126 protein-coding genes, 1 other RNA gene and 1 other annotated feature (2 of these 128 only partly in view) are annotated in these 115,343 nt (G+C 42.4%); of the genes, 24 read left to right on the top strand and 103 right to left on the bottom strand.

Translation table 11 applies throughout. The features are described from left to right. The 3 genes from AB5I83_RS02960 to AB5I83_RS02950 all read right to left on the bottom strand — a co-directional run. A protein-coding gene (locus tag AB5I83_RS02960) for a DNA topoisomerase III (RefSeq protein WP_448972693.1) crosses the window boundary here: on the bottom strand, positions 1 to 90 show its beginning. 2,088 nt of this gene lie to the left of the window's left edge; 90 of the gene's 2,178 nt are visible here — the first part of the coding sequence; its start codon is at positions 88 to 90; its stop codon lies off the left edge, out of view. A 171-nt stretch (positions 91 to 261) separates the two neighbouring features. Beyond that, positions 262 to 549, bottom strand: a complete 288-nt coding sequence (locus AB5I83_RS02955; RefSeq protein ID WP_167831301.1) for a hypothetical protein — start codon at positions 547 to 549, stop codon at positions 262 to 264. 60 nt (positions 550 to 609) lie between these two features. Further along, a complete protein-coding gene (locus AB5I83_RS02950; RefSeq protein ID WP_448972691.1) occupies positions 610 to 1,596 on the bottom strand; it encodes an HD-GYP domain-containing protein in 987 nt (328 codons plus the stop codon). Between the two features lie 342 nt (positions 1,597 to 1,938). Between AB5I83_RS02950 and cspD the strand changes: the two genes are divergently transcribed. Next, entirely contained in the window at positions 1,939 to 2,139 is a 201-nt protein-coding gene (gene cspD / locus AB5I83_RS02945) for a cold-shock protein CspD (protein ID WP_023627628.1), read from the top strand. A 379-nt stretch (positions 2,140 to 2,518) separates the two neighbouring features. On the opposite strand, the gene AB5I83_RS02940 is transcribed toward cspD, so the two are convergent. Both AB5I83_RS02940 and AB5I83_RS02935 read right to left on the bottom strand, forming a co-directional pair. Then, on the bottom strand, positions 2,519 to 2,692 hold the full coding sequence (locus tag AB5I83_RS02940) for a zinc-finger domain-containing protein (protein ID WP_448972689.1): 174 nt from the start codon (positions 2,690 to 2,692) through the stop codon (positions 2,519 to 2,521). Positions 2,693 to 2,716: 24 nt separating this feature from the next. Beyond that, on the bottom strand, positions 2,717 to 3,373 hold the full coding sequence (locus AB5I83_RS02935; protein ID WP_448973887.1) for a reverse transcriptase-like protein: 657 nt from the start codon (positions 3,371 to 3,373) through the stop codon (positions 2,717 to 2,719). A gap of 197 nt (positions 3,374 to 3,570) precedes the next feature. Between AB5I83_RS02935 and AB5I83_RS02930 the strand changes: the two genes are divergently transcribed. Next, positions 3,571 to 3,978: a reverse transcriptase-like protein gene (locus tag AB5I83_RS02930; RefSeq protein ID WP_167831304.1), complete on the top strand. Its 408-nt coding sequence runs from the start codon at positions 3,571 to 3,573 to the stop codon at positions 3,976 to 3,978. A gap of 1 nt (position 3,979) precedes the next feature. Beyond that, on the top strand, positions 3,980 to 4,918 hold the full coding sequence (locus AB5I83_RS02925; protein ID WP_448972688.1) for a DMT family transporter: 939 nt from the start codon (positions 3,980 to 3,982) through the stop codon (positions 4,916 to 4,918). Between the two features lie 177 nt (positions 4,919 to 5,095). Here the strand turns inward: AB5I83_RS02925 and AB5I83_RS02920 are convergent, their stop codons facing one another. Beyond that, entirely contained in the window at positions 5,096 to 5,377 is a 282-nt protein-coding gene (locus AB5I83_RS02920) for a DUF6123 family protein (protein WP_448972686.1), read from the bottom strand. A 54-nt stretch (positions 5,378 to 5,431) separates the two neighbouring features. Beyond that, on the bottom strand, positions 5,432 to 5,893 hold the full coding sequence (locus tag AB5I83_RS02915; protein WP_167831670.1) for a divergent PAP2 family protein: 462 nt from the start codon (positions 5,891 to 5,893) through the stop codon (positions 5,432 to 5,434). 157 nt (positions 5,894 to 6,050) lie between these two features. Here AB5I83_RS02915 and sspL point away from each other — a divergent pair, with 157 nt between their 5' ends. Then, positions 6,051 to 6,182, top strand: a complete 132-nt coding sequence (sspL, locus tag AB5I83_RS02910) for a small, acid-soluble spore protein L (RefSeq protein ID WP_167831306.1) — start codon at positions 6,051 to 6,053, stop codon at positions 6,180 to 6,182. 51 nt (positions 6,183 to 6,233) lie between these two features. On the opposite strand, the gene AB5I83_RS02905 is transcribed toward sspL, so the two are convergent. From AB5I83_RS02905 to AB5I83_RS02880, 6 genes are all read right to left on the bottom strand, one after another. After that, the gene (locus tag AB5I83_RS02905; RefSeq protein ID WP_448972684.1) at positions 6,234 to 7,124 is read right to left on the bottom strand and encodes a 5'-3' exonuclease; all 891 of its coding nucleotides are present in this window, start codon (positions 7,122 to 7,124) and stop codon (positions 6,234 to 6,236) included. Positions 7,125 to 7,302: 178 nt separating this feature from the next. Further along, a complete protein-coding gene (locus AB5I83_RS02900) occupies positions 7,303 to 8,139 on the bottom strand; it encodes a sulfurtransferase (RefSeq protein WP_448972682.1) in 837 nt (278 codons plus the stop codon). Positions 8,140 to 8,345: 206 nt separating this feature from the next. Continuing rightward, positions 8,346 to 11,999 (bottom strand): dynamin family protein, encoded by a 3,654-nt coding sequence (locus AB5I83_RS02895; RefSeq protein ID WP_448972680.1) that lies wholly within the window; start codon positions 11,997 to 11,999, stop codon positions 8,346 to 8,348. A 327-nt stretch (positions 12,000 to 12,326) separates the two neighbouring features. After that, complete coding sequence (locus AB5I83_RS02890; RefSeq protein WP_448972678.1) at positions 12,327 to 12,896, bottom strand: isoprenylcysteine carboxyl methyltransferase family protein; 570 nt, start codon at positions 12,894 to 12,896, stop codon at positions 12,327 to 12,329. A gap of 1 nt (position 12,897) precedes the next feature. Next, positions 12,898 to 13,983, bottom strand: coding sequence for a type III polyketide synthase (locus tag AB5I83_RS02885; protein WP_448972676.1), 1,086 nt, complete (start codon positions 13,981 to 13,983; stop codon positions 12,898 to 12,900). 577 nt (positions 13,984 to 14,560) lie between these two features. Continuing rightward, positions 14,561 to 15,334 (bottom strand): SDR family NAD(P)-dependent oxidoreductase, encoded by a 774-nt coding sequence (locus AB5I83_RS02880; protein ID WP_448972674.1) that lies wholly within the window; start codon positions 15,332 to 15,334, stop codon positions 14,561 to 14,563. Positions 15,335 to 15,971: 637 nt separating this feature from the next. Between AB5I83_RS02880 and AB5I83_RS02875 the strand changes: the two genes are divergently transcribed. From AB5I83_RS02875 to AB5I83_RS02865, 3 genes are read left to right on the top strand one after another with little or no spacing between them, the layout of a single operon-like run. Then, the gene (locus tag AB5I83_RS02875; protein ID WP_192470442.1) at positions 15,972 to 16,121 is read left to right on the top strand and encodes a cytochrome c oxidase subunit 2A; all 150 of its coding nucleotides are present in this window, start codon (positions 15,972 to 15,974) and stop codon (positions 16,119 to 16,121) included. Between the two features lie 27 nt (positions 16,122 to 16,148). Next, a complete protein-coding gene (locus AB5I83_RS02870; protein WP_167831314.1) occupies positions 16,149 to 16,625 on the top strand; it encodes a cytochrome c oxidase subunit II in 477 nt (158 codons plus the stop codon). Continuing rightward, positions 16,625 to 18,280, top strand: a complete 1,656-nt coding sequence (locus AB5I83_RS02865; protein ID WP_167831315.1) for a b(o/a)3-type cytochrome-c oxidase subunit 1 — start codon at positions 16,625 to 16,627, stop codon at positions 18,278 to 18,280. The genes AB5I83_RS02870 and AB5I83_RS02865 overlap by 1 nt, the downstream gene beginning before the upstream one ends. A 146-nt stretch (positions 18,281 to 18,426) precedes the next feature. On the opposite strand, the gene asnS is transcribed toward AB5I83_RS02865, so the two are convergent. The 5 genes from asnS to AB5I83_RS02840 form a co-directional block, all read right to left on the bottom strand. Beyond that, the gene (asnS, locus tag AB5I83_RS02860; protein ID WP_448972671.1) at positions 18,427 to 19,818 is read right to left on the bottom strand and encodes an asparagine--tRNA ligase; all 1,392 of its coding nucleotides are present in this window, start codon (positions 19,816 to 19,818) and stop codon (positions 18,427 to 18,429) included. A 52-nt stretch (positions 19,819 to 19,870) separates the two neighbouring features. Continuing rightward, positions 19,871 to 20,102 (bottom strand) — a binding site (T-box leader). Positions 20,103 to 20,317: 215 nt separating this feature from the next. Continuing rightward, entirely contained in the window at positions 20,318 to 21,223 is a 906-nt protein-coding gene (locus tag AB5I83_RS02855) for an EamA family transporter (RefSeq protein ID WP_448972669.1), read from the bottom strand. A gap of 63 nt (positions 21,224 to 21,286) precedes the next feature. After that, complete coding sequence (locus AB5I83_RS02850; protein ID WP_448972667.1) at positions 21,287 to 22,795, bottom strand: carboxypeptidase M32; 1,509 nt, start codon at positions 22,793 to 22,795, stop codon at positions 21,287 to 21,289. Positions 22,796 to 23,011: 216 nt separating this feature from the next. Further along, positions 23,012 to 23,245 carry a DUF2249 domain-containing protein gene (locus tag AB5I83_RS02845; RefSeq protein ID WP_226642231.1) on the bottom strand — a complete coding sequence of 78 codons (234 nt, stop codon included), beginning with the start codon at positions 23,243 to 23,245 and terminating at the stop codon, positions 23,012 to 23,014. A gap of 362 nt (positions 23,246 to 23,607) precedes the next feature. After that, positions 23,608 to 25,971 carry a nitric-oxide reductase large subunit gene (locus AB5I83_RS02840; protein ID WP_448972665.1) on the bottom strand — a complete coding sequence of 788 codons (2,364 nt, stop codon included), beginning with the start codon at positions 25,969 to 25,971 and terminating at the stop codon, positions 23,608 to 23,610. Positions 25,972 to 26,194: 223 nt separating this feature from the next. Here AB5I83_RS02840 and AB5I83_RS02835 point away from each other — a divergent pair, with 223 nt between their 5' ends. From AB5I83_RS02835 to AB5I83_RS02810, 6 genes are all read left to right on the top strand, one after another. Beyond that, complete coding sequence (locus AB5I83_RS02835; RefSeq protein WP_448972663.1) at positions 26,195 to 26,884, top strand: Crp/Fnr family transcriptional regulator; 690 nt, start codon at positions 26,195 to 26,197, stop codon at positions 26,882 to 26,884. Positions 26,885 to 27,204: 320 nt separating this feature from the next. Further along, positions 27,205 to 27,450, top strand: coding sequence for a hypothetical protein (locus AB5I83_RS02830; protein ID WP_448972661.1), 246 nt, complete (start codon positions 27,205 to 27,207; stop codon positions 27,448 to 27,450). Between the two features lie 75 nt (positions 27,451 to 27,525). Next, complete coding sequence (locus AB5I83_RS02825; protein WP_448972659.1) at positions 27,526 to 27,765, top strand: DUF2249 domain-containing protein; 240 nt, start codon at positions 27,526 to 27,528, stop codon at positions 27,763 to 27,765. Position 27,766: 1 nt separating this feature from the next. Then, positions 27,767 to 27,982, top strand: a complete 216-nt coding sequence (locus AB5I83_RS02820) for a DUF2249 domain-containing protein (protein ID WP_214908490.1) — start codon at positions 27,767 to 27,769, stop codon at positions 27,980 to 27,982. Between the two features lie 5 nt (positions 27,983 to 27,987). Next, positions 27,988 to 29,232: a hypothetical protein gene (locus tag AB5I83_RS02815; RefSeq protein ID WP_448972657.1), complete on the top strand. Its 1,245-nt coding sequence runs from the start codon at positions 27,988 to 27,990 to the stop codon at positions 29,230 to 29,232. Positions 29,233 to 29,245: 13 nt separating this feature from the next. Then, positions 29,246 to 29,551 carry a metal-sulfur cluster assembly factor gene (locus tag AB5I83_RS02810; protein WP_448972655.1) on the top strand — a complete coding sequence of 102 codons (306 nt, stop codon included), beginning with the start codon at positions 29,246 to 29,248 and terminating at the stop codon, positions 29,549 to 29,551. Between the two features lie 108 nt (positions 29,552 to 29,659). On the opposite strand, the gene AB5I83_RS02805 is transcribed toward AB5I83_RS02810, so the two are convergent. The 8 genes from AB5I83_RS02805 to AB5I83_RS02770 form a co-directional block, all read right to left on the bottom strand. Then, positions 29,660 to 29,827, bottom strand: coding sequence for a hypothetical protein (locus AB5I83_RS02805; protein WP_448972653.1), 168 nt, complete (start codon positions 29,825 to 29,827; stop codon positions 29,660 to 29,662). A gap of 354 nt (positions 29,828 to 30,181) precedes the next feature. Continuing rightward, complete coding sequence (locus tag AB5I83_RS02800; protein WP_448972651.1) at positions 30,182 to 31,324, bottom strand: THUMP domain-containing class I SAM-dependent RNA methyltransferase; 1,143 nt, start codon at positions 31,322 to 31,324, stop codon at positions 30,182 to 30,184. A gap of 131 nt (positions 31,325 to 31,455) precedes the next feature. Then, positions 31,456 to 31,844: RNase P RNA component class B (gene rnpB / locus AB5I83_RS02795), an RNA gene on the bottom strand. Between the two features lie 83 nt (positions 31,845 to 31,927). Then, complete coding sequence (gene gpsB / locus AB5I83_RS02790) at positions 31,928 to 32,227, bottom strand: cell division regulator GpsB (protein ID WP_167831672.1); 300 nt, start codon at positions 32,225 to 32,227, stop codon at positions 31,928 to 31,930. Positions 32,228 to 32,349: 122 nt separating this feature from the next. Next, the gene (locus AB5I83_RS02785) at positions 32,350 to 32,910 is read right to left on the bottom strand and encodes a DUF1273 domain-containing protein (RefSeq protein WP_448972649.1); all 561 of its coding nucleotides are present in this window, start codon (positions 32,908 to 32,910) and stop codon (positions 32,350 to 32,352) included. A gap of 124 nt (positions 32,911 to 33,034) precedes the next feature. After that, positions 33,035 to 33,352, bottom strand: coding sequence for a CotD family spore coat protein (locus AB5I83_RS02780; RefSeq protein ID WP_167831330.1), 318 nt, complete (start codon positions 33,350 to 33,352; stop codon positions 33,035 to 33,037). A gap of 386 nt (positions 33,353 to 33,738) precedes the next feature. After that, positions 33,739 to 35,016, bottom strand: coding sequence for a ribonuclease H-like domain-containing protein (locus AB5I83_RS02775; RefSeq protein WP_448972647.1), 1,278 nt, complete (start codon positions 35,014 to 35,016; stop codon positions 33,739 to 33,741). A 15-nt stretch (positions 35,017 to 35,031) separates the two neighbouring features. Beyond that, complete coding sequence (locus AB5I83_RS02770) at positions 35,032 to 37,308, bottom strand: DEAD/DEAH box helicase (RefSeq protein ID WP_448972645.1); 2,277 nt, start codon at positions 37,306 to 37,308, stop codon at positions 35,032 to 35,034. Between the two features lie 208 nt (positions 37,309 to 37,516). Between AB5I83_RS02770 and AB5I83_RS02765 the strand changes: the two genes are divergently transcribed. Continuing rightward, complete coding sequence (locus tag AB5I83_RS02765) at positions 37,517 to 38,209, top strand: Crp/Fnr family transcriptional regulator (protein ID WP_448972643.1); 693 nt, start codon at positions 37,517 to 37,519, stop codon at positions 38,207 to 38,209. A gap of 77 nt (positions 38,210 to 38,286) precedes the next feature. Here the strand turns inward: AB5I83_RS02765 and hcp are convergent, their stop codons facing one another. Then, positions 38,287 to 39,588, bottom strand: a complete 1,302-nt coding sequence (gene hcp / locus AB5I83_RS02760) for a hydroxylamine reductase (RefSeq protein ID WP_448972641.1) — start codon at positions 39,586 to 39,588, stop codon at positions 38,287 to 38,289. A gap of 214 nt (positions 39,589 to 39,802) precedes the next feature. Between hcp and AB5I83_RS02755 the strand changes: the two genes are divergently transcribed. Next, complete coding sequence (locus tag AB5I83_RS02755) at positions 39,803 to 40,279, top strand: Hsp20/alpha crystallin family protein (protein WP_448972639.1); 477 nt, start codon at positions 39,803 to 39,805, stop codon at positions 40,277 to 40,279. Between the two features lie 215 nt (positions 40,280 to 40,494). On the opposite strand, the gene AB5I83_RS02750 is transcribed toward AB5I83_RS02755, so the two are convergent. Next, complete coding sequence (locus tag AB5I83_RS02750) at positions 40,495 to 41,073, bottom strand: YppG family protein (RefSeq protein WP_226642263.1); 579 nt, start codon at positions 41,071 to 41,073, stop codon at positions 40,495 to 40,497. A 190-nt stretch (positions 41,074 to 41,263) separates the two neighbouring features. Between AB5I83_RS02750 and AB5I83_RS02745 the strand changes: the two genes are divergently transcribed. After that, complete coding sequence (locus tag AB5I83_RS02745; RefSeq protein WP_192470421.1) at positions 41,264 to 41,461, top strand: YppF family protein; 198 nt, start codon at positions 41,264 to 41,266, stop codon at positions 41,459 to 41,461. A 40-nt stretch (positions 41,462 to 41,501) separates the two neighbouring features. Here the strand turns inward: AB5I83_RS02745 and AB5I83_RS02740 are convergent, their stop codons facing one another. The 3 genes from AB5I83_RS02740 to AB5I83_RS02730 form a co-directional block, all read right to left on the bottom strand. After that, positions 41,502 to 41,894 (bottom strand): YppE family protein, encoded by a 393-nt coding sequence (locus tag AB5I83_RS02740; RefSeq protein WP_448972637.1) that lies wholly within the window; start codon positions 41,892 to 41,894, stop codon positions 41,502 to 41,504. Between the two features lie 115 nt (positions 41,895 to 42,009). Further along, positions 42,010 to 42,264 carry a hypothetical protein gene (locus tag AB5I83_RS02735; protein ID WP_448972636.1) on the bottom strand — a complete coding sequence of 85 codons (255 nt, stop codon included), beginning with the start codon at positions 42,262 to 42,264 and terminating at the stop codon, positions 42,010 to 42,012. 449 nt (positions 42,265 to 42,713) lie between these two features. Next, positions 42,714 to 43,700, bottom strand: a complete 987-nt coding sequence (locus AB5I83_RS02730; protein WP_448973885.1) for a DUF2515 domain-containing protein — start codon at positions 43,698 to 43,700, stop codon at positions 42,714 to 42,716. A gap of 123 nt (positions 43,701 to 43,823) precedes the next feature. Here AB5I83_RS02730 and recU point away from each other — a divergent pair, with 123 nt between their 5' ends. Together recU and AB5I83_RS02720 are read left to right on the top strand one after the other, a co-directional pair. Continuing rightward, positions 43,824 to 44,441, top strand: a complete 618-nt coding sequence (recU, locus tag AB5I83_RS02725; protein WP_448972634.1) for a Holliday junction resolvase RecU — start codon at positions 43,824 to 43,826, stop codon at positions 44,439 to 44,441. Between the two features lie 32 nt (positions 44,442 to 44,473). Beyond that, positions 44,474 to 47,035: a PBP1A family penicillin-binding protein gene (locus AB5I83_RS02720; RefSeq protein ID WP_448972632.1), complete on the top strand. Its 2,562-nt coding sequence runs from the start codon at positions 44,474 to 44,476 to the stop codon at positions 47,033 to 47,035. Between the two features lie 352 nt (positions 47,036 to 47,387). Here AB5I83_RS02720 and AB5I83_RS02715 read toward each other — a convergent pair whose 3' ends face one another. From AB5I83_RS02715 to AB5I83_RS02630, 18 genes are all read right to left on the bottom strand, one after another. Then, entirely contained in the window at positions 47,388 to 47,765 is a 378-nt protein-coding gene (locus AB5I83_RS02715) for a YpoC family protein (protein ID WP_448972630.1), read from the bottom strand. Further along, on the bottom strand, positions 47,765 to 48,415 hold the full coding sequence (nth, locus tag AB5I83_RS02710; RefSeq protein WP_448972628.1) for an endonuclease III: 651 nt from the start codon (positions 48,413 to 48,415) through the stop codon (positions 47,765 to 47,767). The genes AB5I83_RS02715 and nth overlap by 1 nt, the downstream gene beginning before the upstream one ends. A 145-nt stretch (positions 48,416 to 48,560) precedes the next feature. Further along, positions 48,561 to 49,268 (bottom strand): DnaD domain-containing protein, encoded by a 708-nt coding sequence (locus AB5I83_RS02705; protein WP_167831343.1) that lies wholly within the window; start codon positions 49,266 to 49,268, stop codon positions 48,561 to 48,563. Between the two features lie 245 nt (positions 49,269 to 49,513). Next, positions 49,514 to 50,695: a pyridoxal phosphate-dependent aminotransferase gene (locus AB5I83_RS02700; RefSeq protein WP_448973883.1), complete on the bottom strand. Its 1,182-nt coding sequence runs from the start codon at positions 50,693 to 50,695 to the stop codon at positions 49,514 to 49,516. Positions 50,696 to 50,752: 57 nt separating this feature from the next. Continuing rightward, positions 50,753 to 51,238 carry a cell wall elongation regulator TseB-like domain-containing protein gene (locus AB5I83_RS02695; protein ID WP_448972626.1) on the bottom strand — a complete coding sequence of 162 codons (486 nt, stop codon included), beginning with the start codon at positions 51,236 to 51,238 and terminating at the stop codon, positions 50,753 to 50,755. A gap of 71 nt (positions 51,239 to 51,309) precedes the next feature. Continuing rightward, on the bottom strand, positions 51,310 to 51,480 hold the full coding sequence (locus AB5I83_RS02690) for a YpmA family protein (protein ID WP_167831345.1): 171 nt from the start codon (positions 51,478 to 51,480) through the stop codon (positions 51,310 to 51,312). A 234-nt stretch (positions 51,481 to 51,714) separates the two neighbouring features. Beyond that, a complete protein-coding gene (locus AB5I83_RS02685) occupies positions 51,715 to 52,545 on the bottom strand; it encodes an ATP-dependent DNA helicase (RefSeq protein ID WP_448972624.1) in 831 nt (276 codons plus the stop codon). A 105-nt stretch (positions 52,546 to 52,650) separates the two neighbouring features. Beyond that, entirely contained in the window at positions 52,651 to 55,437 is a 2,787-nt protein-coding gene (dinG, locus tag AB5I83_RS02680; protein WP_448972622.1) for an ATP-dependent DNA helicase DinG, read from the bottom strand. Positions 55,438 to 55,693: 256 nt separating this feature from the next. Then, positions 55,694 to 56,080, bottom strand: coding sequence for an aspartate 1-decarboxylase (gene panD, locus AB5I83_RS02675; RefSeq protein ID WP_448972620.1), 387 nt, complete (start codon positions 56,078 to 56,080; stop codon positions 55,694 to 55,696). 23 nt (positions 56,081 to 56,103) lie between these two features. Then, complete coding sequence (panC, locus tag AB5I83_RS02670) at positions 56,104 to 56,952, bottom strand: pantoate--beta-alanine ligase (RefSeq protein WP_448972618.1); 849 nt, start codon at positions 56,950 to 56,952, stop codon at positions 56,104 to 56,106. After that, a complete protein-coding gene (panB, locus tag AB5I83_RS02665; protein ID WP_226085227.1) occupies positions 56,949 to 57,785 on the bottom strand; it encodes a 3-methyl-2-oxobutanoate hydroxymethyltransferase in 837 nt (278 codons plus the stop codon). The genes panC and panB overlap by 4 nt, the downstream gene beginning before the upstream one ends. A 242-nt stretch (positions 57,786 to 58,027) precedes the next feature. After that, positions 58,028 to 59,023: a biotin--[acetyl-CoA-carboxylase] ligase gene (locus AB5I83_RS02660; protein WP_448972616.1), complete on the bottom strand. Its 996-nt coding sequence runs from the start codon at positions 59,021 to 59,023 to the stop codon at positions 58,028 to 58,030. After that, positions 58,984 to 60,189, bottom strand: a complete 1,206-nt coding sequence (locus AB5I83_RS02655; protein WP_448973881.1) for a CCA tRNA nucleotidyltransferase — start codon at positions 60,187 to 60,189, stop codon at positions 58,984 to 58,986. Before AB5I83_RS02655 ends, AB5I83_RS02660 begins: the two co-directional genes overlap by 40 nt. Further along, positions 60,189 to 61,328 (bottom strand): N-acetyl-alpha-D-glucosaminyl L-malate synthase BshA, encoded by a 1,140-nt coding sequence (gene bshA / locus AB5I83_RS02650; protein ID WP_448972614.1) that lies wholly within the window; start codon positions 61,326 to 61,328, stop codon positions 60,189 to 60,191. The genes AB5I83_RS02655 and bshA overlap by 1 nt, the downstream gene beginning before the upstream one ends. After that, positions 61,325 to 62,041, bottom strand: coding sequence for a bacillithiol biosynthesis deacetylase BshB1 (gene bshB1 / locus AB5I83_RS02645; protein ID WP_226642596.1), 717 nt, complete (start codon positions 62,039 to 62,041; stop codon positions 61,325 to 61,327). The genes bshA and bshB1 overlap by 4 nt, the downstream gene beginning before the upstream one ends. After that, on the bottom strand, positions 62,022 to 62,453 hold the full coding sequence (gene mgsA, locus AB5I83_RS02640) for a methylglyoxal synthase (protein WP_167831353.1): 432 nt from the start codon (positions 62,451 to 62,453) through the stop codon (positions 62,022 to 62,024). Before mgsA ends, bshB1 begins: the two co-directional genes overlap by 20 nt. A gap of 11 nt (positions 62,454 to 62,464) precedes the next feature. Further along, positions 62,465 to 63,265, bottom strand: coding sequence for a 4-hydroxy-tetrahydrodipicolinate reductase (dapB, locus tag AB5I83_RS02635; RefSeq protein ID WP_448973879.1), 801 nt, complete (start codon positions 63,263 to 63,265; stop codon positions 62,465 to 62,467). A 14-nt stretch (positions 63,266 to 63,279) separates the two neighbouring features. Beyond that, a complete protein-coding gene (locus AB5I83_RS02630) occupies positions 63,280 to 63,594 on the bottom strand; it encodes a nucleotide pyrophosphohydrolase (RefSeq protein ID WP_226087913.1) in 315 nt (104 codons plus the stop codon). Positions 63,595 to 63,871: 277 nt separating this feature from the next. Between AB5I83_RS02630 and AB5I83_RS02625 the strand changes: the two genes are divergently transcribed. Continuing rightward, entirely contained in the window at positions 63,872 to 64,744 is an 873-nt protein-coding gene (locus AB5I83_RS02625) for a YitT family protein (protein ID WP_448972612.1), read from the top strand. A 58-nt stretch (positions 64,745 to 64,802) separates the two neighbouring features. Here AB5I83_RS02625 and AB5I83_RS02620 read toward each other — a convergent pair whose 3' ends face one another. The 33 genes from AB5I83_RS02620 to AB5I83_RS02460 form a co-directional block, all read right to left on the bottom strand. Then, the gene (locus AB5I83_RS02620; RefSeq protein WP_448972610.1) at positions 64,803 to 65,480 is read right to left on the bottom strand and encodes a zinc metallopeptidase; all 678 of its coding nucleotides are present in this window, start codon (positions 65,478 to 65,480) and stop codon (positions 64,803 to 64,805) included. A 61-nt stretch (positions 65,481 to 65,541) separates the two neighbouring features. After that, positions 65,542 to 66,339, bottom strand: coding sequence for a sporulation protein YpjB (ypjB, locus tag AB5I83_RS02615; RefSeq protein WP_448972608.1), 798 nt, complete (start codon positions 66,337 to 66,339; stop codon positions 65,542 to 65,544). A 69-nt stretch (positions 66,340 to 66,408) separates the two neighbouring features. Next, complete coding sequence (locus AB5I83_RS02610; RefSeq protein WP_448973877.1) at positions 66,409 to 67,011, bottom strand: DUF1405 domain-containing protein; 603 nt, start codon at positions 67,009 to 67,011, stop codon at positions 66,409 to 66,411. Positions 67,012 to 67,226: 215 nt separating this feature from the next. Continuing rightward, positions 67,227 to 67,985: a menaquinol-cytochrome c reductase cytochrome b/c subunit gene (locus AB5I83_RS02605; RefSeq protein WP_167831357.1), complete on the bottom strand. Its 759-nt coding sequence runs from the start codon at positions 67,983 to 67,985 to the stop codon at positions 67,227 to 67,229. A 67-nt stretch (positions 67,986 to 68,052) separates the two neighbouring features. Further along, a complete protein-coding gene (qcrB, locus tag AB5I83_RS02600) occupies positions 68,053 to 68,727 on the bottom strand; it encodes a menaquinol-cytochrome c reductase cytochrome b subunit (protein ID WP_102263395.1) in 675 nt (224 codons plus the stop codon). Positions 68,728 to 68,730: 3 nt separating this feature from the next. Next, positions 68,731 to 69,237 (bottom strand): QcrA and Rieske domain-containing protein, encoded by a 507-nt coding sequence (locus tag AB5I83_RS02595; RefSeq protein WP_167831358.1) that lies wholly within the window; start codon positions 69,235 to 69,237, stop codon positions 68,731 to 68,733. A 155-nt stretch (positions 69,238 to 69,392) separates the two neighbouring features. Continuing rightward, positions 69,393 to 69,848 (bottom strand): YpiF family protein, encoded by a 456-nt coding sequence (locus tag AB5I83_RS02590; protein ID WP_448972605.1) that lies wholly within the window; start codon positions 69,846 to 69,848, stop codon positions 69,393 to 69,395. Between the two features lie 734 nt (positions 69,849 to 70,582). After that, complete coding sequence (locus tag AB5I83_RS02585; RefSeq protein ID WP_167831360.1) at positions 70,583 to 71,137, bottom strand: ReoY family proteolytic degradation factor; 555 nt, start codon at positions 71,135 to 71,137, stop codon at positions 70,583 to 70,585. A 42-nt stretch (positions 71,138 to 71,179) separates the two neighbouring features. Beyond that, on the bottom strand, positions 71,180 to 72,445 hold the full coding sequence (locus AB5I83_RS02580) for a tetratricopeptide repeat protein (protein ID WP_448972603.1): 1,266 nt from the start codon (positions 72,443 to 72,445) through the stop codon (positions 71,180 to 71,182). A gap of 51 nt (positions 72,446 to 72,496) precedes the next feature. Then, a complete protein-coding gene (locus AB5I83_RS02575; RefSeq protein WP_448972601.1) occupies positions 72,497 to 73,402 on the bottom strand; it encodes a hypothetical protein in 906 nt (301 codons plus the stop codon). A gap of 140 nt (positions 73,403 to 73,542) precedes the next feature. Next, positions 73,543 to 74,835, bottom strand: a complete 1,293-nt coding sequence (gene aroA / locus AB5I83_RS02570; RefSeq protein WP_448972600.1) for a 3-phosphoshikimate 1-carboxyvinyltransferase — start codon at positions 74,833 to 74,835, stop codon at positions 73,543 to 73,545. Between the two features lie 17 nt (positions 74,836 to 74,852). Continuing rightward, entirely contained in the window at positions 74,853 to 75,959 is a 1,107-nt protein-coding gene (locus tag AB5I83_RS02565) for a prephenate dehydrogenase (protein WP_448972598.1), read from the bottom strand. Between the two features lie 13 nt (positions 75,960 to 75,972). After that, positions 75,973 to 77,076 carry a histidinol-phosphate transaminase gene (gene hisC / locus AB5I83_RS02560; protein ID WP_448972596.1) on the bottom strand — a complete coding sequence of 368 codons (1,104 nt, stop codon included), beginning with the start codon at positions 77,074 to 77,076 and terminating at the stop codon, positions 75,973 to 75,975. A gap of 107 nt (positions 77,077 to 77,183) precedes the next feature. After that, the gene (aroH, locus tag AB5I83_RS02555; protein ID WP_448972594.1) at positions 77,184 to 77,540 is read right to left on the bottom strand and encodes a chorismate mutase; all 357 of its coding nucleotides are present in this window, start codon (positions 77,538 to 77,540) and stop codon (positions 77,184 to 77,186) included. Continuing rightward, positions 77,533 to 78,627 carry a 3-dehydroquinate synthase gene (gene aroB / locus AB5I83_RS02550; protein WP_448972592.1) on the bottom strand — a complete coding sequence of 365 codons (1,095 nt, stop codon included), beginning with the start codon at positions 78,625 to 78,627 and terminating at the stop codon, positions 77,533 to 77,535. Before aroB ends, aroH begins: the two co-directional genes overlap by 8 nt. A gap of 1 nt (position 78,628) precedes the next feature. Further along, positions 78,629 to 79,801 (bottom strand): chorismate synthase, encoded by a 1,173-nt coding sequence (aroC, locus tag AB5I83_RS02545; RefSeq protein ID WP_167831368.1) that lies wholly within the window; start codon positions 79,799 to 79,801, stop codon positions 78,629 to 78,631. A 244-nt stretch (positions 79,802 to 80,045) separates the two neighbouring features. Then, positions 80,046 to 80,819: a CheR family methyltransferase gene (locus tag AB5I83_RS02540; RefSeq protein WP_448973875.1), complete on the bottom strand. Its 774-nt coding sequence runs from the start codon at positions 80,817 to 80,819 to the stop codon at positions 80,046 to 80,048. A 170-nt stretch (positions 80,820 to 80,989) separates the two neighbouring features. After that, positions 80,990 to 81,436, bottom strand: a complete 447-nt coding sequence (gene ndk / locus AB5I83_RS02535) for a nucleoside-diphosphate kinase (RefSeq protein WP_448972590.1) — start codon at positions 81,434 to 81,436, stop codon at positions 80,990 to 80,992. Between the two features lie 91 nt (positions 81,437 to 81,527). Then, positions 81,528 to 82,490 carry a heptaprenyl diphosphate synthase component II gene (hepT, locus tag AB5I83_RS02530; RefSeq protein WP_448972588.1) on the bottom strand — a complete coding sequence of 321 codons (963 nt, stop codon included), beginning with the start codon at positions 82,488 to 82,490 and terminating at the stop codon, positions 81,528 to 81,530. Between the two features lie 342 nt (positions 82,491 to 82,832). Beyond that, a complete protein-coding gene (locus AB5I83_RS02525) occupies positions 82,833 to 83,534 on the bottom strand; it encodes a demethylmenaquinone methyltransferase (protein ID WP_448972586.1) in 702 nt (233 codons plus the stop codon). 4 nt (positions 83,535 to 83,538) lie between these two features. Beyond that, the gene (locus AB5I83_RS02520; RefSeq protein ID WP_226085242.1) at positions 83,539 to 84,375 is read right to left on the bottom strand and encodes a heptaprenyl diphosphate synthase component 1; all 837 of its coding nucleotides are present in this window, start codon (positions 84,373 to 84,375) and stop codon (positions 83,539 to 83,541) included. A 265-nt stretch (positions 84,376 to 84,640) separates the two neighbouring features. Beyond that, on the bottom strand, positions 84,641 to 84,874 hold the full coding sequence (gene mtrB / locus AB5I83_RS02515; RefSeq protein WP_448972584.1) for a trp RNA-binding attenuation protein MtrB: 234 nt from the start codon (positions 84,872 to 84,874) through the stop codon (positions 84,641 to 84,643). A gap of 146 nt (positions 84,875 to 85,020) precedes the next feature. Continuing rightward, positions 85,021 to 85,587 carry a GTP cyclohydrolase I FolE gene (gene folE / locus AB5I83_RS02510; protein WP_167831373.1) on the bottom strand — a complete coding sequence of 189 codons (567 nt, stop codon included), beginning with the start codon at positions 85,585 to 85,587 and terminating at the stop codon, positions 85,021 to 85,023. 192 nt (positions 85,588 to 85,779) lie between these two features. After that, positions 85,780 to 86,052 (bottom strand): HU family DNA-binding protein, encoded by a 273-nt coding sequence (locus AB5I83_RS02505; protein WP_023627533.1) that lies wholly within the window; start codon positions 86,050 to 86,052, stop codon positions 85,780 to 85,782. A gap of 148 nt (positions 86,053 to 86,200) precedes the next feature. Next, positions 86,201 to 86,428, bottom strand: coding sequence for a hypothetical protein (locus AB5I83_RS02500; protein WP_448972581.1), 228 nt, complete (start codon positions 86,426 to 86,428; stop codon positions 86,201 to 86,203). Positions 86,429 to 86,553: 125 nt separating this feature from the next. Then, complete coding sequence (gene spoIVA / locus AB5I83_RS02495) at positions 86,554 to 88,032, bottom strand: stage IV sporulation protein A (RefSeq protein WP_167831374.1); 1,479 nt, start codon at positions 88,030 to 88,032, stop codon at positions 86,554 to 86,556. Positions 88,033 to 88,318: 286 nt separating this feature from the next. Further along, positions 88,319 to 89,032 carry a hypothetical protein gene (locus tag AB5I83_RS02490; protein ID WP_448972579.1) on the bottom strand — a complete coding sequence of 238 codons (714 nt, stop codon included), beginning with the start codon at positions 89,030 to 89,032 and terminating at the stop codon, positions 88,319 to 88,321. Positions 89,033 to 89,059: 27 nt separating this feature from the next. Then, positions 89,060 to 89,260 (bottom strand): DUF2768 domain-containing protein, encoded by a 201-nt coding sequence (locus tag AB5I83_RS02485; protein ID WP_167831376.1) that lies wholly within the window; start codon positions 89,258 to 89,260, stop codon positions 89,060 to 89,062. A 250-nt stretch (positions 89,261 to 89,510) separates the two neighbouring features. Next, positions 89,511 to 90,557 carry an NAD(P)H-dependent glycerol-3-phosphate dehydrogenase gene (locus AB5I83_RS02480; protein WP_448972577.1) on the bottom strand — a complete coding sequence of 349 codons (1,047 nt, stop codon included), beginning with the start codon at positions 90,555 to 90,557 and terminating at the stop codon, positions 89,511 to 89,513. 19 nt (positions 90,558 to 90,576) lie between these two features. Beyond that, positions 90,577 to 91,887, bottom strand: coding sequence for a ribosome biogenesis GTPase Der (der, locus tag AB5I83_RS02475; protein WP_167831378.1), 1,311 nt, complete (start codon positions 91,885 to 91,887; stop codon positions 90,577 to 90,579). A 211-nt stretch (positions 91,888 to 92,098) separates the two neighbouring features. Then, positions 92,099 to 92,284 carry a capping complex subunit for YIEGIA gene (locus AB5I83_RS02470; protein WP_192470608.1) on the bottom strand — a complete coding sequence of 62 codons (186 nt, stop codon included), beginning with the start codon at positions 92,282 to 92,284 and terminating at the stop codon, positions 92,099 to 92,101. After that, positions 92,281 to 93,174, bottom strand: coding sequence for a YIEGIA family protein (locus tag AB5I83_RS02465; protein WP_226085245.1), 894 nt, complete (start codon positions 93,172 to 93,174; stop codon positions 92,281 to 92,283). The genes AB5I83_RS02470 and AB5I83_RS02465 overlap by 4 nt, the downstream gene beginning before the upstream one ends. Continuing rightward, positions 93,171 to 93,782 carry a YphA family membrane protein gene (locus tag AB5I83_RS02460; protein ID WP_226085246.1) on the bottom strand — a complete coding sequence of 204 codons (612 nt, stop codon included), beginning with the start codon at positions 93,780 to 93,782 and terminating at the stop codon, positions 93,171 to 93,173. The genes AB5I83_RS02465 and AB5I83_RS02460 overlap by 4 nt, the downstream gene beginning before the upstream one ends. 209 nt (positions 93,783 to 93,991) lie before the next feature. Between AB5I83_RS02460 and AB5I83_RS02455 the strand changes: the two genes are divergently transcribed. After that, positions 93,992 to 94,135 carry a YpzI family protein gene (locus AB5I83_RS02455; RefSeq protein ID WP_167831382.1) on the top strand — a complete coding sequence of 48 codons (144 nt, stop codon included), beginning with the start codon at positions 93,992 to 93,994 and terminating at the stop codon, positions 94,133 to 94,135. A gap of 128 nt (positions 94,136 to 94,263) precedes the next feature. On the opposite strand, the gene fni is transcribed toward AB5I83_RS02455, so the two are convergent. The 9 genes from fni to prsW form a co-directional block, all read right to left on the bottom strand. After that, positions 94,264 to 95,322 (bottom strand): type 2 isopentenyl-diphosphate Delta-isomerase, encoded by a 1,059-nt coding sequence (gene fni / locus AB5I83_RS02450; protein WP_448972573.1) that lies wholly within the window; start codon positions 95,320 to 95,322, stop codon positions 94,264 to 94,266. 12 nt (positions 95,323 to 95,334) lie between these two features. Beyond that, a complete protein-coding gene (rpsA, locus tag AB5I83_RS02445) occupies positions 95,335 to 96,474 on the bottom strand; it encodes a 30S ribosomal protein S1 (protein ID WP_167831384.1) in 1,140 nt (379 codons plus the stop codon). A gap of 154 nt (positions 96,475 to 96,628) precedes the next feature. Continuing rightward, complete coding sequence (locus AB5I83_RS02440) at positions 96,629 to 97,210, bottom strand: lysophospholipid acyltransferase family protein (RefSeq protein ID WP_448973873.1); 582 nt, start codon at positions 97,208 to 97,210, stop codon at positions 96,629 to 96,631. Positions 97,211 to 97,212: 2 nt separating this feature from the next. Beyond that, the gene (gene cmk, locus AB5I83_RS02435; protein ID WP_448972571.1) at positions 97,213 to 97,887 is read right to left on the bottom strand and encodes a (d)CMP kinase; all 675 of its coding nucleotides are present in this window, start codon (positions 97,885 to 97,887) and stop codon (positions 97,213 to 97,215) included. Positions 97,888 to 98,094: 207 nt separating this feature from the next. Further along, a complete protein-coding gene (locus AB5I83_RS02430; protein ID WP_448972569.1) occupies positions 98,095 to 98,277 on the bottom strand; it encodes a YpfB family protein in 183 nt (60 codons plus the stop codon). 65 nt (positions 98,278 to 98,342) lie between these two features. After that, complete coding sequence (locus AB5I83_RS02425; RefSeq protein ID WP_448972567.1) at positions 98,343 to 99,002, bottom strand: flagellar brake protein; 660 nt, start codon at positions 99,000 to 99,002, stop codon at positions 98,343 to 98,345. Between the two features lie 168 nt (positions 99,003 to 99,170). Then, positions 99,171 to 100,520 carry a germination protein YpeB gene (gene ypeB / locus AB5I83_RS02420; RefSeq protein ID WP_448972565.1) on the bottom strand — a complete coding sequence of 450 codons (1,350 nt, stop codon included), beginning with the start codon at positions 100,518 to 100,520 and terminating at the stop codon, positions 99,171 to 99,173. Positions 100,521 to 100,532: 12 nt separating this feature from the next. Then, a complete protein-coding gene (gene sleB / locus AB5I83_RS02415) occupies positions 100,533 to 101,282 on the bottom strand; it encodes a spore cortex-lytic enzyme (RefSeq protein ID WP_448973871.1) in 750 nt (249 codons plus the stop codon). Between the two features lie 144 nt (positions 101,283 to 101,426). Then, entirely contained in the window at positions 101,427 to 102,098 is a 672-nt protein-coding gene (gene prsW, locus AB5I83_RS02410; RefSeq protein ID WP_448972563.1) for a glutamic-type intramembrane protease PrsW, read from the bottom strand. Between the two features lie 103 nt (positions 102,099 to 102,201). On the opposite strand from prsW, the gene AB5I83_RS02405 reads away from it, so the two are divergent. After that, on the top strand, positions 102,202 to 103,173 hold the full coding sequence (locus tag AB5I83_RS02405) for an asparaginase (protein ID WP_448972561.1): 972 nt from the start codon (positions 102,202 to 102,204) through the stop codon (positions 103,171 to 103,173). Positions 103,174 to 103,545: 372 nt separating this feature from the next. Here the strand turns inward: AB5I83_RS02405 and AB5I83_RS02400 are convergent, their stop codons facing one another. From AB5I83_RS02400 to AB5I83_RS02370, 7 genes are all read right to left on the bottom strand, one after another. Further along, a complete protein-coding gene (locus tag AB5I83_RS02400) occupies positions 103,546 to 104,511 on the bottom strand; it encodes a YpdA family putative bacillithiol disulfide reductase (RefSeq protein ID WP_448972559.1) in 966 nt (321 codons plus the stop codon). A gap of 109 nt (positions 104,512 to 104,620) precedes the next feature. Beyond that, positions 104,621 to 105,898 carry a Glu/Leu/Phe/Val family dehydrogenase gene (locus tag AB5I83_RS02395; RefSeq protein WP_167831393.1) on the bottom strand — a complete coding sequence of 426 codons (1,278 nt, stop codon included), beginning with the start codon at positions 105,896 to 105,898 and terminating at the stop codon, positions 104,621 to 104,623. Positions 105,899 to 106,235: 337 nt separating this feature from the next. Continuing rightward, positions 106,236 to 106,820, bottom strand: coding sequence for a genetic competence negative regulator (locus tag AB5I83_RS02390; protein ID WP_448972557.1), 585 nt, complete (start codon positions 106,818 to 106,820; stop codon positions 106,236 to 106,238). A gap of 64 nt (positions 106,821 to 106,884) precedes the next feature. Continuing rightward, a complete protein-coding gene (locus AB5I83_RS02385) occupies positions 106,885 to 107,796 on the bottom strand; it encodes a MerR family transcriptional regulator (protein WP_448972555.1) in 912 nt (303 codons plus the stop codon). Between the two features lie 64 nt (positions 107,797 to 107,860). Next, a complete protein-coding gene (locus AB5I83_RS02380) occupies positions 107,861 to 108,649 on the bottom strand; it encodes a metallophosphoesterase (protein ID WP_448972553.1) in 789 nt (262 codons plus the stop codon). 23 nt (positions 108,650 to 108,672) lie between these two features. After that, positions 108,673 to 109,053, bottom strand: a complete 381-nt coding sequence (locus AB5I83_RS02375; RefSeq protein ID WP_448972551.1) for a hypothetical protein — start codon at positions 109,051 to 109,053, stop codon at positions 108,673 to 108,675. 194 nt (positions 109,054 to 109,247) lie between these two features. Further along, positions 109,248 to 109,880, bottom strand: a complete 633-nt coding sequence (locus AB5I83_RS02370) for a CBS domain-containing protein (protein ID WP_448972549.1) — start codon at positions 109,878 to 109,880, stop codon at positions 109,248 to 109,250. A 146-nt stretch (positions 109,881 to 110,026) separates the two neighbouring features. On the opposite strand from AB5I83_RS02370, the gene AB5I83_RS02365 reads away from it, so the two are divergent. From AB5I83_RS02365 to AB5I83_RS02355, 3 genes are read left to right on the top strand one after another with little or no spacing between them, the layout of a single operon-like run. Beyond that, positions 110,027 to 110,257: a spore coat associated protein CotJA gene (locus AB5I83_RS02365; RefSeq protein ID WP_448972547.1), complete on the top strand. Its 231-nt coding sequence runs from the start codon at positions 110,027 to 110,029 to the stop codon at positions 110,255 to 110,257. Continuing rightward, on the top strand, positions 110,254 to 110,514 hold the full coding sequence (locus AB5I83_RS02360; protein ID WP_167831399.1) for a spore coat protein CotJB: 261 nt from the start codon (positions 110,254 to 110,256) through the stop codon (positions 110,512 to 110,514). The genes AB5I83_RS02365 and AB5I83_RS02360 overlap by 4 nt, the downstream gene beginning before the upstream one ends. 26 nt (positions 110,515 to 110,540) lie before the next feature. After that, positions 110,541 to 111,110, top strand: a complete 570-nt coding sequence (locus AB5I83_RS02355; RefSeq protein ID WP_448972545.1) for a manganese catalase family protein — start codon at positions 110,541 to 110,543, stop codon at positions 111,108 to 111,110. A 30-nt stretch (positions 111,111 to 111,140) separates the two neighbouring features. On the opposite strand, the gene AB5I83_RS02350 is transcribed toward AB5I83_RS02355, so the two are convergent. From AB5I83_RS02350 to AB5I83_RS02330, 5 genes are all read right to left on the bottom strand, one after another. Further along, on the bottom strand, positions 111,141 to 111,599 hold the full coding sequence (locus AB5I83_RS02350; protein ID WP_448972543.1) for a YpbF family protein: 459 nt from the start codon (positions 111,597 to 111,599) through the stop codon (positions 111,141 to 111,143). Positions 111,600 to 111,701: 102 nt separating this feature from the next. Next, complete coding sequence (locus AB5I83_RS02345) at positions 111,702 to 112,427, bottom strand: LysM peptidoglycan-binding domain-containing protein (RefSeq protein WP_448972541.1); 726 nt, start codon at positions 112,425 to 112,427, stop codon at positions 111,702 to 111,704. Next, positions 112,420 to 113,022 (bottom strand): CPBP family intramembrane glutamic endopeptidase, encoded by a 603-nt coding sequence (locus AB5I83_RS02340; RefSeq protein WP_448972539.1) that lies wholly within the window; start codon positions 113,020 to 113,022, stop codon positions 112,420 to 112,422. The genes AB5I83_RS02345 and AB5I83_RS02340 overlap by 8 nt, the downstream gene beginning before the upstream one ends. Next, entirely contained in the window at positions 113,022 to 114,521 is a 1,500-nt protein-coding gene (locus tag AB5I83_RS02335; RefSeq protein WP_448972537.1) for a RecQ family ATP-dependent DNA helicase, read from the bottom strand. Before AB5I83_RS02335 ends, AB5I83_RS02340 begins: the two co-directional genes overlap by 1 nt. Further along, a protein-coding gene (locus tag AB5I83_RS02330) for a helix-turn-helix domain-containing protein (protein ID WP_448972535.1) crosses the window boundary here: on the bottom strand, positions 114,512 to 115,343 show its 3' portion. The gene runs 215 nt beyond the window's last position; 832 of the gene's 1,047 nt are visible here — the last part of the coding sequence; its start codon lies beyond the right edge, outside the window; it ends in the stop codon at positions 114,512 to 114,514. Before AB5I83_RS02330 ends, AB5I83_RS02335 begins: the two co-directional genes overlap by 10 nt.

The raw sequence follows: 115,343 nt of genomic DNA, 5'->3' as shown, positions 1-115,343 counted from the left end.
TATCTCGATGAATCCTTCTCTTTTTTTCATTTTAAATACGGAGGCCAGCGTTCTGCCCTGGTCAGGCTTTTCCGCAACGATCAATTTCATAATTTCCTCCTGAAAAACTTTTATATACGTGCTTTTTAAGCTTCGTCCTCTATTTTATCTTTTTTTCGACAAAAGCGTAAAGGACTTTTATTGCAGTGTGTCTGCATGAGCCTGTATTTTAACTAGTAAAAAATAAACAGGCAGCTGAATGGATCAGCTGCCTTTAAGATGTTATTCCTCAAATGGTTCGACTATGTTGTTGTCATTGATGTACCAACGGTTCCTGTTAACCACTGCCGAAACGGTTAATATCAGCGAAGGAACCTTTTCGATCCGTACCACGATTGCCCCGACCAGCTTCTGGAAAATCACAAATGACTCTCCATGGCTGAATGCTGCCCACTGGGGACCCATAATCGCAATGGAACGGATGATTTCTTCCTTTTCTGCTTGCTCAAGTGAAAGATGCTGAGAAAAAATGATGATCCAATCCTCATCACCTATCGAAAAGCGGTACATGCCCTCACCCTTTTAATTCATCATCATTGACTAATAAAAGATATGAAGTGCATTTGCAGATTATACCCCTACGATTGAATCATTTAGGACTCTCGAAATCCTCAAGCCGCGATTAAGACGGAGGTCAACGAGTGTATCTCCCGTTTTAATCAGTGCCTTTAACGGCTCGAATGGGTCAACCATCAGGATTGTACCTTCTTCACCATCGCTAAGGAGAACACGCCTTCCGACAAGGCTGTCCATAATCCTGAACAGGAAAACGAGCATAATCTTCGGATCGAATTTACCAAATACATCATTTTGCATCTGGGAAATGACAATATGGAAAGGCTCCGCCTGGTGATAGACCCTTGAGGATGACATCGCATGGTAAACGTCTGCAATCGCAACGATTTTTGCAAGCTCGTCTATCTTTTCGCTGCGAAGGCTGAACGGATACCCTCCACCATCCTCGCGCTCATGGTGCTGCAGAGCAATCAGGGCAACTCTTTCATTTAGCTCTGGAATATCCTTCAACATCCGGTAACCATACACTGTATGGCGTTTCATTTCGTTGTATTCTTCCTGTGTCAGCCTGCCTGGCTTGTTCAAAATGCTGGCAGGGATACGGGCTTTCCCTATATCATGGAGTGTCGCTCCTAATGCAAGGTCATGGAGCTCCGATTGTTCCAAACCCATCCATTTCCCTATCAATGTAGAGATGATGCCCACACAAACTGTGTGCCTGTATGTGTACTCATCTTGAGTTTTCAGCTCGTAGAAAAGGTGATAGATATGGGGAATTTCCGCCGCCTGTCTGATGACAGGAATGATCTCATTCCTGATTTCACTAACAGGGACAACTCCTGTCTTTGCCACAATATCGAAGATCTCTTCCATTTGCATGGAGGCATCGTCGATTTTCTTTGATATATAATCAAGCTTTTTATTTACTGCAGTCTGAGGTGTGTGGTCCTGAACGGCATTGCCATTCCTGATTGTATCCAATAATGCATCAATTTGATGATCAGTCAAGGACGTCAACGTGGGTGGAGTGGTCTTCTTCATTCGTACCCTCCTCTTAGCTTTTAATAGACTTCTAGCCTATGAATTTTCACACTTCTGTCAGGCTTAGTTAAAGTACTAATAAGAAAATAATAACAAATATTTCCGAAAATAGGAACTAAAGCTGGGTGAATTTCAATTTATTTTAAATTAACTTAATTTTAAGATTATTTAGTTTGTAATACGCTTACATTCTTGACTGAATCCTTTCCCATATTGTATATTTAAGACATCATTTAATAGATTATATTTGCCGTGTCAAAACTGCAGCTGTATCCATTAGATGATAATATTCAACTTTGGCACATATTTTGTGTCACGAAAGACATGGGAGGAAAGTTTAACATGCAAAACGGTAAAGTAAAATGGTTCAACAATGAAAAAGGTTTCGGTTTCATCGAAGTAGAAGGCGGAGACGATGTATTCGTTCACTTCTCAGCAATCCAGGGTGACGGATATAAGTCATTAGAAGAAGGTCAGGAAGTTTCTTTCGAAATCGTCGAAGGAAATCGCGGACCACAAGCTGCTAACGTGGTAAAACTATAATTTAAAAAAGTTGAAGGCTGGCGCTTGACGCCAGCCTTTTTTGATTATTTAAATTCATGATTCATTGACAATTATACACCTCAGTCTCGATTAAAGGCTCTTTGTTAGACATTTTGACTTCGCTCTTTTGCTGAAATGTCTATAAAAAGCCCTTTCTTAGACATTTTGGCTTCGCGATTCCACTGAGATGTCTATAAAACGCCCTTTCTTAGACATTTCTCCTTCAAACTCCCTTTGAAATGTCCATAAAAGTCTATTTCTTAGACATATTAGCTCTGTGCTCCTGCTGAAATGTCCATTAAGGGTTGTTTCTTGGACATTTAGCGCTCACGCTCCTGCTGAAATGTCTATAAAGGTGTTACCACGCGAACGAACCAAACTATAGTTTTTGCCCGCATTTTTTTATTTTCTCCCCAACGGTGCATTCATTGATGCAGAACCGGTGGGCATGTCTTTTACCGTTTTCTTGCCGGTGGAGCTTTTTGAGGAAGCAGCCATTGCAGTATGTAGTGAGCAATGTTTCTACCTCGGCAAGGATTTCATTACGCGTCACTGAATTACCGCCTTTCCCTCCTGGTTATAATATTTGCATCTTGCTGTTAATCATTTTACCCTGCAGTGCCTGAGTCGCCAATTTATCAGCCTCTTTATTTTCTTTTCTGCCTACCGGATTGTATCTCGGATGCAAGCCAAGCTCTTTAATTTTATTTTCGATTCTGTCGAGCCAACGGTTAAGGGTTTCTTCATAACAAGGCCACTCTCCCTCTAACTGCTTAAGAACTACCTGGGAATCACCTTTTATCTCACAGGTCATGTTCTTAACACCCATTTCCTCAAGGATGGTGAGGGCAAAATATAGAGCAGCATATTCTGCTTCATTGTTTGTTTCAAGCTCATCGAACACTTCATTGGCTCGCAATCTGTATTTTTTCTTTCCTTGCTTGAAGTAGATTATGGTGCCGAGTCCTGCTTTATGATTATAGTTATCAAAACCGCCATCAAAATAAACAGTAAGGTCATGAGGCTCTTCTTCCACTTCTTCCAGAAGCTTGCGCATTTCCTTCAATGTCCACGAAGTGCCGATTTCATCTATGAAAGATATCTCTCCAGCTTTACCCGATTTATCTAGCTCTTCACCAGCCTGAAGTGCATGCTCACCATCAAGAAAATCGGAGCTGAACAGGATGGGTTCTATTCCTTTTGCTTTATATTCCCATTCTAATTTATACTTCATGAATTCTCCCCCGCTTTCTGAATCTGTTTTCGCACTGCCAAATGGCTTATTTTTAGTTATCTTACCCATTTTCAGACCACGTTACAATGAAAAAGGGACGATGAATCGGTTTTGCTGATAGTATATTTTTATAAAATATCGCTCCTATTATGATACACTAACTATTATCTGTACAAACCAACCGGGAGTGATCTTTGTTGTTCGAAGTCTATATTGATGGCGCAAGTGCTGGCAACCCTGGACCAAGCGGTGCTGGTATTTTTATAAAAGGAGAAGGAGAAGTTTTCAGATACTCCATCCCTCTCGGGGTCATGTCTAACCATGAAGCTGAATATCATGCATTTATAAAAGCATTGGAAATCTGTCTTGAAAAAGGTTTCCGTGTGGTATCATTCAGAACCGATTCACAGCTCGTTAATGCAGCAGTAGAAAAGGAGTTCGTAAAAAACAAGCTTTATGCCCCTCTTCTGGAAAAAGCAATGAATCTTGCCGGACAATTTGATTTGTTTTTCATGAAATGGATTCCATCGAGTGAAAATAAGACAGCGGACGAACTGGCAAGGAAGGCTGTAAGGGAGAACAACATGAAAGGAACAGAAGACTAATATGAAAGCATCATCTTTTGCGGATTTAAGCTTACTATTTGTAGCCCTCATCTGGGGCGCCACATTCGTTCTTGTACAAAATGCGATCTCTTTTCTCGAGCCACAATCGTTCAACGCAGTCCGGTTTGCCTTTGCAGCCATCCTGTTAGTACTCTGGCTTATGTTTTTTGAAAAAGAACAACTAAAAAAGCTGGATAAAAAATTACTTTTATCCGGGATCATGTTGGGTTTTTGGTTATTCATCGGCTATGCTTTCCAGACATTAGGTTTGCTTTATACGACCTCATCCAAGGCGGGATTTATCACTGGATTGAGTGTTGTCCTGGTACCTTTGTTAATGCTCGGAATCCTGAAACAGCGGCCTAGTATAAATTCGATCGCTGGTGTTTCGGCAGCAACTGCGGGACTTTATCTTTTAACAATTTCAGATGTGTCCAGCCTTAATATCGGAGATGCTTTCGTTCTGATTTGCGCGGCAGGATTTGCCCTTCATATCGTTTTTACCGGAAAATACAGCAGCAGTTATCCTACACTCCTTTTAACTACGGTTCAAATTGCAACTGTAGCGGCATTATCAGCCATTTCAGCTGTCTTTTTTGAAGATTGGAAAAGGGCATTCAACCCTGATGTCATCTTTTCAACGAATGTCGTGGCAGCCCTGCTGGTTACATCTATTCTTGCAACGGCATTGGCCTTTTTTATCCAGACGAATTTCCAAAAACATACGACTGCTACTCGAGTCGCCTTGATTTTTGCGATGGAACCTGTTTTTGCGGCAATCACGGCTTACTTCTGGGCAGATGAGCGCCTGACATATAGCGCTCTTGCCGGCTGTGTATTAATATTTGCGGGTATGGTATTCGCGGAATTGCCTCCTGGCAAATTCGAAAGATTCATTCGAAAACTATCCCCTAAAAAAGAGGCTGATTTCAAAGCATAATGCTCTGGAATCAGCCTCTCCTTAATTTAGTTTAAATAATTTCTACTTCGAGAATTGTCCAGCTCCAGCGCCTATCCCCTCGAGTCGCTTCGGTCCTGTCAATGAAGTCAAAGAACGACTTCACTGCCAGACCCTCCAGCGCTTGTCGGGGCTTACCACGGCGCTTACGCTTTTCGATTATACGGCTAAAAGCTCGATTTTTTTTACATACTGTAACGCTGCTTTGCGGGAATAAATTTTATTAGATGCAAACGTCTCGAGTAATGAAACAAAGAAGCTTCCATCAAAACCTTTTTGAGCTTTTAAGGTAATTTCAATCGCGGCGTTAGTAATTTCATCGCTTGAATTCGTATACTGCTGACCAAAAAATATAAAGCCGATGGCGTCCTCACGCAACTGGAACCCCTTGCTCTTCAAATGAAGCAAGTAATCTTCAACTGTCCGCACTGACTGAATCAATCCTCTCTCCAAGCCAACTTCTAGTAAAATTTTACCGCAACATTCGATCTTTTTCTACCGTTTTTTTGTTAAAAGGTATCCTGCAATTCCCATCGCCATGCCAAAAAGGGCTCCGCCTAGCACCTCTTTTGGCTGGTGGCCAAGCATTTCCTTCAATGGATCCGGGGATTTTTCTTCAAACTCTACCGGGTCATCCTCATGGATTTTATCAATTAATTCATCAAGGTCATTTACTTTTAAAGTGAGCTCTCCCGTTTGTCTTCTTATCCCCTGGGCATCGTACATGACGATCATGCCGTAGACGAGGGATAATGCAAAGTCAATCGATCGAACACCTTTTGTAAGGGCAACATATGTGGTTAAAGAAGATACACCAGCTGAATGGGAGCTTGGCATTCCGCCGCTTGCCAAAAATAAATCTGGCTTCCACTCCTGTGTCTTTGCATAATGAAACGGTATTTTTAAGGCCTGAGCAAGGCCAATACTTGAAATAGCAATAACTGCACCTTTGTTCATCATCCGTCACCTCCATGTTATTTTGAAGAAAAATGATTGCTTTTATTCTTGCTCGTTCATAATAAGGATTAAGCTGTAACAAGCAGACAACCTATAAAGGTTAATTCTCATTTCTCGGCATTTTTAAACAAAAAATTTTTTGGAGGGATTGCTGATCATGAGTAAAAAGGGAAACAGAGGCATTAAGGCACCCGGAGTAACCCCGCAAGGTTACGGACAAGATGCTGAATTTGCTGAAGAGCCAAAGTCCAAGCTCGAAAATGCAGCTAAGAAGAAGAATACAAAGTAGTGAAGTAAGCTAAACGCTAAAAAACGGCTGGTATAGTACCAGCCGTTTTCATTAAGCGTATATAGAGTCATTTTCAAACAGGCGGTGCAGCCCTCTGAGTTCCACTTCATTGAACTTGGCGAGAAGCTTATCACGATTAATTTTGAATAGGGCTTCATCCATCTTGCACTCAACAGGTACATCACATTTGATTTCCGCAAGCTGCCTGCTTAGATGAAGCATTTCAAGATCAGCTTCGATTTTAGCACGCTGTGATTTTGTCAGCTGATGCAGGTTCGCGATGACCCCTTCTACATCTCCATGCTCTTGAAGAAGTTTAACAGCTGTCTTCTCACCGATTCCTCGGACTCCAGGATAGTTATCACTCGGGTCTCCCATGAAGGCTTTTAAATCAATCATCTGTTCAGGCCAGATTCCCTTTTCGGCAAAGAGGCTATTGCGGTCATGTACTTGATAATTGCCATAACCCTTTTGAAGAAGGATGACTGAAACCCGATCATCAATCAGCTGGAGAATATCCTTATCACCTGTCAGAATCGTTACAGAATCGACTTCCTTAGCCGTCCTGGCAATCGTGCCGATACAGTCATCCGCTTCATAGCCCGGCAACCCAATGTTAGGGACATCCAGAGCTTCGACTACTTCTTTGACAAGGTCGAACTGCGGGAGAAGCTCAACTGGTGCCTCAGGTCTATTTGCTTTATAGTTATTGAACATTTCGGTGCGGAAGGTTTTGCTGCCCATATCCCAGCAAACAGCCGTATGGGTGGGCTTGAAATTTGCCACCGCAGTCGCGAAGTGTTTAATGAAACCGTGGATCGCATTTGTAGGGACCCCTTTGGAATTGATCATGAACTGTCCGGAAACAGCTGTTGCATAGAATGCTCTGAATAACAAAGCCATCCCATCAACAAGCATTAGCGAAGTCTTATTATTCTCCAAGTTGGTACCTCCAATGTGATAGATTGAGCGAACGCTCTATTTTAAAAAATTTATGTCTTAATGTAAAAGTCAACTTTGATATTATATCACAATTCTTGGTGTTCCCTTGTATATTCCGAAAATAAGCATTCTTCAATCAGTGAAAAGGCTGAGTCGAAAGAAGACTTTCTCCAAAGAATCATTCACCTTTGGAAACGGGATTTTCATGATAAGACACCCAATCGCTGTAGCTTCCTGCATATAGCCTGACATTCTTGAATCCAGCCTCTTTTAAGGCAATAAAATTCGGTGTTGCCGTCACCCCAGATCCACAATAAACGATGATTGGCTGATTAGGATCCAGGTCTTCAAATCTCTTTTTCTGCTCGTCACATGGTTTATAGAAACCATTCTCGAAGCCTTCCATCCACGGTTTATTGATCGCTGTGGGGATATGGCCAGGAACCCGGTCGATTGGCTCCTCGATTCCAAGATATCGTCTGCTTTCACGGGAATCAATAAGAGCAGCACTACCTGTCCCTTTGAGTGCGAGGTCCTTTACTTCTTCAAAAGAAGCAAGCATCTCCTTGTTTTCTTGGATGATGTAATTTGTCTGTTGATAATGCGGTACTGAATCCTCAGTCGGATAGCCGGACTTCTCCCATGCAACAATGCCTCCATTTAGGATATAGACTTTTTCATGACCAACATATTTCAGTAGCCACCACATCCTCGAAGCAAATGCTCCTTCCTTGCCGTCATATACAACGACTAAGCTTTCGTTTGTAATTCCAGCATTCTGGAGCCTTTCTTTGAATTGACTAAGAGCCGGGAGCGGATGCCTGCCACCATGCTCCCCGACTTTACCAGAAAGGTCTTTTTCCAGGTCGAAATAGACAGCGCCTGGAATATGGCTATGTTCATAGAGCAATCTGCCCTCGTCAGGATGCCCCAGCTTGAATCGGCAATCGACGACTCTCGTATTCTTATCTCCTAGACGTTCATTAAGCCATTTTGAGTCAATATGATATTGCAAGGCATTCACTCCTTTGTTTGTTTTTGGACCATCAGTTTTTTCACATGTTCTTTTGGATCCCAGCAGGCGAATTGATAATGGCTTTTCGTTTCATAGCCAAGCCTAAGGCAATGATATTTCATTTTCCCTTCCAGTTTTTCAGCCTGAAAATTAACACAAGTAGCACATGCATGAAATCGGTTACTGGTCATTACCTCATACAACCCTTATTGATCGTTTTTTATTTTCAACAGCGCAGTTTTTACAGAATCAATCGAGAAATTATCATCAAGTGCAGAGGTGATTCCTTCAAAATACTCGGTGATTTGCTCTGAAAAATCCTTCTGTACTTTTGCAAACTCCCGCTCCAGTTCAGGCAGATAGTGACCTTTCAGCCTTGCATTCTCTTTTTCGAGATAATCCCCAGCTGGTCCGTGTAAAAGCTTTTCTAGTTCATCCGCCATAAATTTCTTTTCATTCTTTTCAAAGAAGGATTTAGGATTTTTGAACATTCCAAGCGTTTTCCTGAATCTCGTACGATCGATGTCCTGGTATGCTGTTTCAAACTCGAGTCCGGTTAAAGGACCATTTTCCGTGGCAGAGATGGAAACTGAAGAATTAATTTTCAAGAATTCAGCTATCAAAGCTTCCTGGAACTCTTTCAAGATCCGAACAATGAACGCCTCGGACCTCAATGATGTAGCCCTCATTTCCTGAGCAAGGTCATATCCAATGCTATCAATCAATTCATCAAGCGCACTTTCAAGAGCCTTCTTCATATTTCGTCCATCGTCCTTTAAAAGGGCTGGATTGAAGGCCTCCCTGAAGAATTCACCAAATCGGATGAAGACACGCTGGCGAATGTAGTAAGTCAATTCATCACTTTCCTGTATCAGGCGTTCTTCAAGAACCGATGGCTTCTTCTCAGATAAAACACGCAGCATTTCTTCTTGTTGTGATATTAATTTCTGGCGTTTATCAGCCCTTGCCGCCTTATCTTCTTCTGCCGATCTGATCATTTCTTCGATCATATTGATCGCCTGACCCCATTTTGCCTCTGCAGACTCTACAGCCATATTCATAAGGTCATTGGCAATGAATGAATAAAACGATCGTTCAAATTGATTAAAGAGCTGGTCTCCGCCATTCTTATCTTCCAGCTTCGCATTTAACCCACTCAAACTGGAAACAGGGAATAAATGAGGTTTCCTGATTCCGTATTGGACAAGCTGATCCTCAACGTATTCCAAAACGTCCGAACGTTCTGCCTCAGAATTCGCCAAATCGACGGCATTGACAATAAAGAACATTTTATCGAGTTCAAAGGTATCCTTGACCCTGCCAAGCTGAATCAGGAATTCCCTATCCGCTTTTGAAAATGCATGATTATAATAGGTCACGAACAAGATTGCATCTGAATTCTTGATATAATCGAAGGCCACTCCAGTGTGGCGTGCATTGATTGAATCGGCCCCAGGCGTATCAACAAGTGTTATCCCCTCTCTTGTAAGCTCACAATCATAATAAACCTCGATCCACTCTACAAAACAGGATTTTTCCTCTTCAGCAACATACCCTCGGAATGATTCGAGGTCCACAGACAGCAGTTCTCCAAAGCTATTTTTGAAATCGCTGAATCCTTTGGCAAAAGCCTTGAGGAATGAGTAATGTGTTTTTTCTGCCGCACTGTAACCGCTGTCTTCGAATTCAAGAGTATTGATTTGATCGATCGCTCGCTCAAAATCACTTGTATTCTTGCCGAATAATCCTAGAGACCGATCCAATTCTTTCAGCATTTCATCAGCATTCTTAATCTTGACTATGACCGTCCCGTGAGGATGCTCAGTCGTCACCGGCTTGATTTTATTGATTGCAGCAGTAGTCGGATTAGGTGATACCGGCAAAATCCGCTCACCTACGAGAGCGTTCGCGAAAGAAGATTTTCCGGCGCTGAAAGCTCCAAATAAGGCAACTGTAAATTCTCTTTCCTTTAATCGTGATGCTTTTTCTTTCAATTCACGGGCGATTTTTTTCAAACCGGGAATATTCTCGATCTGTTCAGCGGTATAATTCATTTTCTCTACCAGCTGTTGTTGTTCTTCATGAAATTGTGCGATCTCATTACCGCGTTGCTCGACAGGAACTTCCTGAGCTGATGGGCCTGCCTTTTTCTTCGCAGTGTTTGAAGAGGAAGTGTCATCCTTTAGGATCACTTCTGGCTCGTCTTCGGCTGCCCTGAAAATATGATAGTCTTTCTCCAGAAATTCTGTCGGTTGACCATACAGAATTTCCGATACAAGTCTGCGTTGTTCGGCTAAGGTTTCCTGAATGGCACGCAAAGCTTCCCACGCAGAGAAGAGCTTCTCAAGTTTTTCTTCTTTTTGGAGAAGTTCATTTACCTCTTCATCACCTTGCCCTTTTACATTGCCAATGAACTTTTCCTTGATTGGCTCTAGCTTTCTTCTGGCAAGGTTCTTCAATGCGTCAGCGACATCATTCGTATAATTGAGGACATAGTCGCCTGAAAGTCTCGCCCCAGGTTTAACAGCTTCAGAAAGCAGCTCAGTTTGGAAGTCAATCTTGAAATTATTTGCTGCTGTCTGGAGCTCCGTCTGGGAAAGATTATGCTTTTTGAACAGTTTAGATAAAAAGTCCTTGATATGCCAGTTCAGCTGGGATTGCACTTTATCCTCCAGGTCTCGATAGAAATTATCGAGTCTAGCTGTTCGTTCCTGTTCCGTTTTTTGCTTTGAAAACAACAAGCCCACTTTAAAGATTGGCTGCCTCGACTGCAGATAAGCCTCCGCCAGCTCCCTGGTCTGGAATGGCATTAGATAGGCGTTCTTTAAGATATCATTGAGTCCCTCACGAAATTCCCGTTCAGGGTCCCGGTCAATCTGGATTTTTTCAATATGCCTCTTTATTGTATCTAACTCCTCCGACAGTCTTTGCCGCTCACTGTCAGGAATTCCTTCAAGGACCGTTTCATATTGATCAATTTCTTCGGAAACATTTTGTTGCAGATCCGCCAAATGATCCTCGGTCAGTTTTTCCATCGACTTAAAAATTGAAATTGGCAGAATTTCCTTTCTCTTTCCCTTTCGCTCCATGATAAAAGAACGAAGCTCCTGGAACTGGTTATGAGTAGCATCAGGGTCTTTCAGCGATGTATAAAAGATCCCCGCATGCTTTACCCCCCAGTCAGCAAAAGAAGTTTCAACACTCCTCTTGAATTGGTCAAAAGACAATTCTGCATCCTGATGTTTGTCGACCTGGTTGATAATCAGATACAGTTCTTTTCCAGCATCTGTTAATTCCTTTGTAAAAAGAAAGTTCAGCTCAGATTGGACATGGTTATAATCCATGACATAAAAAACAATGTCTGACAAATGGAGAGCTGATTCAGTTGCAATCCTATGGGCATCATCTGTAGAATCGATTCCCGGTGTATCCATGATGACGGCCTGCTCAAGAAACTCCGCCCCACTATGGCTGATTTCGATTGCCTGTATTTGTTCTCCATCCTTGCAGTACGTTTTGACGGTTTCATAATCATATGGTGCCGGATACAAGCGTGAGCTGCCTTCTTTGAAGATGACCTTGGCATATTCAGCACCTGATTTAATCCTTACCAGGTTTGCACTGGTTGGGATCGGGCTTGATGGCAGGATGTTGTCGCCAATCAACCTGTTGATCATACTCGATTTCCCTGCGGAAAAATGACCGCAAAAAGCGATTGAGAATTCTTCTTCGACAGCTTTTCTTCCCAATTCCTTTACTTTTTCAGCTGTATCTTCATCGTGGTTTGAATTCATTAAGTTATATAAAGATAGGATCTTTCCAAGAAGCTTATGATCTTGCTGTGCGATAGTCTGGCCCATTCCTCTAACCCCTTGTGACAAAATTGTGAATAACTTTATTTTATATGATTTTTCGCTCTTTTCCTATAATTACATTTACGCCTTAAGAAAAAAGAAAGCCCGGACGCTGTGTCCGGACTTTCATCTAATTGAGAAAATGGTTGGTTAATGTGGTTTTAGTACATTGCTAAGTACGTATTTCATAAGTAAGGAATAAGCTGCTATGGTTGAAACAATGATCATTGAAACCATGGGTCCGACACCATCCTTAAGGTTCTTTTAATTGAGAACAATTTTCATCTTAAGAAAAGTGTAGCACTATTGATTATCATTTTCAATGAAAGGAGGTTAATTGTCACACTTATTTAACAAATTCGGAACGAAGCGCCCATGAGTTGAGAATTCTGATTCATACTTCGTCAGCTCTCTCAATGCCTTTTCCTCCGCTGGGATCCTAATGGATAAAATAAGGATATTTAATAGGGTAAAGACTGCCATTGTAATATAGGCATTGAACATTAAGGGAATAACAATCAATTCTATCGCCACTATTAAATAGTTAGGATGCTTGATGATCTTATACGGACCTCTCTTGACGACATTGGCTCCCGGAAGAATGATGATTTTTGTATTCCAGAATCTTCCCAATGAAGTCAGTGCCCAAATCCTCATTATCTGTGTGAAAATGAACAGAGCAAGTAACACTGGCCAATATCCTGACAGATTTTTATCAAAGAGAGTCACTTCCACGATAAAAGTGATAAAAAAAGCTGTGTGGATTGCAACCATAGCAGGATAGTGTCCCTGTCCAAACTCTATTGCTCCCTGCTCTTTCATCCAGGCCTCATTTTTTCTGGCTATGACTAGTTCTATCATCCTCTGAAAGATTACCAATCCGACAAATATGAGGAACACCATTTTATTCCCACCTCATCAATAACAATTCCGAGCTGAATCCGGGCCCTAGGGCAGCACCCAAGCCAAGGTCGCCTTTCTCTGCAGTCTCCATGAACCTCTTTAATACGTATAGTATTGTCACTGAAGACATATTCCCATATTCTTTCAAGACTTCGAGTGAAGTCTTCGTCATCGTCTTTGGAAACTGTAATGCAGATACATAGGCTTCAAGTACTTTCTTTCCTCCAGGATGCGCAATAAAGTGATCAAGATCTGGAACGTCAAGGCCATTGGTATTCAAGAACCTTAAAACATTGGGCTGCAGCCAGTTTTCAATGATCGTCGGTATATCCTTGGAAAAGACGACATATAGTCCCTCATTTTTCACTTCCCAGCCCATTACATCTTCCGAATCAGGCATGGTGGTGGACTGTGTACCGATAATATTGGGGGCCGAAGATTTTTTCATCATATTTTCATAGCCTGATCGATCTCCGCAGACCAGGGCACAGGCAACACCGTCTGCAAACAGTGAAGTGCCGATCAGATTGCTTTTTGAACGGTCGTTTCGTTGAAAAGTTAAGCTGCACAACTCAATGGATAGCACAAGGACTTTTGCCTCTGGATAGGCAAGACAATACTCATAGGCACGCGACAAGCCTGATGCTCCGCCTGCACACCCGAGGCCCCAAATCGGAATCCTTTTCGTATATTGAGAAGAAGGCAGGACATTCATTATTCTCGCATCAATGCTCGGAGTCGACACACCCGTACTGCTGATGGTAAAAATAGCATCAATCTCTTCAAGATGTACTTCGTCTTTTAGAAACTCATCGTTTTTCAGGCAATTTGAAATGGCTTTTGCCCCAAGATCAACAGCTGCCTCAATATAGGCATCATTCTTCTCTTCAAATGTATGATCATGTTCAAACCATTCAAGATCTTTGGCAAAATGGCGTTTTTCTATTTGACCATTCTGAAAAACGGTAATCAGCCTTTTGATGTCTTTAAAGGATTCACTGAAAAGATTTTCCGCAAAGTCCATTACCTTATCCTGCTCTATAGAATAAGGCGGCACAGCTTCTGCGATGGATATAATTCTCGGCATGTTTATACTCTCCTCACATCTATGTACGGTTACTTTTTCCATTTACCCGGAGAGTATACAGTCAAACTAGTCTATGACTTTGAAACGAAAAAAAAGCCTTCCCCACAATAAGGGAAAGCTAACGTTTTGAAGGAGTTGCTGTGCAAGTTCATTATACAATGCACTGAGGCCTTATACATTATAAAATCTTTACCAGTTGACATTGGATTTCAATGTTTAGTCTCTGCTTTTACCGTTTTTAAGTCAATCGCATATATTTCGGTTAATGTTTACCGGCTATAAGGGTAACGTTTACGCCAATGATACCTTTATGGATGGGATTTCTTCGCTATAAGGGTGCCGTTCACTTCGAACGAGACCCTTATGCACCGTATTTCTCCTCTATAAGAGTGCCGTTCACTCTGAATGAGACCCTTATGCCTGGAATTTCTTCTCTATAAGGGTACCTTTCAAGCACAAGATTTCTCTTTGCAAGTAAATCCACCCGCTTTTAAAGTTTTCTACCTTAAAAAATAGCATCTTGAGGACAGTGCAGTACTCGAACTTCTTGTTACACTAGGTACCATACACCAGGCAATCAAAATCCATGGATCGTCATTCCGCCATCAACGAATAATGTTTGCCCTGTCACATAGTTCCCCGCATCGGAACTCAGGAATACAACAGGCCCTACAAGCTCTGGCAACTCCCCGATCCGCTTCAATGGCGTTACTGAGAGAATATCCTGGACATACGCTTCGTCGGCCAATAATTTTTCTGTCAGCGGCGTTTTGAAGTACCATGGCCCGATTGAATTCACATTAATTCCGTACTGTCCCCATTCCATAGCGAGCACCTTTGTCATCTGCATAAGGGCTGCTTTAGTCGCTGCATAGACGACACCCGTCCTGAGCGCTACTTGTCCGGCAACAGAGGCGATATTAATGATCTTTCCCCCTGCATTTTGTTCCTTCATGATTTTTCCCGCTTCCTGGGACATCATGAAGGCTGATTTCAGGTTGGTATCCATGATTGTTTGCCATTCTTCATCTGTAGCTTCCAAAGCTTTTGAACGGATATTCATTCCTGCATTGTTGACAAGAATATCAATCTTTCCCCATTCGGAACTGACTGCAGAAATCGAATTATGTACTTGGTCCCTTTTGGTCACATCTGTCGGCAGCACAAGAGTTTTCCTTCCTAATTTCTCAATTACCGAAGATGTTTCTTTAAGATTTTCCTCCGTTCGTGCAAGTAAGGCAACATTTGCTCCAGCCTCAGCCAGACCAATAGCGATCGCCCTGCCGATCCCTCTTCCAGCACCTGACACTATCGCTGTTTTCCCTTCTAAATCAAATGATGGCAAAAACATTCATATCATCCCCCCGCTTTAAATTGACTCCATTTTACCATATAAAGCGGAAAATTCAGGCTTCGCCGCCTGACATTCAATTGAAATTCTCGACTGATAAATTTCCTTAATTAGTTTCAAATACAGCATGGCAGATAGAAAAAGCACCAAAACAGGTGCTATTTTTCATTGGATTGCTTTTGTACCTCAATCCAGATTTGTTTTTCGGCTGCTCCTCCACATATATTACATACTTTCATTTCATCATATATGAGGCGGCAATGTTCGCAATAAAACTTCTTCATGAATACCACTTCCTGATCGACACATTTTATATTAGTTTATTCGCTTAAGTTCAGATTAGTGATTCCTATTTTTAAAAATGTCAAGTCGTTCTGTCACATCTCGTTTTGCTTGTTTGCACTTTTGCTCATGGTTTCACATGGGTGTATTCACAAATTCTTCACATTTCCCCCTCGTTCCATGTGACTTAAATCACTGTATTGACGCGTTTTCACCATTAACATAGTAAATATGTCAGGTATGAACAATTTGTGAACTGTCTGAAACCATATTTACGTTTCCAAATTGTTTTGTATTATGAGAATGTACTCATCAATTATTAACGAACATTTAATTACGAAGGGAGTGGACCGGGATGGCTCAGCCTGGAATTGGGAAGAAAACACATACGAAGGTGGAAGAACAATCTTCCTTGAAAGGAACACTTGCATCTGTGTTCTTGTTAGGATTCTTTTTAATCGCTACTTGGGTAGGCGTTTATTTATTATTTGTTAATCGTTTTTAAGAGAGACCAAAAGGGGAGAAACAAGTTATGCATATTCATAAATTTGAAAAGATCTGGCTTATATTTGGAATTACGACATTAATCGTATTTCTATCTGTTATTGGAGTCAGCGCATTTTATTTAGGCAACCAGCCACCAAGCTGCCTGGCAACAATCAATCCTGAAAAGGTAGATACTACAGCACCTTTCGATGAGCCTGGCCTGAAGAAGGTAGAAGGAAAAGAATGGGATTACGAACTTGTCTTTGTAGCCTCCGCATTTTCCTACAATCCTGGACAAATTGAGGTTCCAAAAGGAGCCAAAGTGAAAGTAATCGCGACTACCAAAGACGTCATCCACGGATTCCAGGTGGCAGGAACAAATATTAATATGATGCTTGAGCCTGGGTATATCAGTGAGTTCGTCACAACATTCGACAAAGCTGGCGATTATCTGATTGTTTGTAATGAATATTGTGGTGTCGGCCACCACATGATGACGTCTAAAATCGAGGTGGTTGAATAATGACTACGAAATTAATTAATCCAAAAGTAGACCGCCGAGACGGCAAATTGGCAATGGCCCACTTTTATGTCGCTTTCATCGCTCTTGCAATTGGCGGGCTTGCAGGTTTGCTCCAGACACTCGTCCGTTCAGGAAAATTCGAACTGCCTTCATGGACTGGATATTACCAAATCCTCACCGTCCATGGTGTTGTACTCGGACTGGTTTTAACTACATTTTTCATTATGGGATTCCAGCTCGCTTTAGTGAGCAAAACATCCGGTACATTAACAGATAAACAACGTTTGACTGGCTGGATTGGTTTCTGGACAATGACAATTGGTACCGTAATGGCTGCTGTCATGATCCTGACGAACCAGGCTTCTGTTCTTTATACATTTTACGCACCTTTACAAGCACACGCACTCTTTTACCTAGGACTTACGCTTGTCATCGTCGGAAGCTGGATTGACGGCGCCGCACTGATTATGGCTTACACTTCATGGAGAAAAGCAAATCCAGGAAAACCTAGTCCATTGCTGACTTTCATGTCACTTGTAAACACGCTTATGTGGATTGTTGCGACAATCGGTGTTGCTGCCACTGTATTATTCCAACTGCTTCCTTGGTCACTTGGCCTAGTAGAGCGGGTAGATGTATTAGTCAGCCGTACATTGTTCTGGTATTTCGGACATCCGCTTGTATATTTCTGGCTGTTGCCTGCATATATGGCCTGGTATGCGATCGTGCCAAAGATCATCGGGGGAAAGATTTTCTCTGATTCTTTAGCAAGGATGTCTTTCATCCTATTCCTGTTATTCTCAATCCCTGTTGGTTTCCACCACCAGTTGATGGAACCAGGTATTGACCCAGCATGGAAATTCCTCCAGGTTATTTTGACATTCCTTGTTGTCATCCCATCATTGATGACTGCATTTTCGTTGTTTGCGACATTTGAAATGTTCGGCCGTTCAAAAGGCTCTACTGGCCTATTCGGCTGGGTAAAAAAGCTTCCTTGGGGCGATGCACGCTTTGCAGTACCATTTATCGGAATGCTAGCTTTCATTCCTGCTGGTGCTGGCGGACTAGTCAACGCATCCCACCAGTTGAACCAGGTAGTACACAATACCATCTGGGTTACAGGCCATTTCCATTTGACACTTGCGACTTCAGTCGTCCTGACTTTCTTCGGAATTTCTTATTGGCTAGTCCCTCACCTTACTGGAAGGGTACTAACAAAGGCTATGAATAAACTAGCAATTATTCAGGGGATTGTCTGGGCAATCGGTATGACCTTCATGTCCGGTGCAATGCACGCAGCAGGCCTGCTTGGAGCTCCGCGACGTTCATCATTCTCAACTTACGGCGGTGCAGAACAAGCTGCTGAGTGGATTCCTTACCAGGTCGCACAGGCAGTCGGTGGATCGATCTTGTTCCTAGGAATCATACTGATGCTTTACATTTTCATCAATCTTGCGTTCTTCGCACCTAAAGGTGATGAAGAATTCCCTGTCGGAGAGGTTGCTGATCAAGCTGAGAAGACTCCGATGGTATTTGAAAACTGGAAGTTATGGCTTGGCATCACTGTCCTTTTAATCCTATTCGCTTACACAATACCGTTCATCGATATGATCCAAAATGCACCGATAGGCTCTAAGGGATATAAGTTCTTCTAATAATTCTCTTCTTGAGTTTAGAAGTAAAAAGTAACTAAAACAGGGTATGAAATCATAAAAGGTTTCACACCCTGTTTTTTATTGTTATACAGTATTGAACCTAAAAAATAGGATGCCTAGGCATCCTATTTTTTACAACTATTTAATTAAAACTCTGCATTTCCCGGTGTACGAGGGAATGGAATGACATCACGGATGTTTTTCATTCCTGTTAGATACATAACAAGTCGTTCGAATCCGATTCCATAGCCAGAATGCTTTGTGCTTCCGTATTTTCTAAGCTCTAGATACCACCAGTAATCTTCTTCAGACATACCAAGTTCCTTAATTCGTTCTGCGAGGACTTCTTCTCTTTCCTCACGCTGACTTCCGCCAATTAACTCGCCAATTCCAGGAACTAAAAGGTCGGTTGCGGCAACTGTCTTGCCATCCTCATTCGCTCGCATATAAAATGCCTTGATGTCTTTCGGATAGTCGGTTACGAAGACAGGACGCTTGTAAATTTCCTCACTAAGGTAACGTTCATGCTCGGTTTGCAAATCTGTACCCCATTCAACTGGGTATTCAAATTCCTTGCCTGAGTTCTTTAGCAATTCAACAGCTTCGCTATAAGTAACTCTTCCGAAATCGGATTCTAATGCATTCTGTAATCTTTCGATAAGCGTTTTATCAATAAAGCTGTTAAAGAAGGCCATTTCTTCCGGTGCATGTTCAAAAACGTAATCAATGACATACTTGACCATTTCTTCTCCAAGGTCCATGATATCCGGTAATTCTGCAAAGGCAACTTCCGGCTCAATCATCCAGAATTCTGAAGCATGTCGTGCTGTATTGGAATTTTCTGCTCTGAATGTCGGACCAAAGGTATACACATTACGGAAAGCAAGAGCAAAGCTTTCGACATTTAATTGGCCGCTCACGGTTAAGTTGGTTTCTTTGCCGAAGAAATCTGCACTGTCATCCACTTTTCCGTCTTCGTTTTTTGGAAGCTTGTTCATGTCCATTGCTGTCACACGGAACATTTCTCCTGCTCCTTCAGTATCGCTTCCGGTAATAATCGGTGTATGTACATAGACAAACCCCTTGTCTTGGAAGAATTTGTGAAGGGCATAGGATGCAAGAGATCTTACTCTGAAAACAGCTGAGAAGGCGTTGGCTCTCGGACGTAAGTGAGCGATTGTTCTCAAATATTCAAGAGTATGTCTCTTTTTTTGTATTGGATAATCTGTATTCGATAATCCCTCGACGACAATTTTTGTCGCTTTAATTTCAAAAGGCTGTTTCATGTCAGGAGTTGGTACAAATTCACCTTCTACTAATACAGAAGAGCTAATAGGCAATTTTGTAATTTCTTTGAAGTTATCAAGGGTTTCTTCAAAAACAATTTGTACACTCTTAAAGAAAGTTCCATCATTTAGCTCCATAAAGCCAATGGTTTTAGAATCACGGAGAGTTCGGATCCATCCTGTAATTTGAACAGTTTGGTCTTTGAAATTTTCTTGATTCCTGTATAAATCTTTTACTACGGTTTTAATCATAATTAGCCTCCTCAAGGAAATTTTTGCAATAAAAAAAGCCTTCTATCCCCAAAAAAGGGACGAAAGGCTGAACTTCCGCGGTACCACCCAAATTGTCATTAAATGACCAACTTACTACTGCTATCCCAGGCTATAACGTGCTGGAAACGTCTAAGCCTACTCAAGTAATCCCTTTCGGTTAGAACTCAAAGGTGTTCTTCATTTATGCTTCATCACCAGGCTTCCACCGTCCCCAGCTCGCTATCGAATATAGCAAAAACTACTTTCCTTTTCATCGATTTAAAAATATGTAGTTATCAAAAGGATTTTTACTGTAATAATTTATCACAAAACATAATCTTTTGTCTAGTTGCCCCCTAATTTATATACTTTTATCCTCAAAATAAATAGCGCTTTGATTACAATAGTAAAAAGGAGCTTGGGTATGAACCAGGCTCCTTTCACTGTTTATCGGCACATTTATTATAATAGTTCGTTTCCCCACTTCAAAGAGACTGAATCACACAGTGAAGTGCTTTGTATGCTTCTTGCTCGGAAATGAGATATTAATAGATATTACAGATAGTATAATCAATGAGGTCCCGAGCAACTGAAGACCGCCCAGCCTGTCACCATACACCAGTATTCCCAGCATGGTGGCAATGACAGGTTCTAGTGTAGCAACTACTGCCGCAGTACTGCTTTCCGTTCTTTCAAGGCCCCAGGAGTAAGCAAAATAGGCAACCACCGTCGGGAAAACCCCTAATCCTATCGCATAAAGCCACACATCCCCAGCAAAAAGGACATCCGTTTTGCTGACAATGCCAGTTGTCGGAACGAGGGCAGCCGAAGCTACCAGAAATGTATACAATGTTACCGTAAAAGGATGGTAGCGCCTTAATGCGATCTTGCCAAATATACTGTAAAGAGCGTAGCCGAAGCCTGCCCCTAGGCCAATAAACATACTGGAGGCAGAAAACGATATTCCCCCCTGCCCTGTAACGCCTGCGGCAAGTGTACAGCCAATGACTGTCATGACAATCGCCAACAGCTTCTTCCTGTTAATGCTTTCTTTCAGGAAAAGAAAGGATAAAACGGCAACAAAAGCAGGAGAAGTATAGAGTAAAGCTACTGCAATCGGGATGTTCATCAGGTTGATTGCCGTAAAGTAAGACCAATTAAAAAACACAATGCTTAAAATCCCTGTACCCACAAAAAGATACAAGTCTCTCACCCTGATTTTTAAATGGCTTCGATAAAAAGCTATTCCCACCAAAATCAAAATAATGGCAGCAGCCATCACTCTGATTGCCACAATTTCCATCGCAGTGAATCCAGCATTCGTAAGGCCTTTTACAAAAAAGCCGATAAGCCCCCACATTGCCGCAGCAAAAGCAATCATAAAATATGGCAATTTCCCGTACATATTTTCACCACACAGAAAAGATGGCAGGAAGACTGCCATCTTATTTTGTCAAATAGGATCTTACTAGACCAGCTGGTATACTTTATTGTATTTTTCGTATAAATAATCCACTAAGTACTGGGCATTGAGTCCCTCACCAGTAACATCAGTCAAAATTTCAAGTGGTTTTTTCATTTTTCCATGCTTGTGGACTTTCTCAGTCATCCACTCTTTAATTGGCTTAAGATTCCCTTGTTCCAGGAGTTCCTCATAGTCAGGCAAGTCTTTGAGCATGGCATCCTTAAACTGCGCTGCATACATATAGCCTAAAGCGTATGATGGGAAGTAACCAAAGCTGCCTCCAGCCCAATGGACATCCTGAAGGACACCCTGTGCATCATTTTTGGGCCTGATGCCAAGATACTGTTCATATTTGTCATTCCAAATCTGCGGAAGATCTTTTACTTCTATTTCATCATTGAATAGGCCTTTTTCAATCTCGTATCGGACCATTACATGCAGCGGATATGTTAGCTCATCTGCCTCGATCCTGATCAAGCTTGGCTTGGACTCATTGACAGCTCGGTAGAAATCCTCTACTTCCACTCCTGAAAACTGTCCATCTGAGTAATCCTGCAGCAGGCTGTAGTTGTTTTTCCAGAAGGAGTAATTGCGCCCAACAAAATTCTCATAGAAAAGCGATTGGGATTCATGGATTCCCATTGAAGTGCCCGAACTCAATGGAGTTCCGACTAGCTCTTCGGAAATGTTTTGTTCATAAAGAGCGTGGCCGCCCTCATGAATGGTACCAAAAACAGCTGTCCTAAAGTCTGATTCATCGTATTTCGTCGTCACCCTTACATCCCCAGGGTTAAGTCCCATTGCAAATGGGTGGACCGTTTCATCGAGACGGCCAGCATCAAAGTCATAACCCATTTGTTTCAGGATTTCAAGACTGAATGCACGCTGCTTTTCTTTAGGGAAATGCTTGAATAGAAATTCAGTTTCAGGCTTATCTTGTGAATTGGAAATCTGCTGGACGAGTGGGACGATTTTATCACGAAGGTCTCCAAATACCTGATCCAGAACTTCAACTGTGACACCGGGCTCATACATATCGAGCAGCGTATTGTATTTATTGCCTTCATATCCCCAGTACCCTAGGAATCTCTTAGTGGTATCGACCAGCTTTTCAAGATACGGCCTGAACATTTCAAAATCGGAATTTGCTTTTGCCTCTTCCCATACGCTCTCGGCTTTTGATTGCAGAATCACATATTCACGGTATTCTTCCGCTGGGATTTTCTTATTGCGGTCATAATCCTTCCGGCACTCGTCCAGTGTTTTACGGGTAATTTCGGATAAACTTATTTCATTGGAAAGCCTTGCTATGTATGATGCCATTTCTTCTGAAGTAGACATATTGAACAGCTCGGAAGAAAGTACCCCGATCACTTCAGATCGCTGACCAGCTCCCTTTTTCGGAGCTCCTGTCCTTAAATCCCAATAAATCAAAGAAAGCGCCTCTCCATAGGCTGCCATTTTTTTAACATAATCTAAAAATTTCTTTTCTGTTTGCAATACTTCACTCATTCATTTCACCCCATTTTTCTTTTCCATACTATCTTATCATACTTTTCTGAAATTTACGTTTGCCAATATCAAAAAGAATACGGTCCAAGTGAACAATAGATTCCAACTGTATCAGTCTATTAGTTAACAATATTAATCTATTCCGGAACAAAACAAAAACAACAGGCGAACCTGTTGTTCATTGGAATCAGAGGATTTATTTAATTGGTTATTTGGTTATTTTGTTTTTCCGATTGCTACGCGCCATGTTTCTGGACCTTCTTCAAGATACTCCCAAGAAAAAGATTCCGGACGTTCCATCATGAATTGATATTGCAGCGGTCTTGGGTCATGGTCATTGACGATTTGCATGAATTCACCCTTTTGCAGTGAATCAAAGCTTTGGAATATAGTAGGGTGTTTTTCCCTGGGTGCATAATCAGGAACATTGATAATAACGTTGAAAGTCATTTCTCTCTCTCCTTTATTTTATAATCTTTACATTTTCATTATAAATTCGTGGAACCTTCCATGTAGTGAGCGCGGTCACATGTTGACTATGACTTCTCTCATTCAAGAAATAAGCGTCCTACAGAGATCTTGCCTAAAAAAGAGGAACTTCTCCTTCAAGAGAGAACTCTATGAAGGGGAGGGATGTTTGTGAAAGAGTTAGTAGGCCGCTGTGAAAGTTGTGGAAAAGAGATTTTTTGCTTGGACGGTTTTTTGAATGGTGTCCATAAGGATGGAAGAGTCCTTTGTTTTGATTGTGAGAAAGAAGAGGAACAAAAACCATCATGAAAAAACCGCAAAGCAAGACGCTTTGCGGTTTCCCATTATTCTTCATCAACAGCCAAATCCTTTACGGGCAGCTGTTCTCCTTCTTTATGTGTCACTTTACGAAGATTAAATAGTGCTTTTACACTGAAGATCGCCAGGGCAGCAACACCAATCAAAAAGATTGAATCTGGTATCGCTCTCAGCGTCAGAAGCATCTCAACTGTTTCTTGCTGCAAGAACTGTGATGAACGTGATGCTGCATATCCGTTGAAGTAGGCTTCTTTTAACTGTAGGTAACCGACTGGCAGCAATGAAAGGAAGACCATGCCGGCCAATCCCACGTTCAGCATGATGACAATGAATTTCACCCACTTGTCGCTCCACTTTTCAGGCTTCACAATATTGCGCAATGAGTAGATCAGTACTGCTCCTGCGAACATTCCATACACACCCATCATCGCTGCGTGGCCGTGGGCGGGTGTCAGGAATTGGCCGTGCTCAAGGAAGCTGACTGCTGGCAGGTTGATCAGGAAGCCTAGCACCCCTGCACCAACCAGATTCCAAATCGCTACTGAAATTAAGAACCAGAATGTACCTTTATAAGGGAAATCCACTCCCCCATCCCTCATCATTTTATACTGTTCGTATGCTTCCAGAATGAGCAAGGTCAACGGAATGACTTCAAGAGCTGAGAATACCGAACCCAGTGCGATCCAAGCTTCTGATGAGCCATTGTAGTAATAGTGGTGACCGATACCGATGACACCTGCTCCCATTAGAAGGATCAGCTGGAAGTATAATGCCCTAATTGTTGATTTTTTTGTGACGAGCTTCATTTGGACCATCAAGAACCCAATAACAACCACTGCGAAAACTTCGAAAATACCTTCAACCCATAGATGGATGATCCACCAGCGCCAGTAGTCAGCAAAGGTATAGTGTGTCCCTGGATTGATCATGAAAGCAAAGAAGTAAAAGGCTGGTACGGCAATCGCTGAGTAGAACAATAGGTGTATCAATCCGCCTTTATCGGACTCTCTCTTCAATCCACTCTTGATGCCGCGGAATACGATGAACAGCCAAATCAGCATGCCTGTCGCAAGAATGAATTGCCAAATACGTCCCAGCTCAAGGTATTCCCAGCCCTGGTGACCTAATAGGAACCAATTGTTTCCAAGATAGCCGTTTGCCCCAAGCCATTGGCCTATCATACTGCCGGCTACAAGAACTACTAGTGCCCAGAAAAGGATATCGACTAGTAATCCCTGGCGTTTTGGTTCATGACCGCCGACCAGCGGAGCGATGAAGATGCCCATTCCGAGCCATGCAGTCGCTATCCAGAAAATAGCCAGCTGTAAGTGGAAGCCTTTTGTAATGTTGAATGGCAGGATATCATGGACCCACTTCATTCCGAAGAAACTGTCAGGCTCGATATAATAGTGTGCCAGAAGTGCCCCGAACATTGCCTGTACAAAGAATAGTACAGATACAACGGCGAAATACTTGCCTGTTTTCAATTGTGAAGAGGTTAGCGGAAGATTCCTCAAGTCAATTTTAGGGAAGTTGCCGGCTGTATAAGCCTCTTGCATCCCCAGGTGATAACGATAGAAGACAAAGAGGATCAATCCGACGAACAAGATCAAAATGGTCACGCTCGCCCCGCTCCACCAGATTGCCGAAAATGACATCGTGTTTCCTGCGTCTTCATAATAAGGCCAGTTGTTAGTATAAGTGATTTCATCGTCTGGTCTTTCAGTACTTGATAGCCAAGCTGTCCAGAAAAAGAAGTCAGCAATTTGTTCGATTTGGTCTCCCTTGGATACCCAGGCGCGCTCACCATCCGGCATATGTTTTTCCTGGATTAATCCAGGCTTGAGACCCCAATCATCACCTTCCGTAAAAATAGTATGATAGAATTCCCTTACCTTTTCGTGCCCGAATATTTGAGCATCTGTCAATACCAGCTTATCTTTATCTGGCACATAACGGTTTTCACGCATTTCCTTCATGACAATGTCTCGAATGATTGTTTGTTCATCCTCGGCTAAGCCTTCGAAATCTTTACCGTATTTTTCCTGTGCTCTGAAGTCTTGCATCCCATCAGTATAAATTTTCAATGCCTCTGCAGTATAATCAGGCCCCATATAAGAACCATGCCCTAATACAGTTCCATAATCCATCAAACCATATTTCTGGAAGACAGCCTGCCCTCCCATGATGCTTTCTTTCGTTAAGATGATCTCTCCTTTTTCGCTTGTGACTTCAAGCGGCCTCGGAGCCATATCTTTAAAGATCCAGTATCCCCCTGTCAGGAGCACTGTAAAGCTAAGTAATAAAGTAATGATGAGTACAGATTTCAACAGTGAGTTTGTATTTTTCTTGACCACTGTATTCTTGGATGTTCCATGCTGGATTTCCATCTACCATACCTCCCCTTTCATGATTGATTTACAACTTAAGCATAAAGAGAATTCGATGGTAAGTTTGTGAAGTTCCTCATTTGTTAGGTGTGATATTTAACACAGCGATGATAATTATTTTCATAAAAACGTCATTATATGATTCAGGTCACTTAACCCCTATGCGTCTCTTGATAAAATTTACGATAGATATTGAATCCAATAGTTAGAGGAGCAGATTGATATGCATATATCCCAAATCAGACAGCAATTGAAAGAAGTTCCTATATTCAAAGAACTATCACAAGATGAACTGAATCCAATTGTGGAAATCGCCCAGCCGAGATTCTTCAAGAATAAAATGTATGCTTTCATGCAGGGAGATCCACTTGACCGGGTGTTCTTCATCCATTCAGGGAAAGTGAAGATTTATAAAACAGACTCTTCAGGAAGAGAACAGATCGTGTCAGTGCTTGAAACTGGCGAGATGTTCCCTCACGCTGGCTTCTTCAGGAAAGGCCAGTATCCCGCCCACGCGGAAATAATGGAGGACACGCAGATGATCATCGTCCCAATTTCTAAATTTGAAGAAATCCTGGTTGCTTATCCTGAGCTATCTATTAAGTTATTCCGCGTGCTTGGTGAGAAAATCATCGATTTGCAGGCCAGACTTGAGGAACAGATTCTTCATAATACGTATGAACAGATCATTATGCTGTTGCTTCGACTATGTAAGACAAATGGGGAAAAGAAAGAGCATGGTTTCAAATTAACCACCCATTTTACCAATAAAGAATTTGCCAACATGATCGGTACTTCGAGGGAAACCGTCAGCAGAACGATCAACCATTTAAAAAAGAAGGATTACTTGAGGCTGGATTCAGAGGGCTTTTACGTGATTGACCATGAAAAATTGCATCAGGAGTTGTTTTAAAAACAAAAAGCGCAAGCGCCTTGGTCAGCCCCGACAAGCGCTGCCCGCCTAAGAGCGCCACGTCCTGTGGCTGGCGGGTCTAGCACATCGTGTGCCTCGGAGGGCCGACCGGTGAAGTCGTTCTTTGACTTCATTGGACGGACCGAAACCGAAAAGTATAGCCGACTGTCCAGAAACACAGAAACTGGAGACTCCGACTAAGAAGCGTTTTTTGCTTCTGCCGGCGGAGTTGAAGTTTCGGAGTTTCTAGGAGGCGAAACTGGACAATTCAAAAAGCGGAGGCGACTGCCCAGCTCCGACAAGCGTTGGAGGGCCTGACAGTGAAGTCGCTTTTTGACTTCATTGGCAGGACCGAAACGTCTCGAGGAGCTAGGAGCCGCAGCTGGACAAGCGTCTCGAGCTGCTCAAAGCTAACGCTTCTCGCAAGATACTCGATGAAGTTAAGTCAGGGTGAAAACTGGCTAGGCGCTGGAGCTGGATTAAGATACCCATATGGAGTTATCCACACAATAATACTTCCATATTTCCTTTACAACAAGAAAAAGGAAATTTTAAAGTTTAAGTGATGCGCATCACGGAAGAGAAAAGTGAAAATGATTATCATTTAAGCATACCAACTAAAGTTTTAGGAGATGATCGATATGGAACACAGAAGTATTGAATTGGATGTGCGGGAGGATATCAATAACAAGCTTGAACCTTTCCAGAAAATCATGGAGGCCATTGGCAAGCTGCAATTGAATGACAGCCTGATCCTCCATGCACCTTTCAAACCTGTTCCGCTCTATGGAGTGTTAAAAGCTAAGGGTTTTGAACACGAAGTAGAAAAGATCGAAGCAAAACATTATAAAATCACTTTTACTAAAACAGGAGGGAAGTAAGATGATCCTGGATAATAGAGGGCTTGAACCGCCTCAGCCAATGATGAGGACGCTCGCGAAGCTTGAAGAGCTTGAAGCAGGACAGACCCTTATCATCATTAATGACCGCCGACCGATGTTCTTGTTCGAGCAGCTGGATGAACTGGGCTATATCTATTTGACTGAACAGCAAGAAGACGGAAGCTATCGTGTGACGATTTCCCGAAAAGCGGGGTGATTGAATTGTTTCAACAAAGCAGTGGCAACGAGACTAATATTAAACTTCCTTTTTCTTTCATCGGCTTCAGCATGCTGGCCTTAGTCCTATCACAGCTGCTGATCCTGCTGAACGGCGACCTTCTTGTTTCCGGTATTTTCAGGCTTCCGGCAATCTGGTCAGCAGCCCATCTGTTCGTGCTTGGATGGGCACTGATGGTCGCTATGGGCTCAATGTACCAGCTGGTCCCTGTCGCCTTCCTGACACCGATCTGGAATGAAAGATTCGGGTTCTGGCAGCTGGCAGTTACGGTAGCAGGAATCATTTCCTTCGCAGGCGCACTGTACTTTCGCCCGCAAGAGGCCATGATTCCAGGACTACTGACATTGCTCGGCATCTTGATGTTCATCTTCCAAATGTTCATGACGCTAAAAAGCCAGGCAAAGCCCAATATCCTAACTTTGTTCGTCGGGACTGCGCTATTTTCCCTGCTAGCCACCATTTCACTTGGTATCACACTAGTGCTGAGCATGAAGACAGGCTTTCTATCAGAATATTATCAAGCCATTTTTAAAACCCATATCCTGCTGGGTACCGTTGGCTGGTTCTCATTATTGATCTTTGGTTTTTCCTATAAAATGGTCCCGATGTTCTCACTTTCACATGGGTATTCCATGAAACAGGCACCCTTTGTTTTCGCTATTTATGTTGTTGGCATCTTTCTCTTAATTTTTTCTTTCATCACAGGCAGCCATATGCTTGAAGTGTTTGGAACCTTCTTCTTATTAGCTGGTTTCTTGACTTTTAGCTGGCATGTTAAAAAGATCATCGATAAGCGCGTGAAGAAGAAACTTGATCGTCCCTTCATGTTTGCATTATTCGCCATAGGCTGCGGGGCTTTAATCCACTTAGCCGCTTTTGCAGCAAGTGCAGCAAATCTGTTTTCAGCAATGGCAGGGCCGATTATCTTACTTTATTTAATATCCTGGATCGCATTCAGCATCATCGGTTATTTGTATAAAATCGTTCCATTCCTGTGGTGGACTCATAAATACAGCAAAGAAATCGGCAAAAAGAAGGTTCCTGCATTAAAGGAAATGATGGATGAAAAGCTGGTATTGCCTCTTTTCATGACCTTCACTGCCGGTACAATTCTTCTTTTACTTTCATTCACAATCAAGTTGATGCCTATCTTTTATATCGGCCAGGGCTTAATCGTTATAGGAACGGTCTTGTTCAGCTACATCATCGCAAAAGTGATAACCATATAAGGAGGAAATTGCAATGACAGAATTAAAGGATAAAATAAGGGAAAATTTAAAAACTGTAATCGATCCTGAGTTAAATATTAATGTAGTAGATTTAGGCTTGATTTATGAAATAGATGTACCGGAACCTCGCACAGCAAGAGTATTAATGACTTTGACGACACCCGGCTGCCCTCTTCATGACAGCATCGCCAGCGGCATTAAATATTGCGTACTAGGTATGGAGGAAATTGATCATGCAGATGTCCAATTGACCTGGGAGCCGGCCTGGACCCCGGATCGGATGACCGAGGATGGAAAAAGGCTGCTTCAGGGCTTTTAACGGCGGATACAACACCCAATTGGTATAAACAGGACAACTAATAAATTGGCTAAAAGCCTTATGGAAAATAAAAAAACGCTTGGGCTCCAAGCGTTTTTTGCATGTGTTTTATTTAGGTGTCGAAAGGCCAAATGACAATGCCTGACGTAAGTTGTTTTCCGCTTCCTGCAATTCTGCCAATTGCATTTCATCTGTCTGGATTTCATTACGCAATGCCTCGCTGCTGGTTGTAAGAGCTTTTGATATACGCTGGAAGTCGATAAAAGAATAATTCATTGCCATCCCTCCATTTCATAAGAAATGCGTAAGCGCCTTGGTCAGCCCCGACAAGCGTTGGAGGGCTGACCACTGAAGTCGCTCTTTGACTTCATTGGGCAGACCGAAACGTCTCGAGCTGCTCAAAGCTAACGCTTCTCGCAAGATACTCGAAGAAGGCCTCTCGGGTATGAAAACTGGCTAGGCGCTGAAGCTAGACACAAATTCAAGTGTAAAAAGTTGATGCTTTCTTACCTTTTACAAATTCAAATATAAAAGTATTTTATTCACCTTCACCTTTATTTATTCTAGAAAATTTGCCAGTGGAAGTCTAAATAACAAAAAGCCTCCTGGTCATTCCAGGAGACTTCGTGTTTATTTATCGGTTCTTGGTGGGCGTTTGCCCCAGTACTGGTAATAATCTGTACGGATGAACCCATTGAACAGCTTACGCTTCTTTGTTGCCGGCTTTCCGTACACTTGTTCAAAGTTCTCGTTCGATGTCAGCATATAGATGGACCATGTATCCAGCGGAGCAAATGCCTTGCCCATTTGGCTGTACATTTCTTCTACCGCTTTCTTTTCACCCAATCGCTCCCCATATGGAGGGTTGCCAACAATGACACCATACTCTTTCTTTGTCGTAAAGTCCTGGACACGCATTTGTTTGAATGTAATTAAGTCGCCAAGACCAGCTTCAAAAGCGTTCTCTTCAGCGATTTTTACCAAACGATGGTCGATATCCATTCCGCTAATATCAAGGTGCTGATCGTAATTTGCAAGGTCTTCTGCTTCCATCCTCACTTCATCCCAAACTGCATCAGGGAAAATCGGCCAATCTTCCGATACAAATTCCCTGTTAAAGCCCGGCGCAATATTTTGCCCGATTAATGCAGCTTCAATCGGGATCGTTCCAGATCCGCAGAACGGATCAACAAAAGGCTTGTCCGGATTCCAATTTGTCAGCATGACCAAAGCAGCTGCAAGGGTCTCCTTCAGCGGAGCCTCCCCCTGGCCTGTCCTGTAGCCGCGCTTATGAAGGCCGCTTCCGCTTGTATCGATGGTAATTGTGGCAACATCTTTAAGCAGCGCAACTTCAATCTTGTAAAGAGGACCGTTTTCTTCAAACCAGCCAGTCTTCTTATAAGATGTTCGCAAGCGTTCGACGATTGCTTTCTTCACGATCGCCTGACAGTCGGATACGCTGAAAAGCTTGGATTTCACTGATTTGCCCGAAACAGGGAATTCAGCATTCTCCGGCAAAAACTCTTCCCAAGGAAGCGCCTTTGTCTTTTCAAAGAGTTCGTCAAAGCTATAAGCCTTGAATTCGCCTATTTTAATTTTGATCCGGTCAGCTGTACGCAGCCACATATTGCTTCTCGCAATAGCGCGCGCATCTCCTTTATAGGTAATTTTCCCATTTTCAACCTGGCACTCATATCCTAAGTCACGGACTTCCTTTGCAACGATGGCTTCCAAACCCATTGCAGACGTTGCGATTATATCAAAATTCTTCATCGTTTCACCCTTTATATCCAATATCTATGTATTCCATTATTAAGTTGCCCAATAGACTTAATATACATAAAAAAAGCTCTCCTGGCAAAAGGAGAGCTTTAGTAAACACTCATACAAATCCATTAATAACGTTCTGTAAGCCATGTTTTGTACCTTCGTACTGCAAACGACCAAAAGTCTCGTACTCCGGCGGTAATCATCTATCTACAGATGAGAATTCATCCGTCCTTCCCTTTGTTCAGTTCCTCCAGGAAGGTGCCCCTACCATCGTTTGGGTTTCTCGCTCGTGGGGTTTACCTCGTTCCACCCTTCCGATTTCTCGAAAGGCTCCGTCACTGTGGCACTTTTATAGGTATTCATGCCATATCGTTGCCGACTTAGGCATTTTCCCGGCCGTCAGCCGAGCGTGAGCCCGACTGCCCTGGCTTATGAATTGGCCAGGCACGAACACTACAAGCATCTCAGCCTGTGCGAGCATGGACTTTCCTCTGCAGCAGTGCTGCAGCGATTACCCGAACGTTATTAATAGCTACAAGAAACATTATATGAAATATAGGTTGGAAAAGCAATGGTAATACATTTCAAAAACTAGCAAATGCTGGATTAATCGTAAAGCTTATCACCGAAAACATGCTTTTCAAGGTTCGAAAGCCTTTTAAGGATATCGAAATTCGTTGTGCCAGCTGCCTGTGTGCTTGGTCGGCGCGAAGCTTCATCAAGCTGCTTCTTAAGGCGAAGATTGTCCTGTTGCAGCTCCTCAATCTCCTGCTGCATCACTTCATAATCCTTGATGATCGTATCGAGAAACTTATCAACATCTTCTGGCTTGTAACCACGCATTGCTGTTTTGAATTCTTTTTCTAAAATATCTTTAGCAGTTAACTGTATTTTATCGGATAGCATTCCATTCACCTCAATATACCCCAATCGTCACATTTATTTTTTCAAAAACAAGGCGATTTGTCAATTTTTCTTTTATAAGGCTTATTTCGTGTTTGCAGTTTTTTTAGGAATGAAGCATTTGTTTAAAACCCTTGCTGTTTCAATTGTTCCTCTTCGACCACCATTTGTAAATCATATAAAGTGATCAATCTGATATCATATTCATTTTTTTCTTGATATTTTTTGGCTGTTTCATATATGAATTTAGGACTGCCTTCCTTTTCAGGATCGTATAGGAGAACAAGGAGATCGCTTTTTTCTATGAAAAATTGGTTCTTCAGCCTGAATTGCCATGGTTTTTCGTAAGGCTTCTTAGTAATTGAATCCACATGGTCAGCTCCAGCAAGCACGGATTCATACCATTCTTTATTGGAATCCTTCCATGTTTCCTCCTGATCAAGGAAGGGAGTGAACACCGATAGTTTGAGATCAGGATATTCTTCCTGAAGTGCAAATACTGCCTCACCAGCCCATAATTCGACACCGAGCTGTCCACTGATCATCACCCATTCAAGGCCATCCTCAATTAAAGGAATCAAGCTTTTTCTTATCGCCATCTTTATGTATTCAGCCGCTGGATGATCATGCTGGAATACGCCAATTTCAAATGGTTTATACCCTGATATCGCAGCTACTTTTGCCATGGTTTCTCCTTTGAAATAGTGATTTGTCATAACTCCATATTGAAGGTATTCCCTTTAAGCTGCAAATATTACACCTCATATTTTTAAAAAAACAAGGGCTGCTAGAGCCCTTGTTGAAGTCATTTTATCGACCAAATCCTGGACCGCCAAATCCTGGTCCACCAAATCCTGGACCGCCAAATCCCGGGCGAGGCCTAGGTCCAACTGGAGCCACTCCGCCTGGCACTGGACCAGGTCCGCCATAGTGATTCTGATGTGTTACCTGATTAACTGTGGACTGTGTTTGCGGGAAATAATGGACATGATCATAATTGATGTGATTTACATTGGTAGTGTGTGTTGGATGAACATGCGGAACCACATTGTTTACAAAGTTATGGTTCGTGCAGCACTTAGTAGGATGAACTACCGTTGGCAATACATGTGTCGGCTTGCAGTGCATAGTGCATAACTCCTTTCATTTAGACTTATTGTTTACATTATCAGCCTATGAAGTAGCCATGCGTCTTGTACTAATGAAAACACCTATTTTTCAAAAGAATCTGCAATGAAGTCCATTTTTCGATTCTTAAAGGAATGTGTAAAAGTTGTCCTTAAGACCGCTGAAAATTACAGCGATGAGAGTAATCACGACAAAATATAGAACTAATACCGCTTTATACATCAAACCCGCCCCGTAAAATTATATTGTTTTTTAACACCATACAATTTTACATTTTACAATGTCGAAACCATACATACAACAGGATATTACAGGTTTTGGACGGATAAATGTTAAAATTTTGTTACAATTACAGATTCCTTGACGAAACCTGCTAAAATACCGATTCATTTTGACGAATCATGCGCTTCCCCGGGAAATTGTTTTCGGGAAATCCTCCTGATCCGATTTTTAAGCTCTTCGGCAAAAATCATGTCTTTTTTTGCTGTCCCTTTATTTTTGTGGTGAATTTCTTCAGCAAGCAGGCAATATTTCATAGCCAGTCCAAGGTTTTTCGCGCGATGCTCGAAATGCTTAGCCAGCTCGATGCACGCTTCTAGCTGCTGCTTTTGTGTACCTTTGGCTGCGCTTTCGATCCAAAGTTCGACAGCTTTATGCCATTCTTTTTGTTTTTTATACTCAAAAGCCAGGGCATGCTTGGCTGAAACCTCTTCCTCATTCCCATCGTCAAGGAGACCAGTGAATGCTTGCTTCGCTTCTTCTGACTGTCCAAGATAGGAGAACCATCGTCCCACCTCGTAAGTTTCCCGTGGTGTTTGTGTCCGGTCCCTTCCGAGAATCTGGAAGGTTAAATGTGTATAAAGAGTCAATAATGACAGAATATCCGTTTCATTGTGCTTTATGACACCCAGCAAGCCTTCAGGGTCCTTACGCTCCAGAAAGTCAAAATAAATCATGGGTGCCAAAAAGCCAGGTATATCGTCCTTCCTTTCAAGACCCAAGACTTCTTGCTCCACAATGCTCAGCTTCATCCGCTCAATCTTATGCTTCCACAATCTTCTCGCTGCATGATACAAATCAAAATGGCCATAAGAAGGAAGTTTGGGTACATGGTCACGGACAAGAGTATGCCTCGTTTTGACCTGTGGCCAATCGAAAGCCTTGCCATTGTATGTAACCAATGTTGTGTAATCAGCATTGGTTAAGAAACTCTGGTAAAGCGCTACTTCCGCTCCTGGATTCGGCAGGATATGCTGTTTCAATTTCACCGAGTCCCCTGAAATCGACGCATGGCCTAGCAGGAAGATCGTATTCCCAGCTCCACCCCCAAGGCCTGTCGTTTCGGTATCAAAAAACACCAGGTCATTAGGAGTGTGGCCGACTGCGGAAAGCGGATGCTTTGTCTGCTCTTTGTTCCATAGCGAAACAGCCTCCAGAAAGTCTCCGAATTGATAATTACCATGCTGATGGTCAAGAGGATAACTAACTTCCCTGACAAGACAATATTGGCCATCAAAATAGAAGGGGGAAACTTGTTCCTGTTCCCAGACATCAAGAAACGGTATTTCTGGCGTTCCTTCAGCCTTTGCCGGCTCGATCTTTGGTTTTTCAACCCCACTTTTTATATGGGGTTTCAGTCTGTTCAATTTGTTTTTAAGACTCATATCCCCCCTCCTTTCCTACACAGCTGCTTTAAGAAATAAATCCAGAAGTTTTACTACATCTTTCTTAGAGTGAATCGATGTCGTATCGGTTCCGATGCAAGACGGGCACCCGTCAGAGCATTGACAATTCAAGACCATTTGCTTAGTTTGGTTCAGAATCTCTTCAATACCGCTATATATTTTTTCACTTAACCCGATTCCTCCCGGGTAGCGGTCATAGAAGAAGATGGTTGGCTTTTCATTATGGGCAGCCTTGACCTGAGGGACTACATGCACGTCGGAAGGATCACACATGACAAATAATGGTGCGATATGCTTTAGTGCCTGTGATGTGCCTATCAACCCTTCTTCAAGGCGGTCATCGCCAAATTCAGACAGTTCTTTGTTCAAAGATATCCAGGCCGAGCTTGTATGGAGCTCCTCTTCCGGAAGGAAAATCGGTCCAGAACCGATATTCTCATGCGTTTCGAATCGAATTTTTTTGAAAATGGTTGCCATTGCCCTTACACTGACATCTCCATAACCAATTTCTGTTTCTTCATTGCCCCTCATTTTATCTTCCTCAAGGACACTAAGTTGGACAGCAAGATTGGCATCTGTAAAATAATCGACATCCACTTCCCTGACAAAGGCCTTCTTCTCTTCCCAATCAAGCTTTTCCACCTGGAATTGGATACCCTGATGAAGATAAATGGCCTCTTCATGCAGCAATGTCATCGCTGAAAAAGTATCCATTTCGCCAATTACCCTGACATTGGCTACATCTGACTGGTCTATGATCACGACATTTTCCTGTGATGCTGAACGCAAACTGATATTGTGTGCCGGGAAAGCGTCATTCATCCAGAACCATTTGTCACCGTTCTGGTGCAAGATCCGTTCCTCTGTCAAATATTCAAGTATCTCTTCGATTTCAGCTGCACCAAACGTATCGCCTTTTTTGAACGGCAATTCATAGGAAGCGCATTTGATATGGTCGATCAGGATAATCAGATTATCCGGATTGATTCTCGCCGTTTCAGGACTTCGGTTAAAAAAGTAATCAGGATTCTGGATCACGTACTGATCGAGCGGACTGGAACTTGCCACCATGATGACAACCGATTCGCCGTGGCGGCGTCCAGCCCGCCCTGCCTGCTGCCAGGCACTGGCAATCGTCCCCGGATAACCGTTCATGATACATACCTGCAGCTGTCCAATATCTACACCCAGTTCCAATGCATTTGTACTGACTACCCCATAGATGTCACCTGAGCGCAGCCCTTTTTCAATTTCGCGCCTTTCTGTCGGAAGATAACCACCACGGTATCCTCTGATCGCCTTTGGCCCCAGTTTGTGCTTGACCAGATCCTGAAGATAGGTAAGCAGGATTTCGACTCTCACCCTGCTCCTAGCAAAAACGATGGTCTGGATCTTATTTTTCAGGAACTCACCTGCGAGCCTTCTCGTTTCAAGTGTCGCACTTCTGCGGACATTCAGCGGGATATTGACGACTGGCGGATTATAGAATAAAAAATGCTTTCGCCCTGTGGGAGCCCCGTTATTGTCGATCAACACCATATCCTTTTCAGTCAGGCCTTCAGCGAGTTCAAGCGGGTTCGCAATCGTGGCCGAAGTGCAGATGAAAACAGGGTCGCTTCCATAATACTGGCAAATTCTCTTTAACCTTCTTATGACATTTGCCACATGGCTGCCAAAGACCCCTCTGTAAATATGCAATTCATCAATAACCACATACTTAAGATTTTCGAAAAGTGAAACCCATTTTGTATGGTGCGGCAGAATCGCAGAATGGAGCATGTCCGGGTTTGTAATAACGATATGCCCTGCCCTCCTGACCTTCTGGCGTATATTAGACGGAGTGTCTCCGTCATATGTATAGCTGTTGATCGCCAGCTCAGCCTCCTGTATCAATTCATTGATTTCACTCTTTTGGTCCTGGGCAAGCGCTTTGGTAGGAAACATATACAGAGCTCTTGCGTTCGGATCATCAATGATCGATTGAAGCACCGGCAGGTTATAGCACAGTGTTTTCCCTGATGCAGTCGGCGTGACAGCCACGATGCTGCGCCCCTGCATGATTTGATCATACGAAGACTTCTGATGTGTATAAAGCCGGGAAATCCCTCGTCTTTCTAGTGCACCTTTTAATATCCCGCTCAGTTCCTCTGGCATTTCATCCGTTCGGGCTTCTCGCTCTTCAATCGTATGCCAGTGGACAATATTCTTCTTAACCGATTCACTAACCTTTAAATCTTGCAATATTTCTTGCATGTTTTTGCGGACCTTCATAGCGTTCACCTCGTTATCACTATTTTACCGAATAAACGTTCGTTGCAAAAGATAAAAGTTCATTTAAATAAACTGCTATTTTTTGGTATACAAACTGCCTGATCATTTTTTATTAACTATCCGATTGTCCATATAGCAATCAGTGGTGTCATTTAGTACAGCCATTTGCTAAAATAGAGGGGACAAACCGCTGATAGAGGTGTTTCTTTTGGATAAGAATGAGGTAAGAAGTGTCCTGTCCAAGTTTTCTTTGTTCAGGGACCTTGATGATTATGAACTTGATAAAATAGTAGATATATCAATCTCGCGGGAATGGAAGAAAAACAGCCATATTTTCATGCAGGGCGATCCACTTGAAAATGTGTATTTCATCCATGAAGGAAAGGTCAAAATATATAAAAGTGACGCAAATGGCCGGGAGCAGATTGTCGCCATCTTGAAGAAAGGTGAAATGTTCCCGCATGTCGGTTTTTTCAGGAAAGGAGGCTATCCAGGATATTCCGAGGTTTTGGAGCAGGCAAGCCTTGTCGTTGTTCCGATTTCACAATTCGAGAAAGTCCTTGTAGATAATCCCCACTTAAGCATCAAGGTATTCAAGGTCCTTGGTGAAAAAATTGTTGACCTTCAGGAAAGACTTGAAGCACAAATACTGAACAACACCTATGAACAGATTATAAAACTATTGATCAGATTAGGTGAGCTTCATGGTGAAAAGCAGGAGGATGGCAAGGTTCTATTGAAAGCTGATTTCACCAATAAAGATCTCGCGAATATGATTGGTACGACTAGGGAAACGGTAAGCAGGACGTTAACAAAGATGAAAAAAGATGAACTAATCCTTACCGATTCAAACGGGAACCTGATTTTGGACACTGATGTTTTGATGGATGAGCTTGTTTAGGTTTCTTCATTGATTACAGTCATCCTCAAAGCAAACATAAATAAACGCCCGGAGCCATCTCCGGGCGTTCAACTTTATTATTTAGTTTTGCTTAATCCCATCATTGTTTCCATATCTTCTTGTGCAGTAGTGATCAGCTTCAGGTTGAATGTATCCTGAAGCACTTCCATCACTCCATCAGAAATGAATTCTGGCGGCTTTGGTCCAATGCGGATATCCTGGATTCCCAGACTGAATAACCCAAGCAGGATAGCAACAGCTTTTTGCTCGAACCATGATAGTACGATGCTGACAGGCAGTTCGTTAACGTCACATTCAAACGCATCAGCAAGCGCCTTCGCGATTTTCACAGTGGATACAGAGTTATTGCACTGACCAAGATCAAGGTATCTTGGGATATTTGTTCCTGGAACCACACCATAATCTACATCATTGAAACGGAATTTCCCGCATGAAGTTGTCAGGATCACAGCTTCAGGAGGCAAAGATGTTGCAAGCTCACGGTAATATTCTCCACCTTTACCTGGTGCGTCACAGCCCGCAATGACGAAGAAGCGCTTGATCTTACCAGCTTTAACAGCTTCAATAACCTCTGGCGCCAGGCCAATCACTGTCTCATGGTGGAATCCTGTCACCAATGTCTCTTCTGATTCCATATTTGCTTCAGGAAGCTCCAATGCTCTTTCAATCAGCATGGAGAAATCGTCATTTTCAATTTTCTTTACATTTTCAAGGCCTGCGACTTCATATGTAAACATACGGTCTGCATATGAGCCTTTGATTGGCATAACACAGTTTGTCGTAGCCAGGATCGCTCCTGGGAACTTTTCAAACAGGCGGCGCTGGTCAAACCAGGCTTTTCCGATATTCCCCTTAAGATGAGGATACTTCTTCAATGCTGGATAGCCATGGGCCGGGAGCATTTCGGAGTGAGTATAGATGTTGATTCCTTTACCTTCTGTTTGTTTAAGCAATTCTTCCAGTGCGAACAGGTTATGTCCTGTAACGACGATTGCCTTCCCTTCAATCTTATTCTGGCTGACCTTCACCGGCTGCGGAATTCCAAGGCGGCTTGTGTGTGCTTCATCAAGCATTTCCATCACTCGGACAGCTGACTGGCCAACCTTCATTGCCATATCGATATGTTCTTGAACATTAAAGTTTGAGTTGGTTAGAGTCATATATAATGCTTCATGGGTTGTAGCGTCAACAAATGGATCTGTGAAGCCAAGCTGGTTCGCATGGGTTCTATATGCTGCGATTCCCTTCAAAGCAAAAATCATTGTGTCCTGAAGACTTGCGATTGTTTCATCTTTTCCGCATACACCAACAACTTTACATCCTCCTGTTGGCGTTTGTTCACATTGGTAACAAAACATATGTGTATTCCCCTCTTCTGCGTTATTTACTTTTACAGCATACAGAGGATGAAAATCTGGTTATGTGACCTAAATCACACTAAAGGCATTTTTCACAAAGTGTTCAAAAAACTAAGGCGATACAATGAAGCTATAAAATCACATAACATTGAACAAGGACATTCCTCTCTCCATATCCTATTATAAGAATTTCTGCAGAGGAGGATGTTCATCGATGGCAACCAACCATCCTGACCGCCCAAAAAGACATGAAGCCCTTGAACACTGGTTCAAATCTATGAATCAACTGATGCAAGAGAAGCCAGTTAAAGGCATATTGCAAAGCATTGATGATTTTTTCAAACAGCCCTTTCCACATGCCCCCTTCAATGTAGCACTGAGTGAAACAGAAAAGGAGTATATAGTGAAAGCGGAATTGCCAGGCGTGAAAAGAGACCAAATTTCAATCAATATTATCAATAACTCCCTGACAATATTGGTCAATCAAACGGACGTCACTTCAGAAATCAATGATATCGCCAAAACAGAAAAGCACATGGCATCCACCCGGCAATTGAGCAGGACGATCCCTTTTTCTGTCCCTGTCAATGAAAGAAAGACCCGAGCATCCTATCGTGACGGACTGCTTGAAGTCAAGGTCGTGAAAAAGCAAGGCAAGAAGATTGATATATTGCCAGAACATGATGGATGAGATGATAAAAATCTCTTATCGTACCCTTATAGATGACGAAGACCTCGGATAAGGGTACGATTTGCCCTTTATCGTGTCCTTATAGCAGACAAAACCCTCGCATAAGGGTACGATCAAAAAACAAGCAGGCTAATTAAATGGCCTGCTTGTTTTTTGTTCCTATAGCTTTTGATTTCCTCATAACATTTCGAGAATTGAGGAAACCTCCATCTCACCTAAACCTTGAACATCCCGCCAAGGCCTTTGACGAGCGAAGAAACCTGGGTCACTGCATTCATCATCTGTCCGGCCGTATCCACCATTTTGTTGACGTCCAGGTTGCCATCCTGGCTTTTAAACGAATTCATGATCGATTGCAGGCCAGATGACTGCTTCGGCATGAACGCATATTGGGGATATGGATTGAAATTCTGATAATCTGCTTGAGGGTTATAATATCCATAAATAGGGTCACCCTCAGGCTCTAGCGGATTTTGGAAAAGCATTTTTGAATAGTCATTTTTATTCCCAGCCATTGGATTAACTTGGTTCCAATAGGAATTCCCTTGCTGCATATAGGGATTCATCGGACTGCCCTGCCCCATATACGGATTCACCGGGTTCTCCTGCTGCATATATTGGTTTTGCCAGTTTCCTGGCATCGAATTCCAATATGAAGGATTATATTGTTGAGGGAGCGGTTGCTGCCGGTTCATATCTTGATGATTCCCGTATATAAAATTCGGATCCGGGTACTGTTGATTTTCCCACCATTGTGGATGATAGGCATTGGTCTTATTTCTGCGGCCAAACATGGCGAACATCCTCCTCCGGATTTCATTACGATATTATATGTTATGGCCGCCCAGTTGGTGATAAGGCTGGAAGGGACTTCCGATTTTGTCTAATGGTGAAATATGTTGTCGGAAGTTTCAATTTTTGAAAAATAAATGCCAATTGTATTTTCATGATACGATTATTTCAAATGATGGAGGAGGATGAAAGATGAACGTTCACGAACTGAAAAATCTATTTGCCGAGACAAAAGCATATACTCCGGAACATGTAAATGAATTGCTTGATTTCACTAAAAAGTCATATATTCAAAATGACATTACCATTTTAGAATACCGGAACCTGGTTCGTGAGCTGGAATTGCAAGGAGCTGTCATCCCTGAAGAACAGAAAGAAATATCCATATAAACACTGCGAAGCACCAGTTCAGTGAACTGGTGCTTCTTTATCATTCGCCGCCATGCTGACTGCCAGCTTGTTCGATGGCAAGGATCATGCTTTTTAAAATGTATTGTACTGACTGCACCTGGTCAAGGAATCTTTTTTTGCTTGTTTCAGGGAAAAAAGCCTGCACAGAGATGACCTCCAAATAGTCAGCGGCCGTTTCGATTTGATTGGCATGTAGGTTTTTCGGTTTATTCATCTTTACCCATTGCACAGCTGATTCTCTCCAGGCATCTGTCGCCATTTTTACCTCATCAGCAAATGGCTTTACTTCAGTATGAAAGTCGCCTCTGACTCCCTCTTCCTTGGAATGGTGAAATCTTTTAAAAGCAGTGTCCATATTCTCCAGCAGCTTTCTGGACAATGCAAGAATGTTATTTTCCAGTTCCACGTTCATCACACTTTCTTCATTTCTATTTTATTTACCTTTGCCTATCCATATTTTACATCATTCAAAGAAAAAAGCAGCCTTCTGTAAAAAGCTACTTAACGTTGTCTTATTCTATTATATATTAAAAACTCATTTCAAGTTTTAAAGACAGCTGTTCAGACTTTGCCTGTAAGGCAGGGTTCAATGATTGAGACAGTTTCCCTTCCATTCTCTCTAAAAGAATGCTGGTTTCTGCTAATTGCATGGAATGTGTTCCATACATTGTTTTTCGGATTTCCGTCAAACAATGATGCAGGTTCATATCTGTCACTTCAAGACTATGGGCCATATCCGTCAACATTCCTAAAATCTCTTCCTTTTCAATTCCTGGTCTCATCGGACATCTCTCCTTACTATAGTAACTTTATGGACTGGAAGAAGCATTTCGCTGCACGTCAAAGAATCTAATCTACGGAAATATTACAACTTTTCTTAGTAAATTCTACTCCTCGCTGAAACCTCCTTCAACGATGACAAAACTAGAAGAGATTCGCCAAACAAAGTGCTTTTCAGCAACAATGATTACAGCCTTCGACATCCAATTACCGAATGAAAAACAAGCAAATGAACAAACTAATCTCGGGAGGTGTTCACATGAATAAAAAACAACAGAAAACTGCACAGCAGCCTGGTAAAACCGCCGAGAAGAAAACAGGATATGGCGACAAAAAGCTTGAAGGACCAAACCGTCCAGCAGAATGAACCAATATGCACAATCGACTTCAAGGGCTAGGAGCTGGATTAATGAACAAAAAAGCAAGGAGATCCCTTGCTTTTTTGTTTGCTTCAGTCAATGGTGAAAAACTCCTTCAGTGAAATCAAGGCATGCAGTTGTTTCTGTTTTTGTTTGTACCACCGTGTCAGATGAACAGGATGCCTGTGGTTAAGTTCGTGACTGAACCACTTCTTTCGTAATCGCCTCTCTTTATACCAGTCACCTTGCTTATGGAAATGATGCTGGATGATAGGATAGGTGCAGCGAAGGAATGGAGTGTCTCTTTTTTTCTGACTAGAAAAGTACTGTTCATAATCATGTCGTGAAGCAGTATGTTCAGTTCGAATCGCAAATTCTAAAAAAAATGGATAGTATCGCTGGTCAAATAATATAGAAGCAAGCCGCTTTCCAAGATTGATTCTTTTACTGACAGATTTGAATCCATTCACACTTGCCCCGTATAGTTCTCCGTCGCACGTCGGGAAAAGAACCGTACTGAAATGCAGATGGTCTTCAAAGGAAAACATCATGGTATTGAATACTCTTTTTTTGTTTACATGATGCTTAATGACAGGATTATGAATTACGTTTTGTTCATTAATGATCAATGCTGTCATAAGCCTCTTCTTATCTCCGTGCTCCCAAAATACCTGCCATTCCTTTTCCATGAAAGTTGAAACATCCAGGAATTTCAGCAAGTGAAACATTGGTGAGCTTTCTTTCGTCGAATAAGAGTATAAAAGGAGCTGAGAATAGGCATCTCGGAAAATCAGCCAGTTCGCCCTTTCATATGTGAGGAACAACCGCTTCCGGATTGGACGATCCAGAAACTTCGGGAACCAGTCCCCCTCCAGGTCGCACATATTATAACCGCCATTCCTAGAAACCATACTGGCGAGGAACGCCCAGATCATTTCTGGATATTCCAGATAGAAGTCAAGATAGGCACTTGTTCTTGAGATATTATCAAGATTCTTTTCTTCTGTTTGCAGCCTGATTTTATCTATGACCTCGACTTCGTGGTCACACAGCTGATGAAATTGAGGATTTTGGGTTATTGACACACCTTTTCTCTTCCTTTTCTATAGGTTCTTTATAGGGTGAATTGAAATGAGGCTTTTTATTCAACCAAAGTCCTTTGATATTTGGTATGATATAGAGTAGTCTGCGAGGTGGTTAGCTTGATATTCAATTATCCAAACGGGAAAAAATATACTCCAAACACTAATAAAGAGCCGACAAAGAAGGCCCGGATGCAGAAAAACGCAGCCTATAGCAATAGAGGGATGACATTAGAGGAGGACCTGAATGAAACGAACTCCTACTATCTTGATCGTGGCATAGCTGTAATCCATAAAAAACCAACACCCGTCCAAATCGTTAATGTGGATTATCCGCGCAGGAGTGCAGCTGTTATAAAAGAGGCATACTTTAAACAAGCTTCTACTACAGACTATAATGGGGTTTACAGGGGGAAGTACATTGATTTTGAAGCCAAAGAGACAAAGTTTTCAACATCATTTCCTTTGAAAAACTTTCACGAACACCAGATCGTCCATATGAAAGGCGTGTTAGAGCAAGGAGGCATTTGTTTTGTGATCCTCCGCTTCTCGACAGAAGAAGAGATTTACCTCCTTGAAGCCAGCCATTTGCTTAGTTTTTGGGAAAGGATGATCACAGGAGGCAGGAAGTCAATCACAAAGGAAGAGGTCGTCGAATCTGGCCACCAGATTCCTCTTGGACTTCATCCAAGGATTGACTATATAAAAGTTATCGATTATCTTTATAAACTTAGTTAGTTTTTTTATTGTGAGAAAGGAATGAACTATATATGGCACAGAAACCTCAAACTAGGGAGGAGCGACGTAGACAGCAGGCAGCCAAGAATAAGAAAACAAAAGGCAAAAAACCGAAAAAAGGAATGTTCAAGAAAATCTTCCTTACGCTTATTGCCCTTGGCATTATAGGCATGCTGACTGGAATCGCTACCTTTGCATTCATGATACAGGATACGCCGAAACTTGATGAAAGTTTGCTCAAAGACCCTATATCCTCCAAAATCTATGATAAAGACAAAGAGCTTGTAACAGAAGTCGGTTCGCAGAACAGGGACTATGTTGCCTATGAAGATATACCAAAGCTAGTGGAAAACGCCTTTTTAGCGACAGAGGATGTGAGATTCTATAAACATAATGGTATCGACGTCATCCGTCTTGGAGGAGCCGTTTTAGCGAACATAACTGATGGATTTGGATCCGAAGGTGCTTCCACTATCACACAGCAGGTTGTCAAAAACTACTTCCTTGGCTTTGAAAAAACGATTTCAAGGAAAGCACAGGAAGCATGGCTTGCCTACCAGCTCGAACAAAAATATACAAAACAACAAATTTTTGAAATGTATGTTAATAAGATTTATATGTCTGAGAATATGCACGGTGTCCTGACAGCATCAAAAACTTACTTCGGTAAAGATCTAAGTGAGCTTGAGCTTCATGAAGCTGCCCTGCTTGCAGGTATGCCGCAAAGTCCTAATAATTACAACCCATTTACCAACCCTGAAAATGCAGAAAAGCGCAGGAACACTGTATTATATCTGATGCACCAGCATGGTTTCATTTCAAAGGAAGAAAAAGAAAAAGCACAGAAGATCCCTGTTGAATCCAGCTTGGTAAAGGAAGAGAACAGGAAAAACAAAAATGAAGAACCGTTCGATGCCTTCGTGGACATGGTCATTGAGGAAGTAACCGAAAAAACCGATTTTGATATTTTTTCCGATGGCCTTGAAATATATACAACGCTTGACCAAAACGCACAAAAGCATGTAGAGAATATCCTGAATACAGATGCTGCTGTCCAATTTCCTAATGATGAAATGCAGGCAGGCATTACCCTTCTGGATACGAAAACAGGAGAAATACGCGCGATAGGCGGCGGTCGAAAACAGCAGGTCAAACGTGGACTGAATTATGCGATTGATGTAACAAGGCAGCCAGGATCGACCATCAAGCCAATTCTTGATTATGGACCGGCGATTGAGCATTTGCGCTGGGGTACCTATCATATGCTTGAAGATAAGCCTATGACCTATTCTAATGGCGAACCGATCGGCAACTGGAACGACAAGTATAACGGAGTCATGACCATGAGAATGGCTCTGGCAAAATCGATCAACATCCCTGCCCTGCAGGCCTTCCAGGCTGTAGGTCTTGAAAAAGCAAGGGAATTCGGGACCAACCTTGGTTTGACACTAGATGATCCTTTTTATGAATCAGCTTCAATCGGCGCTAAGGAAATTGCCCCGATCGAAATGGCTGGTGCCTATGCAGCATTTGGAAACAACGGATTCTTTACAGAGCCATATTCAGTCAAAAAGGTTGTACTCCGTGACAAGACAGAAATTGACCTTACACCTGAAACTGAAGTGGTCATGAAGGATTACACAGCCTTCATGATTTCCGATATGCTGAAGACGGCAATCAAGCAAGGAACTGGGGCAACATACGCAAACATATCCAACCTTCATGTAGCCGGAAAAACTGGAACAACGAATTACACACAAGATGAAATAAATAAATGGGGAATCAAGAACGGCGGTGTTCCTGACTCCTGGTTTGTTGGCTATACAACAAGATATACAGCCTCTGTCTGGACGGGTTATAGTGACAGAAAGACCGCACTTTATGGGAATGAACAAAAAATCTCCCAGACTCTTTTCAAGAATCTAATGACCTATGTATCAAAAGATGTAGATACACCTGATTTTACGGTACCTAAGAGTGTTGAAAGAGTTAAAGTCGAAAAAGGAACTATGCCTGCGAAACTTGCCAGTGAATTCACTCCTAAGGAGGAAATCCTTTATGAGTGGGCTGTGAAAGGAAATGTCCCTAAGGAAACTTCCAAGAAGTTTGAAAAACTCGAAACTCCATCCAAGCTTGAAGCAAAATATGATGAAACGAAAAATGAAATCATCCTGACATGGGATATCGAACAGGAAAATAAAGATGGAATCCAGTTCGAAGTAACAGCTTCACTTGATGAGGGTCCTGAACAGCCATTGACCACTACAGCAGAAACCAGTCTGAAAATCGCCAATGTCGTCCCGGGCGGTATATACTCATTCAAGGTTACAGCTATTCGTGGTGAACAGAAATCCGACCCGGCAACACTTAAAGTTGAAGTTCCTGAACCATTACTGCCAGATTTAGGGGGCGACGAGAATGAAGATGAAGAAGGCGAGAACCCTGAAGGTAACGGCGAAGGCAATGGTGATGGACAAGGACAAGGACAAGGAAATGGCAATGGCAATGGTACTGGAACCGGTAATGGTAACGGAAACGGAAACAATAATGGGAACACTAGCGGCGATGCCAATGATGATGGGGATGACAATTGATTTCCCCTTCACGAACTAAATAGACAAACAAGAACAAAAAGCGCAGCGCCTTGTCCAGCCCCGACAAGCGCTGGAGGTCCTGACAGTGAAGTCGTTCTTTGACTTCATTGGCAGGATCGAAATAGAAATGTGTAGCCGACTGCCCAGAAACGCAGAAACTGGAGACTCCGACAAAGAAGCGCTATTTGCTTCTGCCGGCGGAGTTGAAGTTTCGGAGTTTCTAGGAGGCGAAACTAGACAAGCGTCTCGAGGGGCTAGGCGCTGGAGCTGGATTAAGATACCCATATGGAGTTATCCACACAAAAATACTTTTATAATTTCGCATATAGCAAAAAAGCAAACGTCCTGAGACTCACTCAGGACGTTTGCTTTTTGTTTTATTTAAGACTGTTTGCTTAGCAAATTGCTTTTCCTGTTCAGCGAATAATTCAGCAAGCTGCTTATATGAATGAAAAAGTTTTGGTCTTGATAGAATGAAATCAAGCCTTTCCTCCACATTCACCGGCTTGATTTTACAGTCTTTAATCGTACATGTTTCTTGAGCAAGGCTGTTAGATAGAAAAAGGAATTGTTCAAATAGTGAAATCGCCGTTCTCATCAAGGGTTCTGCACTTTTGCTATCCCTATTTTTAAAATGAGAGTCTAACAGCTCCTTGCACTGATTCCATTCGTTGAGTAGTTCCCCCACAGCTATTTCATGATCCACAGATAAGGTATCTAATTCTTCCATTACGCTTTTGCCCTCATCCTTTTCTTGCCCTCTCTGCATACCTCCAGTAAAGGACATGTTTCGCACTTAGGGTTTTGCGCTTTACAATGATATCGGCCGAAGAAGATCAGCCTGTGATGCGTGATGGACCATTCTTCCTCAGGAATCTTTTTCATCAGTGTCTTCTCTACTTCAAGAACTGAGTCCTTCCATCGGCAAAATGCCAGGCGTTTGCTGACTCGCTCTACGTGCGTATCAACAGCAATGGCAGGGATGCCGAAAGCGACCGATACCACTACATTTGCAGTTTTACGGCCTACGCCAGGTAGCTTTGTCAATTCATCCCTGTCACGAGGGACTTCTCCGCCATACTCTTCTATGATCATCCTGGATAGCTTCTGGATGTTGTTCGCTTTATTACGATACAGTCCGATCGACCGAATGTCCTGCTGAAGCTCTTCCAGCGACACACTCAAAAAATCTTCCGGAGTTTTGTATTTTTGAAACAAATCCTTTGTCACTTTGTTTACAAGTGCATCCGTGCACTGGGCAGATAAGGCGACAGCAATTACAAGTTCAAAAGGATTCGAGTGGACCAGCTCACAATGTGCCTGAGGGAACATTCTGCCCATTTCATCAAGGCAAAACCTGATTTGTTGTTTATTTAACAAGTATCTCACCACTTTTCCATAATTGATCTAAGCTCAATTATCCGAATTAAAAGGCTGTTTTACCATTGAGTTTTGCTTTTCGTGATTGTTCCAGTACGAAAAGAGCCATTAAAAAAGAGAGAATGGATGAATTCTCTCGTTACAATTACTGTTCAAGCCAGTTATAAAATGGAACAGGATTCGCAGACACTTTGGTTTCTTCCTTCCCTGTCTTCTGGGTACTCTGTTGCTGCCTGAATTTTCTTCCATAACTTTTGGCTTGTTCGATTGTCTTGATTCCATTCTTCTTCCATTCAAAAAGAATCCGGTCTATGTACCGAAAATTCAATTTTCCAGAGATAACAGCTTCCCTTAAGGCAGCTTTAATGATGATTGGATCATGGTGGTCATCGTCCATCCACATTGCCAGTGACTCACATTCAAATGGCGATAACGGCCGGCCGAATTCCCTTTCAAACGTTGTATATAAATCTGTTTCTTCCTTCTGATTGAGAATCTCTTTTTCCTGTTTCCGCTTGAGCATAAACTGATCGAATAGCTTTTCCCATAGCGGTTCCAGCGAATATTTTTCATATCTGATTCCGTCCGTGGAATTCCCGTCACTTATCGATATGAACCCTCTTTGAATCAGTGCTCGGAGCAAATCTGTACATTCGAAAGCCGATATCGTCATGCGGGCTGCAAGTTCCGTAGGCGTAGGAAATTCATTTCCTTTTTCAGAAAAATAGAATACATGAAGTAATAGGGCTAATTCTTGTTCGTTTAATCTCATTTCTTTATATTGCGTAAGCAATACAGCAGGAATTGTCACATTCCCCTCTTTCAGCCAATCTAACATATCTGCTTTTTTCATTCCGGACACCTCTTTTCATAGTATAGCATGAACAAGCCCGGCTGGTAATAAAATAGAAAAAGATTAAAAAGGGAAATTAGTCGAAAAATAGCGAAAAGGTATTGTTTTTATACTATAAAAAATACCCTAAAAAAACAACTGGCCCGCAGGATCACGGGCCATTTCATTTTTATGGATATAGACGGTTTAGCAACCGCTCAAATTGCTTTCGTATATACCAAGCCCGCTGACCCACACTACCTGATTTAAGCTCGGTTTTCAATGAATCGATGAATTCTGCTGACAGCTTCCTCCAACTGGTCAAGGGATGTTGCGTATGAAAGTCGCATATAGTCTGGTGCTCCAAAACCAGAGCCAGGAACGACTGCAACATTCGCTTCAGTCAGTAAGACTTCCGCAAACTCATCTACATCCTTGCAGCCTGACATGATGGCTGCTTCTTTGGCATTCGGGAACAGGTAAAACGCTCCCTGAGGCTTGATACAGCTGATCCCTGGAATTTTATTCAGTTTTCCATGGATGATTTCAAGCCTTTCTTCAAACGCGGAACGCATCACTTCCACCGCTTCCTGTTCTCCAGCATAGGCAGCGATCGTCGCATATTGTGATGGAGTCGTCGGATTTGAGGTGCTATGGCTAGCCAGGTCGGTCATTGCCTTGATGATCCTGCTATCACCGGCAGCATAGCCGATTCTCCAGCCGGTCATCGAATGGGACTTGGAAACACCATTAATGATGATCGTCTGCTTTTTTAACTCTGCTGAAAGCTGGGCAATCGAGATATGCTCAGCATCCCCATAGATCAGTTTTTCATAGATTTCATCTGATATGATCAGAATGCCTTTTTCCAGACAGACATCTCCTAGAGCCTGCAATTCTTCCTGGGAATACACCATCCCAGTTGGGTTGCTTGGCGAATTGATGATGACTGCCTTTGTCTTGTCCGTGACCTTCTCCTTCAATTGATCCGGAGTGATCTTGAAATTGTTTTGCTCCAGACCCTCAACGTAAACCGGATTTCCACCAGCAAGCTTTACCTGCTCTGGATAGCTGACCCAGTAGGGAATCGGGATGATGACCTCATCTCCCTCGTTGAGCAGCACCTGAAAAAGGGTGTATAAACCGTGTTTAGCACCACTTGTCACAATAATCTCATTCAACTGATACTCAAGTCCCTGGTCCGCCTTTAATTTTGCTGCTATTTCCTGTTTTAATTCTGGCAGCCCACCGGATGGAGTGTACTTTGTGAAACCCTCATTCATTGATTGAACAGCCGCATCAATAATATGCTGCGGCGTATTGAAGTCTGGCTCCCCTGCCCCAAGACCAATCACATCTTTTCCTTGTGCTTTTAATTCTTTCGCTTTGGCAGTAATGGCCAAAGTCGATGAAGGAGTGAGTGCACCCACTCTGCTGGCTAATTGGATCTCCATCCCTTTACCTCCTATGTTTTTTACATACATGACATTTTTACTCCAAAGTACTTATAAATTATCGATAGCCCTGAGTTTTTCACCCGTATCAAAATCTACATAGTAATAATTGATTGTGTCACTGTTGTTTCGGTAAAAAATTTCCCATGCCGGCCTGTCCGTCTTTTGGATCCTGGCCATGCCGAGCCTTACTTCAATGATTTCATTCGGTTTTTTTTCCTGATATAGTTTATTTAACGCCTCTTTTTTCGTGATACCATTTTTAGCATTTCTCGTAATAATTTCGCTGTTTTTTTCATTGATCCAAACATAAACAGGTTCCTGTTTGGCATTTTTCCCCGTCATCACATAATAAGTTTCTTCTCCACTGTACAAACTGAAGTTAGTGAAACCGGTAAGGTTTGTTTCTTTTGACGCAATTTTAACAGCCTCTTCCTCTGCTGCCTTGACTGGCTCAACCGCGTTCAAATATACATTGATCAGGATCCCCGTTATTGTAAAAACAATGAGAATACTGATAAATATCCATTTCTTCACATGAATCCCTTCTTTATGTATGCTCAATTCTGCTTAACATAACAGCAGTTCATCTCAATATGATTTTTTTATCAGGTGCGGTAAATGGTAAAGACTGCTTTTTCTTTATCATCCTGATCCAGTGCAAGACCGAACATAAGGTCATCGCGCTTCAATGTCCTGTTTAGGGCATCTACAATTTTATATAAATCAGGACTATTTTGGACCTTCACTGTCGAAACGATTTCGATTTTACTTTCCATGTCTGGTCCCTCTCCTCTCACACAATTTTTGTCATCTATATATAAACGTTAAGCTGGCAACAATACAATTAACACCCACTCATTATATCAGGAGATGGTCCTCACTGGTAAGAGTATCGCTGACACACCAAAAATATTTTTCTGTTCCACACACACCAAAATGGCTGCGCAATATATGCGCAGTTTTTTTGCTGTTGATGCTTTTAGAATCCATGGATGCGTCTTCAAATTCCACTATTCTTCACTTGCAATTGTTATGACATCATAGGTTGAATCAGTAAGTTTAATTGTAACAGTACCATGCTGTTTTGTGAAATAAACATCAATCCATGCTTCATGGAGCATCTCCACTAAATCAGGATCAGGTTTAATTGAGCTGGATTTGAATATGATCGCAAGTTGTGGATCAAGATGCTCGATCAATAAGTCCGAAAAAGACCCTTTCGCAGCGAATAATGGCAATTTGACAATGTTGACATTCCTTAATGGTTCCTTTAGAAAAGCTTGTTCGGATTTATGACTTGCAGAACTAACATAAAAAATTTGATGATGAAAGAATTGAAAAGAAATATCTGTCCCTTCATTTACTTCATCGCCATCGTAAATGACTTCTGCGGTCAATCCTGGCATGAGCTTTAACAAATCCCCCTGCTTCCAGCTTTGAACCTTCACTTCAGTCGAAATTGATGTTTCTGTCAGCACTTGACTACCAGCTTTGCCTGAAAAGACCCGGCGTACGTTATATTTCTGGATTAATGGATCAAGATTTTCTTGTCCTCTATTTGCAGTTAAAATTATCGTCGATAATTCCTTCACATGAAAAAGAGCCAGCAAGCGATCAATCTCTTTTATTGTACCTTTTCCTCCAGTATTGACCAGTACATTCTCGCCATTAGCATGCTGAATTAACGCAGCCTCTCCATCGCTGATCGCTAAAAATGTAAAAGCCAATTCGTTTCTTTTCAGATTGACATCCACCCCTTCTACCTCAACTGGTGCAGACGGGGACTCGTAAGGAAAATAGTACCAATTCATAAAAGCCAGGATAGCTATTAACAACTTCATGTACACTCCTCCAATTACTTCTAGCTTTAGAGTGTGTCATTTAGCCGAAAATATAAAAGGCTTTTATAAAAAGTAAGCATTCAATACAGATATTTTTCAGGAGGACTACAGCCAATCATGTACCATTTCGACTATTTTTGTGATACTCCCTTTTTCAACTGGTATGTCAGGTACAGAATGTAAAAAGGCTCTTCCATAAGATGTCGTCACAAGCCTTCGGTCAAAGACAAAAATCAACCCTCTGTCATTAGTTGTTCGAATCAGCCTTCCAAACCCTTGCTTAAACCGTAGAACCGCTTCTGGCAGAGATAGTTCATTAAAAGGGCTGCCCCCGCTTTCCTTGATTATGGAACATTTTGCGGCTGTGATTGGTTCATCAGGAGGTGTAAATGGGAGCCTCACGATGATTAAACATGACAGGTCCTCTCCGGGAATATCGACACCCTCCCAGAAACTGCTGGTCCCGAACAAGATCGCTTTGTCGAACCGCTTGAAATTCCTGGTCAACCTTGTCCTGCTGCCTGCTGTAATACCCTGTGCAATTAAAATAAATTCTTCAAGTAGACCGCTCTCTTTAATTAATTCATACGCCTTCTTCAGCATTTCATGTGATGTGAATAAAATCAGCATCCTGCCTTTCGTTGCTTCTGCGATGGAGATGATATGTTCTGTTATGGCAGCCACATAGTCATCATGGGACACAGATTTTATATCCGGCAAGTCATCAGGAACAATCAGCTTGACCTGAGAGTCATAAGAAAATGGTGAAGGAATTTGCTTTTCCATGAGAGTATTCTCGAGCCCCAATTCCTTTTTAATAAAACTGAAGGAATTATTGACAGAAAGCGTGGCTGATGTGACCACTACGCTTTTCTTTTTCGCAAAGAATCGTTGAGCCAAATAGTCTGATACATAGACAGGGCGTGAAAAAATGGTTGTTGAGTTTTGCAAAGACCTTAAATCTGCCTCAATCCATCTCACATATCCACTATCGTCCATAAATAGGGTTCTGGCCGTATCACGGATTGCTTCTAAGTCTTCTTTAACCTGTACAACCTCTTCCAGAATGGATTGCTGCACTCCCGTATATGGGCGGTTGCTCTTCCCGGCTTCATTTAGCCTTTCTTCCAGTGCAACAATTAAATCCTTTAAGTCAAAATAAAACCTTTCTGCTGTTGTTTTCAATGCTGTCCAAACACGATTATCCCTGTCCGGAATCATGCCTGCATGTATTTTGCTGCCATAGGCTTTATTCTTAACCGATTTTCTTGCATATGTTCCAGCAAGCTTAAAGAGTTCCTCTGTTTCATATACCAAATCGGAAATCAACTGGCTGACCTCAAAGGAATGCAGTCTGCCGTCTCCTGATTCATTTTGCAGCAACCTCTCCAATTTATGAAACAATTGGTTTTGGTCATAAAGTCCAAGCTGATTCAGTACAAGCCTGACAGCCAGATAATCCAGCGACTTCCCAAAGTATTTTCCTGCTGCCTTTTCAAATTGATGGCCTTCATCAAGAATTACATAGTCATAATTCGGCAGTGGACCCTTTTCAGAAACAAGGTCGGCAAGAAGCATGGCATGATTCGTGATCAGAATATCTGCTTGTTGCGCTTTTTCAACCGCCCTTTGATAAAAGTCATAACTCTCCCAGTGCTTTGTCTTAAGGAAAAGGGCAGGCTCATTCTTAACTTTACTCCAGAAGAGGATACCTCCACTAGACAAATTGAGTTCATCAAAATCTCCGGTCTCTGTTTGTGTAAGCCATACAAGGATTTGCATTTTAGTAAGGGCTGTATCGTAATTTTCTTCTACTTCTCTCAGGGAATGCTCAAACCGGGCCATGCTGATATAGTTGTTTCTTCCTTTAATGAGAGAGGCATTTATTTTCGTACCCAGAACCTCAGCCAGTTTCGGTACATCATTGTGTAAGAGCTGCTCCTGAAGCTGTGTGGTATAGGTACTTACTACAACTGGGGTGTGAATATCCATGGAAAAAATGGCTGCTGGAATCAAATAACCAAGAGACTTTCCTACACCTGTTCCGGCTTCGATGAGAGCATGGCCATTCCTTGTGAATGCTCCGTGGACATAGTCCATCATCTCAAACTGTCCATGCCTGATCTCATAACCAGAAAAAGCTTTTTGTAGCAAAGTCTTTTTTTCCTCCACTGATTGGGGATACTTAATTACACTATGTATAGCTTTTTGGATTTCAGCTCGCTTTTTCAAGGCAATCCCGCGGTAGACTTCTATATGGTCAGGCAGATTTTCGAGACTGCTCTCCTTCAAATTCAAAACATCATCAAAAATCAGGTGAAGATCACTCTTGAGTCCCTCAGAAAGCTTTGCAAGCTCTTTGACTGTAACAAGAGGCAGAGCTTTCGCTGCATCGAGCATGATTAACAGTAATTCTGCGGTTACTTGCGCATCGCTATCAGCCTGGTGTGGACGGTCATGATCCAACCCCTCCCTCGCTGCCAAATCAGTCAGTTTATAGCTGTCAGCTGACGGATAAAGGATTCTTGCCATTTCCACTGTATCGATAACAGGTCCATAAAATCCTTCCTGGCCTGAGTTTATTAATTCTTCTTGTAAAAAAGAAAGGTCAAACAAGACATTATGAGCCACAAAATAAGCATCTTCAAGCATATCAGATACCTGGGGAGCGATTTCCTCAAATAATGGGGCATTCTTCACCATTGATTCTGAAATTCCTGTCAATTCTTCAATGAAAGCTGGAATCTCCTGCATTGGATTGACAAGCGATGAGAATCTGCCAGTTATCTTTCCATCCTCGATGATCACGGCCCCGAATTGTATAATACGGTCACCCTTTTTAGGGGAATTACCCGTTGTTTCTAAATCTACAACTACAAATTTTTGGCTCATTCTTCAATACACCTCTAACATTCAGTCAAACAAAACCGTATCACAAAATATACGAAAGTGAAAGCGGGAGTCTCATCCCAGTCCTTTCTGAAACCCAATTAGCAGGCTTATACCTATTATGACCATTATATAGGAATTTGGATGATCCAATTTAGTTATACTAGTAAAAAAGTCTGTACACCCTCCTGTATCGGCAGACGTTGACGAGTGAGTAATGGTATGAAAAAACTCCCGATGGTTCGGGAGTTTTCTTGTTCTATAGAAATACTGTGTTCTCGGGCTCAGCATGAATCATTTCTACAATACGGTTGTTCTCATCCATCAGTGCTACTTTTGGCTGGTGGGACGGAACCTTCTCTTCCGGAACAAGCGCATAGGAAATGATGATTACGACGTCACCTTCATGGACAAGACGAGCTGCTGCACCGTTAAGGCAAACTACACCGCTCCCTCTTTCCCCAGGTATAATATATGTTTCGAAGCGCGCGCCATTATTATTATTGACAATTTGTACTTTTTCATTAGCAACCATACCGACTGCATCCAGAATATCTGTGTCGATCGTGATGCTGCCGACATAGTTAAGATTAGCTTCAGTAACTCGTGCTCGATGTATTTTAGCATTCATCATGGTGCGGAACATGGAATATAATCCCCCTATATAAGTTATTCTACTTCTAAAATGGTATTATCAATCAATCTGGCTTTAGAGAACTTCACCGCAAGCGCGACGATAACTTTCCCCTTCAGCATTTTCATTTCTTCAAGCTCAGGATAGGAATAGATTTCAATATAATCAACTGTACCAGTCGTATTTTCATTTATATGTTTTTTCATCAAACTGACAAGTTCATCAGGATTTCTTTCGCCATTTTCTATTGCACTTTTAGCCATCTTCAGGCTCTTGCTAAGTTCAACTGCCTGTATTCTTTCCTCTTCAGTTAAGTAGACATTTCTTGAACTCTTTGCAAGACCATCTTGTTCACGAACTGTTTCAACCGGAATCAAGTGTATCGGGAAATTGAAATCGTTGATCAGGCCATCGACTACAGCAACCTGTTGGGCATCCTTCAACCCAAAATAAGCTTTCGTCGGCTGGATGATATTGAACAGCTTGAAAAGAACTGTTGCTACACCATCAAAATGGCCAGGCCTTGACTTTCCGCACAGTACATTGGTCCTTTCAACAACAGTGACCTTAACTGAAGCATTTCCTGGATACATTTCTTCAGAGGAAGGATAAAAGATAAAATCCACACCTTCAGCTTCCGCGATTTTATGGTCGCGCTCAAAATCGCGTGGGTAAGCATCCAAATCCTCAGACGGACCGAACTGGAGGGGATTCACAAAAATGCTCAGGACAACAATGTCATTTTCCGGGCGGGCCTTCTTCATTAATGAAATATGGCCTTCATGGAGGAAGCCCATGGTTGGTACATAACCGATGGTTTTCCCTTCAGATTTCAGCTTTTGCATTTGTTCTTGCATCTCGGTGATGGTTCTGACGATTTTCATTCTTTTCCCCCGTACAATGCCTTCAATTCTTCTTCCTTCATGGTGAAACTATGTTTATCTTCCGGGAAGGCCTTATGTCTGACTTCAGATACATAGGCATTGAGCCCAGTAGAGATTAGTTCATTTACATTCGTATACTGTTTTACAAATTTCGGGACTCGGTCCACGCCATAGGTGATGATATCATGGTATACAAGAACCTGTCCGTCTACCTCTGCACCAGCCCCGATCCCAATTGTCGGGATAGTTAGGTTCTGGCTGACTTGTTCTGCAAGCTGTTTAGGGACGCATTCCAGCACAAGTGCAAAGGCACCTGCCTCTTCGCACTTTTTCGCGTCATCCATTAATTTCTTTGCATCATCCGCGCTTTTTCCCTGTACTTTATATCCACCAAGTACTCCTACGGATTGCGGAGTTAATCCAAGGTGTGCTACTACGGGGACCCCCGCCTTTGTCAGTGCGTTTATATGGCCGATGACCTCGTCAGCACCTTCTAATTTAACTGCATTTGCCCCTGTTTCCTGCATAATTCTTGCTCCGTTTATAAGCGTGTCTTTGATCGACAGATGATAGCTCATAAATGGCAAATCGACAACAATGAATGTGTTGGCCGCTCCCCGCTTGACTGCCTTCGAATGGTGGATCATATCCTCCATCGTCACGGGAACAGTCGAGTCATAGCCAAGCACGACCATACCAAGGGAATCTCCCACGAGGATCATATCCGCTTCAGCCTGTTCTGCATGCTTTGCAGAAGGATAATCATAGGCCGTTACCATGACGATCTTGTTGCCTGTTTGCTTCATTTTCAAGAAATCAGTTGTTTGTTTCATTTTCATTCCTCCCTTTTTCTGAAGAGGAGATAAAACAATCCATCAATGTCAGACACTAAAAAAGGGCCCATCTATGCCAGAAGGACCCTTTGAAGCCTGTACTTGTTTCATCCCTCTGTCCCAGTCCGCTACCGGATCCAGGCAGAACTATTTTGTTTATAATTAGTCAACAAGGTGCAGTTCTTTCGATACCGCCCAGATTGATTATAGCAAATGACTGCTTTTTTGGCTACATAACGAAATTAACCATCTATCTGGATATCCGCAGAGTATATATGATGAATGTCTCCTGCAGAATCCTCGATTAATAAAACTCCATCTTCCGTAATCCCGATGGCTTTCCCCTTAATTTCCCCAGTAATTGTTCTTGCGGTAATCTGTTTACCTATACTGATCGCGTAGCTTTCCCACATCAACTTAATCGGAAAAAAGCCCTTTTCAAGATAAAGCAGATACAATTTCTCCAGCTTTTCCAGTATTGTCCGAATCAGTTTTTCTCTATCTATCATTTTGCCAGATTCAATCGCAAGGGACGAAGCAATTGACCGAATATCTTCAGGGAAATCTTCAATCTCTGTATTCACATTGATGCCGATGCCAATAATGATTGAATTGATTCGATCAGATTCTGCCTGAAGTTCGGTTAGAATGCCAGTTATTTTCTTGCCGTTGATCAGAATATCATTCGGCCATTTAATTTCGGGCAGCAGGCCTGTTACCTCTTCAATAGCCTGTACTACACCCACTGCTGTGATCAATGTCAGCTGCGGAGCTTTAGGGATCGGAATTTTCGGCCTGAGGATGAGACTCATCCATATTCCAGAGTACTTGGGAGAGTGCCATTTCCGATCCATTCTGCCCCTGCCTGCAGTTTGCTCTTCGGCAATCACGACTGTTCCTTCTTCGGCATGTTCGTAAGCCAGTTTATACGCAATTTTTTGAGTCGATTCCACGCTGTCATGGTAGTGAAGGTTCCTGCCTAAAAATTCAGTGTTTAAACCCAGGTTAATTTTATCTGCAGACATATTGTCAGGGATTGAAACGATCTTATAGCCTTTTTTTCTTACCGCCTCAAACTGAAAACCCTCCTTGCGAAGTTCTTCAATATGCTTCCAAACGGCCGTACGTGTACAGCCCGCAATATCAGCAAGATGTTGTCCTGACAAGTATTCAGTTTCATTTTTTGTAAAGGCATCAATTAACTTTTTTCTGATTTCTGATTGAACCCGCTCAGCCATTTCTTTATTTTCTCCTTCTCATTTGGTACAACGCCATAAATCACAGAACGCTCAATTTCTTCAATAATCTGGCGCAGCCATGGTCCAGGAGGTTGATTCATCCAGTCCATGACATCGTTCCCCGTTACGTCTAATTCCTTGCGGTGCTTAATTGGAAGCTGCTCATACAATTCCCTGATCTTATTTAAATTGACGCTATAATTTTGGAGGGATGAATATACTATTTCAGCACTAATCGCATCATCCAGCCCTGCATTATAGACCAATTCCAGACTCCAGTCATTTTCAAGGCGATGTTTTATTAATGAAAGAGTTTTAATGATCCTCTTGATTTTATTGACTGGGAGCTTCCATTCTCTCAAGAAAACATCAATTTCTTTATCCTTCAACCCTAATTCGTATACTAACAATACCCAGGAATCTGTCAGTTGGAAGTTCTCTGTCAAATGACTCGAAAAACGTATCATTGCATCACTACGACCTTTCAAGCCCGGCAAATAGTGAATCATCCCGCTATCCGCCAGCAAATGGACCGCTTCTTTCCTGCCTGTCCCCATGAGCAATTTCTCAAATTCCACCGTTTTCCGTTCGACTGCGATGTTGTCCAACAGGTGAGATAGAGCACAAAGCGATTCTAAAGTACGTTCTTCAATTGAAAAAGATAATTGTGACTGGAATCTGACAGCCCTTAACATCCTTAGTGCATCTTCTCCGAATCGTTCTTCCGGATTGCCTACTGTGGCTATCTGTTTGTTTTTTATTGCCTCTTTTCCTGCGAAAGGATCGATAATGTTCCCTTCTTTGTCCATCGCCATTGCATTCATCGTAAAATCCCGACGCTGAAGATCTTCCTTTAATGACCGAATGAATGAAACCTTATCCGGCCTGCGAAAATCAGAGTAGTTTCCTTCTGAACGGAATGTCGTGATTTCGTAGTGGCCATTCTTATGATGGACGAGTATCGTTCCATGTTCAATTCCCACATCATTGGTTTTAGGGAAAATTCCTTTTAACTCCTCAGGTAACGCCGAGGTAGCGATATCCACATCGGATATTTCGCGGCCCAGGATATGATCCCTGACAGAACCGCCGACAAAATAGGCTTCAAATCCAGCATTCTCGATTAATTGTAGGACAGGTACTGCCTGTTTGAATGGATCGCCAATCATTGTTCTTCCTGCCCAACGAGAGTATAGTAAATGCTTTCATATTCAGAAACAATCTGTTCAGCGCTGAAGCTCTTCTCCGCCCGTTCTATCGAGTTTTCAGCAAATCTCTTGTGTAGGGCCGGATTGGAAAGGATCTTAACAGCCTTCGTGGTAATTTCTTCAGTATTTCCTAATTCACACACGAATCCCGTCTCTCCATCTACGATTACTTCGGGGATTCCGCCTACATTGGTTCCGATACACGGCACACCACAAGCCATCGCTTCCAAAGCGACCAGTCCAAAACTTTCTTTTTCTGAAAGGAGAAGCATTAAATCACTTATTGAATATAATTCTTCAACTCTCTCCTGTTTACCAAGAAGCAGGACTTTGTCTCGTATCCCTAGTTCACTTGCAAGACTGCAGACAGTCTTCATCTCCGGGCCATCTCCTACCAGCAAAAGTTTAGCCGGCATTTTTTCTGCAATTCCTGCGAATGCTTTGATGACATCAGGAACTCTTTTAACTGGCCTGAAGTTGGAAACATGGATGACCACTTTTTCTTCAGGCAGGATTCCAAATTCCTTTTTAAGGTCCAATGAGTCAATTCGTTTGTTGACACGAGTGTCGATGAAATTATAAACGCAATCAATTTCTTTAGCCGGTTTGATTAAATCATATGTCTGCTGAATGAGCGAATTGGACACTGCTGTAACATAGTCCGACTTTTCAATTCCGAAACGAATAGCATCTGTAAGAGATGGATCATATCCAAGTACAGTTATATCGGTACCATGAAGCGTAGTGACAATCTTCAGATCCCGCCCGCTCATCTGGCGGGCCAAAATGGCACAGACCGCATGGGGGATTGCATAATGCACATGGAGGACATCTAGATTTTCCATAACAGCGACCTCTGCAATTTTGCTTGCCAGCGCGATATCATATGGCGGATATTGAAAGACAGAGTATTGATTGACTTCTACCTCATGAGAATAGATATTTCGATACATCTTCTTCAACCGGAAGGGAAGGCTCGAGGAGATAAAATGGATCTCATGGCCTTTCTCTGCCAGCAGCTTCCCGAGTTCTGTCGCGACAACTCCAGACCCTCCTACCGTCGGGTAACAGGTGATGCCAATTTTTAATTTTTTCATTTTCCTTCCCCTAACAAATCCTTTTGGATTAACAATGGTTTTTTTGACATGAAACCCTCAGCATAGGCAACACCGGCTTCTTTGCCAAATAGTTTCTCGCGGGCCTCAACTGTTTCGATGTAGCCATTCACAAGCGGAGTATCGAATGTGGCTGCCCCTTTCATGAATTGGCTTTCATAGGCATTCAGCGCATTGATTTTCAGATGGATAGTCTCTGAAACATCAACAACAAAATCGGGTTTGTGGAATCCATTTATCATATAAAAATACAAAGCTTTTGGCCTATGTGGTGCCAATCCATGCTCTTCATCATATCTTCTTACTGCTGCCGAAAAGACCGCCTCCTCGACAAGGCGGGCACAGCTGCCATGGTCAGGATGACGGTCATCAAAATAAGGTGCAAAAACTATGTCCGGTGTGTTACGCCTGATCACTCTAACAATTTCCCTTATGTATTCATCCTTTAAAAACAATCCTCTGTCCGGCAAATCAAGTGCTTCCCTCATCTTCACCCCAAGAATGCCGGCTGCTTCATTTGCTTCACGTCTCCTCGTATCTACCGTTCCATTCGAAGACATTTCCGCTTTCGTCAAATCACATATCCCAATTGATTTTCCTTCGGCAGCATATTTTGCGATTGTTCCACCCATGCCGATTTCCACATCATCGGCATGGGCACCGAATGCCAGTATATCAAGATTCATTGGTTCCATGTACATCACCAGTTTCTTCTTTCACTATATTTCGCCAATCCAGGTCTCCTCTTTCGATTCCTTTGACGAGAATCTCCGCTGTTCCCATATTGGTCGCAAGCGGGACAGAATATACATCACAAAGCCGTAGCAGGGCTGTCACATCAGGCTCATGTGGCTGGGCAGTAAGTGGATCCCTGAAGAAGAATACTGCATCCATTAGATTGTTGGCGATTCGTGCGCCGATTTCCTGGTCACCGCCAAGGGGGCCGGATTGAAACCTTGTCACGTTCAGGCCGGTTGCTTCAATGATCCTTAGCCCTGTAGTTCCAGTAGCGAATAATGTATGTTTCTCAAAGATCTCTTTATAAGCGACTGCGAATCCCACAAGATCATCTTTCTTTTTATCATGGGCAATTAAGGCAATATTCATTGGTTTCTCCCCTATTCAATGATATTCTCTAGTCCGTAAACAAAACCATCCATTTTCATGACGGTATCCACCGCAAGCTTTACCCCGGACATAAAGGAGCTTCGATTATACGAATCATGGCGTATCGTCAATGTTTGTCCTTCAGCGCCAAATAACACTTGCTGGTGGGCAATCAGTCCAGGCAGCCTGACAGAGTGAATATGCATTCCTTCATAATCCGCACCGCGGGCACCCTGAATCGTTTCTTTCTCGTCGGCATGGCCCTGATTTTTAGGTTCACGAACATCCGATATCATTTGCGCCGTTTTTACAGCTGTACCTGATGGTGCATCCAGCTTCTGATCATGGTGCAGCTCAATTATTTCAACATCATTGAAATATTTGGCAGCCATTTGCGAGAATTTCATCATCAGCACTGCTCCGACTGCAAAGTTTGGAGCAATGATACAGCCTGTTTCTTGTTGTGCGCAGAGCTGTTCAAGTTCTTCAAGGTCTTCTTGGCTGAATCCCGTGGTCCCTACTACTGGGCGAACTTTATATTTCAAGGCGGTCCTTGTGTGAAACATGCCGACTTCAGGTGTCGTCAGATCAATTAATACGTCTGGCTCCACTTCCTGAAGACATTTCTCAAAATCCGTATAGACTATGGCATCACACTCCGGAAAACCGTCGAGCTCACCCATTTTCATTCCTTCATACTTTCTGTCCACAACTCCCGCGAGTTCATATTCTTCTGTTCCCAGCACGAGGTTCACAGCTTCTTTCCCCATTCTGCCACGTGGTCCTGCAATGACTATTTTTACTTTTTCCATCATTCCTGTCTCCTTTAACTGTCTTTTCTCGTCCAGCGGTCTTTGTCCCTTGTATTGAACTTTTTCATGACCATGTTATGTGCTTCTTCCAGGTCTATATTTAAAGAGTTGGCAAAACAAATCATAACAAATAGCATATCTCCCAGCTCTTCTTCAATTGTCTTTTCCTTTTCATCATTCTTCTTTGGCTTCTCGCCATAAAAATGGTTTACCTCGCGAGCCAGCTCCCCCAGCTCCTCGGTCATGCGTGCAGTCAATGCGAGCGGACTGAAGTATCCCTCTTTAAACTGGCTAATATAAGCATCCACTTCCTGCTGGAGTTCTTTCATCGTTTTATTTTCACTCAAGAAACTCACCCAACCTTTAGTATGTATGTTGTTCTATTATCTATATCGATGTTAGCTTAATGGAGGTACTTTGACAAATATTTTTATTTCAAACTAAATATGGACATACCAACAATGAACCTTTATATCAGTATGAACCGGACAAGGAGTGTAGAAAATTCCGACTCTTCATGTCCCTCCTGTAAAAGATTGCCCTTGTTGGTTATATTTTATATAATATAAGCGCTTCATTTTAGTCGTACTTTTAGGAGGAATAAACGTGCTTAAGGGCTTAAAATTCAAAAACATCTTTTTCATTTTGCTTGGTGCGGCTATTTTTTCATTCGGTCTTGTTCATTTCAATATGCAGAATAACCTGGCAGAAGGCGGATTCACCGGTATTACACTCTTGCTTTATTTCGTATTCGGCTGGTCTCCATCGATCACGAACTTATTATTAAACTTGCCGCTGTTCTTTATAGGCTGGAAGCTGCTTGGACGGAATGTATTCATTTATACCATCATAGGAACTGTGGGTGTTTCCATATTTCTGGCTATATTCCAGAAATATCAGATTCAGATGCCTCTATATGAAGACTTATTTTTAGCTGCTTTGTTTGCGGGCGTGTTCATTGGGATTGGTCTCGGTATCATCTTCCGTTATGGCGGAACAACAGGCGGAGTCGACATTATCGCAAGACTTGCGCAAAAATATTTTGGGTGGACGATGGGCCGGACAATGTTCATGTTCGACTTTGGCGTTATAACTCTTTCCCTTCTTACATACCTTAACTATAGGGAGGCCATGTATACACTTGTAGTTGTTTTTGTGGGGGCAAGGGTAATCGACTTTATGCAGGAAGGGGCATACGCTGCAAGAGGAGCCATGATTATCTCAGAAGATAATGAAGAGATCGCAGCAAAAATCATGAAGGAAATGGACCGGGGTGTCACAAGCCTAAAAGCTGTAGGCTCTTATACGAAAGCCGAAAGAGATGTTTTATACTGCGTGGTCGCCAAGAATGAAATTGTCCGATTGAAAAGTGTCATTAATTCAGTCGACCCTCACGCTTTTGTGTCGGTCACAGTGGTCCATGATGTACTTGGTGAAGGGTTTACGCTTGATGAAAACAAATTGCCTTTAGAAAGATAGGGAATCGCACACGACAAAATTAGCACGAAAAAAAATCCGGAGAATTCTCCGGATTTTTTTATTCTTCACTGGTCATCCCAGTATATATCATCACTAAGCGCACCAGTTCAAGGACCGCAACCGCTGCTGCAGCTACATAGGTCAAAGCAGCTGCATTCAAAACTTTCTTTGTTTCTCTTTCTTCATCATTGCGAATGATGCCATTTGAGACTACCAGGTCCATTGCCCTGTTGGAAGCGTTGAATTCCACCGGCAAGGTAATGATCTGGAAAACAACAGCAGCAGCCATGAATAGGATACCAAGTAAAAGCAATCCGCTTAATTGAGCAAAAATCCCAATCAGGATGAGGATCCAGGAAAAGTTTGAACCTAAGCTTGCCACTGGAACAAGCGCATGGCGAAATCGAAGGAATGCATAGTCCTCAGCATCCTGAATCGCATGGCCTACCTCGTGAGCAGCAATTGCTGCTGCTGCGACTGAATGGCCCAAAAAGTTTCCGGAGGATAAACGGACAACCTTTGAACGCGGGTCGTAGTGGTCACTTAAATAACCTCTTGTTTCCTCGACGCCAACATTGTATAAACCGTTATCATCCAAGATTTTACGCGCTACCTCAGCCCCAGTCATTTGTGACGAAGAAGCGACCTGTGAATATTTCTTGTATGCTCCTTTTACTTTGAATTGAGCCCATAATGGGATCAAAATAATAAGCGCAAAATAAATTAACGTAGACATCTAGTACCTCCCCTTACAACTCTTGCTGTTATCATTATTTTATTAATACTAGATAGCGGTGTCAATTTTTTCGTTCTTTTTGTACATTTCTCTTTTTCTCATTGTCTCCTCTATATTTTCTCCAACCAACATAGGACAATGTAAGAATGATGATGCTTCCAGTAGAAATCATTACCCACCACAGGGATGGATCCGCTTCATCCTCCGTCATGTCATCAAAGATATTCTGCAAGTCCGACTCAAGGGCTTCCAGTTCTTCCTGGCTGGTGGCTTCTTCGAGAACCTGGGGCCGATACTGGTCAATAAAGCTGATTTTAGCATCAACTTTTTGGATTCTTTCCGGTGTGATGTCAATCTTCATGCTCGGATAAATGACATTATATAATGACAGAAATGAATTAAGGTTCGAATGGAATTCGTCATTATCACCTTCATAAGCAGCAGTCTTCATATCATTGAATACTGTCATGATGGGACCTTCCATTTCAGTCCATAACGGCTGATGAGTGGAGGCAATCGCATCAATTACAAGTCTGAATTTTGTAACCCGATTCATCCTTTCAGCATGTCCCAGGTCAGTGTTTGCCACCGCTTCAACTGCTTCATCATGCGCTACAGTAATAATCCGCAATTCATCCATAGTGAATGGACGACCATCCCCGGCGACTATCAGGAATTCTTCTGAAAAATGATTCAACAATCTGTTCGCATCATCATATCGGTGAAGTTTGACCATTTGCAGAGCTTGGTCTGATATATTGTCCAGTTCCTCAACAGGCGACTGTGGTTCTGCGTATGCTGCGAACGGCGCAATCAATAATAGTAGCACCGTAAAGAATAAAAGATATTTTGCTCTCATTCCTGTCCCCCCTCTAAATACTATTAAAATGTATGAGAGGGGGGACAAGGTTAGACCAAAATTAAAGGGTTATCTTGATCTTTTTAGCGAGAGGGCGAATCGCTCAGGCCGCAGTCCGAAATAATAACCAACGGCAATTGAGAAAATGCTCAGCCAGAATGTAAAATATCCAATTTGGTCCATATATAAATCTAGCGTATGGTACCTGGGCATCATTTCAAAAACATAATCAATGATTTCATTATGTAGAACGACCACTGCAGCGACAATCAAATGCCATGCTTTCATCCGATAAAAAGGAGCGTATAACACCCCTTCCACCGCCATCGCAAAATGGGAAGCCATCAACATGAGGCCGATCCAGTCGAGCTGGCCTGAAACGAAGAATACCATTGAGTTCATGAAGACAGCCCATAGGCCATATTTGACTAAGCTTACGATAGCCAAAGCTTCCATTAAAGGCCAATTTCTCCCCATAAGGAATGCCCCCAAAACGAATACAAAAAATAAGCTTGCAGTTGGACTATCTGGGACGAAAAGAAGGAACCGCGGTGGTGTATCGATAAGCTGCCATTTGTACCAATAGTACCCGTAGGCTGTCCCTAACACATTCACCCAAAATAACAGCCACAAGACGGACCTATTCCCTAGTAAAGGGTATAATCTTTTTATCATCTTGACTATCTCCATTCCAAGTTTTCTATCACTATTATTACAGTTTGTAGAAAATAATCCAAGTTTTCCTTGATTTTTCATTAAGTGCTATATTTAATTCAATCCTTATTCAAGATTCAACTTACCCTATGTATGAAGAAGACCAAAGTCAGAGTATCGATCAGTCTACATGAAAAAGAACCTGCAAGTTATCTTACAGGTTCTTTGAAATATTACTCGCTTAGGCCATCGATGAATTCAGCAAGTGTCTGAAGTTCTTCGTCAGTACCTTTGAAGACAGCAGGCATGTTACCTTGACCATTCTTGGCAACGTCTGCAATTTCTTCAGCATTCAATTTAGTATCCAACAGACTTGGCGCAGTAGCGCTGCCTGCAAACTCCCCACCATGGCAGGAAGTACATGTCTGTGCTTGTGCAATTTTATATCCATCAGAGTTCTTGTCGATTTCGACATCAACAATCTGACCCTGTTTCTTGGCTGCTTCCCAGTCATGGTGGGCAACAGATTCCCAAGTAAGGTAGAAGACTGAAGCGATCGCCAACAGCATAAAACCTGTCGCAAGCGGACGCTTTGATGGACGGCGTTCTGGACCGCGGTCAATAAACGGCGCAAGCAATAATGCACCAAATGCAAGACCCGGAATTACCATAGCCCCAATTACTGTATATGGCCCGGAAGCATAAGAATATTTAAGCAATTGATATAAGAATAAGAAATACCAGTCTGGCAATGGAATATACCCTGTATCAGTAGGGTCGGCAATCCTCTCAAGCGGAGACGGGTGAGCAATTGTCAAGCTCAAGTATCCGATGAGGAAGACCGCACCAACCATCCATTCCTTCAACAGGAAGTTTGGCCAAAACGCTTCCGTTTTGCCAGGGTATTCCGAGTAGTCTTTCGGAATATTAGGCTTGCGTTCTGCAGGGACACGAGAGTCTCCTACGAACTTCATACCTTTACCACGATGCATCGAGCAATCCCCTCCTTTTTCCGTATCATTGGCGAATCACGATTCGCACAACATTTTCATTCGAATTTTACAATGGACCAGAAATACCTTGCTTACGAATCATCAAGAAGTGCGCTCCCATTAAGCCTAAAAGTGCAGCCGGCAGGAAGAATACGTGGATCGCGAAGAAACGAGTCAAGGTTTGTGCACCAACGATCGTTGAATGTCCGGAAAGTAAGATCTTAATGTAAGGACCAATCAATGGAACAGCCTCTGCAATCTGCAATGTAACCTTAGTTGCGAATAATGCTTTCATATCCCATGGAAGCAAGTAGCCTGTCAATCCAAGAGCCAGCATGACGAAGAAAATCAGGACTCCGACGACCCAGTTCAATTCACGAGGTTTCTTATAAGCGCCCTGGAAGAACACGCGAAGCGTATGTAAGAACATCATAACGATGACAAGGCTCGCACCCCAGTGATGCATTCCTCGGACAATTTGTCCAAATGCTACCTGATTTTGAAGATAATAAACAGACTCCCATGCATTCTTGATGTCCGGCACGTAATACATTGTCAGGAACATCCCTGAAAGAATCTGTATGACAGTGATGAAAAACGTCAGACCGCCAAAGCAATACACGAACGCAGAAAAGTGGTGCGCCGGGTTAACGTGCTCAGGAACCTCATGGTCTGCGATATCGCGCCACAAAGGCGTAATATCTAAACGTTCATCTACCCAATCGTAAATTTTGTTTAACAAAGATTACGCCCCCTTTCGTGGTTCGGCTTTTCCTACATAAAGGAACCCGTCTTTTTCTTTTGTTGGATATACATCCAATGGTGCCAACGGCGGTGTGCCCGGCACGTTAGTACCGTCCTTCTCGTAAAGGCCGTAGTGGCAAGGACAGAAGAACATGTTCGGATTCTTTTTATCCGTATTCCAGTCTACAACACAGCCAAGGTGTTTACATACTGGCGACAGGGCAATAATGTCCCCGCCTTCGTTTTTGAATACCCAAGCAGTTCCAGTCTCTTCAGATTCATACCATGCATCTTTTTGTGTGAAAGTAAAGTTGACTTTTTGCGGTTCATTTGTGATATCTGCGATCTTCAATGGAGTCGCGATAAAATCCCCCGCATCTTCACCCTTCAGTACAGGATCAACGGCAAATCGAACCATTGGCATCAGCATCCCTGCAGCCATGAAACCGCCTACACCTGTTAGAGTATAGTTTAAGAATTGACGTCTTGAAACACGATGCTTACTCACGCTATTCCCCCCTCTATTCCCAAGTTAAGTCCCCAACGGACATAATTTAAACACATTTTAAAACTAGGACATAACCATGATATATCAATCTCATTACAAAATCAATATAATACTATGTTGAAAACATTTTTTGCAGTGATAAAAATAACACGAAACTATTCTTCTTCCCATTTCTCAGTAAACAAAGAAAGTAATTGCTTTACCTGATCATCCACTATAGCCACTTTTTGCTGCTCCTGCATGTGCTCCAAAGACAAGGAAGGAAGCCAAAGAACATTTCCAATCAACTCTTTCTCCTGCTGTCTCCAGTTGCTGTCGGACGTCACATAAAAAACATGCTTGAATTGCTTGTCCAATAGAGTGTTCTCCCATTCCTTCAAAGCGTTCAAGCTACCCTCATTTCCCTTTATGTACACAAAATCAGGCAAGAGGAAAATCCTGCCCCGAAACTGCTTCTCCAGCTGTGATGTAAGTATTCCAGTGAATTCCGCCATCGAAGCATTTTGTTTCATGTCATCACCAAAAGAAACTGGCAATAACGGGACAATTGCTGTGTCGACATACTCAGCAGCTTTTTGGTACATTTCCACATCTGCTGCCACCCATTTCATAAAACCAACTCCATCATTCTATTAGGCTTCAGACATAATCGTTCTCAATCAAACTTAAGCCCTTTTTTCACATCCAATGTATATAATATCATGATTAAAATCAGTTTTCGAATCGTTTATTAGGTTGGGTGTTTGGGTTTCAACTTCCGTGATAGTGTCCGCGTTGTTGGGGTTAGCATGAAAATGGGGGTTCACTTTGCTAATCGTACCCTTATGCAGCTCTCTTTGCTTCTATAAAGGCACATTTAGGGGCTAATCCTACCCTTATGCAGCTCTCCCTGCTTCTATAAAGGCACATTTAGGGGCTAATCCTACCCTTATACAGCTCTCTCTGCTTCTATAAAGGCACATTTAGGGGCTAATCCTACCCTTATGCAGCTCTCCCTGTCCCTATAAGGGCACATTTAGGGGCTAATCCTACCCTTATACAGCTCTCTCTGCTCCTATAAGGGCACATTTAGGGGCTAATCCTACCCTTATGCAGCTCTCCCGGCTTCTATAAGGGCACATTTAGGGGCTAATCCTACCCTTAAGCAAGCAACTCTTCCCACATAAGAACCCGGTCAAGGAGAAGGATGCTCTTATGTAAGGCTCTGACATAAGTCAATGCTAGATCAGGCAAATCCGTAACTTCTCCAGGAACTCTTTGTCCATAGTCAAAACAGTTTCAGACCGCACTGGATGTCACCTTCCTTAAAAACAGGCAAAATAAAAAGCCTGCTATCTAAAGCAAGCTATAACGAATTGACTGTGCCCAATCTTTTTAATTGTTCTGTGAGTTGTTCAAAAGCTTTCTGGTCCTGGCTGTCCAGTGCTTCATCGATCATGGTTAGCAGTTTGTCTTTTTGGAACTTTTGAATACTTTCTTCAAGGAATCTTTCTGCTACCATCTTGTCACTTTCGCTGATTTGGAGCTGGCCTGGAACATATGGGTTTTCTTCCAGTACGGCCGCAAACTGGTGGGCTTTGTTTGAAGCGTGGAAATTCAATTGGATGTAAATTTCCTCTTCTCTGTTCAGACGAATGTCGTGGAACGACTTTTCTGCATCCGTCGTCATTACGTTTTCTTTGAAGAACCTGAATGGCACTTCATCGACGCAATGGGTCGACATTACTAATCCCCTTGGACAATACTGTGCATTATCCACAAAGTGCACCTTTTCCATCAGCTGGTCATGGCTCATCAAGTAGTTAAGGATCCAAACGCATTCCCGCCTTTTAAGCTGATAATGGTTCAAAAACCAGCGAATAAAATCCTTTTTCTCGTTGACAGATACAGGGGTTGTCATTTTTGAATCCCTCCTCTGCATAACTCAAATTTTTTGTTGAAATTACTGATTCTCCGTCAAGCGTTCCAATAACTCACGGAATTCTTCATTGCCAGGTTCTTTTTCAACTAACTTACTAAAAATTTCGGCAGCGTCGGCCATTTTTCCTTCTTCAATTAAAAAATATCCGTAGTCTGTCAAAAATTCTTTGTTGTCTTTAAAGAAAGTATATGCTAGTTGGTATTTGTTTAATGACTGTGAAAAATCTTCAATTTGCTGGTAAGCTACTGCCTCATCCCATAAAATCTGAGGTTCCTCTTCCTCTTCATGGATATCAGCTGCTCGTACCAGCTCCAGTACATCCTCATAGCGTTCCTGCTTAAGAAACAATTTATTGAGGACCAAGACCCCTTCCATGAACCCTGGATCAATGGCAATTGATTCTCGAAGCAATTTTTCAGCAGCTTCTTCATCAGGAATCTTAAGGGCCAATTTGCCGCCATAAAAATATAAATCTTTATTGAATTCATCTTGATCGATTCCCTGCTTTACAGCTTCGAACGCTTCTTCAACCATTTCTTCACGTTCATAGGCTTTGGCTAGATAAAGGTAAAGGGAGTGATATTCAGGGTCAAGAGCCTTCAGTTCCTCGAATTTCTCGATCGCTGTTTTATTATAGCCCGCCTGCAACGCGGTGAAAGCAAATCCGAACAAAGTATTAATTTCCAGTTTTTGCTCTAACGCTTTTTCATAAAAGTGGAGAGCTTCCTCAAACGACCCGCCCGCACTTAAAGCTTCGGCCAATCTCTGATTGATATTCACTCCGCCAATTTCCTCATGTGTCTTAAGACCCGTTTCATAATACTGAATCGCTTCAACCAATTTCCCCTGGTGGGCATATAGCTCACCTAGTGCAAAATCAATCACAGGCTCATCCGGTAAAATCCTTTTCGCTTCATGGAGCTTCTTTTCGCTTACCTCAAACAGACCTTCCATTTGATACAGGTCTGCCAATAGTAGCAGCGCTTGAGGGAAAGAAGGATCATCTTCTTTTACTCTTTCAAGGGTAAGCATCGCCTCTTCCTCATTACCCATTTCAATCTGGGTTTCTGCGAGCAATACATGGAGTTCTCCTTCATCAGGATAATTCTTTAATAAACTTTCAATCAAAGCCCCTGTTTCTTCCATAAAACCGAATCGGAATAGCTCCTCGGAAAGAAGGAATTTTTCTTCGTCGCTGCCTTTTTCAAGAATTTCCTTATAGGCAGCCATTGCTTTTTCAAGCTGTCCATTTTCAATATAATTTGTTATTTCTTTTACTTCGATCATTTCTCTCATCCTATCTTCACTTCAGGCTTCGCAATCAACTCAAGAAAGCCTTTAATAATTATCTGTAAAAAATCCTGGTGTCTTAATTATAACATTCTCTCCCTTTCCTGGCCGATAATAAACCTCACTCCCTGCACGAATTACTTTTCCCTTATCGACGGTCACTGCCAAATGCTTTGATTGGAAAAACAACCCGTGTTCATCACGATGTTTTGTTTCAGCGTTAATATTGTAAAGATTATAGCTGAGTTCCCCGCCAATATGCAGATTGGATTTTTCCGGGAAGATTCCCGTTTTCTTTAAAACTGACCTTGACACGGGGCCCGGGTTCGATAAGTCATCGTGCACTGCAGGGAGCTTCTCTTTTTTCATTAAATCACTCCAGATATTGAGCTGAACCTGCCTTCCCTTTTTATGCTTGCTTTCAGGGAAGAGTGGAATGATTGGGCAATTATATGGAAACAGTGCTTCCTTGATCCATCCCCATGGCATCGTACTTAAGTTGTCCATCTCGTCAATTTCCAGAAAGATCGCTGGGATTTTTAACTTTTTGCACTTCCGGATAAATCCAGGATTCAAAAGGCGTGTAGGGATGCTGACCCCCAGGACAAAGTCAATTGGGCTGTCCAGCAAATCACTTTTCATCTGCTTAAGCTTTTCTTCCAGCTGTCGTTCAAATTGGATTTTAACGGTCGTGAACACAACAGTGCTGCCCTTGAAGATGAAATTTTTCAGGTAATATTCTTTTCTCTCTTTAAAAGGTTCTTTCACAGGAAGATTTTGATCAAAGAGGACATGTGTTGGGGTCATTATGAAGGTGTCCGCATCCATCCTCATGTAGTTATAGCGGTCAAAATTGGACGCTGAAGATAGAATTCGCTGGTCCTCCACCAGCATACTCATCTCTGTGAAGGCTTGTCCTTTCATGAGGTGGACATTTTCAATAATGTATGCCATAAAACCACTCCTTTATCGGTCTTATGACAAACTATGCTGAAATCCGGAGAATATAACGCAGTTTTATTTGGTTTTACCGTACAAATAGACAGAAGGCCATCCATTGCTCATGATTGGCCCTCCTCCAAAACAAGACTATGCTATTTTCCCAACAAGGAATACAAATCATCAAAAAAGCCCGGGTAAGAAACGGCGACCGCTTCACTTTGCTCAAGTATGACATCCCTTTTACATAGAAGGGCGGCGATCGACAGCATCATCCCAATCCGATGATCCCCGTGTGCAGACACAGTACCTCCGTCAAGGCTTTGTTGACCTTGTATGATCATGCCATCCTCTGTAGCTTCTATGTCTACCCCAATTTTTTTCAGTTCATTGACTACTGTATCAATCCGGTTTGTTTCCTTTACTTTCAATTCGCCTGCATCCTTAATGACCGTTTTTCCTTCGGCCTGAGTTGCCAGCAGGGCAATGACCGGGATTTCATCAATTAAGCGGGGAATCAGGTCGCCTTCAATGATTGTACCTTTCAATTTTGAATATTTGATCCTTATATCTCCAGCTGGTTCAGCTGATTCATCCTCATAGGGATCAATTGAGAAATCAGCTCCCATCGATTTTAGCACATCGATTATTCCTGTTCTTGTTGGATTTAGCCCAACATTTCGCAGAATGAGGTCACTGCCTGGAACAACCGCTCCCGCGACTAGAAAAAAGGCTGCAGAGGAAATGTCACCTGGAACCTTTATCTCCGTGCCCTTAAGCATTTGTCCGCCTGTTACCTTTACGGCATCCTCCTTGCGTTCGACTTGTCCGCCAAATTGCTTGATCATCCGTTCTGTATGGTCCCTTGTTTTCACTGGCTCAACAACTACAGTCTCACCTTCAGCCTGAAGTCCTGCAAGCAGGATCGCCGACTTCACCTGCGCACTTGCTATCGGCAGTTCATATGTAATCCCGGTTAATTTTTGGCCTTCCACTGTCAGTGGGGTGAATTCTCCATTATTCCTGCCCGTAATCCTCGCTCCCATTTTAGCGAGTGGAAGGGTCACTCTGGTCATCGGCCTTCTGGCAATCGATTCATCCCCCTCAAGAGTGGAACTAAATGACAAGCCAGAAAGGATTCCCATCATCAGCCGTATGGTTGTCCCGGAATTGCCGACGTACAGCGTTGCCTCAGGCTTGCTCAACCCAGACGTACCTTTTCCTATAACCGTCACATCGCTTCCGTTACGGACAATTTCAACACCGAGCTGCCGGAAGCAGGAAATAGTGCTTAAACAATCTTCTCCGGGCAGGAAGTTTTCAATCCTTGTGATTCCGTCGGCTAGTGACCCGAACATGACTGCTCTATGTGAGATAGATTTATCCCCAGGTACTTTAACCTGCCCCTCCAAAGAGGTCCTATTTGTTAAAAGAGTTTTAACTGACATAATTCGGCTCCTTAAGTCTACTCTGCAACAGACATTTCATAGTCTGTGTTTTTTCCAATACATTCTCTTGCTCTCGCACGGTCATCGGGCGTTTGGAAACTGATCACCAATACGCCGTAGATGTCTTCACGAGTTTCAATGATTCTTATATTCGTTATACTGATATCTTCAACTGCTAGATATCCGGTGATTTCAGAAATCACACCTGGATAGTCAGGAACATCTACAAACAAATCATAAAAGCTGGGAATTGCCCCTTTATCACTCACAGGCAGACCATCCCGGAACTTTTTGGCTGAATCAAAGAAGTCAAAAATGCTCTCTCGATCATTGGTAACCAATAATTCTTTTACCCGTCCCATTTCATCCTGCCAGTCGGACAATAAAGATATGAGGACTTCCCGGTTCTGGAGAAGAATGTCCCTCCACATCCGCGGATTGCTTGAAGCGATTCGTGTTATATCCCTGAACCCGCCGGCAGCCAGACGATTAATGAGCGGATTTCCCTCATCCGCCTTTGACGCTTGGTGGACGAGGGAAGCAGCTATGATGTGAGGGAAATGGCTGACCACTCCTGTAAGAAAATCATGCTCTTCAGGTGATACATCGAGAAACTTTGCTCGTGTGCCAGAAAGCCATTTTTTCAATCGATCTACCGTCTCACGTCTCACCGCAGTCTCAGGTGTAAGAAGATAGAATGCATTTTCAAAGAGGATTTTCTTGGCTGCGGCCACACCGCTTTTGTGAGAACCAGCCATGGGATGGCCTCCTATGAAGTTTATTCCCTTTTCACTCAGGCAAGTTGCCTTCTTCGAAATATATGACTTCGTGCTGCCAGTGTCGGTTACGAGGACTTCTTTTTTCAGCTTCAATCCTGCCAAACACTCAATAATGCTTCCAGTAGTCTGCACTGGAGTCGCAATAATGATTAAGTCTGCCATGGGAGCTTCTCTTTCAATACTGCCTGCTGCACGGTCAATGACTCCGAGCATCGAGGCGATGTCCAATTGATTTACGTCAGCATCAAAGCCGATAAGTTCTGCCTTCGGATGCTCCTCTTTTATACACATTGCCAGAGAGCCGCCAATCAAACCAAGCCCAATGATCAATACGCGGCCTTCCATACCGTCCACACCCTTATTTATTTAGTACCGTATCCACACTCAAATATTCTTTGATGATCTCTATTAAACCTTGATTCTGTTCTTTTGAGCCAATTGTAATCCTAACACATGTCGGAAATCCAAGTGCTGTACCTGAACGCACAATATATCCTCTTTCAAGCAAGAATTGGAATACCTCCTGACCGTCCTTTTTGAAATCGATCAAGATGAAGTTTCCCTGTGACGGATAATAAGTCAAACCTGCAGTATCACAAAATTGGTAAAACTGCTCTAAACCAGCTCTGTTTTCCTTTTTGCATACATCCACAAATTCCTGGTCCATGACCGCTGCTATTGCCGCGGCTTGTGCCAAGGAGTTAACATTAAATGGCTCCCTGACTGGCTCAAGTGCTGTAATAGCTTCCTCATGTGCAATTCCATATCCAACTCTGAAGCTGGCTAGACCGTATATTTTTGAAAAAGTTCTCAGAATGATTAAATTCTTATATTGATCAAGCAACCGCAATGAATCAAGATAATCTTCGGCGGTCACATATTCATAGTAAGCTTCATCCAGAACGACGAGCACATCGCTTGGCACCCTTGCCATAAATGCTGTCAATTCTTCTTCAGTGATATACAACCCTGTTGGATTATTCGGAGAACATAACCAGACAACCGATGTCCGTTCGTCTATGGCCGCCGCCATCCCATCCAGATCATGGGCACCATCAACTAAGGGGATTTCCGTTATTTCACAGCCCTCAATAATGCCATTATGTTTATATTGAGGAAATGTGGGAGCAGCCATCACGGTTTTTGACCCGGGTTTAAGAAGCGCACGGGCAATCATCTGGATAATTTCATCCGATCCATTTCCTAGAATGACCTGCCCTTCATTAACACCTAAATGGTTTGCTAAATGAGTGCGAAGTTCGGTTGCATATCCATCAGGATACATTGAAAATTTTCCAGCATAGTTCGCAATAACATTTTTCACTTTTTCTGAAGAACCAAATGGATTCTCATTTGATGCCAGTTTAACAATCTCTGTTAAACCATACTGCCTTTTCACTTCACTGATTGATTTTCCAGGCTGGTACGGTTTTAGCTTTAGAAGCTGCTCTTTCCATCTCATCTTATCCACCTCGACTATTCTACTCTTTAACTCACTATCTAATTAAAGTATTAAAGAACATGTATCTATCATACACTTTTTGGCCCAGCAGAAAAAGACTAAAAGTTTTATAAATCCGGTCTAAGTCCAGCAGCTCCTTCAAGGTATACATGTTTGATCTCTTCCTGTGATTTTCCAGTGTTGAAATGGATCATGATTCTGATGCATTTCTGCAGCGAGCCGGGGACAGATAATTCTTGCATGCACATGACCGGAACATAGGTCCAGCCAGGTAAATTTCGCAATGCCCTTGCCGGGAAGGCTGCATCAACATCATCAGTAGCAGAAATGAAAATGGAAGCAACCACATTTGGCGTAATATCATTGGAGGATACTGCTTCGTTTAAAAGTCTTTCAGTGGCAGCAATGATGTCTTGTTCATCATTGTCATTTACTGTAATGGCTCCCCTTACACCCCTAATCATCAAACTCCCCCTCTTCCGCAAAATTCTTCAGGTTCATCAGCAATACTGCTTCCTCCACTTCCTTGAGAGCAGGAAGTCCGACTTTCTCAAGTAAAACAAACCGAATTGAACCATTAATAGTTTTCTTATCCTGTTTCATCCTTTCCAGCAGCCTCTCATTAGAAATACCGGATGGAATGGACGTTTTATATCCAAGACCTTTGAGCCAGTTCTTGATTTCCTTTATATTAAAATCAAGTCCAAGCAATTGTGTGCTTAACTTTAGCGAAAACAACATTCCTATTGCAACAGCTTCCCCATGGGTCACCTTGCCATAACCAGCCTCTGCTTCAATAGCGTGACCAAGAGTATGCCCAAAGTTCAAAAACGCGCGGACGCCGTTTTCCTTCTCGTCCTCCGCAACAATGGCCCCTTTGATTTGCACGCCTCTTGTCAAAAACTCAAGCATCTGAGGATCAGTCATTTCATTCAATGACTGGATCTCTTCCATAAGCCAGCAATAGAAGTTTTCATCGCTTATCAATGAATGTTTTATGACCTCTGCAAAGCCGGAACGCAATTCTTTTTCAGGGAGTGTCTTCAGGTATTCCAAATCATAAACGACTGCCTCAGGCTGATGGAATGCCCCAACCATATTCTTGCCTAATGGATGGTTGATTGCTACCTTGCCCCCCACCGCACTATCATGGGCAAGAATAGTGGTAGGGATTTGAATGAAACGGATCCCCCTCATATAAGTCGCGGCAACAAAACCTGCTAAGTCTCCCACTGCCCCGCCACCAAAAGAGAGGATCAGCGACTTTCGATCAAGTTTATATTCAAGCGCTGAGGTAAGACAATCATGGTAAACATCGAAGGTCTTCGCTTTTTCTCCTGACGGAACGATCTTTTCGAAAACTCTTTCCAGCCCGATTCGCTCTCTAAATGTTTGCAAATGTTGTTTGGCGACTGTTTCATCAGTAATGACCATGATCGAAGTATAGTGGTCTTCCGTACCATGAATAATTTCCCGTAATTGTTGAATAGCACCCTTTCCAATATATACAGGATAGGTTTTGGTGCTTGTATGGATTTCCACTTGCTGCATCTTAAAACTCCCTCGCAGTCCTTCTCTGCTCGTCGACGGATGCTTTCAGTGTTTCAAATCGATCAGCATAGAATTGATCAACGATTGCCGAAGCTAACTCCCAGGCAACAACACTTTCCGCAACCACCGCAGCTGCAGGTACCGCACAGGCATCAGAACGTTCAATACTCGCTGCAAAAGGTTCTTTGGAGTCAATATCAACACTCATCAACGGTTTGTAAAGAGTCGGGATTGGTTTCATGACACCTCGGACAACGATTGGCATACCCGTTGTCATTCCACCTTCCAGACCTCCAAGCCGGTTCGTTTTCCGGTAGTATCCTCTTCCCTCTTCCCATGCTATTTCATCATGCACCTGGCTGCCAGGCTTTCTGGCCGCTTCAAAACCGATCCCGATTTCAACACCTTTGAATGCATTGATGCTCATGATGGCCGCAGCAAGTTTACCATCAAGCTTGCGGTCGTAATGAACATAGCTGCCAACTCCAGCCGGCATGCCCTCGGCAATTACCTCGACGACCCCGCCAATGGAGTCTCCATTTTGTTTAGCTTCATCAATCGCAGCCATCATTTTAGTTCCTGCATCTGGGTCGAAGCATCTGACTGGAGAAGCTTCCGTTACTTCTTTAAGCTGTTCCAGTGTAGCGAAATCCTGTTTTTCAGCTGCAACACCGCCTATTTCGACAACATGAGCCACCAATTCGATTCCAAGCAGGGACAGAAGTTTTTTTGCCGCTGCGCCTGCTGCAACCCTGACAGTCGTTTCCCTTGCAGACGAACGTTCAAGAACATTCCTCATATCACGATGTCCATATTTAATCGCACCATTTAGGTCTGCATGACCAGGACGAGGACGTGAAATCTTCCTCTTCACTTCATCAGAGGATAGATCATCGAGCGGTTCCTGGCCCATAATCCCGGTCCAATGCTTCCAATCGTTATTTTCTACAACCAGCGCAATCGGCGAGCCTAATGTATATCCATGCCGAATCCCTGATGTAATCTGCACCTGATCCTTTTCAATCTGCATCCTTCTTCCGCGTCCATAGCCTTTCTGCCTGCGCGCAAGCTCTTTATTTATATCTTCTGCTATAATCGGCACGCCTGCTGGCATCCCCTCAATAATGGTTGTTAGCTGTGGTCCATGTGATTCTCCAGCCGTTAAATATCTCATATACTTTCTCCCTTCAACTCGCTAAAGGATTTGTTTTACTATATCATACAGGTGAAAATAAATAAATTAAAAATTTCGAAATATGTATTCTTCCTTTTAAAGAATGAAGCCATTTTATCATGAAGCCCATCGACTCGCAAAAACAATCTCTCTCTAATCTGCCAGTCGGAATTCCAAGGACATTTTGCCGTGAGGCCGATAAAATGGCAAAACAAGAAGGAGCTCGGGTACCCGGCTCCTCCTATTATTTCTTTCTGTAAAAGAAAGTATCTGCTGTTTCAAAGTTATAGGTGCCAGGGTTGAAGATTTGTTCAGTGCTTCCGACAAATAAAAACCCACCTGGCCTTAATGCTGCACTGAATTTTTGATAAATGCTTTCCTTGGCCTCCTCGGTAAAATAAATGAGGACGTTGCGGCAGACAATTAAGTCAAATGGTCCTCCGTAATGGTCGGCGAGCAAATTTTGTTTTTTAAAGGTAACAGTCTTCTTGATTTCATCCCCAACAGTATAGTAAGAACCATCCTGCTGAAAGAACTTTTTAACCATTTCCTGTGGTGCTTCATTCAATGACCTTTCAGAATATACCCCGCGCTTGGCTTTTGCCAAGACATTTTCATCAATGTCGGTAGCCAGGATTTGTATCTTCGATAAGGGCATATGTTTTGAAAGCACCATCGATAATGTATATGGCTCCTCCCCAGTTGAACAGGCTGCACTCCAGGTTTTCAGTGTTGTATTTTTGCTTAACAACTCTGGAATGATTGATTGATCAAGTACTTCCCATCTTTTTGCGTTTCTAAAAAACTCGGATACATTGATGGTCATGCGGTCCAAAAATTCGTTCATAAGCTGCTTGTCTTTGTCCAGAGCCTGAAAAAACTCCTTGAAAGATGAGTAGCCTTTCTTTTGATAGAGTGAAGTCAACCTTCTTTTCATTTGCGCTTCTTTGTATAGAGCAAGGTTTATACCAGTCTTCTGGTAGATATTCGAAATAAATTGTTCATAGTCTTGCGGCATCATTTTGCTCCTTCTCGGTACTAGAAAAAGTTGGACATTTTTATTATATCGAAAAAAATGATATAGAGTGAGATATTTTTTATATTAAACCGGTCTGTTTCAAACAAGGAGCAAAAGATCCCGTAAAAAGAAAAAGGACACTTGCAATTTACAAGTGTCCGGGGATTATTTTAGTATACCCACTCATTAACCAATTTGCTGTATTCAGCCAGTTCTTCTTGCTTGAAGAATAGTCCAATTTCACGCTCTGCGCTTTCTGATGAATCAGATCCGTGAATGACGTTCTTGCCTACAGTTACGCCGAAGTCTCCGCGGATTGTTCCAGGAGCTGCATCCTTAGGGTTAGTTGCACCCATCATCTGGCGTGCAGTAGAAATTACGTTCTCTCCCTGCCATACCATAGCAAATACTGGGCCTGAAGTGATGAAGTCTACTAATTCACCGAAGAATGGGCGTTCTTTATGTTCGCCGTAATGCTCTTCAGCAAGCTCTCTAGGGATGTTCATAAGTTTTGCTCCAACTAGCTGGAAGCCTTTCTTTTCAAAACGAGCTACAACTTCACCGATCAGGTTACGCTGTACTCCATCAGGTTTCACCATCAAATAAGTCTTTTCCATGAGTTCCACTCCTAATTCATATATGTATGTGAACCGCTTACAAAAGCAATCCTTAGAAATAGTATCATTTTTTTGAAAAATTCGCAACTTGCTAATACTTGCGTTTGCCAATGAGTTTAGCGATATCACGCAATGACTTCTTTGCCTTATTAGATGGAAGCTCTTCAAGGACTTCAAGTGCTTTATCCAGGTAACGGTCACTGATTGCCAATGATTTTTCAATCGCTCCTGAATCCTGTACAAGCTTAAGGATTTCATTAAGCTCTTCTCTTGCCATGCCTTCATGGACAGCCTGGATTCGGCTCTTAATCGATTCATCCTGCATTGCATACAGTACTGGAAGCGTTACGTTGCCTTGCAGAAGATCCCCACCAGCCGGCTTCCCAAGTTCTTTTTCTGTCCCCGTGAAATCAAGAACGTCATCCGTAATCTGGAAGGACATGCCGACATAGTAGCCAAACTTATACAATTTACGATGGTCCTGCTCAGGAACTCCTGATACCACGGCACCCAGCTGACAACTCGCGGCAATTAAAAGAGCTGTCTTCCGTTTGATCCGCAGTAAATAATTACGCAGATTTTGGTCGAAATTGTATTTATCTTTTATCTGCTCAATTTCACCAACACTTAGTTCGACTATTGTATCAGAGAGAATCTGGTGTGCAGTCGGATTATTAATGTCCGTCATAAGCTCCAACGCTCTGGCAAAAATATAATCTCCAGTGTACATCGCAATCTTGTTATCCCATTTAGCTTTGATTGTCGCTTGCCCCCGACGCAATTCAGCATCGTCGATCACATCATCATGAACCAGGGAGGCCATATGGATTAGTTCCAGGGAGACTGCTACATCTTTAATCGTATTGATGTCATAATCACCGAATTTTCCGCCAAGGAGCACAAAAACGGGCCTGATCCGTTTCCCGCCAGCTTTCAGCAGGTGCAGACTTGCCTGTCTAAGAAGCTGTGAATCTGCCTCGATCGCTTCTTCCAGTTCTCTTTCTATCAATGTCAAATCAGAATTCAAATATGTATATAGTAACTTCATTTTCATATTAATCCACCCAGCTTTTACATCCTCAATATCCATTGATGCAACTTCAGCTTGTCCCTCGCCGCCTCAATGCAATAAGGAGTTTCTTTTATGAAGTATCTGTTAGTAAATTTGTTACTTTCGTGTTTGTCCCTGCAAGAGATAACCTTAAACTAAAACAGGCTGACCTTCCTTGCCGAGCGAAAAAGAAAAGGGCAGCCATGGTATATTTTATATCTACAAGCAATGTGTTTTAGCCGGGAAATTGAACCAGTTTCAGCCTCGGGTACCCTCCAACCTAGAAAACCGCTTCATTTTCTTTTGGAAATGCCAGGCGCATTCTGGTTAGCATATGCACTCTATCTATTTCCGGCCGATATGCACGGCTGCTACCCCGCCGCTATATGGCTTATATTCAACATTGACGAATCCTGCGTCCGTAAACATTTGGGCAAGTTCCTTCATACCAGGAAAGTCTTTTGCGGATTCCTGGAGCCAGGAATACTCATCATAGCTCTTAGCAAACAGTTTGCCGAACATCGGCATCACAAACCTGAAATATACACGGTAGGCTTGCTTAAAGCCTGGCATTGTAGGCTGGGACGTTTCGAGGCATACTGCCATCCCGCCCGGTTTAAGAACTCTATGCATTTCACGCAGCACCTGATTGTAATCAGGAACATTTCTTAAACCAAAGCCAATCGTTACATAATCAAAGCTATTATCCTCAAATGGGAGTTCCATTGCATTACCGTGGATTAGAGTTGCCTGGTCCAAGTTGCGGGCCTGTAATTTCTCCTCGCCTATTTTGAGCATATTTTGGCTAAAATCAAGTCCAACCACTTCGCCATCTTTTCCGGCAGCTTCCGCAAGCGCAATCGTCCAATCAGCGGTACCGCAGCAAACATCCAGGGCTTTGGAACCCTTTTGGACGTTCATCTTTTTCATTGTGTCATTGCGCCATTTAACATGCTGTTGAAAACTGATGACAGAATTCATTTGATCGTAATTCTCATAGATTTTTTCAAAGACTCCATGAACACGTTGTTCTTTCGATTGCTGCATTGCATTACCCTTCTTCCGCGAATTTTTTAGACATGGTCTGATGCTGCCCTGCAATCAGGTCTAACCGTTCCATCAGCAAGTTGTTCATCCCTGGCAGCTTCTTTAACGCTGCATTGATCTTTGTCATTGAAAATTCAATATAGCGTGTGCAAATTGTTAAAAGGTATTTTTGCTGTTCTGAAGAAAGTTCTGTTGAACTCTGGTCCATTTTTGGCAGAGCAATCTTTTTCAGCGCATTGAAAACCAGTGAACCGCCGGAATTAATGAACCTTGTTTCTTCGGATAGGAGCCTTTTGACAAAAAGCCAATTTGAAGCGAATTCAAACCATTCAGCTGCATCAAAATGATCAGCGACCTTGCCTAAAAGAGTCGATTCAATTAATTTTACACTTTCCATTAATTTATCGATTGCTTCGGCTTCTTTTTGATACAACAAAATTTTCTGTTCATTGACTTCTTTTACACCAGAAGCCAAAAGCTTGATCATTTCTATATCATCCACATCAGCCAGCAGCTTGTAATATAGGCCGCTGAAATAAATCCCGGCGAGAACCGTCAGCTGGCGGCGCTTATGGCTTTTATCCTCTTCACCTGGTTGTGAGTTATGGACCTGCTCATGGGTATCAAGGGCAATTTGCAGGAGCATTGTGGTCACTGTATAGTTCTTCGCTCTCTCCTGATTGACTTCCTTCTGTTCCATCAATGAGGTGAGCAACAAGAGCCGGTCATCATCGATAAAAGGAGATTCTACATGCTCCAGCAAATAAGGATGTGAAAGTTTTTCGAGAAGAAGCTCTCTGGTGCCGTCTAATTTGTTTTGTAAATCTAGCAAATAAATCACCCTTGTTCCCCTTATTTATGTTGGATTGCCGGCGACGAGCATAAATTGTTTTATTTTGAAAGCCTGCGATTTACAAATAGCCGGCCTATATTTACAGACATAAAAAAAGCGCCTAAATAACTATTTTTGCAATTGTACCGAACATTCCAAGGCAGTGACAATTATATCACAAATAGTAAAAACATGAACGTGATATTCTAAATTAAGTACTTTTTACGAAGAACTGAGCATGGTTTTGTAACAAAATAGTTGGTTTTGGACTAATTTACTTTTTCTCACTTACTATTTCACCGAAAGGCGTGAATATTTTTGCATGACCTCTGATTTTGATGGCCGAAGTGTGTTCTGTAAATTGCGCAATCATCACTTCACCCTGGTCAAGCTTTTCTGAATGATGGAATCGCGTATCAGTCCCTCTTGTAAGACCAATTACATTCACACCATCCTCAATGGCCTTGATTACTACATAGTCCGTATTAACGCTTTGTTTCTTATCCATTATTATCCCCCTAACAGGAAAGAATATGACGTATTGGGCACGCACGTTGTCTTAGTTTATTTATAATATAGCAAAAGGCTAAAAGAAATACTTTCAGCCTTCGACATCTTTGAATGTGCTTTTTAAGATCGTGTTATCAAAGCTCTTTAATCTTTAATCAATGAGAGAATCTCTGCTCTAGCATTTACATCCTCAGCTAGGGTTCCTCTTACTGCAGATGTAACTGTCTTTGAGCCGGGTTTTTTGACCCCTCTCATCGTCATGCACATATGCTCAGCTTCTACGACTACCATGACACCATGGGGATCCAGCTTTTCCATGATGGAATTCGCGATAGTGGATGTGATTCTTTCTTGCAGCTGAGGCCTTTTAGCCACTGCTTCTACCGCTCTAGCAAGCTTGCTGAGCCCTGTCACCTTGCCGCCTCGTGGAATGTAAGCGACATGCGCCTTGCCAAAGAAAGGTACTAGATGATGTTCACACATAGAATAGAAAGGGATATCTTTGACCAAAACCAGCTCCTCGTGGTCTTCGCCAAAAATCGTTTCAAAATATTCTTTCGGATCTTGATTCAACCCTGAGAAAACTTCTTCGTACATCTTTGCGACCCGCTTGGGAGTATCCAGCAAGCCTTCCCTGTTAGGATCTTCACCGACTGCTTCTAATATTAAACGTACCGCTTCTTCGATCTGGGCACGATTGACGTTTGTCATCTGCGTTTCCTCCTATGATCCATCAATCTCATCATAATCCTGCATAGTTACACAACTATTAGATTATAATATTTTCATCTTAGCATAACCAATTCTCGGCAGGCAAAACTTAATATTCAACTTCAAAGAAAAAAGACCGCGAATAGGTCGCGGCCTTTAGGGTTTAGCATACGCTCAGTGCGTCGTATGTAATTATTTCACTGCATCCTTAAGTGCTTTACCTGGTTTGAAAGCAGGCACCTTGCTTGCAGAGATTTCGATTTCATCACCAGTTTGTGGGTTGCGGCCTTTACGGGCTGCGCGCTCACGAACTTCGAAGTTACCAAAACCGATTAATTGTACTTTGTCCCCATCTTTTAATGCATTTAAGATTGAATCAAAAACAGCGTCAACTGCTTTTGTTGCATCTTTCTTAGAAAGCTCGCTAGCTTCTGCAACTGCATTGATAAGTTCTGTTTTGTTCATGCCATTCACCTCCTCCCAAAGAGATCCCATTGCTCAGAAATTAAGCATCTTAACTACATTTCTAAACAAAACATGTGAATTCTATACGTTGTTGATAGATTTTTTATCTAAGTTTGCAAAAAACTAGGATAAAGAAACCTAAAATCGCTTAAACCCCTGTTATATAAGGGTTTTTAAGCAGCAACGCTAATTCTGTTAAAAGATTATCATAATGTTTTCCTCTTATCAAGATAATTTCAAGAAATAATGGGAATCTTTTCTTCTTTGAAACATATTTGTAATATGTTGACCCTAATTCATTACCCGGAACTGGTCTAATCAAACATGATATATTGAACTTTAAGTCTTTTATCCTGGATTTTAAAGCAAGTTTCAAGGAATCCCCTTATATTTTCACGTCTAGTAAGTTATATTAGAAGAGCAATAATGCCCAAAAAAGAAATCGAGTAAGGATATTAACCTTTTGCAAGACAAACAAAAAGACTCCCAAAAGGAGTCCCATTATAATATGATTGCTATTAATCCACCGGAACCTTCGTTGATGATTCTTTCCAGCGTCTCTTTTAATTTATAACGTGCATTTTCAGGCATCAAGCTCAATTTAGCCGAAATTCCTTCCCTGACGATTGAACTCAGGCTTCTGCCAAAGATATCCGAATTCCAGATTGAAAGCGGATCATCTTCAAAATCCTGCATCAGATAGCGAACAAGCTCTTCACTTTGTTTTTCTGTGCCGATGATAGGCGAGAATTCTGATTCGACGTCCACTTTGATCATATGGATTGATGGAGCTACCGCCCTTAAACGGACTCCGAAACGCGATCCCTGGCGGATAATTTCTGGTTCTTCCAGGCTCATATCCGTTAATGAAGGTGAAGCAATGCCATATCCTGTCTGTTTAACCATTTTAAGTGCATCAGAAATTTGGTCAAACTCTGTTTTTGCATAAGCGAACTCTTGCATTAGCTCAAGTAAATGATCCTTACCTCGTATCTCGACACCCACGATTTCTTTCAAGATTTCGTCGTAAAGGTCGTCTGGAGCATACAAGTCGATTTCGGCCACACCCTGGCCCATTTCAATTCCTGCAAGGCCAGCCCTGTCAATGTATTCAAAGTCACTGAATTGGTGGACGACCCTGTCTACATCGCGCAGCCTCTTAATGTCCTTTACTGTCTCCTTGACAGCTTCCTGGTAGCTTTCACGCAGCCAGTGATTCTCCCTGAGGACCATCACCCAGCTTGGCAGGTTGACGTTCACTTCAAGCACAGGGAATTCATACAATGCTTCCCTCATGACACTCATCACATCAGATTCACGCATGCTTTCTACACTCATTGCCAGTACCGGGATATCGTATTTATCCGCTAACTGGGCACGCAATGTTTCTGTGTTTGGATGGTAAGGCTGCGCACTGTTCACAACCATAATGAACGGCTTGCCGACTTCCTTGAGTTCTTCAATCACTCTTTCTTCTGCTTCAATGTAATCTTGTCTTGGGATTTCCCCAATTGTCCCATCCGTCGTGATGACGACGCCAAGTGTGGAATGTTCTTGGATAACCTTCCTTGTTCCAATTTCAGCTGCTTCATGGAAAGGGATTGGCTCCTCATACCAAGGCGTGTTGATCATCCTCGGTCCATTCTCATCCTCATAGCCCTTTGCTCCTGGAACTGTATACCCAACACAATCTACGAGCCTGATATTTACATCCAGGCCTTCATCCACATGTACAGATGCTGCCTGGTTAGGCACGAATTTGGGTTCAGTCGTCATAATCGTTTTACCTGCTGCACTTTGCGGCAGCTCATCAAGCGCTCTGGCTCTATCGGCCTCATTATTGATATTAGGTAAAACCACCAGCTCCATAAATTTCTTAATAAAAGTGGATTTTCCAGTGCGGACCGCACCTACAACCCCCAGGTAAATATCGCCGCCCGTTCTCTCGGCGATATCCTTAAAAATATCTACCTTTTCCAAGTGATCCCCTCCCGATCATAGAGTTAGTGGGAATAAATTCATCCAAATTAGTAATCTGGGACAGTATATATTTATGATGTTGTCCTATATCAATATGACAATTTTTTATTTTTTTACCCCCTTAATTTTGATTTCACAAAAGAATCCTTCAATTCCCATATATGAGAACAATTGATATCTTTTTTAAGGTAAAAAAACCCTGCTTCTACAATATATTTTGCAGAAGCAGGGTTATGACAAATTTATTAGAAATGCGCTAGAGCTCAGTCGCCGGCATGCATTCGCTTTAGTCCTTGACCAAAAAGACCGGTTCATTGGTCTCCTTATCAATGGAATAAGGCAAAGAATAGGCTGGTACGAACATAGAATTATCTACGAGGATATCACGTATATCCTCACCCTCTTCAAATTCTTTTTTTGAAGATTGAATAGCCTGGTAGAGGTCGCTTCGGTAATCCACATATATTTCCCCATCAGCAGAGATGATAAAATGCAGATTCTGGTTTGTAAACGGGCTTACCACTACAGGCTCCTTTTTATATCCAATCTTTTTGAAATCGAGAGTGTACAGATTTTCTGCAATCCTTTCCTTGAAAGGAGGATATCCAGATGCATTAATCCTCATCTTTATCTCACGAATTGTCTCTGCCATCCTCAAATCGAGGAGCTTCACTGTAGGATTTGTTTCCGCATCTACAAGGACATATTGAAACAAGCCGCCATTTTCATAAGCATTGCCAGGGGCCTCAGCGATAAATCTCGGAACGATTTTCTTAAAATCTATTGGATACTTTTGATAAATTGGTGTTTCTGCATGCTTCGTCTTGATTGGCAGCAAGCCGCCATTTGCTTCCTTGTACTGATCAACCGCAGACTGGACACTGTCTAATTGGTCCTTATAGGGTACCTGATTCTGTACAAGCTTTTCTTCCGGATACATACAGCCAGTCAATGTAAACAAAACCATGATGACTGACAAATAAAATCGGATTTTTTTCATTGATCCCAACCCTTAATCCTATGTATTTTATTCGCTCGTCGGGCCGCTGAAAACGACAAAGAAAATGATCAGCCCTGCGATAATCATCAATATGTAAGCAATGATTGCTGTGGCTATCTTGAAGAAGCCTTTTAACTTATAGCGGCTTAGGTATATGGCAAACAAAGACAATATCATACTGCCCATACCAACAAAAGAAATATACATCTTCAATAATGCGGGTGACACAGTAAACCCCTCCCTTTTCCGAGAAGTATTATACCACAAGGTGCAAACGTGAGTGCAAAAAAACCTAAATAAAAGCAAAAAAAGCTGAGGTAAAGAAGGGGCGGACAACTTTACCTCAGCCTACATGACTAAATACCCTAACACCCAGTTCAAACCACCAGTTTGCTTCGTTGCATCTTATGCGAGCATGAGAGAAATCGCATCCTCGAATGCCCATATTCGCAACATTATTCATTAAAAATTTTTACAGTCAGATTTTCCCGCCAAGAATGTCAGCCAAATCTTCCATCTCGTGAGTTTTTTCCCTGGACATCAGCCCATCAACAGCGTCCTTTGGATTGACGTCATTGAATAGAATGCTGTATAGCGCATTTGTAATCGGCATATTGACTCCGTACTTTTCTGCGAGCTGATAAGCAGCCTTCGTTGTACGCACTCCTTCTACGACCATTCCCATGTTCTCAAGGACTTCCTCAAGGTTCTGGCCTTTACCAAGCAGGTTCCCTGCCCGCCAGTTCCTGGAATGGACACTTGTACATGTAACAATCAGATCCCCGATTCCTGTCAAACCAGAAAAAGTCAATGGACTTGCCCCCATTTTGACACCCAGGCGGGCAATCTCCGCTAGACCCCTGGTAATTAAAGCGGCTTTGGCATTATCACCATAACCTAATCCATCTGAAATACCGGCAGCAAGTGCAATGATATTCTTAAGTGCCCCGCCAATTTCCACACCAATCAAATCTGGATTCGTGTAAACTCTAAAGTTATTATTGATGAACAGGTCCTGGATTTTTTCAGCTGCTCCCATGTTTTTCGAAGATACAGTAACCGTTGTAGGGTGGCGCAGGCTTACCTCCTCGGCATGGCTTGGCCCGGATAAAACTACAACACTTTCTAACAAGTCCTCAGGCATTTCCTCTTCTATCATTTCAGAAATACGCAGCAAGGAGTCAGGTTCAATCCCTTTGCTGACGTGGACAATGACCAGAGGTCCAGAAGCAACCTCAATCATCTTCCTGATTACTTCACGGATTGCTTTTGTAGGTACCGCCAAAATCACTGTTTTGATGCCAACCAATGACTCCTGTAGCGAAGAATGCCCATTGATGGTTGCAGGCAAAGTAATTTCAGGAAGATATTTCTTGTTGGTATGGTGGAGATTGATTTCATCAATTTGCACTGGATTGTGTCCCCAAAGATGAACTTCATGCCCATTATCGGCAAGGACCATAGCCAAGGCTGTTCCCCAGCTCCCGGCCCCAAGAACCGTTACTTTCTCGCTCTTCCTTTCCATTTAAACCACAACCTTTACCTTATTTTCTTTGTCTAGCAAATATCTTGATTGGTGTGCCTGTGAAATCAAAGGCATCCCTGATCCTGTTTTCAAGGAATCGCTCATAAGAAAAATGCATTAATTCTGGTTCATTGACAAAGACAACAAATGTAGGCGGCTTTACCGACACCTGGGTCGCATAATAAATCTTCAGCCTTTTCCCTTTGTCTGTAGGAGTTGGATTCATCGCAACTGCATCCATGACGACCTCATTGAGGATATTGGTCTGCACCCTCATCGCATGGTTTTCACTTGCCATATCAATCATCGGCATCAATGTGTGAATTCTTTTCTTTGTTTTGGCCGATAAGAAAACAATAGGAGCATAACTCAGGAATTGGAAGTGAGCACGGATTTTTTCTTCATATTCCTTCATTGTCTTTTCGTCTTTTTCGATGGCATCCCACTTGTTGACAACGATGATGACTGCACGGCCAGCTTCCTCGGCATACCCGGCAATATGCTTATCCTGCTCGATGATACCTTCTTCGGCATTTATGACAACAAGGACGACATCTGAACGCTCGATTGCCCTTAAGGCTCTTAAAACACTGTATTTTTCGGTCGTTTCATATACTTTTCCTTTTTTGCGCATACCCGCGGTATCAATGATCACATATTTTTGACCATCGTAAGTTACTTGCGAATCAATCGCGTCTCTCGTCGTTCCCGCTATATCGCTTACAATGACGCGGTCTTCCCCAAGAATTGCATTCACTAATGAAGACTTCCCAACATTCGGGCGGCCGATCAAGGAAAACTTAATCGCATCTTTATCATATTCGTCTTCCTTCTCCTTTGGAAAATGCTTAGCTGCCTCATCCAGCAGATCACCCAGACCCAATCCGTGAGAACCAGAGATCGGGAATGGCTCTCCAAATCCAAGAGCATAAAAGTCGTAAATCATGTCTCTCATTTCTGGATTGTCAATCTTATTAACCGCAAGGACTACGGGCTTGTTAGAGCGATAAAGAATCTTTGCGACTTCCTCATCAGCCGCCGTTACACCCTCTCTGCCGTTAACAAGAAAAATAATTACATCTGCCTCATCAATGGCAATTTCAGCCTGCTGGCGGATTTGGTCCAGAAACGGCTCGTCCCCCAAATCAATACCACCAGTGTCAATAATATTAAAATCATGCGTCAGCCATTCAGCTGAACTGTATATACGATCCCTCGTTACTCCAGGAATATCTTCAACGATCGAAATACGTTCACCAACGATTCGGTTAAAAATCGTAGACTTGCCGACATTCGGACGTCCAACGATAGCTACCACTGGTTTCGTCATGAACATCACCCTTTCAAAAAATTCTATTAGTGTGCAGGTCCAGGACCTGGGGCCATAACAATGTCAAACCCGATATTTTTAGTTTTCATCATTAATTTAATATCATCCATAGGATGACACTTATAAAATAAACCCTTCTTGGTATACAGAAGGGTCTGGCTTAATCAGTTTATCAAAAGATGCCTTAATCAGGCAATGAAAACATTTCTTGTCAGTGTTTTACAATAATATAAAGTTCCTCTGTCAGCGCATGAGCGATTCCATCCAGGATTGCTTCAAGGTTCGCAGCAACTTTCTCCATTTCTTCCTTTGAATCGCAGTGGAATACGGCTGTTCCAGCTGGTACCTTTTTAGGGTTTGTCGTGATGGCGGCAAGGACGAATTTCTCCAGCATCATTGAGCCCCACTCCCTTCATTGCTCTTTTTTTCGGAAGGCATCCTGATAGCATTCTCCAGTGTCGGCACATCACCTATCACCGTTATTGCACGATCGATATCCCGTTCCTGGGGCAACACAAAAACTCCTACTCTGCCATCGTCAAGATCCCGTTTCGCCAGCGGAACGAGAGCGGGTGTACCTGAATCACGATAAACGCCAAGCGCGACTGACAAATCATGCAGCACAGCCTGCCTCTGTCCAAGATTAGCTATTGTAGACCGCGCATTCATGTTTTTGGGTTTTAAAATAAATCCCATACCATAACGAAGTACTTCTTTCTGCCTCTCAGGGAGGCCAATGTTCATTATATAAATATTATCGACATACAGCCCTGCACCATCAAACCTTGGTTCCATATATTCAATCTCAACGATGTCCTTCAGCTTTCCGCCAGACATCAGCTTATGTGAAATGATCACCGCGATGATTGCCGCAATGATTCCAGCCCAGACATTGAAAATCAGGTAGGCAAGCGTGCTGACAAGGGATGTGAAAATCACCAGGTAATTGCGGCTCTCGAAAGCAATCGCAATCCCCTCGATATATGTCTTCCCACGTGATACCAGTTCATAGCTATCGAGTTCGGTCAGAGTATTTCTCTCCATATTCCTGACTTCCCTGAATTGTGACGCGGCAAGTGTCAAGAAGGTAATCGCCGTAAACTCTTCCTCCATGATTGCAGGTCCTGCAACAGTACCAAGACCCGCTGCGATGAATCCAAGAGCTACATGAATGATTTTCCCATGTAAATATGTTGGATACTGCCGATAATCGGTCCTCAGCATTAAAAGTCTCGATAATGTCCCTATAGCAATTCCGAATACAATTGGTAACGTATATTCATTCATGAAGTCTTTTGTTCCTCCCCTTCTACTTGATTTATTGTACTGCCAGACATGAGCGAAATCATTGATTCAATTGCTGACCAGGCGAGGAGAAGGCCGAGAGAGATGAACAGGATGTCCATAAAACCCATGGAAGCAGCAGGGTATGGAAAATTGAATTTCCACAGAATCACCGAAAATAAGATATCTCCCTGCAAAAAGCCTGAAACCAATGCTAATATACGGTCTTTCCTTTCTTTATGTAATAGGACTGACAGATAAAAACCTGCTGCCCCAAGCATGATGTTCCGATCGAACAACACCCATACTGGATCGAATAATTCGAAAAGCAAAAAACTTGTGTAGGCAAGCATGATAATGAACGAAGATAAAAATAAATACAGTAATGAGCCAGTCTTTTTTCGCCTTGTTTCGAAAAAAATATACAGGCCAATTGCCAAAGCGGATAGATGAATTTCGATGTTCACGAAATCAATTGTGTATGGCGCAACAAGAATAACAGACAGCAAAAGAACAGACCATTTCAGTCTCACCGGATTTTTCTTATTCATGAAGAAAGTAGTCCAAACCCAAGCAATCCAAGCCAGCCAATAAAAGTACAACCCTTCCATTCAACCCCTCCTATCATTTCCATTATGGTAAATCGTTATGTAATTTAATCTTTTTTTACCTAAAGTTTTTTAGCTATACCAGATAAAATAAAGGAGTAACTTTATTACAGCTGTAAAACAGAAAAGATAGGGAAAACTATGACAGGAAATAGCCCGATCAGCTTGACTATTTCCTGTATCGACTGTAAAAAATTCAGGAGGTGTGAATTATGGGCAAAGACAGACAGGAAAAGAAACTAAAAAAGAGCGGACGAGTGGAGTCTGACCGAGACCAGGCTTTGCACTATCCAGGTGCCACAAAACTGCAAAGCCCTGAAGAAGCACGTTCGTTAAATGACGGCAAGTATAGTTGAGCGCACGACTATGTAGATTTGTAAAAGTGCATTACAATGTAGGGCTGGATTGAAATCGTTCAGATGATTTCAATGAGCGAAAATAGCCCCCTGCAATGTCTGCAGGGGGCTAAACCAGATTATTCAGATCAATTTTTTTGCCTTCTAGCAAATGTACTCGTATCAATCCCTCTTTGTTCAAGCCAGTGGTGAGTTTCTCCTGTTATGACCAAAGGTACGCTTTTCAGCTCACAGATTGTATGTATACCTAGTGCAGTCATGATGATTGCCATTTCATCTTTAACTTGATTGATTTCCTTGATTAGCTCTTCTGTTCCATTCTCCATCAAAGTCTTAAGCAAGTACCCTGCCATTGCAGCAGCGTCAGCACCAACAGCAAGAGCCTTTACAATATCCAGGCTCGTCTGTATTCCGCCTGAAGCTATAACTGAAAGTTTTTTAGTGGCAGACTTTGTCTCAATAATTGAGGCAGCAGTCGGAATTCCCCAATCCTCAAAAAACGTCAATAACCGATTCCGCCGCTTATTTTCTATTTTCGCAAAATTGGTTCCGCCAAATCCGCCAACATCAACATAGCCTACTCCAGATGCACAAAGCAAAGCAGCGGTCTCTGCTCCGATGCCAAACCCGACTTCTTTTACAACTACTGGGATATCAACACTTTGTTGGATTTCCATGATTCTGGCTAACGCACCTTCAAAATCCCTGTCTCCTTCAGGCATGGTCAACTCCTGAACTACATTCAGGTGAATTTGCAGAGCATCTGCCTGGATCATATCAATTGCCGCACGCGCCTGCCCCACTGTTGCTTCACTGCCCAAATTGGCAAGGATAATGCCGTCAGGGTGCATTTCCCTTACAACTTCATAACTTCTCCGCTCGTCAGGATTTTTCAATGCAGCCATTTGCGAGCCAACAGCAATCGCTGACCCAGTCTCCCTGGCTGCTATAGCCAATTCCCGGTTAATTCGAAAAGTTCTCTCTCCGCCGCCGCCTGTCATGGCATTTATAAAAATTGGCGAACTTAAAGAAAGTTCGCCAATTTCAGTCTCCAATTTTACTGAATCAAGCTTTGATCCAGGCAAGCTTTGGTTTACAAACTTAATATCGTCAAAACCGGTTAGGCGTTTTTGGCCTGTTTCAAGGGCATATTGTATATGGTCCCATTTACGTTTTGATCTTGACACGTTATATCACCATTACTGTTTAAGATTCTTTAGCTTGTCTCCGATCATATCACCCAGGCTGAAGCCCTTCGTTTCCTCAGGAAGTTCATAATCGAAAGCCTCATTGCTTTCTCTTTCCTCGAACTCCTTCATGCTGAGTGACAGTCTTTGATCTTCCTTATTTACGTCAAGCACCTTCACTTTTACAGTTTGCCCTTCTTGAAGGACTTCATGCGGCGTGCCGATATGCTTATGAGAAATTTGCGAAATATGGACAAGACCTTCAACACCAGGGAATACTTCAACAAATGCACCGTATGAAACCAAACGCTTCACAGTGCCTTCCAAAGTGCTCCCCTTCGGAGCTTTCTCATCAATATCCGACCATGGTCCAGGCAGAGTTTCTTTGATAGAAAGTGATATACGTTCATTATCACGGTCTACGCTCAATACTTTAACTTGAACCTGCTGTCCTTCTTCGACAACATCGGATGGCTTTTCTACATGCTCGTGGGAAAGCTGCGAAATATGGACAAGTCCATCCACTCCGCCGATATCAACGAACGCCCCAAAATCTGTGATTCTTTGTACAGTACCCTCGATAACCTGTCCAGATTGGATAGCTGCAAGCAAGTCCTGCTTTTTCTTTCCTTGCTCTTCTTCCACCACTGCACGGTGAGAAAGAATCAAGCGGTTCTTCTCTTGATCAAGCTCTACAATTTTGAAGCTCAGCGTTTTCCCTTTATAATCGGAGAAATCTTCAACAAAATAAGATTCTACAAGAGATGCTGGTACGAAACCGCGGACACCAAGATCCACTACCAGGCCGCCCTTTACCACATCTTTCACTTCTGCCTCAAATACTTCTCCACTTTCAAACTTACCTTTTAGTTCTTCCCAGGCTTTTTCAGCATCTACTTTTCTCTTCGAAAGAATCAATGCTTCTTCTTCAACCTTTTGCACTTCCAAATCCAGCTCATCGCCGACAGAAACTGCATCTTCTGCTTTTTCAACATGAAGGCTTGATAGTTCACTGATTGGAATGATGCCGTCAAGCTTGCTTCCTTCGATATCTACTAATACCTGCTTTTCTTCCACTTTGGTTACTTGGCCTTTAACTCGGTCTCCAGCCTCAAAGTTTTTTACCTCAACTTGGTTCATATCTTCTGACATATGTACTCCTCCTTAATCCATGACTGCTGCAAAATATATGCTTTGTGGCAAAAAGCCACTAAAGAACACAATAATTAGCCACTAAGTGAAAATTCTAAAAATATCTCTTCTTAATAACTTCTTACAAACAGACATTTTTGTCAAGCAAGAAACATTACTTGTATTTGTTAATCAGTGCCTGTATTTCACCCATGATCAGGTCTGTCGCCTGTTCTGCATTTAACTTTTTTTCTTTAATAGATTCCATATCAATTGGCTTCCCATATACCACCTTCAATTTCTTGAATGCTTTGTATGGACCGATGATCGCGCATGGAACGACATGAGCATCAGAGCGAAGAGCAAAAAAGCCCGCCCCTGCAAGTCCTTTGCCCATTTCACCTGTCTTGCTTCTTGTTCCCTCTGGAAACAAACCTAAAACCTTTCCATCCTTTAAAATTCCGAGACCTTTCCTTAAAGCCTCCCTGTCGCTCATTCCCCTCTTAACAGGGAAAGCATTCAGGTGAGGAACAATTTTCCCAAGTAACGGTACAGAGAAAAGTTCTTCCTTCGCCATGAAATGGACGGGACGTGGGGCAGTAATCCCAACTACAGGGGGATCAAGATTGTCTATATGATTGGCACATAGCAACACACCGCCATCGACAGGCATATTTTCTTTGCCAATCACCTCAATCCGATAAATTGGACCTAAAACAGAATTAACCAATGACCTTGCAAACGAATAAAACGTCAATTTCATCCGATCCTTTCAAGTGCTAAATCCATTATTTTCATTACTACGTCCTGGATCGATAAAGAGGTTGTATCGATTTCAACGGCATCATCCGCTTTTTTCAAAGGAGCTACTTCCCGCTCAGAATCAATTTTGTCACGTGTCGCAATTTCTTCTTTCAGCTTTTCCAGATCAGATGGGAAACCTTTTTGGATATTCTCCGCATGTCGGCGCTGTGCCCTTTCCTCTACACTAGCAAGCAAAAAGACCTTTACCTCGGCGTTCGGCAATACATGTGTGCCGATATCCCTTCCGTCCATCACGACACCGCCATCAACTGCAAACTGCTGCTGGCGATTGACCATCTCTTTTCTGACAAGTTCATGTACCGCTACATATGATACTTGATTTGTAACTTCCGCACTTCTTATCTCATTGGTGACCTCGATCCCATCGAGCAGAACCTTTTGGCCTGCTTCTCCAGGCATCAGTTCGATTGAAGTATCATTTAAGATTTCAATCAGAGCTGATTCGTTATCCAGGCTGGCTCCTTTGTTTAAAGCCTTGTATGTAAGCGCTCTATACATCGCACCCGTATCGATGTAAATGTATGTTAGTTTTTCGGCTACAATTTTGGCAACCGTACTTTTTCCTGCAGCTGCAGGACCGTCTATGGCAATTGAAATTCGTCTACTCATATTTCCTCCTGGTACCCTTCTAGTTGTTACTTGATATACTCTTATATTTTAACACAAAAATCTTTTAATCCTCGCTAATCAACACTTTTTTTGAGGCACTTTTTAAAACTTTGCCTCACGCCAGCCATCAATAAAATCTCCCTTTTTCAAAACTCTCAAAGCTTTGTTATCCCGCCAATATAAAAAGTAAGCAGGCCTAATGCCTGCTTACTCTTTGCTTCTTATTGATTTCAAGACTTCAGAATGGTTATTATCCGTTACACCCTCGTACTGAGTAATTTGATTAAGTTCGGGGAAAGCATTGATTTCATGAAAAAATACTTGGGCGATCACTAAAAAAACAAACTGAATAATGGCAATCTTGATTAAGATTCTTTCAAATGTTTTCATATCTAATGCTCCTGTAAAATAAACTTTTATTCTATTATTGGAGCATTACCGGTTATTTATTCCTCTTAAACAGGAAGTCCTTTTTTCTTCATTTCAAGCTGCCTTTCGAAGCAGAACCTTAGAAGCATCTGTCTGTCGGTGCCCGAGGAATCAAAAAATTGAACAGAAGCTTTGTTCATGTGGCCAGTTCCATCGATGATTCGGACAACCTTGCCATGAAACTTTTTGTATTCAAATTCTCCATTTTGCATCGGGAGGGCAAACCAGCACTCAATCTCCATCCCCTGCTTCAAACTGCTTTTTTTATCAATCAGCAATGCAGTTCCTCCAGCACTGATATCATCGGTAACAGTTGTAAATGGGGTGAATTCCCCTTTGGCAGAGTATACAGCAACATCCACAGAGGTTTCTACCCGCACAAATTGCCTGCGCTGGATCTTAATGAGTCGATCCTTGCCAGGATACGAGAGAATCACCATTGGTATATTAAGCTTGATCCTGCCTTTTACTTCGGTATCAAAAAAATAATGAGAACCTGAATCTGTAACAAAATTAGCCTTCAACGGTGTACCCTCAAGCAGGAACACCGTTCGGTTGGTATTCATGTTTACAGGATAGTCAATATACAAATCATCGCCTTTTTGCTCAACAAGTTTACACTTGTATTGTTCAAAGCTGTCGGAATACTTATGCTCAAGGATGATGTTATCACCGATTTTTATCATAGCTGATCCACTTCCCCAATTCTGTCTATGCTGTTTTAAAATTTTTCTGATTTTCTCTCTATTATCTACTATTTATTATGACATGCAGGACCAATCTGGTGCAATAGTCCTTTAATGGATTATTTTTACAATCATCAAAATAAAAAAGGGAAAGCGCTCGGCTTTCCCTTAGACTACATCCTCATATACTGGTTCAGCGTTATGGAGCTTTTCTACTTTTTCTTCCGTTCCGTCTTCTGCATTGATATAAATCCTGAATGTGTCATTGCCAAGAACTCCGGTGAATTCGTAGCATAACACCTCCTCATTAAGGTCGTTCATGATGATGGCCTTCTTCTCATCCATTACTTTAAGATTTGGGTTGACTTTCTTTTTGGCATCCGCCAATTCAATTGCTGCCTGTGGAATTTCCCTAGCTTTATGGGATTTCAAATAATTTTCCGCAGAGAAGCCGATTACATCTCCATTGTCCAGCGCAACTTTCATATTGATCGCATCAGGATATATCCTTACATCGTCCTGTGTACCAACAAAAGTAAATACACCGATGTTATCATACTGTGCACTTTCAAAGAGATCCAGGTTTTCAAAGTTATGTTCCTTTAAGAAGGCGATTGCCTTATTAGAAGCGTCATTGAGACTAAGTTTTTGATTCTTCACATCCCTATCAAGCAAGAACCAAATTGGATAGCCTCCTTTTTTGGTTATATCCATATTTGCTTCTAGCTTGGTTTGGGGATTTTGGATTGAAACACTAAAAAATCCATAATCAGAACCTTTGCCGTTTTCGGTTACCTTCACCTTCCCGCCATTCCTGAGCGGAGTATATTTTCTGGTAATCTGAATCGCTTTTTCCTTTGTTATTTTTTCGCCAGGCAGCTTTTTAAAGTTTTCATCCTTTTTCTGCAGGTTGATCTGCGCTGGTCCGAAATCAGTTTCAGAATAGCTTTCCACTGTCTTTTCGACAGTTTTGAAACCGTCAATGATGGTGTTGTCAGCTTGACCCTTTTCTGTCGCCAGGGCCAGCTCTACATCCATCCAGCGGAGATTATTTTCGAGTACCATATGCTGGACTTTCCTTAAATCCTGTTGGATTTCGCCTGATTGCTCATATAGGACTTTAAGTGTGGAATATTCTTTTTCTGTCAATGGTTCTTTATCCAGATCACGTATCGCTGCTTTATAACTGAAATTCCCTACATTCGCCAAAAACTCTTCCGTTTTATTGAAGGGTAATAGTGTCAATGGAAGCTGGCCGACATCACTATGAGCTTGTGAAGTGATTTTCCAGACCTCCGCCAACTGAGGCGATAAAGAGCTCCTTGAATTCATCGCAAGCGTTGTACCGATTTTATCGTTCAGTAAGTCCATTTGATATGACAGATCATGAAAAGCCCGTTGATAATTGTTTTCTGCATTAATCAATACGGCTGTTTTTTCTCTGTGCTCCTGATACCCCCAATAGGCAGTTCCAGCAATACCAATGACGAGGACTGTAATGGCTATTCCTCTTAGCAATTCAACTCACCCCTATTTACAAAAAATATGTTTCCCGATCTTTTTGATTTGTGGTCGTGACCAAATCCAGGCACTGGTGGCTGTATCGGGATTAAAATAGTACATAGCATTTCCGGTTGGGTCCCAGCCATTGATCGCATCTAGGACAGCCTTTTTAGCCGTCTCGTTCGGCGTTAGCCAGATTTGGCCATCAGCAACTGCTGTGAACGCTCTCGGTTCGAAAATGACGCCCGATACTGTATTCGGGAATGTAGCACTGTCCACTCTGTTTAAAATGACTGCCGCGACCGCAACCTGTCCGGTATAAGGCTCACCCCTGGCCTCTCCATAGACCGCATTAGCCATGAGCTGGATATCATTTTGAGAAAACCCATTTGGAGTATTTGTCGCAGCTGGTGGTTTAGAAGCCGGTTGTGTCTGCGTACCACCGCCCGTTGTGCCGCCACCCTGTGTTTCGCCGCCCCAGGCGATTTTCGCATTTGGCGTCGCTTTTGCAAGCTTGAGTTTCGTCTGCCACCCTGCCACTCCATCGATCTCCAAACCAAATTCATATTGGAAGTTTCGAAGAGCCCAATAGGTTCCCCAGCCGAACACCCCGTCGATTTTTCCACTGTAAAAACCAATATGCTTGAGACGTGATTGGAGTTCGATAACATCGTCTCCTACCGCACCCTTCTGGAGCACTTGACTCGTAAAGGCCTCCGCCCTCTGATCGACTTCGCTGAATTGTACAAAAGACAAGATCAAAGCCATCGCGGCCATCACCTTCAAGATAGACCGATAATTTCTCATTGAATGCAACCCCCAAAGATGTGAACTTAAAAGATTACTCCTATTTTTTGTTAAGAGTTGACTTTTATTCCACAAAACAAAAAAACCCTTCATTTTTTAGAAATGAAGAGTTTTTCAGATTGTATATTGCTTTTCAACCTGCTGAAGAGTCAGGACGCGCGCTTTTTTCACTTTTCTCAACCCAAGCCACCAAAGGAAAATCATGAATGGAACCATCAGAACCATCCAATCCTCCCTGGTCATAAGGATGAAATCATAGACACCATGCAATAGGACTGGGACTGAAAGTGACAACAGGATCCACTTCTTTTGGACACCGGGCGAAAACTTTGCCTTACCTATATAGTAACCCATTATGACCCCAAACAGCGCATGGCTTGATACAGGCAAAAGCGCCCTCCCGATTGCATCCTGGAGGCCATTGGCAAGCAGATAAAATATATTTTCAGCTGAAGCAAAACCAAGTGATACAGAAACACCATAGACAATTCCATCATAATGTTCATCAAAGGAAATATGTTGAAAAATCGTGTAATAAAGGATAAACCATTTAAAGAATTCTTCTAGAAGACCAACCGTCCCAAACGCTTTTGTAAAGTCACCCTGGAACAATCCCTCAACAGAAAGTACATATTGAATGAACATAAGCGGAAATACAAGCAATGCACCGAATATAAACATTTTAAACACCAGAGATAGCGGCTCTGACTCATACTGGTCCTTTAAGTAAAAATAACTTAACAGCGCCAGACCCGGTGCTACACCGGCAGTAACTATTCCCAGCATATGCTGTCCTCTTTTCAATTTGTTTTTTTAATCGTATCATGTAATTAGAAGAAAGAAAATGGATTAATTTTTCTTTCTCAACGGTCTTTCGGAGGTAATAGTTTTGAAAAAAAATATTTTATTGATTCATACTGGCGGCACCATTTCTATGAGCGAGGATACAAGCGGAGCAGTTAAACCCGGAACGAACAACCCTTTGACACAGGGAACCGACCTTCTTTCCAGTCTTGCTGAACTTGTTGTTGAAGAACCCTTTAATCTGCCATCTCCACATATTACACCAAAAGAGATGATGGAGTTAAAATACATCTTAGAGGATTATGATAAAAAAGGAACCATCGATGGCGCGGTCATAACCCACGGAACAGATACACTGGAAGAAACAGCCTATTTTCTTGATCTCACTTGCCAGGCAAGCTTCCCGGTCGTCGTTACTGGCGCCATGAGATCCAGCAATGAAATCGGCTCTGATGGACTCTATAATTTAATCTCGTCCATAAGGGTCGCTTCCAGCCCGGAAGCAAAAAGAAAAGGGGTCCTGGTTGTCCTTAATGACGAAATTCACACAGCTGTGAATGTGACCAAAACACACACAAGCAATATTTCAACCTTTCAGAGCCCGCAATATGGGCCAATTGGCATCGTAACGAAAAGGGGAGTTCTTTTCCACCACACTCCTACGAAACACGAAAACTATCCCGTGGCGGATATCAGCAAAACTGTTTCCCTGATTAAAGCACATGCAGGGATGGACTCTTCTCTGCTTAAAGCGATCTTGGCACTTGATGTGGATGGAGTAGTCATCGAAGCACTTGGACAAGGCAATCTTCCACCTGCTGCACTTGAGGGCGTAAAAGATTTCCTTAAGCACAATATCCCGGTCGTCATCGTGTCTAGAAGCTTTGCCGGCATTGTTCAGGATGTCTATGGCTATGAAGGCGGCGGCAAACACCTAAAGGAATTGGGCGTCATCTTTTCAAATGGACTCAACGGCCAAAAAGCAAGGATCAAACTACTAGTTGCCCTCGCCAAGACAGAAAATATAGATGAAATTAATGAGATGTTCATGTTCTAATTAATAAAGCAATCAGGATAATATATGAAAAAAGCGATGCCTGTATGTTTACAGGCATCGCTTTCGCTTTATATCAGTGACCAATAAGGAGATATTTCCCTATAGACATCGGATAAGCTACATAAGGGCAGGTTTAACTTCTTAAGGTATCCTTATAACATGAAAAAGCTCTGCATAAGGGTACAATTCTCTCCTAACCGTACCCTTTTAACACGCGATACCGCTCCATAAGGGTATGATTCTCTCCTAATCGTATCCTTATAACATGCAAGACAGCACAGTAAGGGGACGTTTCTCCCTAAATGTACTCTTCTCCGTAAACAAAGCGGTGCCATTCAGGCACCGCTTCTTCCATTGATTCAAACTTCCACTCTAAGCTCTGCTTGAGATGGCTTCTGCAATCTGTCCGCCATGGAACCGGCCGTTCTCGATGAAGATTTCATTTGCATTGTTCCCGGCAGCGATTACTCCTGCAATAAAAATCCCTGGGACATTTGTTTCCATTGTTTCCGGATCAAAGTGGGGCCTCCCTGTTTCTGCCTCAATTTTCACCCCCATCTTTTGAATGAAGGCGTGGTCAGGCCGATAACCTGTCATCGCAAAAACATGATCATTCTTTAAGTTCACCTGTTCCCCTTCATGCTCGTAGATCACATAATCTTCTTCAATCGCCTTTACTTCTGCATTGAATACCATTTTTACCGAACCTGCCCTTACTAGTGCTTCGAACTCCGGTAGCACCCACGGTTTGATGCTGGGCGAATATTCTGCTCCACGGTACAATACGGTCACTCGCACCCCCGCCTTCTCTAACTCAATCGCTGCATCCACACTGGAGTTTTTCCCGCCAATGACTGCGACGTCCATATCGAAGTAAGGATGGGCTTCCTTGAAATAGTGAGAAACCTTGGACAGCTCTTCGCCTGGTATTTCCATGAGATTCGGGTGATCATAGTAACCAGTCGCTATGATGATGTTTTTTGCAGTGTATTCCTGTTTATCCGTAGAAACCTTGAAAACAGCATCTCCCTGCTTCTGAACTTCTTCTACCTTTTCATATTTATTGATCCTAAGCTTTTCCCGCTTGACCACTTCCCGGTAATAAACCAAAGCCTGATTCCTTTTTGGTTTGAGGTTTTCAGTTATGAAGGGTACATCGCCTATCGCAAGCTTTTCACTGCTGCTAAAAAAGGTCTGGTGAGTGGGATAATTATAGATCGCGTTAACGATATTCCCTTTCTCGATGATGAGCGGATTCATCCCCTTTTTCTTCAATGCTATTGCCGCAGCAAGTCCGCAAGGGCCTCCCCCGATGATAATGACATCTTCGTTCGCCATGTATTAAAAACACTCCTTATCGTTACGTCTAAAAAATATATAAAAAATCTCCCATCATTAAATGATAGGAGATTTTAACTTCAGATTCAATGAAGAACCCTTGTCAATGTTAGATCCATCCTCTGAATCGGCTGGCTTCAGCCATTTTGCGGACACCGACCATATAGGCAGCAAGACGCATGTCTACCCTGCGTGTCTGGGCAGTATCATAGATGCTGTCAAAGGATTTTACCATAACCTTTTCAAGCTTTTCTTCCACTTCTTCTTCTGTCCAGTAATAACCCTGGTTGTTTTGGACCCATTCAAAGTAAGAAACTGTTACGCCGCCTGCAGAAGCGAGTACATCCGGAACGAGCAGGATGCCGCGTTCTGTAAGGATTTCTGTTGCTTCCAGCGTCGTTGGACCGTTTGCAGCCTCAACAACGATACTTGCCCTGATATTGTGGGCATTTTCTTCCGTAATCTGATTTTCTATCGCAGCCGGAACGAGAATGTCACAATCAAGTTCCAACAATTCTTTATTTGTTATTGTATTATTGAATAATTTGGTTACTGTACCAAAACTGTCACGACGGTCAAGTAAGTAATCAATATCAAGTCCTTCAGGATCATGGAGCCCACCATATGCATCAGAAATACCGATTATTTTCGCTCCAGCATCGTGCATGAACTTTGCTAAGTAGCTTCCGGCATTACCGAATCCCTGGACGACAACTCTTGCGCCTTCAAGTTCAATTCCCTTTTTCTTTGCAGCTTCGCGGATACAAATTGTAACCCCTTTTGCTGTTGCTGATTCACGACCATGTGAACCACCGAGTACCAGCGGCTTGCCTGTAATGAATCCTGGAGAGTTAAATTCATCTATACGGCTGTATTCATCCATCATCCAAGCCATAATCTGCGAGTTTGTGAAAACATCAGGTGCCGGGATGTCTTTTGTTGGTCCTACGATCTGACTGATCGCACGAACATATCCCCGGCTCAATCGTTCCAGTTCCCTAAATGACATGTCGCGAGGATCACAAACGATCCCGCCTTTACCGCCGCCGTACGGCAGATCGACGATGCCGCATTTCAAACTCATCCAGATTGATAAGGCTTTTACTTCTTTCTCTGATACGTTTGGATGGAAACGTATTCCTCCCTTTGTTGGACCCACTGCATCATTGTGCTGCGCCCGGTAGCCAGTAAAGACTTTAACAGATCCGTCATCCATTCTGACAGGAATTTTCACTGTCATCATTCTGAGCGGCTCCTTTAAAAGCTCAAAAACCTCATCTGGGTATCCGAGTTTTTCCAAAGCCTTGTGAATAACAGTTTGTGTAGATCGTAAGACGTCATGTTTGTCTTCTTTATTTGGATTTTCATTACCGTTTGCGGCTACCATTGATAAACCTCCTAAATCACTTTTGCGGATGTTGTCTGCTTTCATGGATTAGTATACACCTTTGGATATTTTATGCAAGAAGAAAAAAACAGTTTTCCGCATTTTTTGATTATTAAATGAAAACGCTACCATTCAAGCCCTTATTATTATTGACTTAATAATAAATTGACTGAATAATAAGACATTCCCAGGTGAAAAAGCTTTATTTTTATCGTCCTCTTGAGAGATAAATACAGCAGTAATATTCCCTTCGGCCATCGGTTAATTCCGCTTAAGGGACTAAGTCTGAAAATCACTGTTTAAACACTTTCCCATTAAAAAAGCCGAAACCTACCCATTATTTTATAAAATAATGGACTAGGCTTTCGACTGCACGTTCTTCCATAATCTCGTTCCCATACTCGAGCAGTCTATGGATGCTCAATATTGATGGAACTCCGTATTCTGCCATTAAAGACACCGTCATATTGACCTCATCAGGCAATATTCCATTCATAAGCAAATAATAATGGTCATTCATGGAATGCAGGCTTCCTCCAATAATACCGGCATCCAAGAGTCTTTTTGCCAGCTGGATCACATCTTCGATATCATTGAATTCAAACAGTATGTCTTCGCTTCCATCGACGGTTACCTGCATTTCTATAATTCCATCATCGAACTGCTCCTCATCTTCATCTTGTTCGATCATAGTAACGATCATGACCATCCCCTGGGCATGCAGCGAAAAGATCTCAACTGCAACTGAACCAATGATCTCCAAATCGAATTCCTCGCTGGCTTCCTCGAGCATATCATGAAAAAGCTGGTGCCACTTCAACGAATCCTTCCATATATCTTCTTTGGTCAATCCCCGATCGGATAAGTCATCTATCGTAAGGAATATCTTAATCTTATTGTTGGTTAATCGTTCCAAGCGCATAATCATGCCCCCTGCCATCGCAAAGCTCTTATTGTAGTTTATGAAAATATCGCAGGTTGGTGAGTTATTTCAATTGATCGATGCGCTTTTTCAACCATTTTTCCCATTCGGCTCTTGTCATTCCTACCAGGTACTCCCGATATTCTTCTTGCTGCTCTAAAGGCATGGAGTCAATCGCGATCCCACCGAGCCCAATCATAAGATCGGGAAAAGTCTTATTCATCTCTTGGGCAAGCTCCAATGTTGCCTTTCTATTTTCTTCAAGAGTGCAGGAGAAGAAAAGAAATTTGGGTTTGATCTTTTCCACAACTACCTCTAGATCATTCTCAGCAAGACTTGTGCCAAGGAAGATAACCTCAAAGCCTTTTCGCCTTAGATAAAGCGTATAGATTAGCAAGCCTAGTTCATGTTTCTCGCCAGGCCCGCAAACCGCAACAGACTTTGGAAGGAATGTGCTATGCGGAAAAGAATTAGATAATCCTTCTATTCGAGAACGTATAAAGGATGAAGCAAAATGCTCATGTGCAGTCGTTATACTTCCCTCTTCCCATAAATCGCCCACTTTAATCAAAATAGGACCCAATAAATCAATAACAGTTTTATCTATTGTATATAGACTGAAGGCTTGATTGATTAATTCATGCGCCTGGGTGCTGTCGAACTCCAGAAGTGCTGCCAGCAGCTTGTCTCCTATTTCATCGGCCTGGTCCCTTTTTGGCACTTCAGCCTTCTCCATTGATAAAGAGGAATTTTCAAGCAAAGAAACGGCCTGGCTGATTGTAAAGCCTTGATTGATTTTTGAAATCAGCCACCTTAGTATTTCTACATGTTCCTCGGTATATAATCGGTGACCAGATTCATTTCTAACTGGGGCAATCATCTGATATCTTCTTTCCCAGGCCCTGAGTGTTCCTGCCTGGATATTAAGCATCCTGGATACTGCCTTAATATTGTATTTTCCTGGATCATTCCCCATACTAAAACCTCCGTTATTACCTGTATTACCGATTATATCCGTGTTTTGGATCAGCTGTAAAACTTTAATCTGCTTGCTTGGAGTCTGAAACCAAAGTAATCAAATGCGTCTCAGCCCTGGCTCCGAGTCGAAGAGGGACTCCTGTGGTTCCATAGCCATTGCTGGTCAGAACCTTAGCGCCATTTTTCTCTTTGATTCCTCCTAGTTCATAAGGGCCGAACCCAAATATCCTGATTTGTCCCCCGTGAGTATGACCGCTCAAAACAAGGCGGATATCATATTCTGGCTTTAGGGTGTGAGCAATGGCAGGGTTATGGCTAACCAGGATTTTGAAACCTTCTTCCTCCGCATCCCGTAACGCCAGATCCAGCCTGCTTTTACCAAGGCTTAAATCATCTATACCCAAGATGTGCATGACATCCCCTGATCTAGATTCAAATTTAACTGCAGTATTGTCCAGCACTTTCACACCCAGGTGGTACAAAAGAGAGTCAAGTTCATGTGAATTGAATTCATAATCATTGTTTCCCCAGACGAAAAAAACCGGGGCGATCCTTTTCAATTTTTCAATATTGGCAGATATCCTCTCCAGGGGCACGCCTTTTTCAGCCAGGTCACCCCCAATGATCACAAGGTCGGCCTTTCCCTTCACCTCTGCGATGATTGAATCTTGAATAATTCGCTTATGCACATCTGAGATAAAAAAGATTTTGACTGACCCAAAGCTTTCCGGAAAATCCTTCAATGAGATTTCCTGCTCAAGCACTCTGTCAGCAAATGCCTGACGATACATATATAGTAAAAGGAAGCTGCCAAACAGCAGCATTCCAAGCATGAAAACAACAATCTCCATTTTTTCCTCCCGCCATTCTTTATCTAGCTTTCATTTCCGTTCTCTGGTGAGCTACATGACATCATACCATAAAGCAAACAGAAAACGAAAAAAATTGCTGTCTCCCAGACACCCACGGGCAATAGCAAAAAAAAGAAGCCTAAACAGGTGAAGGCTAAAACAATATCTGATCCTAACCCCTTTTCACCTTTAATCGTCCGTATGATTCCAACTCCCCCATCTCGGAGCAGCCCCCCGATTGCATACATTCCGAAAACAAGAGCTACTGCACTGGCAAGGAACTCAATTGGATGTAAAATAAATTCTCCCAGAAACTCTACGGATGGAATGACAGCAGTCAGTGACATGATGAACATGTAACCACACAACAGTCCTATGACCAGTCTGAAAACTTTCCAAAGCATACAAAAACCTCCCATACACAATGTATGAAAGGCCCTTGTCTTTATTTCCGTATTAAGAAAAGCGGAAGCGCCTTAGTCAGCACCAACAAGCGTTGGAGGGCCGACTAGTGAAGTCGCTCTTTGACTTCAATGGGCGAACCGTAACGTCTCGAGGTGCTAGGCGCTGGATGATTATCCTGTTTATCTTTGAAAAATTAAACCTCGTGGATATCCAGAATGCGGAATCCAGACTCTTCCAGCTTCTTAACGAATTTATCAATATTGTCTTTCTTTTCAATTTTCATGACAATCCTGCGGACAAGCTTATCTGTTTCATCAAATGTGACCAATGAGATGATATGCTCATGGAATTGATGGGCGATATCAGCAAGTCTTGCGATACGGCCTTCCGTTTCCACAGAAGTAAACGCAATCCTGACACCCTCTCTATGTACACCAAAAGCACTCTGGAATTGGTCCAGAGCATCAGAGCGTGTTACAGCTCCCTGGAATTTCCCCTTTTCATCGACAACCGCCATAAGAGGGATATCCTTTAATTTAACCAATGTGCTTTCGAAAATCTCAATGCCATGCAGGATTTGTTCCTGAAGGCAAAGTACGTCAGCAGCAACCTTGGTCTGGAGGAAATCATCCTTCTCTCCCCCTGTCTTGAAATATTCCTGGTAGATGCCGTATCTTGTGACCACACCTGCATATTGATCGCCATCGAGTACAGGTACACCATCAATTTCATTTCCATCAAGCTTTTCAAGAACATTTTGCAATGTTTCATCCAGTTGCGCTGTAATACATTTATACTTCGGAATCATGATACTTTTAACAAACATTCCACTCACCTCGAATTTTTAAAGTACTGCCCTGCCTTATATATTTCTGCATTGCTGCAAAAATCCCTTCTTTCACAGATAAATTTAACATGAATTAAAATTTTGCTCATAAAATGAAATGAAGTTTATATAAAGGAGGGCTTAGCTTGTCTACATTCAGAAGAACATGGTATCCGTACGCCAGTCCCTTCGACCCCTGTCCGCCGATCAAGGCGAAAACGTATTCCACTCCGCCGAATTTATTTCTGGGCTTCCAGCCTCCCAATCTTGAACAGTTCACGCCAATGCAGGCATTAAGAACAGGGACACTCTGGAAGGTTTTCTATGATCCTTGGTATTCACCTTATGAGGCACCAAGGGAGGATGATCATTCATGAAACAATTACCCAAGGAATTTTATGCAGCCATGGAAGAACTCCAGGCAGTAGATTTTGTTCTGGTGGACCTTACACTTTACTTAGACACCCATCCAGAGGATTATGAAGCCATCAATCAGTTCAACCAATTCGCTAAAGAAAGACGAAGATTGAAGAAAGTTGTTGAAAGTATGTATGGACCTCTCCAGCAATTCGGCAACAGCTATTCAGGTTATCCATGGAATTGGGATGACAGTCCTTGGCCATGGCAGGTCTAAACTCAAATTAGGAGGGGGTAAGGAACATGTGGCTTTATGAAAAGAAATTGCAATATCCCGTAAAAGTAAGCACCTGTAATCCCACGCTCGCCAAATTCCTTGTTGAGCAATATGGGGGAGCCGACGGTGAATTGGCCGCGGCACTCAGATACTTAAATCAGCGTTATACTATTCCTGATAAAGTAATCGGCCTATTGACCGATATTGGCACCGAAGAATTCGCACATTTGGAAATGATTGCAACGATGATTTATAAACTAACAAAAGATGCGACTCCAGAACAAATGAAACAAGCTGGACTTGATGCCCACTATGCGAATCATGACAGTGCCCTTTTTTATCATAATGCTGCAGGGGTTCCGTGGACCGCATCCTATATTGCCGCGAAGGGTGATCCAATCGCCGATTTATATGAAGATATAGCAGCCGAAGAAAAAGCGAGGGCAACTTATCAGTGGATCATCAATATGAGCGATGATCCTGACCTGAACGACGGGTTAAGATTCTTACGCGAAAGGGAGATCATCCATTCTCAGCGCTTCCGGGAAGCTGTGGAAATCATCCAGGAGGATCAGGGCAAAAAGAAGATTTTCTAAACAGGCAGAAGCATCCGCATTGGATGCTTCTTATTTATTTTCATGAAACAGATTGATATCAAACTGTTTCTTCATCATATCAAAAACAATATGGCGACTTTTCCATTCCTCTTCTTTTTTCCAGAGATCCTTACTTCGGTCTACTATTTCACAACGGAGTGCCTGATATTCCTTTTCTGCCTTTTCGCGCTTCTCTTTCAGCAGGATCATAAATCCGTAGGTTCCTACCGTTAAAATGAGGAAATATAGATTTGCGGTATTCTGGACATAAACCGAAAATATCTCAGCGAACGAATAGGAATACGGCTTCAGAACCGTTATATAAAGATAGTAAAAGTAAATGGTAATCAATCCTATCGTTGCCCATACGGATAAAAGATGCCTTGATTTAAAGCGGTCGAACTTTTTCTTGCGGTCGATTAAATTCTGCAGCATCCTTTTTGTCGCTGGATCTGTCCGGTCATCCAGATTGATGATTTCTTGTTCCATGGCAAGCCCTCCCCTTTATACCATTTTTATGAACTTGTCCATGGAGATATGAATATTGTGCAAAAAAAGTCATCAATCAAAAAAGCCGGGAGTTCACTCCGGCTAATGTTTGATCGGTATTTTCAATACTTGTCCTGCTTGAATCTCATTGCCCTGGATGTTGTTTGCTTTTTTAATGATCGGGATTCCATCCTGGGATTTATAGTAGGTCATTGCTACTCTGAACAAAGTTTCATTCGGTTTTACGGTATGATAGATGATCTCTTCACTGCTTTCGGCTGCTTTTTCCTCTGCTGCTGTGGTGTCTTCTGCAATGGCTGGTTCTTGTACGGTCTCAGCGGAGGATGGTACCGCTGTTTTCCCGCCTTCTTTTTCCTCATCACCAACTGGTGCTTCCGCCGTGTTTTTGTCCCCGCTGCTTGAAGGAGCTGGTCCGGCTGTGACAACATCGTTCCCACCTGAATTGGCAATTTCCTCATAGGATGGTGCTTCCTGATCCGTTTCCTGTTCCTTACTTTTTGTATCATCTTTGCTTTCTACCTTGATTGTTTCTACCCCAGCACGTTCCAGGTTGCTATTTAAAGGCATCTTAGCGCTATCCAGGTAAGAGAGGATGCTGAAAAATGATATAGGGAGGAGGATGAAAAACAGAGCCATCAACCTGATGACCGGGTATTTCACCTTCACTTTTGTTTTTTTCTGTTTTTGCCTGTGCATTTCACTTCTTGGTGGAAGCGATTCTTTTTTTTCAATGAGATTCTCGGATTTGCGCTCTACTCTTTTTCTCAGTCGCTCCGCCTGGTCCCTGATAGGTTTTTCCTTATTCACTGTCTGTACCCCCAACTGTTGCATGAGTCCTGAATTTAATAATCAAACCTAAGATAAAATCTATGAAAAAGTGCATCACGATTGTAACTAAAAGATTATCGGTCACCATATAAATATAGCCAATTAAGAAACTCAGTAAAATGATATTAGTAAACAAAAACCAATTGAACAGATAACGATAATGAACGACTGCGAAAATGATGCTCGATATGATTAACCCAGCATTCGTCTGGATGACTCCTCTAAAAAGGATTTCCTCACTTATTGCCACCATTGCCGCAATAAGCATAATTTGAATGACACTTCTATTTTTGAAAATCCTTTCGTTCAAGCCGCCATCGTCATAATAGGATTTAGGCAGATATTTCATGAGGATGAAGTCCATAACTACAACTGCGGCCCCCGCAGTGAGCCCAATTGACAATATGCTCCAATCTCTCCAAATAAATATTTCTCTGAATTCATTTAAGCTATCAAACAATATCATACCTAATATACCCGATATCGTTAATAGTAATATTTGCGTAGCAACCAAGTGGAAAAGTAGTTCTTTTTCAGTAAGCCCTGCCACAGTTTCCTTATATTGATCTTTCATTATATCCGCTCTCTTATCAATAAAATTGAAGCCAATTCCTGCTTCCAGTCCAACTTTGCATCACATTGACCAGCTGATTGTTCGGTGTCTTCATAATCACTTATATCAATCCCACAATTGCTGCAGCAATTATGGGGCCGTTCCTGTATCTCTTCGCCGAACAAACTCAAAATAAATGTCCTCTTGCATTCCTTCGTGTGAATCCATTCGAGCATCTTTTTGATCTTCATGTTTTTTACAACCAAGCGATTTTCGATTAATTGGACCAGGCTTACTTTATCCCTGTTATAATCTATACTTTCAATATTAGACAGATAATCTTCGACAATTCTCCATTGTATCTCGGTGAAGCCGCAAATCATTGACAGTTCTTCAGCACGCCCGGCAAGATCATGATAATGTATCTGGTTTTCGATTAAAAAGACAAACAGCCTATCAATCTGGTATTGATCAGGCAGCTCCCCTTCTGCGAGCTGGTATGCCAGCTGTTCGTCACCCGGAGTGTAAATCAGGACAGCGGTCGAATCGCGGCCATCCCTTGCTGCCCTTCCTATTTCCTGGAGATAGGATTCAATTTGCATAGGCATGTGGAAATGAATTACATATCGGACATTTTCTTTATTAATCCCCATCCCAAAAGCGCTTGTGGCACAAACTACATCCAGTTGACCATTGATAAATTGCTGCTGGATAAGGATCCTGCTTTCCGGGTCCAGGCCACCATGGTAAGCCATGGCCCTCATGATTCCGTTTCCCCTCATATACGAGGCGGTTTGTTCAGCCACTTTCTTGCTGGAAAAGTATATGATTCCTGGACCTTTCAAATATCTCACCAGCTCCACTGTCCGGTCCAGCTTATCCTGGAAGGTAGATGCGAATTCCACACCAAGTGATATAGCAGGACGGTCGACCGAATAGACCACTTCATTCCAATCACCTAAATGAAGCTTTTCGGCAATATCTATTCGGACTTCCTCTGAAGCCGTTGCTGTCAGCGCAAGAGTCAAAGGGCAGCCCAGCTTGTCCCTGAACTCTCCCAGTTTGAGGTAATCCGGTCTAAAGTCATATCCCCATTGAGAAATACAGTGGGCCTCATCTACAACAAACAGTGAGACAGACAATTTTTCAATCCGGTTCAATACTGAATCAATCCCCAGCATTTCTGGAGAAATGAAGATAAACCGATACCATTCGAGTTCTTCCAATGCTTTAGCTTTCTGCTGCGGTGACAAAAAGGAATTCAAGGCAATCACTCGCTTTTCACCCATTGCCATCATTTGGTCAACCTGATCTTGCATGAGTGACAGCAGCGGAGAAACAACCAAAACAGGCCCGTCCAAAAGATAACCCGGTAACTGGTAGCACAGGGACTTTCCTGTTCCAGTTGGCAGCATGGAAATGGTATGCTTATTTTCTAAAACGGATTGTATCGTTTCTTCCTGCCCTGAACGAAATTCATCAAAGCCAAAATACCTTTTTAAATATTGTTTTAACTCCATTCCTTATCACCAAATTTAGCCAGAACAAGCCTGATTTCAAAATAGGAAGCATCCGCTACTTGTTCCTTGATTTTCTTTAATTTTTTTGCACTATTCTGGTAAGCTGCCTGAAGGATTCTTTCTCTTTTCTCTTTAAGAACATAGTCGTCTATATTGAATTCCTTGATCGAGAGGGCTATTTCCACAACATGGTCTTCTATCGTGCTTTGTTTAAGGTTCCGGACAGCTGCAACCTCTTCCAAGGTGTAACCCCTTTGCATCAATCTATACGTCTTGTCAGTAGATATCGTCAAAGGCACGCTTCGTTCCGCTTTCTTGATCATTCCACTTAATAACGGATAGGTATGTTCGTTTCCTACCACCTTATCAAACAATGCATGCAGGCAATTCAAGAATTCGAAATGATAGTGTGCCGGTTCCAGGCCAGTCTCTTCAGAAGCCTGCATGGTCGTCAATCCAATTTTTTTGAAACCTGTCAGCCTTAAAACAACTAATTCCGGCCTCGCCTTTTCATTATCAAGAGCAGATATAAGCTCTCCATAAAGCCTTTCTGCAAGCTTGAAGCGATCTTCATTTTGCTGTCTAATGTATTGTTTAACCCAAATATGGGTTTCTCGCTTATTCCTTACCGGGATAAAGGATCGTTCATGATGAATCAGGTTTGAACTCACCTGAATCAGCAGCGTCAATCTTTCCCAAAAACTATCCGTTACCTGGTGGTATTTCCAGCCATTCAAATGTTCTGGAAGGTTATAATCACCTAATTTTTGTTCCAGCTCACGCTTTCCCTTTTCAGTTAAAATGACCTTTGTTTCTGCAATT

The sequence above is a fragment of the Mesobacillus sp. LC4 genome (assembly GCF_053543455.1).
The sequence above is the reverse complement of the archived record's forward strand: the minus strand, read 5'-3'. Positions and strand labels throughout refer to the sequence as shown.

Coding starts and splice junctions, on each gene's coding strand:
- AB5I83_RS02720 (WP_448972632.1), top strand. CDS start 44,474: ATGGCACAGAAACCTCAAACTAGGGAGGAGCGACGTAGACAGCAGGCA.
- bshB1 (WP_226642596.1), bottom strand. CDS start 62,041: ATGGAACCAATGAATCTTGATATACTGGCATTCGGTGCCCATGCCGAT.
- AB5I83_RS02465 (WP_226085245.1), bottom strand. CDS start 93,174: ATGAATGAATATACGTTACCAATTGTATTCGGAATTGCTATAGGGACA.
- AB5I83_RS02845 (WP_226642231.1), bottom strand. CDS start 23,245: ATGACTTTCAACGTTATTATCAATGTTCCTGATTATGCACCCAGGGAA.
- AB5I83_RS02390 (WP_448972557.1), bottom strand. CDS start 106,820: ATGCGCTTGGAACGATTAACCAACAATAAGATTAAGATATTCCTTACG.
- AB5I83_RS02690 (WP_167831345.1), bottom strand. CDS start 51,480: ATGGAAAGTAAAATCGAAATCGTTTCGACAGTGAAGGTCCAAAATAGT.
- AB5I83_RS02745 (WP_192470421.1), top strand. CDS start 41,264: ATGAACGTTCACGAACTGAAAAATCTATTTGCCGAGACAAAAGCATAT.
- panD (WP_448972620.1), bottom strand. CDS start 56,080: ATGTTCCGCACCATGATGAATGCTAAAATACATCGAGCACGAGTTACT.
- gpsB (WP_167831672.1), bottom strand. CDS start 32,227: ATGCTATCCGATAAAATACAGTTAACTGCTAAAGATATTTTAGAAAAA.
- AB5I83_RS02750 (WP_226642263.1), bottom strand. CDS start 41,073: ATGTTTGGCCGCAGAAATAAGACCAATGCCTATCATCCACAATGGTGG.
- AB5I83_RS02835 (WP_448972663.1), top strand. CDS start 26,195: ATGCATATATCCCAAATCAGACAGCAATTGAAAGAAGTTCCTATATTC.
- AB5I83_RS02620 (WP_448972610.1), bottom strand. CDS start 65,480: ATGTCTACGTTAATTTATTTTGCGCTTATTATTTTGATCCCATTATGG.
- dapB (WP_448973879.1), bottom strand. CDS start 63,265: ATGGAAAAAGTAAAAATAGTCATTGCAGGACCACGTGGCAGAATGGGG.
- ypjB (WP_448972608.1), bottom strand. CDS start 66,339: ATGAGAGCAAAATATCTTTTATTCTTTACGGTGCTACTATTATTGATT.
- AB5I83_RS02355 (WP_448972545.1), top strand. CDS start 110,541: ATGTGGCTTTATGAAAAGAAATTGCAATATCCCGTAAAAGTAAGCACC.
- AB5I83_RS02735 (WP_448972636.1), bottom strand. CDS start 42,264: ATGAGACCAGGAATTGAAAAGGAAGAGATTTTAGGAATGTTGACGGAT.
- cspD (WP_023627628.1), top strand. CDS start 1,939: ATGCAAAACGGTAAAGTAAAATGGTTCAACAATGAAAAAGGTTTCGGT.
- AB5I83_RS02490 (WP_448972579.1), bottom strand. CDS start 89,032: ATGAAAAAAATCCGATTTTATTTGTCAGTCATCATGGTTTTGTTTACA.
- AB5I83_RS02885 (WP_448972676.1), bottom strand. CDS start 13,983: ATGCCGAGAATTATATCCATCGCAGAAGCTGTGCCGCCTTATTCTATA.
- AB5I83_RS02915 (WP_167831670.1), bottom strand. CDS start 5,893: ATGAACAAAGGTGCAGTTATTGCTATTTCAAGTATTGGCCTTGCTCAG.
- AB5I83_RS02505 (WP_023627533.1), bottom strand. CDS start 86,052: ATGAACAAAACAGAACTTATCAATGCAGTTGCAGAAGCTAGCGAGCTT.
- AB5I83_RS02460 (WP_226085246.1), bottom strand. CDS start 93,782: ATGGAAGGGTTGTACTTTTATTGGCTGGCTTGGATTGCTTGGGTTTGG.
- cmk (WP_448972571.1), bottom strand. CDS start 97,887: ATGAGTAGACGAATTTCAATTGCCATAGACGGTCCTGCAGCTGCAGGA.
- AB5I83_RS02850 (WP_448972667.1), bottom strand. CDS start 22,795: ATGAGTGAAGTATTGCAAACAGAAAAGAAATTTTTAGATTATGTTAAA.
- panB (WP_226085227.1), bottom strand. CDS start 57,785: ATGAAACAAACAACTGATTTCTTGAAAATGAAGCAAACAGGCAACAAG.
- aroC (WP_167831368.1), bottom strand. CDS start 79,801: ATGAGATATTTAACGGCTGGAGAATCACATGGACCACAGCTAACAACC.
- AB5I83_RS02875 (WP_192470442.1), top strand. CDS start 15,972: ATGGCTCAGCCTGGAATTGGGAAGAAAACACATACGAAGGTGGAAGAA.
- aroB (WP_448972592.1), bottom strand. CDS start 78,627: ATGCAGCAAGTGGAAATCCATACAAGCACCAAAACCTATCCTGTATAT.
- AB5I83_RS02540 (WP_448973875.1), bottom strand. CDS start 80,819: ATGCCGCAAGACTATGAACAATTTATTTCGAATATCTACCAGAAGACT.
- AB5I83_RS02580 (WP_448972603.1), bottom strand. CDS start 72,445: ATGATCGAAGTAAAAGAAATAACAAATTATATTGAAAATGGACAGCTT.
- AB5I83_RS02800 (WP_448972651.1), bottom strand. CDS start 31,324: ATGAAGAATTTTGATATAATCGCAACGTCTGCAATGGGTTTGGAAGCC.
- asnS (WP_448972671.1), bottom strand. CDS start 19,818: ATGATTAAAACCGTAGTAAAAGATTTATACAGGAATCAAGAAAATTTC.
- AB5I83_RS02955 (WP_167831301.1), bottom strand. CDS start 549: ATGTACCGCTTTTCGATAGGTGATGAGGATTGGATCATCATTTTTTCT.
- AB5I83_RS02770 (WP_448972645.1), bottom strand. CDS start 37,308: ATGAAGGTCCGCAAAAACATGCAAGAAATATTGCAAGATTTAAAGGTT.
- sspL (WP_167831306.1), top strand. CDS start 6,051: ATGAGTAAAAAGGGAAACAGAGGCATTAAGGCACCCGGAGTAACCCCG.
- AB5I83_RS02525 (WP_448972586.1), bottom strand. CDS start 83,534: ATGCAGCAATCGAAAGAACAACGTGTTCATGGAGTCTTTGAAAAAATC.
- AB5I83_RS02895 (WP_448972680.1), bottom strand. CDS start 11,999: ATGGGCCAGACTATCGCACAGCAAGATCATAAGCTTCTTGGAAAGATC.
- AB5I83_RS02575 (WP_448972601.1), bottom strand. CDS start 73,402: ATGGCATACATTATTGAAAATGTCCACCTCATGAAAGGACAAGCCTTC.
- AB5I83_RS02380 (WP_448972553.1), bottom strand. CDS start 108,649: ATGGAGATTGTTGTTTTCATGCTTGGAATGCTGCTGTTTGGCAGCTTC.
- AB5I83_RS02705 (WP_167831343.1), bottom strand. CDS start 49,268: ATGAAAAAAGCAGATATGTTAGATTGGCTGAAAGAGGGGAATGTGACA.
- AB5I83_RS02335 (WP_448972537.1), bottom strand. CDS start 114,521: ATGGAGTTAAAACAATATTTAAAAAGGTATTTTGGCTTTGATGAATTT.
- AB5I83_RS02825 (WP_448972659.1), top strand. CDS start 27,526: ATGGAACACAGAAGTATTGAATTGGATGTGCGGGAGGATATCAATAAC.
- AB5I83_RS02385 (WP_448972555.1), bottom strand. CDS start 107,796: ATGGGGAATGATCCAGGAAAATACAATATTAAGGCAGTATCCAGGATG.
- AB5I83_RS02780 (WP_167831330.1), bottom strand. CDS start 33,352: ATGCACTGCAAGCCGACACATGTATTGCCAACGGTAGTTCATCCTACT.
- AB5I83_RS02785 (WP_448972649.1), bottom strand. CDS start 32,910: ATGGCAAAAGTAGCTGCGATATCAGGGTATAAACCATTTGAAATTGGC.
- aroH (WP_448972594.1), bottom strand. CDS start 77,540: ATGATTAGGGGTGTAAGGGGAGCCATTACAGTAAATGACAATGATGAA.
- AB5I83_RS02755 (WP_448972639.1), top strand. CDS start 39,803: ATGGCAACCAACCATCCTGACCGCCCAAAAAGACATGAAGCCCTTGAA.
- AB5I83_RS02805 (WP_448972653.1), bottom strand. CDS start 29,827: ATGAATTATTCTTTTATCGACTTCCAGCGTATATCAAAAGCTCTTACA.
- AB5I83_RS02340 (WP_448972539.1), bottom strand. CDS start 113,022: ATGAAAGATCAATATAAGGAAACTGTGGCAGGGCTTACTGAAAAAGAA.
- AB5I83_RS02855 (WP_448972669.1), bottom strand. CDS start 21,223: ATGTACGGGAAATTGCCATATTTTATGATTGCTTTTGCTGCGGCAATG.
- AB5I83_RS02890 (WP_448972678.1), bottom strand. CDS start 12,896: ATGGTGTTCCTCATATTTGTCGGATTGGTAATCTTTCAGAGGATGATA.
- panC (WP_448972618.1), bottom strand. CDS start 56,952: ATGAAAATCGTCAGAACCATCACCGAGATGCAAGAACAAATGCAAAAG.
- AB5I83_RS02880 (WP_448972674.1), bottom strand. CDS start 15,334: ATGTTTTTGCCATCATTTGATTTAGAAGGGAAAACAGCGATAGTGTCA.
- AB5I83_RS02740 (WP_448972637.1), bottom strand. CDS start 41,894: ATGAACGTGGAACTGGAAAATAACATTCTTGCATTGTCCAGAAAGCTG.
- AB5I83_RS02660 (WP_448972616.1), bottom strand. CDS start 59,023: ATGGCTGAGCGGGTTCAATCAGAAATCAGAAAAAAGTTAATTGATGCC.
- AB5I83_RS02715 (WP_448972630.1), bottom strand. CDS start 47,765: ATGGAAGAATTAGATACCTTATCTGTGGATCATGAAATAGCTGTGGGG.
- AB5I83_RS02400 (WP_448972559.1), bottom strand. CDS start 104,511: ATGGCGAACGAAGATGTCATTATCATCGGGGGAGGCCCTTGCGGACTT.
- der (WP_167831378.1), bottom strand. CDS start 91,887: ATGACGAAACCAGTGGTAGCTATCGTTGGACGTCCGAATGTCGGCAAG.
- AB5I83_RS02350 (WP_448972543.1), bottom strand. CDS start 111,599: ATGGAACAAGAAATCATCAATCTGGATGACCGGACAGATCCAGCGACA.
- hcp (WP_448972641.1), bottom strand. CDS start 39,588: ATGTTTTGTTACCAATGTGAACAAACGCCAACAGGAGGATGTAAAGTT.
- AB5I83_RS02865 (WP_167831315.1), top strand. CDS start 16,625: ATGACTACGAAATTAATTAATCCAAAAGTAGACCGCCGAGACGGCAAA.
- bshA (WP_448972614.1), bottom strand. CDS start 61,328: ATGAAAAAATTAAAAATTGGCATCACCTGTTACCCGACGGTAGGAGGG.
- prsW (WP_448972563.1), bottom strand. CDS start 102,098: ATGCTGGGAATAGTTACTGCCGGTGTAGCACCGGGTCTGGCGCTGTTA.
- AB5I83_RS02810 (WP_448972655.1), top strand. CDS start 29,246: ATGACAGAATTAAAGGATAAAATAAGGGAAAATTTAAAAACTGTAATC.
- dinG (WP_448972622.1), bottom strand. CDS start 55,437: ATGAGCCAAAAATTTGTAGTTGTAGATTTAGAAACAACGGGTAATTCC.
- AB5I83_RS02430 (WP_448972569.1), bottom strand. CDS start 98,277: ATGAAAACATTTGAAAGAATCTTAATCAAGATTGCCATTATTCAGTTT.
- AB5I83_RS02480 (WP_448972577.1), bottom strand. CDS start 90,557: ATGGAAAGGAAGAGCGAGAAAGTAACGGTTCTTGGGGCCGGGAGCTGG.
- AB5I83_RS02360 (WP_167831399.1), top strand. CDS start 110,254: ATGAAACAATTACCCAAGGAATTTTATGCAGCCATGGAAGAACTCCAG.
- AB5I83_RS02470 (WP_192470608.1), bottom strand. CDS start 92,284: ATGATGCTGGAGAAATTCGTCCTTGCCGCCATCACGACAAACCCTAAA.
- sleB (WP_448973871.1), bottom strand. CDS start 101,282: ATGGCCGCGATGGCTTTGATCTTGTCTTTTGTACAATTCAGCGAAGTC.
- AB5I83_RS02935 (WP_448973887.1), bottom strand. CDS start 3,373: ATGAAGTATAAATTAGAATGGGAATATAAAGCAAAAGGAATAGAACCC.
- AB5I83_RS02565 (WP_448972598.1), bottom strand. CDS start 75,959: ATGGAAGGCCGCGTATTGATCATTGGGCTTGGTTTGATTGGCGGCTCT.
- AB5I83_RS02630 (WP_226087913.1), bottom strand. CDS start 63,594: ATGAAAGAACTCCAGCAGGAAGTGGATGCTTATATTAGCCAGTTTAAA.
- folE (WP_167831373.1), bottom strand. CDS start 85,587: ATGACAAACGTCAATCGTGCCCAGATCGAAGAAGCGGTACGTTTAATA.
- AB5I83_RS02950 (WP_448972691.1), bottom strand. CDS start 1,596: ATGAAGAAGACCACTCCACCCACGTTGACGTCCTTGACTGATCATCAA.
- hepT (WP_448972588.1), bottom strand. CDS start 82,490: ATGAAAATGAAGTTACTATATACATATTTGAATTCTGATTTGACATTG.
- mgsA (WP_167831353.1), bottom strand. CDS start 62,453: ATGAATATTGCCTTAATTGCCCATGATAAAAAGAAAGATGATCTTGTG.
- aroA (WP_448972600.1), bottom strand. CDS start 74,835: ATGTCAGTTAAAACTCTTTTAACAAATAGGACCTCTTTGGAGGGGCAG.
- hisC (WP_448972596.1), bottom strand. CDS start 77,076: ATGAGATGGAAAGAGCAGCTTCTAAAGCTAAAACCGTACCAGCCTGGA.
- AB5I83_RS02925 (WP_448972688.1), top strand. CDS start 3,980: ATGAAAGCATCATCTTTTGCGGATTTAAGCTTACTATTTGTAGCCCTC.
- AB5I83_RS02820 (WP_214908490.1), top strand. CDS start 27,767: ATGATCCTGGATAATAGAGGGCTTGAACCGCCTCAGCCAATGATGAGG.
- AB5I83_RS02370 (WP_448972549.1), bottom strand. CDS start 109,880: ATGTTTGTTAAAAGTATCATGATTCCGAAGTATAAATGTATTACAGCG.
- AB5I83_RS02870 (WP_167831314.1), top strand. CDS start 16,149: ATGCATATTCATAAATTTGAAAAGATCTGGCTTATATTTGGAATTACG.
- ndk (WP_448972590.1), bottom strand. CDS start 81,436: ATGGAAAAGACTTATTTGATGGTGAAACCTGATGGAGTACAGCGTAAC.
- AB5I83_RS02455 (WP_167831382.1), top strand. CDS start 93,992: ATGGGCAAAGACAGACAGGAAAAGAAACTAAAAAAGAGCGGACGAGTG.
- AB5I83_RS02585 (WP_167831360.1), bottom strand. CDS start 71,137: ATGACAACCCCTGTATCTGTCAACGAGAAAAAGGATTTTATTCGCTGG.
- AB5I83_RS02840 (WP_448972665.1), bottom strand. CDS start 25,971: ATGGAAATCCAGCATGGAACATCCAAGAATACAGTGGTCAAGAAAAAT.
- mtrB (WP_448972584.1), bottom strand. CDS start 84,874: ATGGATAAGAAACAAAGCGTTAATACGGACTATGTAGTAATCAAGGCC.
- AB5I83_RS02775 (WP_448972647.1), bottom strand. CDS start 35,016: ATGAGTCTTAAAAACAAATTGAACAGACTGAAACCCCATATAAAAAGT.
- AB5I83_RS02685 (WP_448972624.1), bottom strand. CDS start 52,545: ATGAAGTTGTTAATAGCTATCCTGGCTTTTATGAATTGGTACTATTTT.
- AB5I83_RS02590 (WP_448972605.1), bottom strand. CDS start 69,848: ATGAAATGGGTGGCAGCAGATGTGGAAATGTACCAAAAAGCTGCTGAG.
- AB5I83_RS02425 (WP_448972567.1), bottom strand. CDS start 99,002: ATGATAAAAATCGGTGATAACATCATCCTTGAGCATAAGTATTCCGAC.
- AB5I83_RS02605 (WP_167831357.1), bottom strand. CDS start 67,985: ATGCATCGTGGTAAAGGTATGAAGTTCGTAGGAGACTCTCGTGTCCCT.
- rpsA (WP_167831384.1), bottom strand. CDS start 96,474: ATGTCAGAAGATATGAACCAAGTTGAGGTAAAAAACTTTGAGGCTGGA.
- AB5I83_RS02395 (WP_167831393.1), bottom strand. CDS start 105,898: ATGGTAGCCGCAAACGGTAATGAAAATCCAAATAAAGAAGACAAACAT.
- AB5I83_RS02375 (WP_448972551.1), bottom strand. CDS start 109,053: ATGCTTTGGAAAGTTTTCAGACTGGTCATAGGACTGTTGTGTGGTTAC.